107 protein-coding genes and 1 pseudogene (1 of these 108 cut by a window edge) are annotated in these 113,629 nt (G+C 61.6%); 63 read left to right on the top strand and 45 right to left on the bottom strand.

Translation table 11 applies throughout. The annotated features are described in order from the left end of the window. On the top strand, positions 1-74 hold the 3' portion of the coding sequence (locus U5O12_RS19845; protein WP_322580312.1) for a Cache 3/Cache 2 fusion domain-containing protein. 2,335 nt of this gene lie to the left of the window's left edge; only the last 74 of its 2,409 coding nucleotides appear in the window; the start codon falls outside the window, past its left edge; the stop codon is at positions 72-74. Between the two features lie 61 nt (positions 75-135). Here U5O12_RS19845 and rocF read toward each other — a convergent pair whose 3' ends face one another. Further along, positions 136-1,050 (bottom strand): arginase, encoded by a 915-nt coding sequence (gene rocF, locus U5O12_RS19840; RefSeq protein WP_322580311.1) that lies wholly within the window; start codon positions 1,048-1,050, stop codon positions 136-138. Next, positions 1,047-2,054, bottom strand: a complete 1,008-nt coding sequence (locus U5O12_RS19835; protein WP_322580310.1) for an asparaginase — start codon at positions 2,052-2,054, stop codon at positions 1,047-1,049. The genes rocF and U5O12_RS19835 overlap by 4 nt, the downstream gene beginning before the upstream one ends. A gap of 102 nt (positions 2,055-2,156) precedes the next feature. On the opposite strand from U5O12_RS19835, the gene U5O12_RS19830 reads away from it, so the two are divergent. Together U5O12_RS19830 and U5O12_RS19825 are read left to right on the top strand one after the other, a co-directional pair. Next, a complete protein-coding gene (locus U5O12_RS19830) occupies positions 2,157-3,014 on the top strand; it encodes a phytanoyl-CoA dioxygenase family protein (protein ID WP_322580309.1) in 858 nt (285 codons plus the stop codon). 81 nt (positions 3,015-3,095) lie between these two features. Then, positions 3,096-3,755 (top strand): ProQ/FINO family protein, encoded by a 660-nt coding sequence (locus U5O12_RS19825; RefSeq protein WP_322580308.1) that lies wholly within the window; start codon positions 3,096-3,098, stop codon positions 3,753-3,755. A 54-nt stretch (positions 3,756-3,809) separates the two neighbouring features. Here U5O12_RS19825 and U5O12_RS19820 read toward each other — a convergent pair whose 3' ends face one another. Then, entirely contained in the window at positions 3,810-4,106 is a 297-nt protein-coding gene (locus U5O12_RS19820) for a Bor family protein (RefSeq protein WP_322580307.1), read from the bottom strand. A 216-nt stretch (positions 4,107-4,322) separates the two neighbouring features. Here U5O12_RS19820 and U5O12_RS19815 point away from each other — a divergent pair, with 216 nt between their 5' ends. Next, positions 4,323-4,730 (top strand): hypothetical protein, encoded by a 408-nt coding sequence (locus tag U5O12_RS19815; RefSeq protein WP_322580306.1) that lies wholly within the window; start codon positions 4,323-4,325, stop codon positions 4,728-4,730. 23 nt (positions 4,731-4,753) lie between these two features. Here U5O12_RS19815 and U5O12_RS19810 read toward each other — a convergent pair whose 3' ends face one another. From U5O12_RS19810 to U5O12_RS19755, 12 genes are all read right to left on the bottom strand, one after another. Further along, on the bottom strand, positions 4,754-5,473 hold the full coding sequence (locus U5O12_RS19810) for an LrgB family protein (protein ID WP_322580305.1): 720 nt from the start codon (positions 5,471-5,473) through the stop codon (positions 4,754-4,756). Then, positions 5,466-5,831 carry a CidA/LrgA family protein gene (locus tag U5O12_RS19805; RefSeq protein WP_322580304.1) on the bottom strand — a complete coding sequence of 122 codons (366 nt, stop codon included), beginning with the start codon at positions 5,829-5,831 and terminating at the stop codon, positions 5,466-5,468. The genes U5O12_RS19810 and U5O12_RS19805 overlap by 8 nt, the downstream gene beginning before the upstream one ends. Before the next feature lie 5 nt (positions 5,832-5,836). Continuing rightward, the gene (locus U5O12_RS19800) at positions 5,837-7,339 is read right to left on the bottom strand and encodes an FAD-linked oxidase C-terminal domain-containing protein (protein ID WP_322580303.1); all 1,503 of its coding nucleotides are present in this window, start codon (positions 7,337-7,339) and stop codon (positions 5,837-5,839) included. Between the two features lie 70 nt (positions 7,340-7,409). Continuing rightward, on the bottom strand, positions 7,410-8,282 hold the full coding sequence (locus U5O12_RS19795) for a LysR substrate-binding domain-containing protein (protein WP_322580302.1): 873 nt from the start codon (positions 8,280-8,282) through the stop codon (positions 7,410-7,412). A gap of 204 nt (positions 8,283-8,486) precedes the next feature. Beyond that, on the bottom strand, positions 8,487-9,317 hold the full coding sequence (locus U5O12_RS19790) for an alpha/beta fold hydrolase (RefSeq protein ID WP_322580301.1): 831 nt from the start codon (positions 9,315-9,317) through the stop codon (positions 8,487-8,489). Between the two features lie 77 nt (positions 9,318-9,394). Continuing rightward, positions 9,395-10,516, bottom strand: coding sequence for an ABC transporter substrate-binding protein (locus U5O12_RS19785; protein ID WP_322580300.1), 1,122 nt, complete (start codon positions 10,514-10,516; stop codon positions 9,395-9,397). Beyond that, on the bottom strand, positions 10,513-12,933 hold the full coding sequence (locus U5O12_RS19780; RefSeq protein WP_322580486.1) for an efflux RND transporter permease subunit: 2,421 nt from the start codon (positions 12,931-12,933) through the stop codon (positions 10,513-10,515). The genes U5O12_RS19785 and U5O12_RS19780 overlap by 4 nt, the downstream gene beginning before the upstream one ends. Before the next feature lie 49 nt (positions 12,934-12,982). Further along, positions 12,983-13,936 (bottom strand): WD40/YVTN/BNR-like repeat-containing protein, encoded by a 954-nt coding sequence (locus U5O12_RS19775; RefSeq protein WP_322580299.1) that lies wholly within the window; start codon positions 13,934-13,936, stop codon positions 12,983-12,985. A gap of 125 nt (positions 13,937-14,061) precedes the next feature. After that, positions 14,062-15,420 (bottom strand): DUF1329 domain-containing protein, encoded by a 1,359-nt coding sequence (locus tag U5O12_RS19770; RefSeq protein ID WP_322580298.1) that lies wholly within the window; start codon positions 15,418-15,420, stop codon positions 14,062-14,064. A gap of 20 nt (positions 15,421-15,440) precedes the next feature. Further along, positions 15,441-17,096, bottom strand: coding sequence for a DUF1302 domain-containing protein (locus U5O12_RS19765; RefSeq protein WP_322580297.1), 1,656 nt, complete (start codon positions 17,094-17,096; stop codon positions 15,441-15,443). 56 nt (positions 17,097-17,152) lie between these two features. Continuing rightward, complete coding sequence (locus tag U5O12_RS19760; protein ID WP_322580296.1) at positions 17,153-17,920, bottom strand: coniferyl-alcohol dehydrogenase; 768 nt, start codon at positions 17,918-17,920, stop codon at positions 17,153-17,155. Between the two features lie 16 nt (positions 17,921-17,936). Next, a complete protein-coding gene (locus U5O12_RS19755; protein ID WP_322580295.1) occupies positions 17,937-19,391 on the bottom strand; it encodes a benzaldehyde dehydrogenase in 1,455 nt (484 codons plus the stop codon). 256 nt (positions 19,392-19,647) lie between these two features. Here U5O12_RS19755 and U5O12_RS19750 point away from each other — a divergent pair, with 256 nt between their 5' ends. After that, positions 19,648-21,450 (top strand): sigma 54-interacting transcriptional regulator, encoded by a 1,803-nt coding sequence (locus U5O12_RS19750; protein ID WP_322580294.1) that lies wholly within the window; start codon positions 19,648-19,650, stop codon positions 21,448-21,450. 302 nt (positions 21,451-21,752) lie between these two features. Then, positions 21,753-22,190 (top strand): MarR family transcriptional regulator, encoded by a 438-nt coding sequence (locus tag U5O12_RS19745; protein ID WP_322580485.1) that lies wholly within the window; start codon positions 21,753-21,755, stop codon positions 22,188-22,190. Between the two features lie 8 nt (positions 22,191-22,198). Here U5O12_RS19745 and U5O12_RS19740 read toward each other — a convergent pair whose 3' ends face one another. After that, positions 22,199-23,083: an amidohydrolase family protein gene (locus tag U5O12_RS19740; RefSeq protein ID WP_322580293.1), complete on the bottom strand. Its 885-nt coding sequence runs from the start codon at positions 23,081-23,083 to the stop codon at positions 22,199-22,201. A 145-nt stretch (positions 23,084-23,228) separates the two neighbouring features. On the opposite strand from U5O12_RS19740, the gene U5O12_RS19735 reads away from it, so the two are divergent. The 6 genes from U5O12_RS19735 to U5O12_RS19710 all read left to right on the top strand — a co-directional run bounded on the left by U5O12_RS19735 (position 23,229) and on the right by U5O12_RS19710 (position 30,499). Then, positions 23,229-24,029 carry a crotonase/enoyl-CoA hydratase family protein gene (locus U5O12_RS19735; protein ID WP_322580292.1) on the top strand — a complete coding sequence of 267 codons (801 nt, stop codon included), beginning with the start codon at positions 23,229-23,231 and terminating at the stop codon, positions 24,027-24,029. 4 nt (positions 24,030-24,033) lie between these two features. Then, a complete protein-coding gene (locus U5O12_RS19730) occupies positions 24,034-25,905 on the top strand; it encodes a feruloyl-CoA synthase (protein ID WP_322580291.1) in 1,872 nt (623 codons plus the stop codon). A 24-nt stretch (positions 25,906-25,929) separates the two neighbouring features. Continuing rightward, positions 25,930-26,715, top strand: coding sequence for an SDR family NAD(P)-dependent oxidoreductase (locus U5O12_RS19725; protein ID WP_322580290.1), 786 nt, complete (start codon positions 25,930-25,932; stop codon positions 26,713-26,715). A gap of 54 nt (positions 26,716-26,769) precedes the next feature. After that, positions 26,770-27,756, top strand: a complete 987-nt coding sequence (locus U5O12_RS19720) for a Bug family tripartite tricarboxylate transporter substrate binding protein (RefSeq protein WP_322580289.1) — start codon at positions 26,770-26,772, stop codon at positions 27,754-27,756. Between the two features lie 141 nt (positions 27,757-27,897). Beyond that, complete coding sequence (asd, locus tag U5O12_RS19715) at positions 27,898-28,743, top strand: archaetidylserine decarboxylase (RefSeq protein WP_322580288.1); 846 nt, start codon at positions 27,898-27,900, stop codon at positions 28,741-28,743. 52 nt (positions 28,744-28,795) lie between these two features. Beyond that, positions 28,796-30,499 carry a methyl-accepting chemotaxis protein gene (locus tag U5O12_RS19710; protein WP_322580287.1) on the top strand — a complete coding sequence of 568 codons (1,704 nt, stop codon included), beginning with the start codon at positions 28,796-28,798 and terminating at the stop codon, positions 30,497-30,499. A gap of 14 nt (positions 30,500-30,513) precedes the next feature. Here the strand turns inward: U5O12_RS19710 and purU are convergent, their stop codons facing one another. The 3 genes from purU to U5O12_RS19695 form a co-directional block, all read right to left on the bottom strand. Continuing rightward, positions 30,514-31,362, bottom strand: coding sequence for a formyltetrahydrofolate deformylase (purU, locus tag U5O12_RS19705; RefSeq protein WP_322580286.1), 849 nt, complete (start codon positions 31,360-31,362; stop codon positions 30,514-30,516). Positions 31,363-31,463: 101 nt separating this feature from the next. Then, positions 31,464-31,766: a DUF3567 domain-containing protein gene (locus tag U5O12_RS19700; RefSeq protein WP_322580285.1), complete on the bottom strand. Its 303-nt coding sequence runs from the start codon at positions 31,764-31,766 to the stop codon at positions 31,464-31,466. A gap of 66 nt (positions 31,767-31,832) precedes the next feature. Further along, complete coding sequence (locus tag U5O12_RS19695; RefSeq protein ID WP_322580284.1) at positions 31,833-33,032, bottom strand: DUF3108 domain-containing protein; 1,200 nt, start codon at positions 33,030-33,032, stop codon at positions 31,833-31,835. Positions 33,033-33,114: 82 nt separating this feature from the next. On the opposite strand from U5O12_RS19695, the gene U5O12_RS19690 reads away from it, so the two are divergent. The 3 genes from U5O12_RS19690 to fghA all read left to right on the top strand — a co-directional run bounded on the left by U5O12_RS19690 (position 33,115) and on the right by fghA (position 36,297). Next, the gene (locus U5O12_RS19690) at positions 33,115-34,254 is read left to right on the top strand and encodes a fumarylacetoacetate hydrolase family protein (RefSeq protein ID WP_322580283.1); all 1,140 of its coding nucleotides are present in this window, start codon (positions 33,115-33,117) and stop codon (positions 34,252-34,254) included. After that, entirely contained in the window at positions 34,251-35,369 is a 1,119-nt protein-coding gene (locus U5O12_RS19685; protein ID WP_322580282.1) for an S-(hydroxymethyl)glutathione dehydrogenase/class III alcohol dehydrogenase, read from the top strand. Before U5O12_RS19690 ends, U5O12_RS19685 begins: the two co-directional genes overlap by 4 nt. Positions 35,370-35,430: 61 nt before the next feature. Beyond that, positions 35,431-36,297: an S-formylglutathione hydrolase gene (fghA, locus tag U5O12_RS19680; RefSeq protein WP_322580281.1), complete on the top strand. Its 867-nt coding sequence runs from the start codon at positions 35,431-35,433 to the stop codon at positions 36,295-36,297. Here the strand turns inward: fghA and U5O12_RS19675 are convergent. Beyond that, entirely contained in the window at positions 36,294-36,899 is a 606-nt protein-coding gene (locus U5O12_RS19675; RefSeq protein WP_322580484.1) for a MarC family protein, read from the bottom strand. The two genes, fghA and U5O12_RS19675, sit on opposite strands and share 4 nt — an antisense overlap. A gap of 59 nt (positions 36,900-36,958) precedes the next feature. Then, positions 36,959-37,318 carry a TraR/DksA family transcriptional regulator gene (locus U5O12_RS19670; protein ID WP_322580280.1) on the bottom strand — a complete coding sequence of 120 codons (360 nt, stop codon included), beginning with the start codon at positions 37,316-37,318 and terminating at the stop codon, positions 36,959-36,961. Between the two features lie 128 nt (positions 37,319-37,446). On the opposite strand from U5O12_RS19670, the gene U5O12_RS19665 reads away from it, so the two are divergent. The 20 genes and pseudogenes from U5O12_RS19665 (at position 37,447) to U5O12_RS19575 (ending at position 59,087) form a co-directional block, all read left to right on the top strand. Next, a complete protein-coding gene (locus tag U5O12_RS19665; protein ID WP_322580279.1) occupies positions 37,447-37,815 on the top strand; it encodes a DUF2946 family protein in 369 nt (122 codons plus the stop codon). A 150-nt stretch (positions 37,816-37,965) separates the two neighbouring features. Continuing rightward, positions 37,966-38,511, top strand: coding sequence for a YcnI family protein (locus tag U5O12_RS19660; RefSeq protein WP_322580278.1), 546 nt, complete (start codon positions 37,966-37,968; stop codon positions 38,509-38,511). 20 nt (positions 38,512-38,531) lie between these two features. Continuing rightward, positions 38,532-38,999 (top strand): annotated as a pseudogene (locus tag U5O12_RS19655) (copper chaperone PCu(A)C); the annotation flags it as partial. Further along, a complete protein-coding gene (locus U5O12_RS19650) occupies positions 38,982-39,440 on the top strand; it encodes a copper uptake system-associated protein (RefSeq protein ID WP_416221538.1) in 459 nt (152 codons plus the stop codon). The pseudogene U5O12_RS19655 and the gene U5O12_RS19650, both read left to right, overlap by 18 nt. A gap of 9 nt (positions 39,441-39,449) precedes the next feature. Further along, positions 39,450-41,564, top strand: coding sequence for a TonB-dependent siderophore receptor (locus tag U5O12_RS19645; protein ID WP_322580277.1), 2,115 nt, complete (start codon positions 39,450-39,452; stop codon positions 41,562-41,564). A 12-nt stretch (positions 41,565-41,576) separates the two neighbouring features. Further along, positions 41,577-42,995, top strand: coding sequence for a PepSY domain-containing protein (locus U5O12_RS19640; RefSeq protein ID WP_322580276.1), 1,419 nt, complete (start codon positions 41,577-41,579; stop codon positions 42,993-42,995). A 58-nt stretch (positions 42,996-43,053) separates the two neighbouring features. Beyond that, complete coding sequence (locus U5O12_RS21270) at positions 43,054-43,428, top strand: DUF2946 family protein (RefSeq protein ID WP_416221537.1); 375 nt, start codon at positions 43,054-43,056, stop codon at positions 43,426-43,428. Positions 43,429-43,510: 82 nt separating this feature from the next. Beyond that, positions 43,511-43,699, top strand: a complete 189-nt coding sequence (locus U5O12_RS19635; RefSeq protein ID WP_322580275.1) for a hypothetical protein — start codon at positions 43,511-43,513, stop codon at positions 43,697-43,699. A gap of 183 nt (positions 43,700-43,882) precedes the next feature. Further along, positions 43,883-45,268: a cytochrome c gene (locus U5O12_RS19630; RefSeq protein WP_322580274.1), complete on the top strand. Its 1,386-nt coding sequence runs from the start codon at positions 43,883-43,885 to the stop codon at positions 45,266-45,268. A gap of 5 nt (positions 45,269-45,273) precedes the next feature. Beyond that, positions 45,274-46,503, top strand: coding sequence for a hypothetical protein (locus U5O12_RS19625; RefSeq protein ID WP_322580273.1), 1,230 nt, complete (start codon positions 45,274-45,276; stop codon positions 46,501-46,503). Beyond that, positions 46,500-46,826 carry a cytochrome c gene (locus U5O12_RS19620; protein WP_322580272.1) on the top strand — a complete coding sequence of 109 codons (327 nt, stop codon included), beginning with the start codon at positions 46,500-46,502 and terminating at the stop codon, positions 46,824-46,826. Before U5O12_RS19625 ends, U5O12_RS19620 begins: the two co-directional genes overlap by 4 nt. Positions 46,827-46,856: 30 nt before the next feature. Then, positions 46,857-47,975 (top strand): ABC transporter substrate-binding protein, encoded by a 1,119-nt coding sequence (locus U5O12_RS19615; RefSeq protein ID WP_322580271.1) that lies wholly within the window; start codon positions 46,857-46,859, stop codon positions 47,973-47,975. Beyond that, positions 47,972-49,021, top strand: a complete 1,050-nt coding sequence (locus U5O12_RS19610; protein WP_322580270.1) for an iron ABC transporter permease — start codon at positions 47,972-47,974, stop codon at positions 49,019-49,021. The genes U5O12_RS19615 and U5O12_RS19610 overlap by 4 nt, the downstream gene beginning before the upstream one ends. Beyond that, positions 49,018-49,773, top strand: a complete 756-nt coding sequence (locus U5O12_RS19605; protein WP_322580269.1) for an ABC transporter ATP-binding protein — start codon at positions 49,018-49,020, stop codon at positions 49,771-49,773. Before U5O12_RS19610 ends, U5O12_RS19605 begins: the two co-directional genes overlap by 4 nt. 88 nt (positions 49,774-49,861) lie before the next feature. Further along, positions 49,862-50,539 carry a PhaM family polyhydroxyalkanoate granule multifunctional regulatory protein gene (locus U5O12_RS19600; RefSeq protein WP_322580268.1) on the top strand — a complete coding sequence of 226 codons (678 nt, stop codon included), beginning with the start codon at positions 49,862-49,864 and terminating at the stop codon, positions 50,537-50,539. A 32-nt stretch (positions 50,540-50,571) separates the two neighbouring features. Further along, positions 50,572-51,843 carry an FIST signal transduction protein gene (locus U5O12_RS19595; RefSeq protein ID WP_322580267.1) on the top strand — a complete coding sequence of 424 codons (1,272 nt, stop codon included), beginning with the start codon at positions 50,572-50,574 and terminating at the stop codon, positions 51,841-51,843. A 52-nt stretch (positions 51,844-51,895) separates the two neighbouring features. Beyond that, positions 51,896-53,479: a methyl-accepting chemotaxis protein gene (locus U5O12_RS19590; RefSeq protein ID WP_322580266.1), complete on the top strand. Its 1,584-nt coding sequence runs from the start codon at positions 51,896-51,898 to the stop codon at positions 53,477-53,479. A gap of 428 nt (positions 53,480-53,907) precedes the next feature. Beyond that, on the top strand, positions 53,908-55,494 hold the full coding sequence (locus U5O12_RS19585) for a methyl-accepting chemotaxis protein (protein ID WP_322580265.1): 1,587 nt from the start codon (positions 53,908-53,910) through the stop codon (positions 55,492-55,494). 47 nt (positions 55,495-55,541) lie between these two features. Continuing rightward, positions 55,542-57,077 (top strand): methyl-accepting chemotaxis protein, encoded by a 1,536-nt coding sequence (locus U5O12_RS19580; protein ID WP_322580264.1) that lies wholly within the window; start codon positions 55,542-55,544, stop codon positions 57,075-57,077. A gap of 201 nt (positions 57,078-57,278) precedes the next feature. After that, the gene (locus U5O12_RS19575) at positions 57,279-59,087 is read left to right on the top strand and encodes a methyl-accepting chemotaxis protein (RefSeq protein WP_322580263.1); all 1,809 of its coding nucleotides are present in this window, start codon (positions 57,279-57,281) and stop codon (positions 59,085-59,087) included. 110 nt (positions 59,088-59,197) lie between these two features. Here the strand turns inward: U5O12_RS19575 and tgt are convergent, their stop codons facing one another. Together tgt and U5O12_RS19565 are read right to left on the bottom strand one after the other, a co-directional pair. Next, on the bottom strand, positions 59,198-60,409 hold the full coding sequence (gene tgt, locus U5O12_RS19570; RefSeq protein ID WP_322580262.1) for a tRNA guanosine(34) transglycosylase Tgt: 1,212 nt from the start codon (positions 60,407-60,409) through the stop codon (positions 59,198-59,200). A gap of 34 nt (positions 60,410-60,443) precedes the next feature. Then, positions 60,444-61,586, bottom strand: a complete 1,143-nt coding sequence (locus U5O12_RS19565; RefSeq protein WP_322580261.1) for a GGDEF domain-containing protein — start codon at positions 61,584-61,586, stop codon at positions 60,444-60,446. Between the two features lie 197 nt (positions 61,587-61,783). On the opposite strand from U5O12_RS19565, the gene U5O12_RS19560 reads away from it, so the two are divergent. Then, positions 61,784-64,000, top strand: coding sequence for an esterase-like activity of phytase family protein (locus tag U5O12_RS19560; RefSeq protein ID WP_322580260.1), 2,217 nt, complete (start codon positions 61,784-61,786; stop codon positions 63,998-64,000). On the opposite strand, the gene queA is transcribed toward U5O12_RS19560, so the two are convergent. Next, the gene (queA, locus tag U5O12_RS19555; protein WP_322580259.1) at positions 64,001-65,086 is read right to left on the bottom strand and encodes a tRNA preQ1(34) S-adenosylmethionine ribosyltransferase-isomerase QueA; all 1,086 of its coding nucleotides are present in this window, start codon (positions 65,084-65,086) and stop codon (positions 64,001-64,003) included. It abuts the gene before it with no gap. Between the two features lie 58 nt (positions 65,087-65,144). On the opposite strand from queA, the gene recG reads away from it, so the two are divergent. The 6 genes from recG to U5O12_RS19525 all read left to right on the top strand — a co-directional run bounded on the left by recG (position 65,145) and on the right by U5O12_RS19525 (position 73,335). Next, positions 65,145-67,310 carry an ATP-dependent DNA helicase RecG gene (gene recG / locus U5O12_RS19550; RefSeq protein ID WP_322580258.1) on the top strand — a complete coding sequence of 722 codons (2,166 nt, stop codon included), beginning with the start codon at positions 65,145-65,147 and terminating at the stop codon, positions 67,308-67,310. A gap of 198 nt (positions 67,311-67,508) precedes the next feature. Next, positions 67,509-68,501: a hypothetical protein gene (locus tag U5O12_RS19545; RefSeq protein ID WP_322580257.1), complete on the top strand. Its 993-nt coding sequence runs from the start codon at positions 67,509-67,511 to the stop codon at positions 68,499-68,501. Between the two features lie 47 nt (positions 68,502-68,548). Further along, the gene (locus U5O12_RS19540; protein ID WP_322580256.1) at positions 68,549-69,445 is read left to right on the top strand and encodes a DMT family transporter; all 897 of its coding nucleotides are present in this window, start codon (positions 68,549-68,551) and stop codon (positions 69,443-69,445) included. A gap of 4 nt (positions 69,446-69,449) precedes the next feature. Further along, on the top strand, positions 69,450-70,421 hold the full coding sequence (locus tag U5O12_RS19535; protein ID WP_322580255.1) for a LysR substrate-binding domain-containing protein: 972 nt from the start codon (positions 69,450-69,452) through the stop codon (positions 70,419-70,421). 79 nt (positions 70,422-70,500) lie between these two features. Continuing rightward, on the top strand, positions 70,501-71,388 hold the full coding sequence (gene ubiA / locus U5O12_RS19530) for a 4-hydroxybenzoate octaprenyltransferase (protein WP_322580254.1): 888 nt from the start codon (positions 70,501-70,503) through the stop codon (positions 71,386-71,388). Positions 71,389-71,451: 63 nt separating this feature from the next. Next, complete coding sequence (locus tag U5O12_RS19525; protein WP_322580253.1) at positions 71,452-73,335, top strand: putative bifunctional diguanylate cyclase/phosphodiesterase; 1,884 nt, start codon at positions 71,452-71,454, stop codon at positions 73,333-73,335. A 43-nt stretch (positions 73,336-73,378) separates the two neighbouring features. Here the strand turns inward: U5O12_RS19525 and U5O12_RS19520 are convergent, their stop codons facing one another. Continuing rightward, positions 73,379-73,699 carry a PsiF family protein gene (locus U5O12_RS19520; RefSeq protein WP_322580252.1) on the bottom strand — a complete coding sequence of 107 codons (321 nt, stop codon included), beginning with the start codon at positions 73,697-73,699 and terminating at the stop codon, positions 73,379-73,381. A gap of 139 nt (positions 73,700-73,838) precedes the next feature. On the opposite strand from U5O12_RS19520, the gene argS reads away from it, so the two are divergent. From argS to U5O12_RS19475, 9 genes are all read left to right on the top strand, one after another. Next, entirely contained in the window at positions 73,839-75,536 is a 1,698-nt protein-coding gene (gene argS, locus U5O12_RS19515) for an arginine--tRNA ligase (protein WP_322580251.1), read from the top strand. 69 nt (positions 75,537-75,605) lie between these two features. Continuing rightward, positions 75,606-76,262, top strand: coding sequence for an SPOR domain-containing protein (locus U5O12_RS19510; protein WP_322580250.1), 657 nt, complete (start codon positions 75,606-75,608; stop codon positions 76,260-76,262). A 70-nt stretch (positions 76,263-76,332) separates the two neighbouring features. Further along, positions 76,333-76,986, top strand: a complete 654-nt coding sequence (locus tag U5O12_RS19505; protein ID WP_322580249.1) for a thiol:disulfide interchange protein DsbA/DsbL — start codon at positions 76,333-76,335, stop codon at positions 76,984-76,986. Positions 76,987-77,080: 94 nt separating this feature from the next. Then, entirely contained in the window at positions 77,081-78,013 is a 933-nt protein-coding gene (locus tag U5O12_RS19500; RefSeq protein WP_322580248.1) for an exopolyphosphatase, read from the top strand. 75 nt (positions 78,014-78,088) lie between these two features. Further along, positions 78,089-78,697 (top strand): lipopolysaccharide transport periplasmic protein LptA, encoded by a 609-nt coding sequence (gene lptA, locus U5O12_RS19495; RefSeq protein WP_322580247.1) that lies wholly within the window; start codon positions 78,089-78,091, stop codon positions 78,695-78,697. After that, positions 78,694-79,470 carry an LPS export ABC transporter ATP-binding protein gene (lptB, locus tag U5O12_RS19490; RefSeq protein ID WP_322580246.1) on the top strand — a complete coding sequence of 259 codons (777 nt, stop codon included), beginning with the start codon at positions 78,694-78,696 and terminating at the stop codon, positions 79,468-79,470. The genes lptA and lptB overlap by 4 nt, the downstream gene beginning before the upstream one ends. After that, positions 79,470-81,083 (top strand): RNA polymerase factor sigma-54, encoded by a 1,614-nt coding sequence (gene rpoN / locus U5O12_RS19485; RefSeq protein WP_322580245.1) that lies wholly within the window; start codon positions 79,470-79,472, stop codon positions 81,081-81,083. The genes lptB and rpoN overlap by 1 nt, the downstream gene beginning before the upstream one ends. Further along, positions 81,080-82,345 (top strand): class I SAM-dependent RNA methyltransferase, encoded by a 1,266-nt coding sequence (locus tag U5O12_RS19480; RefSeq protein ID WP_322580244.1) that lies wholly within the window; start codon positions 81,080-81,082, stop codon positions 82,343-82,345. The genes rpoN and U5O12_RS19480 overlap by 4 nt, the downstream gene beginning before the upstream one ends. Next, positions 82,338-82,769 carry a putative toxin-antitoxin system toxin component, PIN family gene (locus tag U5O12_RS19475; RefSeq protein ID WP_322580243.1) on the top strand — a complete coding sequence of 144 codons (432 nt, stop codon included), beginning with the start codon at positions 82,338-82,340 and terminating at the stop codon, positions 82,767-82,769. Before U5O12_RS19480 ends, U5O12_RS19475 begins: the two co-directional genes overlap by 8 nt. A gap of 10 nt (positions 82,770-82,779) precedes the next feature. Here the strand turns inward: U5O12_RS19475 and U5O12_RS19470 are convergent, their stop codons facing one another. From U5O12_RS19470 to U5O12_RS19460, 3 genes are all read right to left on the bottom strand, one after another. Further along, positions 82,780-85,464 (bottom strand): PAS domain S-box protein, encoded by a 2,685-nt coding sequence (locus U5O12_RS19470; RefSeq protein WP_322580242.1) that lies wholly within the window; start codon positions 85,462-85,464, stop codon positions 82,780-82,782. Between the two features lie 142 nt (positions 85,465-85,606). Then, positions 85,607-87,187 (bottom strand): methyl-accepting chemotaxis protein, encoded by a 1,581-nt coding sequence (locus U5O12_RS19465; protein WP_322580241.1) that lies wholly within the window; start codon positions 87,185-87,187, stop codon positions 85,607-85,609. 69 nt (positions 87,188-87,256) lie between these two features. Then, positions 87,257-88,885 carry an FMN-binding glutamate synthase family protein gene (locus U5O12_RS19460; RefSeq protein ID WP_322580240.1) on the bottom strand — a complete coding sequence of 543 codons (1,629 nt, stop codon included), beginning with the start codon at positions 88,883-88,885 and terminating at the stop codon, positions 87,257-87,259. A 54-nt stretch (positions 88,886-88,939) separates the two neighbouring features. Between U5O12_RS19460 and U5O12_RS19455 the strand changes: the two genes are divergently transcribed. Further along, positions 88,940-89,749 carry a UPF0149 family protein gene (locus U5O12_RS19455; RefSeq protein ID WP_322580239.1) on the top strand — a complete coding sequence of 270 codons (810 nt, stop codon included), beginning with the start codon at positions 88,940-88,942 and terminating at the stop codon, positions 89,747-89,749. 65 nt (positions 89,750-89,814) lie between these two features. On the opposite strand, the gene U5O12_RS19450 is transcribed toward U5O12_RS19455, so the two are convergent. The 3 genes from U5O12_RS19450 to U5O12_RS19440 all read right to left on the bottom strand — a co-directional run bounded on the left by U5O12_RS19450 (position 89,815) and on the right by U5O12_RS19440 (position 92,184). Then, entirely contained in the window at positions 89,815-90,423 is a 609-nt protein-coding gene (locus U5O12_RS19450; protein ID WP_322580238.1) for an outer membrane protein, read from the bottom strand. Between the two features lie 80 nt (positions 90,424-90,503). Further along, on the bottom strand, positions 90,504-91,223 hold the full coding sequence (locus U5O12_RS19445) for an SDR family NAD(P)-dependent oxidoreductase (RefSeq protein ID WP_322580237.1): 720 nt from the start codon (positions 91,221-91,223) through the stop codon (positions 90,504-90,506). A 1-nt stretch (position 91,224) separates the two neighbouring features. After that, positions 91,225-92,184, bottom strand: a complete 960-nt coding sequence (locus U5O12_RS19440; RefSeq protein ID WP_322580236.1) for an alpha/beta hydrolase — start codon at positions 92,182-92,184, stop codon at positions 91,225-91,227. Between the two features lie 146 nt (positions 92,185-92,330). On the opposite strand from U5O12_RS19440, the gene U5O12_RS19435 reads away from it, so the two are divergent. Continuing rightward, on the top strand, positions 92,331-93,155 hold the full coding sequence (locus U5O12_RS19435) for a substrate-binding periplasmic protein (protein ID WP_322580235.1): 825 nt from the start codon (positions 92,331-92,333) through the stop codon (positions 93,153-93,155). 21 nt (positions 93,156-93,176) lie between these two features. On the opposite strand, the gene U5O12_RS19430 is transcribed toward U5O12_RS19435, so the two are convergent. The 8 genes from U5O12_RS19430 to U5O12_RS19395 all read right to left on the bottom strand — a co-directional run bounded on the left by U5O12_RS19430 (position 93,177) and on the right by U5O12_RS19395 (position 98,991). Further along, complete coding sequence (locus tag U5O12_RS19430; RefSeq protein WP_322580482.1) at positions 93,177-93,614, bottom strand: CinA family protein; 438 nt, start codon at positions 93,612-93,614, stop codon at positions 93,177-93,179. A gap of 68 nt (positions 93,615-93,682) precedes the next feature. Further along, positions 93,683-94,264: a phosphatidylglycerophosphatase A gene (locus U5O12_RS19425; RefSeq protein WP_322580234.1), complete on the bottom strand. Its 582-nt coding sequence runs from the start codon at positions 94,262-94,264 to the stop codon at positions 93,683-93,685. Between the two features lie 37 nt (positions 94,265-94,301). Next, positions 94,302-95,066, bottom strand: a complete 765-nt coding sequence (locus U5O12_RS19420) for an amino acid ABC transporter ATP-binding protein (protein WP_322580233.1) — start codon at positions 95,064-95,066, stop codon at positions 94,302-94,304. Beyond that, complete coding sequence (locus tag U5O12_RS19415; RefSeq protein ID WP_322580232.1) at positions 95,053-95,703, bottom strand: amino acid ABC transporter permease; 651 nt, start codon at positions 95,701-95,703, stop codon at positions 95,053-95,055. The genes U5O12_RS19420 and U5O12_RS19415 overlap by 14 nt, the downstream gene beginning before the upstream one ends. A gap of 3 nt (positions 95,704-95,706) precedes the next feature. Next, positions 95,707-96,390, bottom strand: coding sequence for an amino acid ABC transporter permease (locus U5O12_RS19410; RefSeq protein ID WP_322580231.1), 684 nt, complete (start codon positions 96,388-96,390; stop codon positions 95,707-95,709). A 29-nt stretch (positions 96,391-96,419) separates the two neighbouring features. Then, positions 96,420-97,217 carry a transporter substrate-binding domain-containing protein gene (locus tag U5O12_RS19405; RefSeq protein ID WP_322580230.1) on the bottom strand — a complete coding sequence of 266 codons (798 nt, stop codon included), beginning with the start codon at positions 97,215-97,217 and terminating at the stop codon, positions 96,420-96,422. Continuing rightward, positions 97,214-97,987 carry a GntR family transcriptional regulator gene (locus U5O12_RS19400; protein WP_322580229.1) on the bottom strand — a complete coding sequence of 258 codons (774 nt, stop codon included), beginning with the start codon at positions 97,985-97,987 and terminating at the stop codon, positions 97,214-97,216. The genes U5O12_RS19405 and U5O12_RS19400 overlap by 4 nt, the downstream gene beginning before the upstream one ends. A 116-nt stretch (positions 97,988-98,103) precedes the next feature. Next, complete coding sequence (locus U5O12_RS19395) at positions 98,104-98,991, bottom strand: LysR family transcriptional regulator (RefSeq protein ID WP_322580228.1); 888 nt, start codon at positions 98,989-98,991, stop codon at positions 98,104-98,106. 137 nt (positions 98,992-99,128) lie between these two features. On the opposite strand from U5O12_RS19395, the gene U5O12_RS19390 reads away from it, so the two are divergent. The 5 genes from U5O12_RS19390 (at position 99,129) to U5O12_RS19370 (ending at position 102,117) form a co-directional block, all read left to right on the top strand. Beyond that, positions 99,129-99,368, top strand: coding sequence for a hypothetical protein (locus tag U5O12_RS19390; RefSeq protein WP_322580227.1), 240 nt, complete (start codon positions 99,129-99,131; stop codon positions 99,366-99,368). Between the two features lie 2 nt (positions 99,369-99,370). Next, positions 99,371-99,778, top strand: coding sequence for a tautomerase family protein (locus U5O12_RS19385; RefSeq protein ID WP_322580226.1), 408 nt, complete (start codon positions 99,371-99,373; stop codon positions 99,776-99,778). 92 nt (positions 99,779-99,870) lie between these two features. After that, the gene (locus U5O12_RS19380; RefSeq protein WP_322580225.1) at positions 99,871-100,248 is read left to right on the top strand and encodes a VOC family protein; all 378 of its coding nucleotides are present in this window, start codon (positions 99,871-99,873) and stop codon (positions 100,246-100,248) included. A gap of 102 nt (positions 100,249-100,350) precedes the next feature. Further along, on the top strand, positions 100,351-101,070 hold the full coding sequence (locus U5O12_RS19375) for a YafY family protein (RefSeq protein WP_322580224.1): 720 nt from the start codon (positions 100,351-100,353) through the stop codon (positions 101,068-101,070). 135 nt (positions 101,071-101,205) lie between these two features. After that, entirely contained in the window at positions 101,206-102,117 is a 912-nt protein-coding gene (locus tag U5O12_RS19370) for an EAL domain-containing protein (RefSeq protein WP_322580223.1), read from the top strand. 31 nt (positions 102,118-102,148) lie between these two features. On the opposite strand, the gene U5O12_RS19365 is transcribed toward U5O12_RS19370, so the two are convergent. After that, positions 102,149-102,406 carry an HNH endonuclease signature motif containing protein gene (locus U5O12_RS19365; protein WP_322580222.1) on the bottom strand — a complete coding sequence of 86 codons (258 nt, stop codon included), beginning with the start codon at positions 102,404-102,406 and terminating at the stop codon, positions 102,149-102,151. A 112-nt stretch (positions 102,407-102,518) separates the two neighbouring features. On the opposite strand from U5O12_RS19365, the gene U5O12_RS19360 reads away from it, so the two are divergent. Further along, positions 102,519-103,340 (top strand): EAL domain-containing protein, encoded by an 822-nt coding sequence (locus tag U5O12_RS19360; RefSeq protein WP_322580221.1) that lies wholly within the window; start codon positions 102,519-102,521, stop codon positions 103,338-103,340. A 28-nt stretch (positions 103,341-103,368) separates the two neighbouring features. Here U5O12_RS19360 and U5O12_RS19355 read toward each other — a convergent pair whose 3' ends face one another. Genes U5O12_RS19355 through apaG form a run of 4 tightly spaced genes read right to left on the bottom strand, consistent with a single transcriptional unit; the run spans position 103,369 to position 107,570 of the window. Beyond that, positions 103,369-104,148, bottom strand: coding sequence for a Crp/Fnr family transcriptional regulator (locus tag U5O12_RS19355; protein ID WP_322580220.1), 780 nt, complete (start codon positions 104,146-104,148; stop codon positions 103,369-103,371). 3 nt (positions 104,149-104,151) lie between these two features. Next, on the bottom strand, positions 104,152-105,174 hold the full coding sequence (gene thiL, locus U5O12_RS19350; RefSeq protein ID WP_322580219.1) for a thiamine-phosphate kinase: 1,023 nt from the start codon (positions 105,172-105,174) through the stop codon (positions 104,152-104,154). 6 nt (positions 105,175-105,180) lie between these two features. Further along, positions 105,181-107,178 (bottom strand): site-specific recombinase, encoded by a 1,998-nt coding sequence (locus U5O12_RS19345; protein WP_322580218.1) that lies wholly within the window; start codon positions 107,176-107,178, stop codon positions 105,181-105,183. Then, entirely contained in the window at positions 107,178-107,570 is a 393-nt protein-coding gene (gene apaG, locus U5O12_RS19340) for a Co2+/Mg2+ efflux protein ApaG (protein WP_322580217.1), read from the bottom strand. Before apaG ends, U5O12_RS19345 begins: the two co-directional genes overlap by 1 nt. 57 nt (positions 107,571-107,627) lie before the next feature. On the opposite strand from apaG, the gene rpe reads away from it, so the two are divergent. Genes rpe through gph form a run of 4 tightly spaced genes read left to right on the top strand, consistent with a single transcriptional unit; the run spans position 107,628 to position 111,880 of the window. Continuing rightward, positions 107,628-108,305 (top strand): ribulose-phosphate 3-epimerase, encoded by a 678-nt coding sequence (gene rpe, locus U5O12_RS19335; RefSeq protein WP_322580216.1) that lies wholly within the window; start codon positions 107,628-107,630, stop codon positions 108,303-108,305. Between the two features lie 28 nt (positions 108,306-108,333). Then, complete coding sequence (locus tag U5O12_RS19330; protein ID WP_322580215.1) at positions 108,334-110,907, top strand: putative bifunctional diguanylate cyclase/phosphodiesterase; 2,574 nt, start codon at positions 108,334-108,336, stop codon at positions 110,905-110,907. Continuing rightward, entirely contained in the window at positions 110,891-111,166 is a 276-nt protein-coding gene (locus U5O12_RS19325) for an EAL domain-containing protein (RefSeq protein ID WP_322580214.1), read from the top strand. The genes U5O12_RS19330 and U5O12_RS19325 overlap by 17 nt, the downstream gene beginning before the upstream one ends. 3 nt (positions 111,167-111,169) lie before the next feature. Further along, positions 111,170-111,880: a phosphoglycolate phosphatase gene (gene gph / locus U5O12_RS19320; RefSeq protein ID WP_322580213.1), complete on the top strand. Its 711-nt coding sequence runs from the start codon at positions 111,170-111,172 to the stop codon at positions 111,878-111,880. Positions 111,881-111,887: 7 nt separating this feature from the next. Here the strand turns inward: gph and U5O12_RS19315 are convergent, their stop codons facing one another. After that, entirely contained in the window at positions 111,888-113,441 is a 1,554-nt protein-coding gene (locus U5O12_RS19315; RefSeq protein ID WP_322580212.1) for a methyl-accepting chemotaxis protein, read from the bottom strand. Positions 113,442-113,629 lie beyond the last annotated feature (188 nt).

The following is a 113,629-nucleotide window of genomic DNA, read 5'->3' as shown; positions in this document are numbered from 1 at the left end:
CTCCGTTCGCGGAGGCGTCGTCTACGGTCACCCGCTTGATCGTGCAGCTGAAGAAAGAGTGCAACGCGGCTTGAGTGAATGGTGCGCGGTTTGCGCATCACTGTGCTAATGCCGTCAACCGGAGGTGGGGCGAACTTACTTTCGCATCAAGGTTGATTTGCCAAAAAGCGACTCGATCAAGTCAACCGCCACTTCCGCCGTGCGGTTGCGCTCGTCCAGCGCGGGGTTGAGCTCAAACACATCCAGGCTGCCCAGGCGGCCGGTGTCGGCAATCATCTCCATGCAGAGCTGTGCCTCCCGGTAGGTGGGGCCACCGCGTACGGTGGTGCCTACGCCGGGCGCAATGTCGGGGTCCAGAAAATCCACATCGAAACTCACATGCAAATGGGTGTTGCTGTCGATGAGGGCCAATGCCAGCTCCATCGCGGCGCGCATGCCCATCTCGTCGATGTAGCGCATGTCGAAGACCTCCAGGTCCTGTTCATGCACAAAGCGCTTCTCGCCTTCGTCCACACTGCGGATGCCGATCTGCCGCACCCACTTCGGACTGATGGCTGGCACATGGCCGCCAATCTCAATCAGCTCCTGCGGGCCAAAGCCGCACAGGCAGGCCACCGGCATGCCGTGGATGTTGCCGCTGGGCGTGAGCGTGTTGGTGTTGAAGTCAGCATGCGCATCCAGCCACAGCACGCGCAGCTTCTTGCCCGTCTCGCGGCAGTGGCGTGCCACGGCGCTGATGGACCCAATGCCCAGGCAGTGGTCCCCGCCCAGCACGATGGGCAGACGGCCGTCCTGCAGCTCGGCGTACACCGCGTCATGCAGGCTGCGATTCCAGGCCGTTACCTCGGGCAGGTGGCGGTAGCCGTTCACCGGTGGCAGCCAGGGGTTGGCCGGGCCGCTGAGGTTGCCTTTGTCCAACACTTCCAGGCCGTGGCTTTGCAGCACGCATGCGATGTTGGCCACACGCAGGGCCTCGGGCCCCATGCTGGCACCGCGGCTGCCCGCACCAATGTCGGTCGGGGCGCCTATCAGGCTGACGCGGGTGTTCATGGGGTCTCCAGTTGGAAAGCCGGGCGGCGCTCGCCCACCAGCAAGCCGCGCGCGTTGCGGATCTCGGCCGCGCGCCAAGGCTTCAGCGCCGCACGCTGCGCATCATCCAACCAACCCAGCTGGTCCAGCACTTCCACGCTGGCGGCAAACAGCGCGGGCTTGTTGCCGTCAATGATCTTGAGCGCAAAGGCCTCGCCCCTGCTTTTGCTGCCCACCACCTGTACGCCATCCGCGCCCACCTTGCTGACCCAGTCTCCCCGGCCCACGCGCATGAAGTCCAGGTCGTTGCGGCCGGTGCCGCTCACCATTTTGGGGTGGGCCGTCATCGCCTCACTCAGCAAGGCAAAGCTGGCGCCAAACTCTGGGTCTTGCGCGCCACTGGCCAGGCGCGCGTAGCCGCGTGCCAATTTGGAGAGCGGCATGGCGAAGTTGGGGGCCGAGCAGCCGTCAATGCCCATGGGCATGTCCTGCACCTCCATGCCCACGGCGCGCGCCACATCGCGGGCAATGGCTTGCTGCAGCGGGTGGTCGGGCGCGGTGTAGTCGTCCAGCGGCAGCCCGTGTTGCACGCAATAGGCCACAAAGCCCGCGTGCTTGCCGCTGCAGTTGTTGTGCGCTTCGGTGTAGGTCGCGCCTTCGGGCGCGCTCTTGTCAAAGTAGGTGAACTGCAGCGGTACATGGCAGCCACAGCGCAGCGTTTTGTACGTGTGCCCGGCCTTCTCCAGCATGCTGTTGGCGCCATCCACGTGCATGGCCTCGCCATTGTGGCTGGCGCAGAGCATAGCGTTTTCGGCTTGGGTAAAGCCAAACTGCGCGGGGCCACCGGCCTCCACAAAAGGCAAGGCCTGCAAGGCCTTGAGCGTGGAGCGGGTGAAGGTGACCAAGTGCGGGTCGCCCGCAAAGGCCTTGAGTTGACCGCTCCGGTTGACCACAGCTAAGGCGCCAAAGTGCAGACATTCGGGCGTGCCGCCGCGGGTAAGTTCGATGAGGGGGGCGAGTTTCACAGTGCGGGTTCTCCTGCGCACAAGCGTATCCGATTTGGCTGCGCGTGTGCCCAGGCTGTCTATACTGAAACGCTATTGCCACAGCCCAACTTTGCATAGCCCATGCTCACAGCCGAACAGAAAACCCGCTACCAAGAAGACGGTTTCATCATCCTGCCGAACTTTAAGACCGCTGCCGAAATTGCTGCCGTGCGTGCCCGCGCCGAGGCTATCGTTGAGGCGTTTGACCCGAACGAAAGCAAGACCATCTTCACCACCAACGACCAAGTGCGCAAGGTGGACCACTACTTCCTGAACTCGGCCGACCGGGTCAGCTGCTTCTTTGAGGAAGAGGCGTTTGGGCCGGATGGCGAACTGCGCCAGGCCAAGGCCCTTTCCATCAACAAGATCGGCCACGCGCTGCACGACAAAGATCCGGTGTTCGAGGCCTTCAGCCACGGCGCTGCGCTGGCCGAGGTGGCGGCCGATGTGGGGCTGACCCAGCCGCAGGTCTGGCAGTCCATGTACATCTTCAAGCAGCCCGGCATCGGCGGCGAGGTCGGTTGGCACCAAGACGCCACGTTTTTTGACACCACGCCCATCAGCGTCACCACCTTCTGGTTTGCGCTGGAAGATGCCACGCTGGCCAACGGCTGCCTGTGGACCGAACCCGGCGGCCACCGTGGGCCGCGCGGCGTGCTGCGCGAGCGCTTTGAACGCCGTGGCGACACCATCACCATGAACAAGTTGGACGCCACGCCCTGGCCCGCCAGCAATGTGAATGCCATTCCGCTGGAGGTGAAGGCCGGTGCGCTGGTGGTGTTTCATGGCCTGCTGCCGCACTACAGCGCACCCAATCGCTCGGCCGTGTCACGCCATGCGTACACCTTGCATGCGACGGATGCCAGCACGCATTACGCGGGGACCAACTGGCTGCAGCGGGGGGCTACGGACCCGGTGCGCGGTTTTTTACTGCCCTAGCCAACTGGATGGACGGCGCAGTGGCGGTGCCAGTCACTGGCATGATCGAGGGCTTTTCTCCAGCCCTTCTGAATTTTTGACATGACAGACACTTTGCCAACCCCGCCCGAAACGCTGGCTGACGATGCCCCAGTAGTCGCTGCTAAGCGCGCGCCCAAGCCCGATGTTTTTCCGGTGTTGGAGCAAATGGCGGCCTTGTACCCCCAAATGTTTGGTGCCAACTTCCTGCCCATGAAGCGTGGCATCTTCCAAGACCTGCTGGAGGCCCACCCAGACACCTTCGAGCGCGACAGCCTCAAAGCAGCGCTCGCCCTGCATACGCGTTCTACTCGCTACCTGACGGCGGTGGCCTCCGGCGAAGACCGGTACGACTTGCAAGGCAAACCCGTCGAAGCGATGGCGCCCGAGCATGTGCACCACGCGCTGCTGGAAGTGTTTCGCCGTCGCCAGAGCCGCAGCAAAGAAGATCTGCGCCCCAAACTCGTACAACGCATTGTGGTGGCCTGTGAGGCTTCGGGCCTCACCCCACAGGTCTACAGCGAACTGGTGCGTGGCCGCGACGAGGCCGCCAATGCGGTACTTGACGAAGCTATGGCAGAAGCCAGCGCCCGCCTCGCCAAGACAGAGGCGCTGCTCAAGGCCTTCAAGGCCAGCGGAAAATCGCTGGACGTTTTTGCCGACATGTACGGCATGGACCCGCGCGCGGTGAGTCGCATGCTGGCGCGGGCTACCGTGGGCTGATTGCCCGCAAAAAAGCCCCTTCGGGAGGGGCTTGGGTTTGCGCGGTGGGCAAGTTTATTTGCAGTACACGCGGGCAGTGCGCGGCGTATAGATGCCAAGGGTAATCATGCCAAACAGCACATCGGTGGCCGATTGCTCCACCGCGACGCCGGTGACCTTGTCGGCACCGCCGCACACTTTGCCGGCATCCACCGACTTCATTTGCCCAATGCCGCTGACGAAAAAGGTCTGGCTGTCTTCAGCCTTCGCAGTTGGCATGGCAGACAGTTCGCCTGCCACGTTGAAGCGCTGGTTCGCGCAGCCAGCCAGCAACGTAGCGGCAACGACGGCCACAAAAGCAGATTTCATCATTCCAAATTCTCCCAAAGTGAGTGAGCAGACATACAGGCAGCCTATGCGAAACAGGCTGTTGGACATTGAAACCCGCTTGGAGCCTGGCGTCAAGGTCAAAAACGCGCCCCAGACAATTTGTGCAAATCTGCAATTTGTTACAGCAATCCCCGGTTTCTCCTCTTTTCGCCCATGGAGTGCTGTGCCATAGTGATCCCACCGGCGTGGAGGCATGTAGTGCGTGTTTTTGTAGTCCTTTTGATGTTGGGTGGAGCACCTGCGGTGTTTGCACAAGCGTTGGCGCCTGTTGTATCTGAGTCACCGGTAGCCATGGGTGCTAATGACCGCGCGCTGGTAATGCGGGCGGACGGGCAGCGCAAACAGCTGGAAAACTCGCTCAAAGACTATGTGGTGGCTTTTGACAGCCGCGTAGAGCGCCCCGGGGAGTTGCCGCGCAAGACGGTAGGCTTGGCGGTCACCTCTTTTTCTGGCAGCCCCCTGGTGCTGGCCTACGACCCGAATGGGAAAAGCATGATGGCCCAGTGGCGCTCGGAGCACACCACGGCCTTTGGTCAAACTTTTCAATACCAAGCTTTTGTAGGCCAATCGGGTGCGGTCAATTTGGTCGTGAGTTCACGCTTTTAGCCAACACCCCTGCAGAACCCGGTTCAGCGGAAAAATAGCGGCATCAGCAGCGATGCCAACACCACCTGCAGCCCCAATGCCAAGCCTGCGTAGGCTCCGGCATCCGGATTTACCTGCAGTGCCCGCGCTGCGCCAATGCCGTGGGATGCAGTGCCCAGAGCAAACCCACGCGCCGCCCAGCCGGTGTCGCTGTGCGGCAGTCTCAGCAGGCCAAATAGCACTTTGCCACTCAGTGCGCCGACCAAACCTGTGAGCACTGCAAACACCGCTGACAGCGCCGGGATGCCGCCAATCTTGTCTGCAATGCCCATGGCCACCGGCGCCGTGACGGACTTGGGTGCCAGCGACAGCACCACATCCGCCGGCAAGCCCATGGCCCACCCCAGAGCCAACGCCGACCCACTGGCTGCCGCACCACCTAACAAAGACGCTATCAGCAAGCGCCGCCAGCGCTGGCGCACCTGGGCGCGGCGCTGCCACAGCGGCCAGCCCAGCGCCACTACCGCAGGGCCCAGCAAAAAATGGATGAACTGAGCGCCCGAGAAGTACGTAGGGTAGGACACGCCAGTGGTGAGCAGCACCGTCGCAATCACCACCACACTCCACAAGACTGGGTTGGCCCAGGCGGCTTGGCCTACCCGCAGGTACAGCGCATGCGCCAGCACATAGGTCACCAATGTGGCGGTCAGGCCAAACAGCGGGGTGGCCGAGAGGTAGACCCAAAGTGCGACAAAGTCAGACATTGGAGGCGTCTTCAACGTCGTCGCCCTTGCTCAGGTGGTAAAGCACCAGTGCGGTCACGGCCAGGCCGATCCAGGTGGACAGTACCAAGACCAGCAGCATGCGCCCGCCATATTGGCCCAGCAATGCCAAGTGCGTCATTACACCCACGCCCACCGGGATAAACAATAACGAGAGGTGCGCCAGCAAAAAATCGGCACACTGCGCTACCGGCTCACGCACCAAGGGCCAGCGCAGGGCGACAAGCAACAGCACCATGCACACCACCGGGCCTGGAAGCGGAAGGTGTAGACCGCGCGCCAGTAGTTCGCCGGCGCTTTGCAGCGCCAGGAGCCAGGCCAAGCCGCGCAAGCCTTGCATGGCAGCTAGAGCCGAGGCAGGTCCGGGTGTTTGATCTTGCCGCCGCGCACCAGTTCGCGGCCATATTCGGCACAACGGTGCAGCGTGGGAATCACTTTGCCGGGATTGAGCAATCCTTTGGGGTCAAACGCTTCTTTGAGGGCGAACATCTGGGTGTTCTCCTGGGCGCTGAACTGCACGCACATGCTGTTGAGCTTTTCCACGCCCACGCCGTGTTCGCCCGTCACCGTGCCGCCCATGGCCACGCTGGTTTCCAGAATGTCGGCGCCAAACAGCTCGCAGCGGCGCAGCTGGTCAGCGTCATTCGCGTCGAACAGGATCAGCGGGTGCAGATTGCCGTCGCCCGCATGGAACACATTGGCGCAGCGCAGCTGGTACTTCTTCTCCATCTCGGCAATTGCCAGCAGGATGTCGGCGAGGCGCGCGCGCGGGATGGTGCTGTCCATGCACATGTAGTCGGGGCTGATGCGGCCGCTGGCGGGGAAGGCGTTCTTGCGCCCGCTCCAGAAGCGCAGGCGCTCGGCCTCGCTGTTGCTCACTGCAATGCCGGTGGCGCCCGCCGCGCGCAACACTGCGGTCATACGGCCAATTTCTTCTTCCACTTCTTCGGGCGTGCCGTCGCTTTCGCACAGCAGGATCGCCTCCGCTGTGAGGTCGTAGCCCGCGTGCACAAAATCCTCTACGGCGGCGGTCATGGGCTTGTCCATCATCTCCAGCCCGGCCGGGATGATGCCGGCGGCGATGACCGCGGCGACCGCATCGCCTGCTTTGCGCAGGTCGTCGAAGCTTGCCATGATGCAGCGCGCCAGTTGCGGCTTGGGCACCAGCTTGACGGTGACTTCGGTGATCACGGCCAGCATGCCTTCGCTGCCCACCAGCACGCTCATCAGGTCGTAGCCCGGCGCATCCAGCGCGTCGCCGCCAAACTCGATGGCCTCGCCCTCCATGGTGAAGCCGCGCACCTTGAGCACGTTGTGCAGCGTCAGGCCGTACTTCAGGCAATGCACGCCGCCCGAGTTCTCGGCTACGTTGCCGCCGATGGTGCAGGCAATCTGGCTGCTGGGGTCGGGCGCGTAGTACAGGCCCAGCGGCGCAGCGGCCTCGCTGATGGCCAGGTTGCGCACGCCGCACTGCACCACGGCGGTGCGGCTGCGCTTGTCCAGCTTCACAATCTTGTTGAATTTGGCCAGCGACAGCGTCACGCCCAGCGCATGCGGCATGGCCCCGCCCGACAGGCCGGTACCCGCGCCGCGCGCCACTACGGGCACGTTCAGGCCATGGCACACGCGCAGGACGGCGGCTACCTGGCCCTCGGTCTCGGGCAGGGCCACCAAGAGCGGGCGCTGGCGGTAGGCGGTCAGGCCGTCGCATTCGTACGGTGTTGTGTCTTCCGTCTGGTACAGCAGGGAATGTGGTGCCAAATAGGGTTTTAGTCCCCGCAGAATATGCGCGAGAAGCTCTGCTTTTGATAGCAAATCTTGGGTGCTGGCGGTAGCGGGTGCGTTCATTGGGCTGTCTCTCGGTGTGGTCTGCACTCTAGTGGAAAGCCGGCCGCTGTGGCGTGAAGAATCTTGGGGCTTAGCCCACCGCTTTTTTCAACCAATCGGCAAAGGCTGCCACTTCCCAGCGGTCCAGCGCTCCGGTGCGCCAGCACAGGTAGTGGGCGTGGGGGCTGGGCACGTTGTGGTCGTACAGGCGCACCAGCGCGCCGTTGTCCAGCCAGGGTGCGCCGAGTTTGAGGCGCACCAGGCCCACGCCCATGCCGGCGGCAGCGGCGTCGCACATGAGGCCGATGTCGTTGAACTGGGAGCCATCGACCGGCTCGGGCCAGTCCAGCCCGTTGGCGGCAAACCAGGTGCGCCAGGGTTCCAGCGGGCTGCGCAAGAAGGGCAGGTTGGCCAGGTCCTGCGGCGCCTCAAACGGCCCATGCTCGCGCACAAAGGCGGGTGATGCCAGCGGCGTCACCTCGTCCTTCATCAAGAGCGCGTGTTCCATGTCGGCGTAGCGGCCGGGGCCAAAGCGGACCATCAGGTCCGCGTCCTCTGCCACCACGTCCAGCAGCGGTATGGACACCTGCAGCGTCAGGTCGATCTCCGGGTAAGCGTCTGTAAATTGGCGCAAGCGGGGAATCAGGATGGAGCGCGAGAACGTGGGCGTCACGGCCAGGCGCAGCTTGCGCTTGCCGGGCGCAGCCGACGCGCTGGGGAATTTCTGCAGGATGGCCAGCCCTTCGCGCACATGTGCCAAGTACTCGCTGCCCTCGGTGGTCAGCGAAAAATCGGCCCGCCCAAACAGCTTGGTGCCAATGATTTGCTCCAACTGCCGCACCCTGTGGCTCACGGCGCTGGGCGTCACAAACAGCTCTTCCGCTGCCAGGCTGACCGACCGCAGCCGCGCCAGTGCCTCAAAGGTTAGCAGGCACTGGATGGGGGGGATGCGGGTGGCGCTCATGCGTGGGGATGATGCCACTGTTTGCCTCCTGCACGGCAGATCCTGCGAGTGGCCACCCTCGCCGTCGCTAACGCGCGTTCCTGCGCCAGTCGGTTCACTGCTGTGAGCCACACACCATCCCTGCGAGGTGGTGTGCGTGCATCATGGACCGGGGCGTGGGTGGAATGACCTTGGTACCGGGGAGATGAAAAATTCGGCGAACGCTTACGCCCGGGCGACCAGAGTCCGCAAAGCGGTGTTGAAGATGTCAGCCCGTTCCAGCTGGGGCGTATGGCCGCAGTCATCGACCAGTTGCAACTGGCTTGTCGGGGCCAGCGTGTGTGCGTGCTCCGAATGTGCGAACGGGATCACGCTGTCTTGACGGCCATGCAGCATGAGTACGGGCACAGAGACCGAAGCGAGTGCCGCATGCGCATCGGCTACCAGCGACGTGCGCTGCCCACCCAGGTCTGACAGCCGCCGCACTGTGGCGAGGAAGGCGGCCTGAGCACCCGGTCGCATTACATTGCGCTCAATTGTCTTGCGCAGCCCGTCGGTCACGACAAACGATGGGCCGAAGATGGCCTGGATCTGCTGTGTGACTGCCATGGGACCTGCGCGTGACATCAGTGCGCCTAGCAGAGGCAGAGTCATCAGTCTGAAAGGCATGGGGCATTCGCGACCGAGGTTGGCTGCGGCGGCAAGCAGCATGCTCTGCACCCGTGCAGGCTGCTGGGCCTGCATCTGTAGGCCAATGGCCCCGCCCAGGGAGTTGCCCACCAGATGCACCTGGTTCAAGCCGAGCGCGTCGACAAACTTCCATAAGAAGGTGGCAAACGTTTTGGCTGCGAACGGCTTCTCGCCAAAGCCAGATAGCCCGTGCCCCGGCAGGTCCAGCGCGATCAGGCGCATGCCCTGGTTGACGCTCGCAAATTGTCCAGACCAGAGCTCCAACGAGCCGCCAATACCATGCACCAGCAACACCACCGGTCCAGCCGCGCCCGAATCGCGGTAGCGCACCCGGACTCCCTCTATTGAAATGTATGAATCAGACAATTTTTTTCCTTTCATTGATACCCATGTACTCGCACTGCAGCCTGCTTGAGTGGTGGAACCCGTGGCAAGGCGCTTCTTCATCGCAGCAGCCGACCGTCTCGGGTCCGCATTCCTATCTCGACAAAGTCCGACCCGTGATGCCTGTCGGGGCTGAACATCATGCGGATCCCTCCCACGTCCAGTAAGCCCAGGCTTTCCATTGCTGCGCCCAGGCGCTGAGCATCCGGGTTGGGACCGGCCCGACGCAAGGCCTCGGCACAAATCCGCAGATTGAGGTACGCTTCCAGGCCTTCGAAGGTCAGCGCTTCAGGACCAATGAATGCGTCAGCGTCCCGTTGCAGGTCTCGGACGATGGGTAAGCGGGTGATGTCCAGCGACGGAACCACACTGGTGTAGCCGATCGCCCGATCACGGAACAAGCGTGTCAGCTGCGTCAACCCTCCAGACGAAAGTGTTGCAATCATTGCAGGAAGCCCCGCGCTGGTTGAGGCGGGCATCTGATCCAGAGTTTGGAGGGTGTCGTAACCCAGATGGATCACCAGCGCCTGGTAGGGGCTGTTGCTAATGTTTTTGAATGCGGTCGCCAGTGTTTCGGGGCGTGCATCGATATTCACGCGGTTGACGGTCTGACCGCTGCGCTGCAACGCAGCAATGAGGGCTTGTGTTCGCGCGGGCTCAGAGTCATCTGCCAGCACTATGGTTTTGGAGATTCCGATGGCGTATAGCTGCCGGGCCAAAGTGTCCGCTTCGTGCGCATCGTCAGGCCGTGTGCTGAAAACATGGTTGATACCGGGCTTGCGCAGCTGGAGCGCGCCGGACATGGGCCCCAGCAGCGGAATGCGCAGCTCTTTGGTGACCTGCGCAGCCTGGATGCAGGAGCTTTCACCCAGGCAGTTCACGATGGCAATCGCGCCGTGGTGACGCGCCAAAACGCGCAGGTTGGCGGCCACCCGCTGGGGGTCACCTCCGTCGTCCAGCGTTACCAGCTCAAGCGCTCTCCCGAGAACACCGCCGGAGACGTTGATTCGCTCCACCTGAGCCCGTGCACCGGCCAGTACCCGGTTTGCGGCGGGAAAGCCGGCACCCGTCAATGGCAGTGATTGGCCAATGACGAGAGGGCCCGCCGCAGCATTGGTGTGAAAGCTCACAGCCCCAAAAGTCAGCATCGCGATGAGCCAGTGGATGCCCAGATTTCTCATGTCGCAGCGCGCACGGTTTGCAGCTTATCGGGGGCACCGCGACCAGTCTCGTTCAGGAAAAAGTGGGCCAGCGCAGGCAGCAATACCAAGGCCCCCACCATGTTCCAGACAAACATGAAGGCCAGCAGAATCCCCATGTCAGCCTGGAACTTGATGGGCGAGAACGCCCAGGTGCCCACGGCCAGGGCCAGGGTGATGCCGGTCAGCATGACCACCCGGCCCGTAAACTGCAGCGCATGGTGGTAGGCATCCGACAAGCTGGCGCCTTCACGCATGCGGGCCAGTGTGATGCTCAGCACATACAGCGCGTAGTCCACGCCTATGCCCACACCCAGCGCAATCACCGGCAAGGTGGCCACCTTCACCCCCATGCCCAGCCAGACCATCAGCGCCTCGCACAGAATGGATGTCAGCACCAGAGGCAGCACCGCCACCACCACCGCACGCCAGGAGCGGAAGGTGATCCAGCACAGCAACACCACCGCCGCATACACCCACAGCAGCATCTCGTGCATGGCCTGGCCGACCACGATATTGGTGGCCGCCGCAATACCGGCGCTGCCTGCGGCCAGCTTGAACTGCACCTCGTTGGTGTTGTGCGCAGCGGCAAAAGTCTCGACCTCCCGCACCACCCGCGACAGGGTTTCGGCCTTGTGGTCCTGCAGGTATACGTACAGCGCCAGGAACGAACAGTTCTGGTTGAACAGCTCACGCGGTGCCCGGGTTTGTACGCCGCCCAGGGCGCCATCGTTTGGCAGCAGCTCCATCCATTTGAAGTTGCCCTCGTTGTAGCCCACCATGGCCAGCTTGGACAAGGCCGCCATGGAGTTGGTGGCCTCCACGCCCGGCAGCTGCTCCAGCTTCCAGGCCAGGCTGTCCAACTGGGCCAGCGTGCCATAGGTAGTGCATTGGTCCACCGGGGTGGTGACCATCACCGTCAGGATGTCGGCGCTGGCCGCGTAGTGTGCGATCTGGTAGGCGTTGTCGCGGTTGTAGCGCGAGTCGGGGCGCAGCTCGGAGGCTCCAGCGTCCAGGTCGCCGATCTTCAGGTGCAGGCTGACGGCATAACCGCCGGCCGCCATCAGGGCCGACACCACAATGGCGGCGGCAGCCCAGCGCTTCTGGGTGAAGTGGTCGAGCAAGGCCCACAGCCAGGGCCGCTTGCCGCCGTCTTGCACGGCTTCTTCGCGCAGGCTGCGCGCGGCCGCCTTGGCTCCGACGCCGGTGTAGGACAGCAAAATCGGCAGCAGTACCAGGTTGGTAAATATCAGCACCGCCACGCCGATGCTGGCGATCAGTGCCAGGTCCTGGATCACCTTGATCTGGATGATGACCAGCACCGCAAAGCCCACGGCATCGCACAGCAGCGCGGTCAGCCCGGCCATGAAGAGCCGGCGGAAGGTGTAACGCGCGGCTACCACACGGTGCGTGCCGCGGCCAATGTCTTGCATGATGCCGTTCATCTTCTGCGCGCCGTGGCTCATGCCGATGGCAAACACCAAAAACGGCACCAGCACCGAGTACGGGTCCAGCTCGTAGCCCAGCAAGGCCAGCAGGCCAAACTGCCAGACCACCGCCACGAGTGAGCAGGCCACCACCAGCGCGGTACTGCGGGCGCAGCGGGTGTAGGCAAACAGCACCACGGTGGTGATGGCCAAGGCCAGCAGAAAGAACAGCAGGACTTGTTGCAGGCCTTCGATCAGATCCCCCACCACCTTGGCAAAGCCGGTGACGCGGATCTCCAGCCTGTCGCTAGCGTACTTGCTGCGCAGCACTTCGATCTGGCGCGACAGGTCGCCGTAGTCCAGCGCCTTGCCGGTCTCGGGGTTGCGTTCCAGCAGGGGCACAAAGACGATGCTGGACTGGAAGTCGCCGGCCACCAACTGGCCGATCTCGCCCGAGCGCTCGACGTTGGCGCGCAGCTCGGCCAGGCTGGCGGGGCTGCCGTCAAAGGTATCGGGTATCACCGGGCCGCCGTCCAGGCCTTCTTCGGTGACCGCCACCCAGCGGGTGTTGGAGGTCCACAGCGACTTCATGAACGGCCGGTCCACACCGGGCAGCAGGAAGATTTCGTCGTTGATGTTTTGCAGCGCGTCCAGGTAGGCTTTGTCAAAGATCGTGCCCTGCTTGGCTTGCACCACCAGGCGCAGTGCATTGCCTTGGCCCGCCAGATCGCCTTTGTGTTCCAGGTAGTTGACGATATAGGGGTGGCTGGTGGGGATGGTCTTCTCGAAGCTGGCGTTGAGCTGCAAGCGGGTGCCCAGCCAGCCCAGCACGAGTGTCAGCACCAGGCAAATGACCACCACCCAGAGACGGTGGTTGAAGAAGGCGCGTTCCACCACATTGCCGGATCGGGTGTCAAAGTCTTCCAGTCGGGTGACCACGGGCTGGGTTTGGGAGGAGGTATCGGCGTGCATCATTCTTTCGCGGCTGCGTGCAGCCTTGTTCCAAAAATCAATTCCGAAGTTACGGGGCAGGCAGCGGCGGCAAGCGGCGCATGCCGCGCAAGCTGGCGACGATCAGGTGGCCGTCTTCTGCTTGCGTGACCCCAGATACGGGCACAGGTTCTTGAGCGGCGATGCGGCGCAATGACGCACTGTCGTTGTGTCCTACCAAGGTATCGCCTGCCTGGCTCATCAGTACGAAGTTACCGTTTAGCAACGCCATGCCTGCGCCCACCGCCATGGGTACGCCAGTCTTCAGCGGCTCCCAGCGTGTCCCGGCATCTTTGGACCGGTAGGCTGTGCCGCGCAGGCCATAGGCCACCCACACGGATTCCGGGCTGTGCAACAAGCCAAAAAAACTGCCCTTGTACGGCGACTCCAGGGCAGCAAAGCTGGCCCCACCATCGGTAGAGCGCAGCAACAGGCCCTGTTCACCGGCGAGTAACAGTGTGTTTCCACTGGCACGCACGCCATACAGGTGGAGGTTTTTGGGGTTTGGCAGACGCGGACTTAGGGCTGCCCACGTTTTGCCGCCATCGGCCGTGGATAGCATGAGACCATACGCACCGACCACATAGCCTCGCTGGTCATTGCTGAATTCCAAGTCAAAGAAGGGTTTGTCAGCCCCCTCTTCCACCGTGCGCTGGGCGTTGGTGATGGCTTTCGCATCCCCCGACGCTTGCACAGCTTGCAGCAACAATGCGGCGGCCTGGATGCCGTCCATTTGCTTGTGCCAAGTGGCACCTGCATCCTCGCTGCGCAGCACCAAGCCCATGTGACCCACGGCCCAGCCGGTACGCGCATTGGCAAAGCGCACGGCCGTCAGGGTGACCTGCACGGGTACCTGGGCCTGTCGCCAGCTGAGGCCCGAGTCGTCAGACAAAAGCACCGTGCCACGCTCACCAACCGCCACCAGTCGCTTGCCCGCGCGGGTGACAGCCAGCATGACCGCACCCAGGGCCTTTTTTGTGTGCACGCTGGTCTGTCGCAATGCCGCTGGTGCTTCAGGTGCCCCTGCCAACTGCGCCATCGCTGTCGCACTGGCGCACAAGCCCAGTAACACCGTGCGCCGCCCGATTTTCCGAGGAGCTGTGTACAGCATCAGCGGGAGCCTTCATTGGCCAAAGACTCGGGACTGAAGAAGCTGCGTGGAATCGGGGGCACGATTTCATACTGCTTCGGCAATTCATTCGAGGCCATGTTTAGGTAGTACGAACCGTTTTGGAGGTCGTAGCCACCCCAGAGCACAAAGTTGGAGACCGCCGGCACATCCGGCAAAGTCAGCATGAGTGCGTAGTTGGTGCGCCAGAGTTGACCTTTGGCATCCCAGCCGTCAAACAATGCGATTTGCCATGAGTCTTCATCGATGTAGTACTTACGCTTGGGAACCACATGGCGCTTGCCTGCGGCTAAGGTTGCTTCCACTTCCCAGACGCGGTGCAATTCCCAGCGCACCTGGGCTGGATTCAGCGTTTTTGGCGTAACCAGCTCTTCAACCTTGGTCGAAGCTGCGCGGTTGTTGTTGTAGGGGATGTACATCTCCTTTTTGCCTACGAGTTTCAGCTCGTGCTTGTCTATCGGACCGAAGAGGGTGAAGGCTTCATCAAACAGGCCGATGCCGGAGGTTACGGAGTCAGGAGTGTCATAAGCGACCGAAGGTGCCTTGCGAACACGGCGCTGCCCCACCAAGTACTGCCACAGGCCGCGGGGTGTAGCCTCAGAAACGCCGTCATAGGCCAAAATTGCCTCACCAGCTTTTGAGCCGGGTGCGTTGGCGACGAATTTCCCCAGGGAGTAGTAGCCATCAAATTTTTCCAGGCTGCCGTCCTTGGCGTAAAAATTCTGGCTCAATGTCTGAATACCACCGGACGCCATGGTACGGCGGCCATCGGCTGTCACGACCCAAACCCGCATTGGGAGTGAGACGTTGCCACCCCGCCACGCAGTACGCTGATTCCATATCGCCTCATAACCATCCTTGGGAATGGGAAAGGGGATTCCTCCAAAGGCGCCTTCCATGCCGAAGCCGCCTTCTATGGTCTTGGCGCGGGTTGCGTTTTTGAACGTGTTGTCATACACCGACTGGGGAGCTGCTGCCGTGCGATGGGTGGGATACACATCCACGCGGAAGTCGGGATATTTCTTCATCAACGCTTGAACGCCATCGCTGAGCTTGTCTGCGTGCTGGGCCATGTTGGCGGCATTGATAGAAAAGCTTGGCTTTTCGCTAGGAAACAGGTCGGGCCGTGGATCGCCATTTTTGTAGCCCGCTGGCGCTTTGTTCATGCCACCATCCCAAGCGGGAATAGTACCCGCCTTGTTGCCCGCTTTTTCTGCTCCAACGGGTGTCAGCGTGGTTTTGAGCTTGGCGGCCTCTTCCGGACTGACTGCTGCATGGAGGGGGAGGGACGCGATAAATGCCGCGGCGGCCAAGATGGTGTGTTTTGCAAAAGGAGTCATGGTGTGTATCTCTGCAAGTGTTAGAACGTGCGTGAAAGGTTGAAAGACAGGTAGTTGCGGTCTGCCAGGGTTTGGCTGTAAGACAACATGCGCGTCGATGTGCTGGAATCCGTGACTGTGAAAGTCCTCGCACTGCCAAAAAATGCGGTGTAGTTGAGTCCAAAGTTCCAGTCGTGGTATTTGCCCTTGACGCCGACCGTCACGTCTCCGGCGTCGCTGGCACCCCCCGCGAAGTTGGATAGTGCAGATGACCGACCTCCAAAGTTGTAGCCAATGCCGATGGGGACCGATAGGTCCAATCCCGGCATGACCTGAAAGTACTGGGGCTCAAAAATTACCCGCATGGCCGCGGCATCACGTGTCGAGTTCGGGTCCAGACCGCCAAACCCCACAGTGCCTGGGTTCTTGGTAACACGGAGCGTGCGATTCCAGGCCAACTCGGCCACGATGGCGCCGCCGTCCCAAAGGCTGGATTTGTTCAGGACGTAAATCCCCGAGAGATTTAAGTGCCCTGTATCCCCCACGGCGTAACAGGGGTTGGTTGCATCGCCGCTGCAATCATTTGCAGGCATGGTGGCAGCCCCGCCCAGGACTGCAGGGTCACTGGCGAGAGGTGCGTCCTTGCGCACGGATCCTTCGAGCGACCAATTGAACTGGCCAACCGAGGAGCTCACGCTTGCGCCGACTGTCTTGATGTTTTTGGCATAGACGGTCCGCACATGGCTGTTGACGAAATCGAACACCAAGGCGGAGGGCGTTTTGTCGTGGAACTGTGCAGCGTAAAAACCGTACTCAAAAGCGCCGCCTGCGGGAGTCCAACGCACTTGGGCGCCAAACTGACCACTGTCGCCCGGAGTCTGGTCCTTGCTGGAATCCGTGATGAGCGAGGGAGGAGCATTGAAGAAGACCCGCTCACCCCCGATGTAATCTTGGTTGGAGAAATAGCTGCCGACCCCAGGGATTTTGCTGGCGCGCCATTTGAACTGGTAGTAGCCTCCAACTGTTACATCGTTTGAAATCTGCAAAGTGCCGGAGAGCTGTTCCACAGGCAGCAACACCTCCTTGAACTGCCAATTGGGTACGGACGCGATCTTGGCGATATCCACCGGTCCCTGGGCTGCGGCTACGCTGTTTTGCCCAAAAAATATGCTTTCACCGTATTGCAGTGCGTGCTTTCCGATACGCGCTGACGCAGGCATATCGCCGATGGAACCCTTGCCGTAAAGGAATGCATCGAGGATTTGGTCTCCCCGTCCGTGCTGATCACGGGTGGCTTGTACAAACTCGTTGGCGGACTGGCTGCTGGCGTTGTTCACGTTTTTGCTGCCGTCGTTGGCGTTGCCGCGCATGTACATAGCGTCGTACCACGCCATGTGGCTCAGGCGCAGTCCCCAGTTGCGGTGACTGAAATCAAATTCGGTCAGCAAATCTGCGCGATTGGAAATCAGTCCTTTCGAGAAGTTAAGGTTCCCGTCGTTTTCATTGCCGCTGGGGGTGAGATCGGTTGACGCGTCTTGGGTGCGGTAGGCCATGCTGTACTTAGGGGTGAAATCCAGCCGGATCTTGGTGTCCGGGTCACCAGAATCCAGTTCCAGGGCATGCGCAGGCAATGCGCACAACATACCGGCGGCCAGGGCCAGTACGCTCAGCCGGAATGGGTTTTTAGGGGGTGTCATGGTGTGTCTCCTCATCGTATTTGTGTGGGTTTTTGTAGGTGGAAGATGGGCGTTTCCTAGAGGTACGTGGATGCCAGGCCGCCGTCTACAGGAATGTTCACGCCACTCACCCAGCGCGCTGCGTCGCTGCACAACCAGGTGATCACCGCGGCCACCTCGTCCGGGAAGGCTGGACGTGCCATGCGGTGGGCGTCGGCTTGTACGCGGTCAGCACCCAGCATGGCGACGAAGTCGCCCAGAATGGGTGTGAACACCGGGCCGGGGGCCACACAGTTCATGCGTACACCGGTTTTCAAAAACCACTCTTGTGATTGCATAGCATTCCACACAATCAGGGCTTCCTTGAAGTACTGGTAGCACGTCGCTTGGGGTACCAGATTTTTCTCTAGCCATTGCGCCCCCGCATCAAAGCCGCGTGTTGCGGCCAGGGCCTTGTGGGCCTCCAAGCGCTGCGGCCATTCCGCGCCCAGGATGGAGGCCACATTGACGATGCCCCCTCCACGGCGAAAGCGAGGCAAAACCTGCTCCGTCAAGTGGCGCAAGCCCAGATAGTTCACCCGTGCCACCAGCTCCCCGTCGGCAGTACCGGGCACGCCGGCGATGTTGCACAGCGCATCAATTTGCGTTGGCAACTGGGCTACCACGGCATCGATGCCCGCTACCGTGCTCAAGTCCGCTTTGATAAAGCCCGCCATTGATATGCTGGCGTCATTGCGGTCCACGCCGATGACGTCTGCGCCCTGAAAACGGGCCAGCCGTGCGACTTCCGCCCCAATGCCGGACGACACGCCGGTTACGACGATGGTTTTTCCATGCAAGTTCATCATGTTCTCCTGGTGTTCAGAATGGGTAGGCGGTGGCCTGGTCCTTGATGGTGACCCACTGCCATTGGGTGTATTCCTCCCAATCAGCCGGGCCGCCCACACTGGTGCCGTTCCCGGCAATGCCAGGGCCGCCGAAAGGGTTGACGCATTCGTCGTTTACCGTCTGGTCGTTGATGTGCACCATGCCCGATTTGAGCTGCCGGCCCACCGCCATGGCGCGTCCGACCGACGCAGAAATTACGGCCGATGCCAAGCTGCCGTGGTGCTGGTTGGCCAGCGCGACGGCTTCCGCATCGGTGCGGTAGCTGATGATGTTGGCTACCGGTCCGAAGGTCTCTTCGTCAAACACCCGCATACCGGGGCGTACGCCGGAGAGCACGGTCGGTTGGTAGAACAAGCCTTCAAACGTGCCGCCAGCTTCCAACTTGGCACCGGCTGCCATGCTGTCCTCCACAAGTTGGTGGATACGGTCCCGCTGTTTCGCATCGATGACCGGCCCCAGTGCAACTTGACCTGTTGCGCCATTGCCCACGGGCAGGTGCGTCGCCTTGGCCACCATCCTTTCAATCAGACCCTGCACCATGCTTTCGTGCACCAGGATCCGGTTGGATGCCATGCAGATCTGTCCCTGGTGGAAGAACGCTCCCCAGGCGGCATTGCTGGCGGCTACGTCAAGATCGGCGTCATCCAGAATGAGCAGTGCATTGCTCCCGCCCAGCTCGAGGGACACTTTCTTCAAATGGCGGCCTGCCAGTTCACCGATGCGACGCCCCACGCCAGGCGAGCCAGTGAAAGCAATCATGGGGACCAGCGGGTCGGTGACCAAGGCCTCGCCGGCCTCCGCGTCACCGGGCAGCACTTGCAACAGTCCTGCAGGCAGACCGGCTTGTGCAAAAACGCTGGCAATCATCAAGCCGCCGCTCACGGGGGTGCGGGTGTCCGGTTTGATGATCACAGCATTGCCTGCAGCCAACGCAGGTGCCACTGCGCGAATGGCCAGAATCATGGGGAAGTTGAACGGAGAGATCACACCCACCACGCCATGGGGCACACGGCGCGCCAAGCTGGTTCGTCCATGCTGGCTGGGCAGCACCTGGCCTTGGGCTTGCAAAGGCATACCGGCTGCGAGGTTGCAAAGCAGGGCTGCCTCCCGGATTTCATGTTGGCCTTTGGGCAGGATGCCCCCAGTTTCCCGTGCGACGAACAGTGCCAAGGCGTCGAAGTGCTGTTCAAACAGGGCAGCAGCCCGGCGGAACACCGCGGCTCTTTCGCGCGGATGCACCGTGGCCCATTGGGCTTGTGCTTCTACGGCCACAGACGTTGCTTTGGCAACGTCTGCAGCATTGGCAATGCCCACTGTGCACAGTACCTGGCCTGTGGCCGGTTCGATCACTTGGCGTGCGCCACCGCTTAGTGGGGCTGGAGGAGTGGCGGAGAAATCCAGCCAGGCATTGGTCTCTGTAGATCCCATGGGAGAGCATCCTTTCAATCGGTTGATCAATTCGCCACTTCACGAGTGGGTTGCTTGATGGATTGCAAGGCGCAGACCAGCCCATTGCTCTAGCGCAGGCGAGCGCTGACGCAAGGAGGTGGATTTCGCTGGAGACCTAAGTAGATTCCCTAGGGGAAGTATTTCAGTTTGGCAAAGGGAAAACCCGAGTCAAGAAATTTACTATTTGATTAAAAAATATAACTAAATTTCACCACTTAATAAGGTCTACATTGCGATGCCCAAACCTATATCCCGCATTTCGTTGGCTGATGTAGTTCGTGCGACCGGCGGCATGTTGGGGGCATCGCAGTCCGAGTCGAATGGCAAAACGCTGGGGGGATTTGCGAGCGGTCAAGTCAGCGGGGATGCGCATCCGAATTTGGTGGATATCAGCGAGTGTTTGTACTTCTCTCCGGGAGATGGCCGAATTTGGCTGCAGGACCAGCGAGTGGTGTTGCTGCATACAGAAGCCTTGGGCTCCATGCGTAGGGAAATGGTGGACAGCTTGGGTATCAAGCAGGCGCGGGGTCTTTTCACTCGTGCGGGGTATGTCAGTGGTGCACGTGATGCCCAGCTGGTCCGCAAGCAATGGCCGGATGCCGATCCATCCGCCTCTGCGATCGCGGGCACCCGTTTGCATGCGTTGGAGGGCATGGTGCAAGTCGAGGTGGTACATGCCGCATATGACGCAAACACGGGCAACTATGAGGGAGAGTTCCTGTGGCACAACTCGAGCGAAGACGACGAGCACATTGCAGCCTATGGGGTGGGGGGCTCTGCCGCGTGCTGGATGCAGGTGGGCTATGCGACCGGGTATGTGAGCACTTTGTTTGGGCGTCTGATTGTGTTCCGCGAACTCCAGTGCCGTTCCATGGGTGATGTCCATTGCCGCGTGGTCGGCAAATCCGCCAACCAGTGGGAAGGGGTGGAGGAAGACATGCGCTATTTGAATGCGCATGAATTCGTGGATGCCGCGGCGTATGACCGCGGTGACGAGCAAGCCGCCGAGTTGCCTGCCGCAGACCGCGTGGCAGGCAACGCCATGGTGGGCGCGTCTTCGGCGTTTAAAGCGGCCTGCCAGCAGCTGAGCCGGGTGGCCCGGACGTCGGCCACCGTGCTGTTTACCGGCGAGTCCGGCGTGGGCAAAGAGAAATTTGCCAGCATGTTGCACCAGATCAGCCCGCGCAAAAACCAGCCCTTCATCGCGGTGAATTGCGCGGCCATTCCCGAGTCCTTGATCGAGTCGGAGCTGTTCGGGGTGGAGCGAGGCGCGTTCACCGGAGCCACGATGTCGAGGCCGGGCCGGTTCGAGCGCGCCCATGGGGGCACCCTGTTTCTGGACGAAATCGCCACCCTGAGTTTTGTGGCCCAGGGCAAGCTCTTGCGCGCCTTGCAGGAGGGGCAGATCGAGCGTGTGGGCGGCACCCGCAGTATTGCGGTGGATGTGCGCGTGGTCGCTGCGACCAACGAAGCGCTGCGCGACGCGGTGCAGAAAGGAGCATTCCGGGAAGACCTTTTCTACCGACTGAATGTGGTGCCCATCCACCTGCCGCCCTTGCGGGAGCGCAGGGACGACATACCGTTGTTGATGAATCACTTTGTCCACCACTACCGCCGCAAACACGGCTGCGATGTCAAAGGTTTCACCCAAGCCGCTGTACGCCATCTGGTGAACTATGACTTTCCGGGCAATATTCGCGAGCTGCAAAACCTGGTGGAACGTGCCGTGATCCTGGCGGATGCTGGTGGCCTGATCGACGTGCACCACCTCTTCACTGGTGGAGAGGTGCACCGGGCGGAGGTGCTGACCTTGCGCCCCACCCCCAATTCCGGGGTGCTGAATCTGTCCGGCAAAACTGCGGCACCCGTGGAGGTGCCACCGCCCGTGCGGAGTGCGATGACCTTGGAGCAGACGGAGCAGTCATTGCTTCAAAAGGCTATTGCAGCCTCCGGCGGCAATCTGTCAGCTGCCGCGCGGCTACTCAACACCAGCCGCGCCAAACTGGCCTACCGCGCCAGGAAGCACGGACTGGTGTGAGCTGGTGCCGCCGCAGCCAGCTTGCGGCAAGGTTCACCCGTTAGCATTCATAGCGGGCGGTAAACAGCTGTGTTCGGTTTGGTCTATTGATTGCTCCTTTTTTGATAGCTTGTCGCGCTTATTCCGCGAGTGCTAGGTGTTGATTTGGCTTAAATCCATTGAAAAAAATTTCTACATCTCCCCCGTCTCCCAGCGTCCACTCCAAGGCGGTGGCGGCACGTGTGCGTAAACCTGCGGCGTCGAGCGGTCTGGCAACTGCCAAGGGCGGGAGACAGCGCGCAGTTGCCGTTGACACGGCTCCGGTGGAGCCGGTGGATACCAGCTACTTGCGCACGCTGGTGGGCTACAACGCCCGCCGCGCGTCGCTTGCGATCATCGAGACCTTCATGGTGCGCATGGCGCCCTATGACCTGAAGGTGGTTGACTTCTCGGTGCTCTCGCTGGTGGCGCACAACCCGGGCATTACGTCACGCCAGCTGTGCGTGGCGCTAAATGTGCTGCCGCCCAACCTGGTGGGGCTGATTGCGACACTGGAGCGCCGTGGCCTGATCGAGCGTCTGCCCCACCCGAGTGACGGTCGCGCCATGGGGGTGCACCTCACCACCCAGGGCGTAGAGCTGATGGCGCAGGCCGAGCAAACCGCCTTCGACCTGGAGATGGATGCCACCTCCCGCTTAACGGATGCAGAACGCAAAACCCTGATCCGCCTGCTGCAAAAGGTCTACACATCGGCCGATTGACCGGCGTTTTACGCGCCGGCTACAGCCGTGGGGTCCAAGCGTAGCAAGCGCACCGCGTTGTCTTTCAGAATGCCAGGCATCACCTCGGGCTTGAAGCCTGCTTCCTGGAAGTCTTTCATCCACCGCTCAGGAGTGATGAGCGGGTAGTCCGAGCCAAACAAGACGCGGTCTTTGAGCAGGGTGTTGGCGTATTGCACCAATTGCTTGGGAAAGTATTTGGGGCTCCAGCCCGACAGGTCAATCCAGACATTGGGCTTGTGGGTGGCTACGCTCAAGGCCTCGTCCTGCCAGGGGAAGCTGGGGTGGGCCATGACGATTTGCATGTCCGGAAAGTCGATGGCCACATCGTCCAGGTGCATGGGGTTGCTGTATTCCAGCCGCAGCCCGCCACCACAGCGCATGCCGCTGCCGATGCCACTGTGGCCGGTGTGAAAAATGGCGGGCATGCCGTACTCGGCAATCACCTCGTAAATGGGCCAAGCCATCTTGTCGTAGGGGTGGTAGGCCTGCACCGTGGGGTGGAACTTGAAGCCCTTGATGCCGTGCTCCTCGATCAGTTTGCGTGCTTCGCGCGCGCCCATCTTTCCTTTGTGGGGGTCGATGCTGGCAAAGGCCGTCATCATGTCGCTATTGGCTTTTGCGGCTTCGGCGATCTCTTCATTGGGAATGCGGCGACGGCCCATTTTGGACTCGGCGTCCACCGTGAACATCACCAAGCCGATTTTCTGTTCGCGGTAATACGCCACGGTTTCCGCAATCGTCGGACGGCGCCCGTTCTTGAAATATTTGTCGGCGGCGCGGTCGTACTCCTCACCGTAGTTGTCAAATGGGTTCCAGCAACTCACTTCCGCATGGGTGTGGATATCGATGGCGCGCAGGTTTTTGTAGTCCATGGTTGTCTCCTGTTGGTTGTCTGTGGACGCATGGGGGCAGCCTCCCTGATAACGGGCTTTCCGGGAAGCGCATCAAGGGAAACTACCTAGAAAAAGAGCGTTCAAGTGGCTTGATTTGGTTATTAACTATAACCAAAATTGCGCCATGACGAAAACTTTTACGCAACACCCCGAACTCCATTTCGAACGCCTCGGTGAGGAACAAGAAGTGGCGGTGATCCGCCTGACCCGCAGCGCCAAACGCAATGCCCTCAACGATGGACTCATCCTCGCACTGCGGGATTTGTTTGAAAACATGCCCGATGGCGTGCGTTCCGCTGTGATCGCGGGTGAGGGGCCGCATTTCTGTGCAGGCCTCGACTTGAGCGAGCTCAAAGAGCGGGATGCCGGTCAGGGGCTGCACCATTCCCGCATGTGGCACGCGGCGCTGGAGCGGGTGCAATTCGGGCCCGTGCCTGTCATCGCTGCCTTGCAAGGCGCCGTGGTGGGAGGGGGCTTGGAGCTGGCGAGCGCCTGTCACATTCGTGTCGCTGATGCTTCCACCTTCTATGCATTGCCGGAGGGCTCTCGCGGCATTTTTGTGGGCGGCGGCGGTGCGGTGCGCATCCCCAAATTGATCGGTGCGGCCCGTATGGCCGACATGATGCTCACCGGCCGGGTGTACAACGCGCAGGATGGTGAGCGCATCGGTCTCGCGCAGTACCTGGTGCCGGAAGGTGCAGCGTTCGACAAGGCGTTGGAGTTGGCCGTGCGGGTCGCGCAAAACGCACCCTTGACGAACTACGCATTGATGCACGCCTTGCCGCGCATTGCAGAGCAGCCGGCCGACCAGGGCTTTTTCACCGAAGCCATGATGGCCGCCATTGCCCAGAGCGCACCGGAAGCCAAGACCCGGCTGAACGACTTTCTGGAAGGCCGTGCCGCCAAGGTGCGCAAGCAGGACTGATGCCATGAGTGACATGCAAGTTTCCACTCCGCGCTACCGCGAGACCAAATTCGGCGTCACCCGCATCACCGTCACAGATGGCGCACCCGGTGTCCGCTATCTGCAGGCTGATTTGGCTTTGGGTGCCTATGCCCGCCGGATTGCTGACTTTCTCGTGCATTGGGCAGAGGTCACTCCAGACCACACCTTTCTGGCCCGCCGCAAGCAGATGCCCGATGGCACGACCGGTGAATGGCAATCCATCACGTACGCACAAGCCCTTGCAAGCGCCCGCAGCATCGGGCAGGCGCTGTTGGATCGGGGGCTAAGCCCGGAACGGCCGGTCGTTATCCTGAGCGAAAACAGTCTGGAGCACGCCATGATGGCGCTGGGGTGTTTGTATGCTGGCGTGCCCTATTGCCCGGTATCTCCTGCCTATGCCACCGTGAGCCAGGACTTTGAGAAGCTGCGCCATGTGATGGACACCCTGACGCCGGGGCTGGTCTTTGTGGCTGATGGCCCCCGCTATGGGGCTGGTGTCGTCGCCACGGTCGGGCCGGGTGTCGAAGTCGTAGCAGCAGCCGGGCAAGTGCAAGGGCGAGAGGCTACTGCTTACGCATCCCTGCTCGCCACGACGGCTACGCCTGCGGTGGACGCAGCCATGCATGCCACCGGCCCGGGCACCATCGTCAAGTTTTTGTTCACCAGCGGCTCCACCAAGCTGCCCAAGCCGGTCATCAATACGCAGCGCATGTGGTGCGCGAATTTGCAGCAAATTTCCTTGTCCTTGCCTGTGTTCGCAGAGGCGCCTCCTGTGCTGGTGGATTGGCTGCCCTGGAATCACACCTTCGGTGGCAACCACAACTTCGGGCTCACGTTGCAACACGGCGGAACGCTGTACATCGATGACGGCAAACCCACTGCAGCTCACATTGGCGAGACGCTCCGCAACCTGCGCGAGATCGCGCCGACGGTGTACTTCAATGTACCCACTGGCTTTGAAATGATTGCTGCTGCCATGGAGTCTGATGCGCAGTTGCGCACCACCTTGCTGTCACGCCTCAAGGTATTTTTCTATTCCGGTGCAGGTTTGTCCCAGCCCGTCTGGGACAAGCTTCACGCCATTCAAGAGTCCGCCATCGGCGAGCGCATTGTGATGGCCACTGGCTTGGGCATGACGGAGTCATCGCCCTCTGCCATGTTCGTCAACAGCCCGGATGTGGCGTCCGGAGACATCGGCGTACCGGTGCCGGGCATGACCCTGAAACTGGTGGATGTGGATGGAAAAATCGAAGTCCGCTATCGTGGCCCGAATGTGACCCTAGGTTACTGGCGCTCGGAAGCTGCCACACGGGATGCCTTTGATGAGGAAGGCTATCTGTGCACTGGCGATGCCGTGAAGTGGATTTCCGAGTCCGACATTCACCGTGGCCTGCGCTTTGACGGCCGAATTGCCGAGGACTTCAAGCTCTCCACCGGCACCTTCGTGAGCGTGGGGCCCATGCGCGCCAAGATTGTGGTGTCCGGGGCGCCGTATATCCAGGACGCGGTGATTACCGGACTGAACCGCAAAGAAGTCGGTGCGCTGCTGTTTTTGTCTGCGGCTTGCCGCGATGTAGCAAACCTTCCGGCGGATGCCCCTTGGGCCGATGTGGTTCAGAGCGCAGCGGTGCGCCAGCGCATCGAGGCTGTTGTGGATCAACTTGCGCGAGAGGCTACAGGCAGTGCAAGCCGCATAGCCCGCGCACTCCTGATGGTGGAGCCGCCTTCTGCCGAGAAGGGCGAGATCACCGACAAGGGCTCCCTGAACCAACGCGCAGTGCTGAAGCACCGGCATGCATTGGTCGAGGGACTGCACGACGATGCACTCCCTTTCATCATCAAACCCACGGCCTGAGCGAGCCGCAGCCAAGTAAAAGACATGCAAATTCAAGGACAAACCGCACTGGTTACCGGTGCAGCATCGGGTTTGGGAGAGGCGACTGCCCGTGAACTGGCCAGACTCGGAGCCAAGGTCGCCGTGCTGGATATCAACGAGGCACAAGCAGAAAAGGTGGCGTCCGCGATACGGGCGGAGTTCGGTGAAGACCGTGCCATCGCGCTGCGGTGCGACATTACGCAGACCGATAGCGTGCAAGCTGCTGTGGACGCGTCCGAACGCGCCTTGGGTGCCGCGCGCATCCTGATGAACGTGGCCGGCATAGGCAGCGCCAAGCGGGTGGTGCAGCGGGATGGAACTGCGGCGCCCTTGGAGGACTTTGCGCGTGTGGTGTCTATCAACCTCATTGGCGCGTACAACATCAGCCGTTTGTTTGCAGCAGCCTGCAGCAAGCTGGCGCCGCTGGAGAACGGCGAGCGTGGCGTGATGATGTTCACGGCATCTGTCGCCGCGTTTGACGGGCAGGTGGGCCAGCAGGCCTACAGCGCATCCAAAGGCGGCTTGGTGGGCATGACGCTACCCATGGCTCGGGACCTCGCCCAGCACGCGATTCGTGTGTGCACGGTGGCGCCCGGTTTGTTTGCCACGCCGTTGATGAAGGAACTGCCGGAAGCTGTGCAGCAGTCGCTGGCCGCCAGCATTCCCTTTCCGCCGCGTCTGGGTAAGCCGCAAGAGTTTGCCGAGCTGGCCTGCCACATCGTGACCAACGGGCACCTCAACGGCGAGGTGATCCGGCTCGATGGCGCATTGCGCATGGCGCCGCGTTGACTCGCTAACGTTTTTTTCCCTGTGCAACCTGCCAACCAAAAATAGGAGACAACCATGTTCACTCGCAGGCAACTCATCCAGGCCTTGGGCAGCAGCGCTGCTTTGGGCGCGCTCTATCCCCTCACTGCGCAAGCGCAAGTCGACCAAGTCAAGGTGTATTTCGGCTTTCCACCGGGCAGTTCCGGCGATACCGTGGCACGCCGGGTTGCAGAAAAATGGGCTGGCACAGCGTTCAGTAAAAACGCGGGCGTTGTCGAAAACAAGCCCGGTGCGGGTGGGCGTATCGCGCTGGAGGCTCTCAAAAATGCGCCCGCTGATGGGTCGGTACTCGCGCTGTCGCAGGTATCGGCGCTCGCCAGCTATCCACACGTATTCAACAAGATGCCCTACGTAGACAAGGACTTCGCGCCCGTCTCGATTGCGGCCATCATGCACCATGGACTGGCAGTCGGGCCCATGGTGCCTGCCAGTGTCAAGACCGTGAAAGACTTCCTGGCCTGGGCCAAGGCGAATCCCAAAGATGCGAGCTACGGTTCGCCCGGCGCGGGTTCCACCCCCCACTTCATCGGAGCGCTCCTGTCCATCAATAGTGGGGTGGAGCTCAAGCATGTGCCCTATCGGGGGTCCGTGCCCGGAGTTACCGATCTGGTGGGTGGGCAAGTGGCTGCGATGGTGACGCCCCACGGCGACTACCTGGCCAACTACAAGGCCGGGAAGTTGCGCATTCTGGCCACGTCGGGTCCCAACCGTTCGCCCTACGCGTCAGATGTGCCTACCTTCGCGGAGCAGGGTTTCCCGGAACTCACCACCGAAGAGTGGTTCGGGTTTTACGCGCCAGCCAATACCCCCAAAGCGGTCGTGGCGGCTGCCAATACGGCCATTAACGCTGCCTTGAAGGAGAAATCAGTCATCGAGAGTCTCGCGTTGGTGGGGTTGATTCCTCGCGGTTCCACACCCGAAGAGCAGGCGCGTTGGCAAAAGTCTGAGTTTGACACTTGGGGGCCTCTGATCAAGAAAATTGGATTCACTGCTGACTCCTGAGCGGCGAAATGCGCGACGCCCTCTAAGAGTGCAGTCGGTGACGCTGCAATGCGCTCCGAGAGCGTGTGGGGGGGGGCAGAACGGTATAGAGAAGAAGATGCCTCAGTAGAATGGCGATCTTTTTTCCTCGGGAGTTCCCCTGTGTCTGACACCCTCGCCGTACTGCCACAGTACCTGCTCCCCAAAAAAGCCCTCACCGCCTTTGGCGGCTTGGTTGCTGGCGCCCGCGGCGGCAAAGCCACTACCGCGTTGATTCGGTGGTTCATTGGCAAATACCGGGTCAACATGGCTGAGGCCGCCAACCCGGACCCCGCGGCCTACGCCACTTTCAATGATTTCTTCACGCGCGCTCTCAAAGAAGGTGTGCGCCCACTCGCTTCTGCTCCCTTTGTTTGCCCGGTGGATGGCGCCATCAGCCAGTTTGGCGCGATAGACAAGGATCAGATCTTTCAGGCCAAGGGCCACCACTACAGCACCACGGCGTTGGTGGGCGGCGATGCCAAGCTGGCGGCACAGTTTGACAACGGCACGTTTGCGACGATTTACCTCAGCCCGCGCGACTACCACCGTATCCACATGCCCTGCGATGGCGTGTTGCGGCGCATGGTTTATGTGCCCGGCGATTTGTTTTCGGTGAATCCGACCACAGCACGCGGCGTGCCCGGCCTGTTTGCGCGCAATGAGCGTGTGGTCTGCGTGTTTGATTCTGACCATGGCCCTTTTGTGCTCACCTTGGTAGGCGCCACCGTGGTGGGCAGCATGGCCACGGTGTGGCACGGTGTGGTGAATCCGCCCCGCCTGCCCCAGATTACCGAGTGGCACTATGACGCCAATGCGGTGGTTTTGAAGCAAGGGGATGAGATGGGACGCTTCTTGCTTGGTTCCACAGTTGTGATGCTGTTTGGACGCGACCGCCTCGCGTTCGACGGCGCTTGGGCTGCCGGCAAGCCGGTGTGTCTGGGCGAAAAAATGGGCGAAACGCCGTAAAAACCAGTATCCTGAATCGCGGGGAGACTGCACAACTGTTGGAGTGTTTGGTATGCAAGTTTCGTCTTCTGAGACTGCGCTCACCCTGGCCGCAGGCCTGGCGTTGGCACCTGCCCTGGCGAGCGACGACCACGAGGTAAACGATACGGAGCGTGGCTACCGTCGCACCAAGTTGCCACGTGTCGCGGTACTTGAGTCGTTGTCGGTGCGGGCCAGTCTTTGGCTGGCGTTTGCCTGCGTGCTGGCTGGCGCTGTGGTGATTGGCGTGTTTTCGCTGTTCCAGATGGGTCGTCTCAATGAATCCACCAAAGCCATTTATGAGCAGGAATTTGCTGCGGGCCAGGCGGCGGAGCAAGCGCAGGGCCTGATTTTGCGTGCCAGCCGCGCCCAAACCCAGCTGTTGACGGCCACCACTGCAGCAGAGCGCTACACGCTGGGCGGCGATATTGAGGCCAGCCTCACGCAAATTAGCCAACGCCTGGAAGTTATCAAAGGCTTGTCAACCTCTGAAGAAAGCACCGCCTCCAGCCAACAACTGATCGATGCGATGGCCAACTGGACCAAGCGCCAGCGGGCCTACATCGCGCTGGTGAAAGAGCAGCCGCTAGATCTGATGCAAATGAGCACTGACGTACCGACCGAAGACGCACGCTTGCTCAACGACACCCGCAAACTGGAAAAAATTGTGGATTCTCTGGTGGAGCAACGCTCGAAGTCGGCCGAGGCGACTATCGTGAATGCAGGCCAAATCTACCAGTCATCCCAAATGTGGGTGGTGGGCATCATGGCGCTGCTCGTGGTGTTGTCCTTGGTCATCAGTGGCTGGGTAACCCGTCGCTTGGTGCGCCAGCTGGGCGGCGAACCGGCCTATGCCAAGTCGATTGCCAGTCGCATTGCCCAAGGCGACCTGTCCATGCAAATTCGCCTGGAGCCCAAGGACACGGAAAGTTTGCTGTATTCGCTGCGCGACATGCAGGGCAAACTGGCCGACACCATGCGTGAAATTGCGAGCAGCTCCAAGCAGGTGGCCAATGCCTCCCGCGAAATTTCCATGGGTAACCTGGATTTGTCGCAGCGCACGGAGCTGCAATCGGCGTCGCTGGAGAAAACCACCACCAACGTGGAACAAATGGCAGCGATTGCCAAGCGGTATGCCGACAGCGCGACACAGGCGGCCCAGCTGTCTGGTTTGGCCAAGCGCTCGGCCCAGCAGGGTGGCGAAGTGGTGGCCAGTGTGGTCTCCACCATGGAAAAGATCAGCAAGAGCACCGAGGCCATCCACGCCAACATTGGTGTGATTGAAGGCATTGCTTTCCAGACCAATATTCTGGCGCTGAATGCAGCCGTTGAAGCCGCGCACGCCGGCGAGCAGGGGCGTGGGTTTGCGGTGGTGGCCTCCGAGGTGCGCTCACTGGCCGAGCGCAGTGCCAAGGCGGCGCGTGAAATCAATGCACTGATCGAGGCGTCGACCACCCAAGTCAAAGATGGCGCACAACTGGCACAAAAAGCGGGTCAAACGATTGCCGAAATGTCCCAGAGCGTGCAGCAGGTCAGCACGGTGATGGAAGAGCTGTCTGGCGCATCGGTGCAGCAAAGTGCGGGCATTGAAGAGATCAACCGCGCCGTGGCCCAACTGGATGGAAGCACCCAACAAAACGCCGCGCTGGTGGAAGAAGCCGCCGCCGCCGCCCAGTCACTGGACGAACAGGCCCAGTCGCTGGACCAGCTGGTCGGTCGCTTCCACCTGCAGGGTTAGTTCCCCCGGGCTTCTTATTTGAAGATCACGGTCTTGTGGCCATTCAGCAGCACGCGGTGCTCGCTGTGCCACTTGACCGCGCGGGCCAGCACCTGACTCTCGGTGTCTCGGCCCTGGGTGGTCAGGTCTTCCACCGTTTTGCTGTGGTCCACGCGCGCCACGTCCTGCTCGATGATGGGGCCTTCGTCCAGGTCTGCCGTCACATAGTGGGCGGTGGCACCAATCAGCTTTACCCCGCGGTCATGCGCCTGGTAATAAGGTTTGGCGCCTTTGAAGCTGGGCAAAAAGCTGTGGTGGATGTTGATGGCGCGGCCGGCCAGCTTGCGGCACAGGTCGTCGCTCAGGATCTGCATGTAGCGCGCAAGCACTACCAGTTCGGCCCCTTCGGACTCAATCACCTCAAAGGCGCGGGCTTCGGCCTGGGCTTTGGTAGCGGCTGTCACCGGAATGTGGTGAAAGGGCACGTTGTAGCTGGCTGCCAGCTGGTAAAACTCGCGGTGGTTGGAGACGATGGCACGGATGTCCAGCGGCAGCAGGCCACTTTTCCAACGGAACAACAGGTCGTTCAGGCAGTGGCCTTCTTTGCTGACCATGATGACGGTGCGCATGGGCTGGGCCGTGGCGTGCAGGCTCCATTGCAGGTGCAACGGTTCGGCGAAGCTGCCGAGCTGGGTGCGCAGGTCCGTGTGGCTCAGTTGGCTGCAGCTGAACTGCACCCGCATGAAAAACAGGCCGGTATCAGGGTCGTTGTATTGGGCGGCTTCTTCAATATTGCCGCCGCGCTCCAGCAAAAAGCCCGAAACGGCGTGCACCAAACCAAGGCGGTCAGGGCAGGAAAACGTGAGAATGTAAGTCTGGCTCATGGGGCGAGATTGTCGCAGTTCCCGGGCATGCGCCGGTATGTGGGATTTGGAAAGCGCAAGGGGCTCCGAAGAGCCCCTCTGGTGCGGGTGGTGGCGCAGACCTAGTGAACGACCACCGGGTTCTGTGCCAGCACCGCATACTGGTCTAGCGTGTCTTCCACTTCTTCCTGGGTTGGGGTGTTGACCTGCCAAGCCTGGATGTGCTGCTGAAACAGCTCGGCCCACGAGCCATCGAGGTAGACCTCTTTGCCCGAACGCTTGTCCACGATCTCAAAACCGTGGCGTGCCAGCATGGGCACGCCCTGCGGGTATCGCTCGGTTTTTTCGGGTTGCACACCGTCTGGCTCGCCGTTGGCCAGCATGTGGGTGACGGAGAAAGATTCAGAGTCGTACAAAGTGTGCATAGTGTTTACCAACAAGAGATAGACCGTATTTGGACGCCATCTTCGCGGTTTCAAGAGTAACAGGGTTTAAGGCGCCTGCGTGCTCCGCCACAATTTATCCGCCACATCCCCGTTGGCTTCCGTCAGGCGGATGCGCACCGGCAAATAACCCATGCTGGGCGCTAGCCAGATCTCAGCCCGGTTGCCGTAGGGCCCCACCGCGCCGCGCGATAGCTTGATAGCACTCACTTCGCCACCGGGCAGCGTCAGTTTTTCGGTGTTGCCCACCACCATGGTCCAGGATTCCACCGAACGCGGCCCGATCGCCTCGAACGGGATCTGGGTACCGGCCGGGTAACGCTGCGGCTCACCGCCCAACATGGCACTGAGCTGCAGCACTGCGCTGAGTTGGTCTTGCATACCCGGCGTCAGCGGCACATCCGGGGTATTGGCGCTGAAAGTGACTTTGTTGGCGATGCGGTCGAAGTGGGCCGCCACCTCGCTGCGCACCTTGTCACCAAAACGGATTGGCTCCAGTCCCTGCGGACCCAACGCGCCCTTGCTGGTTTGCATGCGCGAGCCCAGCAAAAAGTGGCTGAACTCCAAGCGGCTGTTGTAAGTATTGCCGTCGTGTTGCCACAGCAGCTCGCCATTCAGGCTCAGCGAAATGCCTTTCACTTCGGCGCGCACTTCGTATTTCAGCCTTGCCGGCTCGGGGTAGGCCAGGCGCAGCGGGGCGTCGCTGGCTTGGGCTGCTCCAGCCGCCAGAGTGGTCACAGCTGCTGCGCCACCCTTGTTGCCTCCGGAGTCCGGGGGGGGCGAAGGCAGTGCGTGGCTTGCTACGGTATTTGGAGCTGTTTGCGCAGTATCTACGGGGCTTAGAGGTGGTTTTGACTCCAAATCCAGGGCGTTTGGCAAAGTGGAAGCGGCTGTGGGCGCGGGGGGGGGCGGCAACGGAGCGAGGCGGGTTGTTTGGCTAGGGGCTGCTCGGGCAGAGGATGGCAATGCCTGTGTTGGCGCTGGCAACTCCTGGGGCCCATGCACCGCCGGTGGGGGCGGGCTCTGTGAGATGGTGCGGGTTTGCAGCGCTGCGGCAGTGGGCCCCTCGTCAATGCTGCCAGCTTCACTACCGGCCGGTGCCCAGTCCAGTTTCCACGTGAGAGGCTGACCCAGCACCAGCCAGTGCGCCAGCAGAACAGCCCCTAGCACGGCAATCAGCGTGCGCCCATGCCGTGCCGCAAAGGGCAGGGGCAAGGAAAACAAGGGCGCAGGCATGGTCAAAAGCATGGGGCGGGTCAAACAGGTGGGCGGGGCTGGATTCAGTTTAATGCACGGCCTGACACCGCCCATTCCCGGCGAAAATGCCCGCATGAAACTCGCTACCTACCAAGATGGCTCCCGCGACGGGCAGCTGGTGGTCGTCTCCCGCGACCTGAGCCAGGCGCACTATGCGACCCACATTGCCAACCGCCTGCAGCAAGTGTTGGACGACTGGAATTACCTCGCCCCCCAGCTCGAAGACCTCTATGCATTGTTGAACCAGGGCCGCGCGCGCCATGCCTTCCCGTTCGACCCGGCGCTGTGCATGGCGCCGCTGCCGCGCGCCTACCAATGGGCCGATGGCTCTGCTTATCTGAACCATGTGGAGCTGGTGCGCCAGGCCCGCGGCGCCGAGGTGCCCGAGAGTTTTGCCACCGACCCGCTGATGTACCAAGGTGGCAGCGACGACTTGGCGGGTCCGCAGGCTGACATCGTGTGCGCCAACCTGGCCTGGGGCGTGGACTTTGAGGCCGAGTTGGCTGTGATCACCGGCGACGTGCCACTGGGCTGCCCCAGCGACCGCGCCATCGACGCGGTACGCCTCTTGGTGCTGGCTAACGACGTGACGCTGCGCAACCTGGTGCCCGATGAGCTGGCCAAGGGCTTTGGCTTCGTGCAGAGCAAGCCCGCCACCGCGTTTGGCCCCGTGGCCGTCACACCCGACGAGCTGGGCGATGCCTGGGCCCGCGGCCGGGTACACCTGCCCGTGCAGTGCACCTGGAACGGCCGAAAAGTTGGCATGTGCGAGGCCGGCAGCGACATGAGCTTCCACTTTGGCCAGTTGATTGCCCATCTGGCCAAGACGCGCCGGGTGCGGGCGGGCTCCATCATTGGCTCGGGCACCATTAGCAACAAGGGTGTTGCGCGCAAAAATCGCACTGACTGGCCCAACGGCTACAGCTGCATTGCCGAGAAGCGCGCGATGGAGACGATCCAGGACGGCCAGCCCAGCACCGAGTACATGCAGTACGGTGACACCATCCGCATCGAGGTGAAAGGCCGCGATGGGCAGAGCGTGTTTGGTGCCATCCTGCAAGAAGTGGTGCCGCCCGAAAGCCGCGGCCGAACAGCCCCCGGCGCCACTGCGGCATCCGTTTCTGGTGATACTGTTGTAGCGGTTTTTGCTGACCCCATACCTGCGCCCTCTGCCGAGAGCGCCCCTGATTCTTCTACCGAGACCTCCGAATGAAAACACGCGCCGCCGTCGCCTGGAAAGCAGGCCAACCCCTGACCATAGAAACCGTAGACCTGCAAGGCCCCAAGTTCGGCGAAGTGCTCGTCGAAATCAAGGCCACCGGCATCTGCCACACCGACTACTACACCCTGAGCGGCGCGGACCCTGAAGGCATCTTCCCCGCCATCCTGGGCCACGAAGGCGCGGGCATTGTGGTGGACGTGGGCCCCGGCGTGACCAGCCTGAAGAAAGGCGACCACGTCATCCCGCTCTACACGCCCGAATGCCGCACCTGCAAGTTTTGCCTGTCGCGCAAGACCAACCTGTGCCAGCTGATCCGCGGCACCCAAGGCAAGGGCCTGATGCCCGATGCCACCTCGCGCTTCAGCCTGAATGGCGACCCCATCTTCCACTACATGGGCACCAGCACCTTCAGCAACTACACGGTGGCGCCTGAAATCAGCCTCGCCAAAATCCACGAGGACGCACCGTTTGACAAGGTGTGCTACATCGGCTGCGGTGTGACCACCGGCATCGGCGCGGTGATCTTCACCGCCAAGGTGGAAGCCGGCGCCAACGCCGTGGTGTTTGGCCTGGGCGGCATTGGCCTGAATGTGATCCAGGGCCTGAAGATGGTGGGCGCGGACAAGATCATTGGCGTGGACCTGAACCCCGAGCGCGAAGCCATGGCACGCCAGTTCGGCATGACGCACTTCCTGAACCCCAAGGACATTGAGGCCGCGGGCGGCAACATCGTTGACGCGATTGTTCAGCTCACCGACGGCGGTGCCGACTACAGCTTCGAGTGCATCGGTAACACCAAGGTCATGCGCCAGGCGCTGGAGTGCACGCACAAAGGCTGGGGCCGCAGCATCATCATCGGCGTGGCCGAGGCTGGCGCCGAAATCTCCACCCGCCCGTTCCAGTTGGTGACGGGCCGCAAGTGGGAAGGCTCGGCCTTCGGCGGCGCACGCGGCCGCACCGATGTGCCCAAGATCGTGGACTGGTACATGGAAGGCAAGATCAACATCGACAGCCTCATCACTCACACCATGCCGCTGGAAGACATCAACAAAGGCTTTGATTTGATGAAGCGCGGCGAGTCGATCCGCGGCGTCGTCATTTATTAAGCAAATTGGCCTCTAGAGCCCGTTGATATTGCGCAAACAGCTTCTTTTTTGATAGCAATTCATGCAAAACCCCAGCTTTGAACTGCAAAGCGAGCACGCCTGCTTTGGTGGCGTGCAGCGTTTCTACAAACACGTCTCATCCGAGATAGGCCTGCCGATGCGTTTTGGCATCTTTTTGCCACCGCAGGCGTCCAGCGGGCCGGTGCCCGCCGTGGTGTACCTGGCAGGGCTGACGTGCACGGAGGAAACCTTTGCCTTCAAGGCCGGTGCCCAGCGTGTGGCCGCAGCGTTGGGCCTGGCGCTGATCACGCCCGACACCAGTCCGCGCGGCGCAGGCCTGGTGGGTGAGGCCGACCACTGGGACTTTGGCGTGGGCGCCGGGTTTTACCTGGACGCCACACAAGCGCCTTGGAGTGGCCACTGGTGCATGGAGAGTTATTTGCTCCAAGAGCTGTTGCCCCACATTGCGCAAGACTTGCCCGTCGATGCCGCACGCATGGGGATCACGGGCCACTCCATGGGCGGGCACGGAGCGCTCACCCTGGCGCAGCGCCACCCTGGCGTCTTCAAAACCCTGTCCGCGTTTGCGCCGATTTGTGCGCCCAGCCATTGCCCGTGGGGTAAAAAAGCGTTCACCGGGTACTTGGGCCAGGACGAAAGCCTGTGGGCTGCGCACGATGCGTCGGCGCTCATGGCCGCACAAACCAGCGCGCCGTACCCCGGCGGGATTTTGGTGGACCAGGGGCTGGCCGACAAGTTTCTGGAAGAGCAGTTGCACCCGCACCTGCTGGAGGCGGCCTGTGCCCAAGTGGGGCAGCCCCTGACGCTGCGCCGCCACGCGGGTTACGACCACGGCTACTACTTCATCAGCACCTTCATGGAAGACCACCTGCGCCACCATGCGCAGGGGCTGGGCCTGCTGCCTTAGGTCGCAGCGGAGAGCTGCACCGCAAAGGTCTTGACGCCGCGCAGCATCATTTCAATCGCCACCGACACCAGCACCAGGCCCATGAGACGTTCAGCGGCCACCACCAAGCGGTCGCCGATGATGCGCTGGATGCGTTCAGCCGACACCAGCACCACGGCGCTGACCAGCATGGTCACACACAGTGCACCAATCCACTCCATGCGCCTATCCGGCTGTTGCGACACCAGCAGCAGCACCGTGGCCAAGGCAGACGGGCCTGCTACGGCGGGCACGGCCAGCGGCACGATGAGTGGTTCGGTCATGATTTCGCCCTCGGTGGTGGCTGCGGGCGGAAACACCATGCGCAGTGCAATCAAAAACAGGATCACACCGCCGCCGATTTGCAGCGACAGCTCGCTGAGGTTCATCACACGCAGAAAGCTCTCGCCCACAAACATGAAGGTCAGCAGCAGCGCAAACGCAATCAGGATCTCTCGCAGGATGACCTTGGCCCGCCGCTCGGGCGCCACGTGCTTGAGCGCGTTGGCAAAGATCGGAATGTTGCCAATCGGATCGGTGATCAGGATCAGCAGGATGGTGGCGGAGACAAAGGTGTAATTCATCATGGGGGCGGGGCTGCCTGGTGGGCAACAGGGTTCTCGGTGCCCCGGAGAATAGCAGTTCAGCCGCGTTCCAGCGCCTCCTGGCAGGGGAGGCAGCGCTCGGCTTCCGGTGCCGCTTGCAGGCGTGCCGGGGCAATCGCCACACCACAGTCTGCGCACAGGCCGTAGCTGCCGTTGGCCAGGCGCTGCAGGGCAGCATTCACGCGGCGCAGTTCGGTGCTTTCGTGGTCGTCCAGGGCAAACTCCAAGTCTCGCTCAGTCGCCGTCTGGGCCTGGGAGTCTTCGCGGTGCGCAAAGTGGGCTGCAGAGGCTTCTGCACGGCTGGGGGCGCCGTCGCGCAAGGTGGCCAGTTGGGCCAGCAAACTGCTGCGCTTGTCGTTCAGGGCGGCTTCCAGAGACAGGGTGTCGAGTGCGGTCATGGCATCTTTCTTGCAACGCCCGACGGGGCGTTTTCAGGCTCCATGGTCCGCCCCTCCGCGCCGCGTGTCTTTGATGCGAATCAAGCCAGCCGCTCCTTGTGCGCCATGTCTTGGGCCATAATCCGTGCATGCTCAGCCTGCAATCCCTGCGTCAATCACGCGCCCTCATCCGTTGGATGTTGGCGTGTTTTGCATTGGCCATCGGGGTAGCCGTGGCAGCGCCTGTGGTCAATCCACAGGCCCTGTCGCTGGTGTGCAGTGCCGGTGGCAGCGTCAAGCTGGTGGCGGCCGATGATGTGGATGGCGGTGCACCCGCCACCATGGCCCATACGCTGGACTGTGTGATGTGTCTCCCGGCAGGTGCACCACCTGCCACCGCCGATGTGGTGGTGCCCGCAGTGGCGTTGGCCGATGTGCTGCGCACCGGCCCGCCCCGCCACATCACCTGGCGCACTGCGGACCCCGCTTCCGCCCGCGCTCCTCCCGTACCCGTCTAAGTCGCACGCTCGGCCTCTCGCAGGCTGACGGTTGGCGGCGTCTCCTGGCCCCTGGTGGGCCTGTCTTTTTTGTGCTCTGGTGTTGCTGTGTTGTGGGGTTTAGTCCCTGGTTGCTTCGGCTGCACTGTCGTCTTTACTTCGGAGTTGTGTATGAAAAGTGCTATTCAAATCGTAGCTGCTTGCGCAGTATTCATGGGCTCTACAGCCGTATTTGGTCATGTAACCTTGCAAGACCAGGCGGCAGCGGCCGGCGCCAGCTACCGCGGTGTGTTGCGGGTAGGCCATGGATGCGAAGGCGCCGCCACCACGTCCATCCAGGTCACCGTACCCGAAGGCTTCAACGGTGCCCAGCCCATGGTCAAGCTCGGCTGGACCGTGAGCACCAAGGTCGGCAAGCTGGCCACTCCCTACGAAGCCCATGGCAAAAAATACACCGAAGGCGTGCTGGAAATTACCTGGACCGTTAACAACGTGGCTGACGCTTTGCCGGACGCGCATTACGACGAGTTTGTGTTCCGCGGCACCACACCCAAAAAGCCCGGAACCCAGTGGTTCAAGGTAGTGCAACGTTGCACCAAGGGTGCCAATGAATGGGTGGAAATTCCCGCTGCAGGCCAAGACGCCCACAGCCTGAAGTCGCCCGCTGCCCGTCTCGATGTGCTGGATGTGCAAGCCGCTGGCGGCCACGCCCACTAATTTTTTTCAAGGAGCTTTGTATGAACCGCTATCGCCTGAGTACCGTCGCCCTGGTTGCGGCCTGCCTGTCCACCAGCCTGTGGGCGCAAACCGTGGAGGTGAAAAACGCCTGGGCCCGTGCCACCGTGCAGGGCCAAAAAGCTAGCGGTGCCTTCATGACCTTGACGGCCAAGGACGGCGCCAAGCTGGTGTCTGCCACGTCGCCCGTAGCCGGAGTGACGGAAGTACACGAGATGAAGATGGAAGGCGACGTGATGAAGATGCGCGCTGTGCCCGCATTGGATCTGCCTGCGGGCAAAGCCGTGGAGCTCAAGCCCGGTGGTTACCACGTGATGCTGCTGGACCTGAAGCTGCCCCTGCAGAAAGACACCACCATACCCTTGACCTTGGTCTTCAAAGACGCCAAGGGCGTGGAAAGCAAATCGGAGATCAAGGTGCCGGTGTCGCAGATGGCTCCTGCGGGCGCTGCCATGGCCCACGGTGGCCATGATGCCCACGCTGCCCATGGCGCTGCGATGGTGGCCCCCAAGGGCAGTGATGCAGAGCAAATCACCGCGATCATGAAAAAGCAATTTGACCGCCCAGACGCTCCGCTGGCCGTGGAGCCCGTGACGGTGCAGGGCAACTACGCCGTGGCTGGCTGGACCCAAGGTGGCAAGGGTGGTCGCGCCCTGCTTCAGAAAGACAAGGGCGCTTGGTTCATTTCGGTGTGCGCCGGTGATGGCCTGAAGGACGCCAAAGTGCTGCAGACCACAGGCATGTCGGCGGATGCCGCTGCCGCCATGGCCAAGGCCATAGCTGCCGCCGAGTCCAAGCTCTCCAAGGACAAGCTCAAGCAATTTGCCAGCTTTGAAGGCATGGTGAAGATGGGCGCCGAAGGCCATGGTGCCCATGGCAAGCAAGACGCTCCAGCGGCACACAAGCACTAAGGCCTGGAAATGAACGGAATGATTCGATGGGGCGTGGCCATGGCCGCAGCCAGTGGCGGTGTGATGGCTTTGGCGCAAAGTGCTGATGCCGTGAAATCGCTGGCCCCGGTAGAAGTGCGTGAATCGGTGGTGTTTCCTGTGCACTTGCCCAAACGCAACGTCGCCACGGGAGTCGAGGCCGCAAACATCGACATTCCGTTCTCGGTATCCCATGTGCCGTTGGAGCTGGTGCAGGCCCAGGCGGGTCGTACGCTCCAAGATGCCTTGCGCAATGTGCCGGGAGCACAGGCCGATTCGGGTTTCAACGGAGTGCACACCCAGTTCTTTGTGCTGCGTGGCTCTATTGCCGACAGCGGCACCGGTTCCAACCGGGTGTTGCGCGACGGCGTGCGCATGTCCAACTACCCGTTTGTGAAAGCGTTTGTGGACAGTGTGGACGTACTGCAGGGGCCCGGCGCGGCTTTGGGGCTACGTAGCGAACCTGGGGGCACCGTCAACCTGATGAGCAAGCAGGCTGAGATGGCGAACTTTGGGTCAGTTGGCGTTTCTGCTGGAGGCTCCGGCGCCATGGAGTTGTCGGCAGATATCAACCGAGTGCTGTCGGAAGAGCACGAGTTGGCCGCCCGCTTGGTATTGACCCGTTCGGCGGCCAGCGAATGGCGCCACACACCTGACAAACTCGATGGGGTCAAACTTAGTGTGTCCCAATCGGAGGGAAACAGCTACCACCTTCGTCTGAATGCGGAAGCCACCAACCAGACCTACCAACCTGACTACGGCATTCCTGCACTCAACGGAAGTCCGATTGATGTGCCGCGCGATCGGCAGTACGGGGAGCCATGGGACAACTCCACCACCCAGAACCGTATCTTTGACATCCATGCTGATGTAGCCCTCAGCCCTGACGCGCGTCTGAATATGGATTGGACGCACTTGGAAGCGCGCTCCACCTCAATCAAGAGCGGCCTGACCGGCAACGTTAAAAATGCCAGCGGTGATTGGGGCCGGTTTGCCGCCTACGAACCCGGGACCGATCGGCTGATTGACTCGGTGGCCAGTACCGTGGAGAGCAAGCACCAGTGGGGCGGCTTGCAACATACCTTGATGGTCGGCGCCGACTATTACCGCGAAACGCTCAACCAGCCCTCGCTCACCATCCCGGCTGCCAATAGCCCGGACATCAATGTATTCAACCCCGTATTCGGGTTGGTCAAAGCACCTTCTACGGTGCTGGCCGCAGGCGCTACCACGCGTCAAAACCTGGAAAGTGTTGCATTGTCCGTGCAAGATCAGGTGATGCTGGGTGAGTGGACCGGGGTTGCTGGTGTACGGTTTGTACAGCAAGACTTCATGTACGGAACTGCTGGCACCAAATCGGTCATGGAGACCAAGTGGCTGCCCAAAGTCGGCGTGTTGCGCAAGTTGTCCAGCGCCGACAGTGTGTATGCCAATGCCGCCATGGGTATGTCACCCAACCAGGTGTCATCTTCCAGCAACCAGTCGCTGCCATCGCGCGAAAGCAGGCAGCTTGAGCTCGGCTGGAAGTCGCTGTGGAATGGGGGGGCTTTGGCCTCCGACGTTGCCGTCTACCAGCTCGACCAGAGCAACATGATTGCCGATGACCAGGCCACCGCCAGCAACTTCGATTTCACCGTAGATGGGAAGGCCCGGTCGAGAGGTCTGGAGGCCTCGCTCACGGGTGACTTGACACGCCGGCTTCAGGCAAAAGTAGCTTACGCGTACACCGACGCCCGCGTGTCTGAACACCCTGTCTACAAAGGCAAGCTAACGCCCAATGTGGCGGCGCACACCCTCACCCTGTGGGGCCAATACCTGTGGCCTGTTGAGTCTGATGTTCAGTGGCTGACGGGCGCAGGCATTTACGCACAAACCAAGCGTTATGCCGATCGCGCCAACACTACAGAGTTGCCCGGCTACGTACGTTTAGACATTACCCAAACTTGGCGCACACGCACGGGCACCGGCAAATCCGTTGAAGTGCAGTTGGCCATCCGAAACGTCCTGGACGCGTACTACTACGTGTCCAGTCACCTGCATGTGGCGCGCTGGATTACCCCTGCTGAAGGCCGCAACGCCTCGTTGTCCGTCCATTACCGGTTTTAAAGGAATATCTCAATGACGTCTTCCGCAGGCACATCGCTACCAGCTGCTCGTCAGCCAACCCCGGCAAATTTGTATGCCACCGCATGGCGCTGGCACTTTTACTCCGGGCTCTTCGTGGTGCCGTTCTTGTTCATGTTGGCGGCTACGGGGCTTGTGATGGTGTATTTCACGGGTTTTCAGAGCCGTTTGGGCAATCTGGTCCACGTGGAGCCCCAGAACACCGTCAGGGCCATTACCGTTCAGGCGCAAGCCGCACTGGATACCTATCCTGGGGCGACCCTCAAGGAATACATCGCACCCAAGTCGCGCGACGTAGCTTCGTGGATTGTCGTAACCCACCAAGGGGCGACTCAAGCCGTGGCAGTGGACCCTTACAGCGCCAAAGTGTTGAAGACCGTAGACAAGGAAAACACGGTATTCGCCTGGGCCGAGAAAATTCATGGAACTTTGTTGATTGGAGACGCCGGAGATCGAATCATCGAGGTGGCAGCTGGCTTGGCCGTGGTCATGATCGTGACCGGCCTGTATTTGTTCTGGCCGCGAAACGGCACTGCATGGTCGCAAGTTTTGGTCCCTGAATGGCGTACCAAAGGGCGCCGCTGGTGGAAGTCCCTGCATTCCAGCGTAGGTTTTTGGACGAGCATCATTCTGTTTGGCTTCCTGCTGACCGGCATGTCGTGGACCGGCGTTTGGGGTGGAAAGCTGGTCCAGCCCTGGGCTACTTTCCCTGCTGCCAAATGGGACAACGTGCCCAAATCCGATGCAAGCCATGCTTCGCTCAATTCCGCTGGTGGTCATGATGTCCCGTGGGGACTGGAGCAAACTCCTCTGCCCGTGTCGGGTTCGGATGCCGGTTCCCCTGGCGTAATGGGCGTGTCCGCAGGAGAGCCTGTCAATCTGGACGGGGTTGCCGCGTTGGCGAACCGCTTGGGCTTCTCTGGCCAGTTTCATATCAATGTGCCGCAGGATGCTTCGGGGGTCTACACCTTGTCTGCCGACACCATGAGCGGTGACCTGAGCAATCCGTTCCAGGACCGTACGGTGCATGTGGACCGCTACACCGGGAAGGTGCTGGCACAAGCTGCATTTGCGGATTACTCTGTCGTGGCCAAAGCCATGGCAATTGGCATCGCCTTGCACCAAGGGGATGTGGGAATCTGGAGTGCCATCGCAAACGTGGTGTTCTGTCTGGCGATCATGTTGCTTTGCGTCAGCGGCATTGTCATGTGGTGGGTGCGCCGACCCAAAAATGCTGCGCGTCTGGTGGCTCCCTCGGCGCCTCCGCAAGTCGCCCTGTGGAAAGGGGGCGCGGTGGTCATGGCGTTGACTGCTTTGGCGTTTCCCCTGGCAGGTGCGGTTCTTGTGGCCGCCATCGTGCTGGACTGGCTGTTGATTTCCCGTATCCCTCAGCTGAAGTTGCGCCTTTCTTGAGTCCGACCTCGTGAAACACCGCACAACGTGTCAACTGCAGAACCTGCGCCGTCTCTGGATGGTGTGGGCGCTGTTGTGCGCGTTGTTGCTGTCGGTACTTGCGCCCACAGCTAGTTTTGCTTTCGCCGCCAATAATCAGGGCGGCGCCGGCGTGATTGAAGTCTGTACGACCGATGGTCCCCGTTGGGTGTCCCTTGAGTCGACAGATGAGTCTCCCCAGCAGTCCGAAGGGAAAACCTCGGACTCCGTGCATCCCCATTGCCCGTTTTGCCTGCGTCCCACAGACTTGGGTGCTGCCCCGCCCCCCCATCAGCCTTACCTCTTCTTGGTTCAGGGCGGAAACCAGGAGCGCCCAGTCTGGCAGGCTTTTTTCTACCTTCCGATCTCCAATGCTTACGCGCCATCGCCGCGTGGGCCTCCCCACACGCTTTGACTCTTTGACGGACATGTGATGCGCTTGCACAGCGATGTGGGCGCCTGTGTCCGGTTGTCATTGGCATTGTTTGGAGATCGCCGTGAATTCCTCTCGTACCTTCAGGCTCCCGCGCGGAGTGGTTTTGTTCGTTCTCGTCCATGCGCTATCAGTGGGTCTGCTGTGGCTGGCTGCTGCCAGCGTAGGCGAGCACTACGAACATTTCGGAACGGTCGACAGCCACCACATGCGTCTGGTTCCTTTGAACCAGATAGGCACTACCCAACGGTAGTGCCCCGGTTTTGCCTGCCGCACGAAGACTGTGGTGCTGCCCCACCTGCCCCATCAGCCTTACCTCTTCTTGGTTCACGGTGGAAACCAGGAGCACCCAGTCTGGCAGGCTTTTTTATTCCCAAGGAGTTGATGTGATCAGCTTATATTCAACAGGGGCGACCCGCTCGCCCGGGAGGCCCGCATGGACATGCTAGGCCTGTATCCCACTTTCTACGTCCCACAGATCGGTTCGGCCTGGGTGATGGGCATCATTGGCGTGATCCATGTCGTGGCCTCTCACACGTCAGTGGGCGCGGCATTGTTGTTCGCCATATTGGAAACGGTCGCCTACAAGCAGAACCGCCCCCAAATCCTGGACTTCATCAAGCGCTACGGCATGTTTCTGCTGGTGTTCTCCTACATCATCGGATCCATTACTGGGCCAGGCATTTGGTATGCCATCACCGTCGCCAGCCCTCGCGGTGTGGGCGGCTTGATCCACAACTTTGTCTGGGTCTGGGCCGCTGAGTGGGTGTACTTCACTGTGGAGGTGATAGGTGTGTATGCCCTGGTCTATTTGTTGGGGAAGATTGACCCGCGTAGCCACCTGAAGCTCACCTGGTCGTTTGCCCTGGCGTCCTGGGCCACCATGCTGCTGATCGTGGGCATCCTGTCGTTCATGATGTGGCCCGGTTCAGAGGCTTGGTACACCACGGGTTCGACCAACGATGCCTTCTACAACCTGAATTTTTTTGCGCACCTCGGCATACGAACCGGTTCGATGCTGGTGATGGCTACGGTGGTGGGGTTGCTGGTGTTGTCGCGCCAGGCTGATCCAGATCTGAGGCAACGCGTGGCCCGGATTCTGGCGCCTATCGGTTTGGCGGGTGGCTTCCTGTCGGTCCTCATGTTCATGTGGTACCTGCAGACCCTGCCCCATAACGCCCAGCTCATGCTGACGGTGAACCTGATTCCTGTCTACATGAAGGGAATGATCGCAGTCTTCGCAGCCACCACCGTCTACCTCATTTGGGCCTGGGTCAAACCATTGCACATCCGTACCTGGGTTGCGGTTCCTCTGTTCCTGTTCATTGCGGTCTACGGCGTCTGGCCGGAAGAGCGCATCCGTGAAAGCATGCGCAAGCCCTTTGTGGTGGGCCAATACGTGTATTCCAACCAAATCATCGCGCGTGACGTGCCCGGCAAAGGCATCACCGCAGAGGTGGATCGGGTTGGCGAGCATGGATTGCTCAAACTCAACCCTTTCGTGCCAGAGCGCTTGCGCACCATCACGCCGGAGAACCGACTCGAAGCAGGTCAGCTGTTGGCAAAAATGGCCTGCGCCAATTGCCATGCGCTGGAAAAAGGCGCACCCCTGCGCAGCTTGCCCGACAAGTTCGGTGGTTCGGCCGATGAAGACCTTATTGCGGCATTTATCCGTGGCCCGTTGGCCAATGGAACGATTGCCTACATGCCACGGTTGGTATTGCCCGAGCATGAAATCGAGGCCTTGGCCGCCTTCATTGCCCATCAGAACAAGCCCCAGCTTGCCACCGTGGCCGTCAAAACCACGCCGCCCAAGGAGTAAACCAGATGGCAGATATCGGAATCATCATGAACACGATGCGTGACTCGGCAGGGCTGCCGGCGCACCCGTCGATTTTCCAGGCGTTGATGTTGTTGACCTGGGTTTTTCATATCGTCTTCGTCCACCTGACCTTGGGTGCCGCAGGGCTTGCCATTTGGACCTATGTGCGCCGCGATAGCCATGTCCATTGGGCGCGTCTTTCGGAAGCAATGACGAAGGTGGCCAAGGTCGGTGTTTCGTTGTTGATCGTTTTGGGTGTTGCGCCCCTGTTGTTCACTCAGGTCATTTATGACCCCCAGTGGTATGCCTCCAATGTCCTGTCGGCACGGTGGGCCATCGCCTTCATCTTCACGCTCATCGTCGCGTACAGCATGTGGTTCTACTTCTATGCGCAGAACCATGGCCGGCGTGCGACGCGGTTCATGGCCGTCTTCGCTGGAGCCGCACTGGGGCTCTTTGTGCTGGACGGGCTGATCATGCATGTCCTTTCCTACCAAGCGCTGTTACCCAGTCAGTGGCAAGAGTGGTACGCCCCAGGTGGAGTGGTGGACACCTCCGGCAGCAAGCTGCACGCCATGCAGCCCGCGCGATTCCTGTTCATCATGGGGCTCTCGGTACCTGCAATTGGCCTGTATCTGTTGGCCTACGCCGACTATGTGGGTGCCCGTGCAGACGCTGATGCCGCCTATTTGGACCGTGTGCGGAACCTGGGTGCGGTCATTGCCTGGAGAGGTGCTGCGTTGTCTGCTGTGTTGATGGTGGCATGGCAGCTCACCAACCCGTTCGCTCTTGGGCTGTGGAAGAGCCCCCTTGGGTGGGTTCTGGTTCTTTGGTGTGCAGCTCTTGCTCTATGGGTCAAAAGCCGCAAGCATTTCGAGGGGCTGGGGTACGCCGCATTGGGTAGTGGTGTGGCTATGACCGGCATTCTTGCAGCGTGGCGCGAGGTTATTCGCATCGCTCATTTATCCCCATTGGGCTACAACATTGCGGACTACCCCGTGCACGCCGACGTGCCGTCGTTAACGCTTTTTTCGCTTACTTTGTTGGGGGTTGGAGGGTTGGTGGGCGGCTACTACCTGCGCCTGATCTACCAAGCAGGACTCACGGTTGGAACCTACACCGCGGGCAAGTGGACTTCCCGCTGGGGCACTGCCGCCGTCGGCGTATTGGTGATTTGGATCATGGTCTTCTTCGCCTACGGCATCAACATCTACATTCGGAACGTATTCAAATGAAAACTCTACTTTCAACGCTCGTTGCGGTGACATGCATGGGAGCTGGGACGATGGCACAGGCACAACAGTTGGCCGATGTGGCTGCCGGAAAAAAAAGGGCTGCGGTGTGTTTCTCTTGCCATGGAGAGGACGGTGTGTCCCGCAATCCGGCCTATCCAAATTTGCAAAATCAGCAGCGTGTCTACCTTGAGAAGCAGCTCAAGGATTTCAGGGACGGTCGCCGTGTGGATCCAGCAATGACCGCGATGGCCAAGCCCCTCACCGACGACGACATCCGCAACATCTCTGCTTACTACTGGGGCGTGAATCTCGTACGCCGCTGATCTTCTCTTGTTTACTTCGATTGGATATCCATGTCTTTCTCTCTGCTTTTTATGCGCCGCCTGCGGCAGTTGCTACTACTTGTCGGAATTGGTCTAACTCTATGTGTCAATGCTGCAACCATTGAAGTCACAGATGCCCTCGGCCGCAAGGTCAAGGTCCCATCACCCGTTCAACGTGTGGCATTGAATTTCAATTTCGAGGAGTTCACGGCTATTGCAGGGAAAGAAGGCTGGGCCAAAGTCGTGGGAATTTCCAGGGCGCCGTGGGAAGGTTGGCGGCCCGTGATCTTCAAACGGTATGCCGATGTCATCCCCAATCTGCAATCCATGCCCGACATCGGGCATTCTGATGATGGGACATTCAGTGCTGAAAAAATCATTGCACTCAAGCCGGATGTATTGTTGATCGCCGAATGGACCTACAAGTCGCTCGAGACAGCACGGGGGCAAATCGAAGCCGCTGGCATCCCCATCGTGGTGGTGGATTACAACGCCCAGTTGCTGGAAAGGCACCTGGCATCGACGCGCGCGATTGGCAAAGTCATGGGCACTGACAGCCGCGCCGAAGAGTTGGCCACGCTCTATGAGCGCGAGTACAAAAACGTGTTGACCCGCATCCCCAAAAATGCACCACGCAAGAAAATTTATGTCGAGCTGGGGCAGGCAGGTGCTGAGACGGTGGGTAACAGCTACAGCGGCACCATGTGGGGAAAGATTTTCACCACCTTGGGTGCTGACAACCTGGCGGATGGAAAGTTGCCCGGCCCCTGGGGGCCATTGAACCAAGAGGCTGTGATAGCAGCGGACCCTGATCTGATCTTCTTTGCTGGTTCGTCTTGGGTTAACCGACCGAAGGCGGTTCGCACCGGCTATGAGGCTACAGCTGAAATCACCCGCAAGAGTCTCGAACCCTATGTGCAGCGTCCGGGCTACAGCAGCTTGCGGGCGGTCAAGTCGGGGGAGGTGCACGCCATTGAACATGGCCTGTGCCGCACCCTGTTTGACTTTGTGGCCATGCAATACATTGCCAAACGCCTCTATCCCGAATCCTTCAAAGACGTGGATCCGGATGCCGCGTTCCGGAATTACCACGAAAAATACTTGCCTGTGAAGTATTCCGGGGTCTGGATGTTGCCAATCAAACCATGAGCTTTGGACGGCAAGACTGGGTTGCCTTGGCCTACCGCCAAGCCGCACGGCGCAGACGATTGGCTTTGCTGGCATTCGCTGGCATGTTGGTGCTGGGACTGTTGCTGGACATTGCCACGGGACCCGCCATGCTCGAATTGTCTGCGGTGGCAAGCGCCGTGGCAGGGCTTGGCGGGGATGCCTCGGTGATGGCCATCGTCTGGAGCATTCGACTTCCCGTCGCGTTGATGGCCTTGGCGGTCGGCGCTGCATTGGGCCTTTCAGGGGCCATCATGCAGACCATACTTAACAATCCATTGGCCTCCAGCTACACCTTGGGCATTTCGGCCGGAGCAGGTTTTGGGGCATCTTTGGTGATCGTGCTGGGACTGGCGCTGCCGGTCCCGGAGACCTATGCCATCCCCATCAATGCGATCCTTTTCGCAGGCCTCGCCTGTTCTGGGGTTTATTTCATTGGGGGTGCGCGTCAAGCCACGGCAGAAGGATTGGTGTTGGCAGGTATTGCCTTGTTATTTCTCTTCCAGGCCCTGACGTCTTTGCTGCAAATGGTGGCGTCACCGGAGGCCTTGCAGCAGGTCGTTTTTTGGCTTTTCGGAAGTTTGCAGAAATCGACTTGGCCCAAACTCTGGACACTTCTGGCGGTCATGTCGGTGTGTATTCCCTTCTTGGTGCGAGATGTATGGGCGCTCACGGCACTCAAGCTGGGGGATGCACGTGCGGCGGCGTTGGGGGTCAATGTGCGGGCTTTGCGCATCCGTGCTTTCATTCTTGTGTCTGCATTGACCGGCGTTGCTGTTGCTTTTGTGGGCACGATCGGCTTTGTTGGTTTGGTGGCGCCCCATGTGGCGCGGTTGCTGATCGGCGAAGACCAGCGGAGTTTTTTGCCCCTTTCGGCCTTGTCTGGCGCCCTGTTGTTGTCTTTGGCCTCAGTCGCCAGCAAGACGATTTCACCGGGCGCCATCTTCCCTATTGGCATCGTGACGTCGCTGATTGGGGTTCCATTCTTCATATGGCTTGTGAAGCACAACAAGCGGGTGTATTGGTGAGCTTGTTTCTCCAGGGTGTATCGGTGTCGTACGGCAGCCGCAAGGTACTGCAGCAGGTGAGTTTGCATGCCCATGCCGGACAGGTCTTGGGCATTGTGGGGGCCAATGGCTGTGGCAAAACCACCTTGCTCAAAGCCATTGCAGGGCATTTGCCGTGCCAAGGCCAAATTCGGTTTGGAGACCAACTGGACGTTGGTCATGCCGTGGCTTATATGCCACAAGATATCCAGGCTCCCGTTGCACTGTCGGTGGTGGAAGTCGTATTGCTGGGGCGCTTGAAGCGACTGAACTTGCGAGTTCAGGCCCAGGATTTGGACGCAGTGGGCAACGTTCTGCGGCGCCTGGGGGTGGAGCACCTCGCCTCGCGGGCCATGACCGAGCTTAGCGGCGGGCAACGGCAGTTGGTATTCCTGGCGCAGGCCTTGGTGGCTGAACCAGCGCTGCTATTGCTTGACGAGCCCATCAGTGCGCTAGACATCTGTCACCAGTTGGAGGTCTTGGACCTGATCCAGACGATGACGCGAGAGCGCCAGCTATGCACTGTGATGGTGTTGCATGACCTCAATGCCGCAGCCCGATTTGCAGACGAGGTGGCTTTGCTCCTGGATGGAAAGGCCATCACCCAGGGCGCGCCCAGCGATGTATTGACCATTGACAACCTGGCCGCCGCGTTCGGCGTTCGCATGGAAGCCATGGTCTCCCCCAAGGGTAGGCCGGTATGGATTCCGGACTGCAAAATTTCATCTGCCTAGCGTTGCAGCGATCCAGCACGCTTGGACAAGCATTTCAACTGGAGTAAGCTGTGCGCCAGAGCCTGACCACCAGGCCTTTGGAGCACACATGAGCGATTCAGATACCTCGGGTTTTGGCAAGTTCGTGCCGGGTTTTGACTTTCTGCAAAACCTGGCCAAAGGCGCCAGCCAAAACATTCCGCAGATGCCCAACCTGGCCAATTGGGTGGCCCCCACCCTCAATGTGGAGGAGCTGGACAAGCGCATTGAAGAGCTCAAAAACGTGCACTTCTGGCTGGAACAAAACTCGCGCGCTTTGGGTGCCACCATCCAGGCGCTGGAGGTGCAGAAGATGACCTTGGCCACCCTCAAGGGCATGAACTTCAACCTCGGTGACGTGACCAATGCGCTCAAGCTCAAGGCAGCCGATTCGATTGCGTCGGGTGTGCAAAGCGTGACCGAAAAAGCCGCCAGTACGGCCAAAACAATTTCCGACGTGGCCAGCAGCGCCAGTAAAGGCGATGCCAAGGGCGCAGCCAAGGCGGCCGGTGTGCCGGGGCTGGTGGACCCGCTGCAGCTCTGGGGCTCGCTCACGCAGCAGTTCCAGAACATTGCCGCCAGCGCCATGAAAGAAGCCACCACCAAAACGGCGGTGGACATGACCAAAAACATGGCCACTGGCCTGGCCAAAGAGGCGATCAAATCGGCCAAGGCCGCAGGTAAAAAAGCTGCCGCCAAGCGGCCTGCAGTGCGTAAAACGGCCGCCAAAAAATCCACCAACCGCTAGGCATCACTGCAAGCAGCAACGGGGCCGGGCGCATGAAGCTGTTTCCGTACGCACATGCTACACACCCGCAGTGGCCCATGGCCGCAGGCTTGGTGCTGGCCCAGCTGCGGGCCCAGATGGCTTTGCACGGCTACGCCTCAGCGCCCACGCTGGCGCTGCTCTACATCACGGACCATTACGCCCCCCACGCCAAAGATATTCTGGACATGCTCAGTGGCGAGTTGCCGCTGGTCACCGATTGGTCGGGCACGGTGGGTGTGGGCATTGCGGCCAACAACGTGGAGTACTTTGACGAGCCCGCCATGGCCGTCATGCTGCTGGAGCTGCCCAGCCACGAATACCGCGTGTTCTCTGGCATTGCCCCACTGGGCCTGGGCTTTGAGGCCCATACAGCGCTGGTGCACGCTGATGGCGACACGCCAGACCTAGTGGAGCTGATTGACGAGATGGCGGCCCGCACCGACACCGGCTACCTGTTTGGCGGGCTTACCAGCAGCCGCACGCAGAGTGTGCAATTTGCGGTGGCTGCCGATGGCAACCTGCGCGGCTTTGGCGCGGCCAGTGGCGTGTTGCACGGCGGCTTGAGCGGCGTGGCCTTTGGCGAGGGGGTGGGCATGGTGTCGCGCGTGACGCAAGGCTGCAAACCCGTCTCCAAAGCGCGTGTGGTCACCGAGGCCGAGCACAACGTGGTCATCACGCTCGATGGTGAGCCCGCGTTGGACGTGATGCTGCATGACCTGGGTATCAGCCTGGAGCATCCGCAAGAAGCGCTGGAGGTGGTGCGTGCCACGCTGGTGGGGCTGGTGCAAACGCCGGGTCAGGGCGCGGGCGACAGCGCGCTGGTGCGCCAGACCGGCAACCTGGGTAGCGACGTGACGGTGCGCCACATCATCGGCCTGGACCCGGGGCGCCGTGGCATTGCCGTTGCCGCGCAGGTGCAGACTGGTGCGCATATGGCATTTTGCCAGCGCAACCGCGAGGCCGCCCAGGTCGACCTGGTGCGCATTTGCGCCGAGGTGCGTGAAGAGCTGGAGCCCCAAGAGCTGACCGTGGAAACGGCCTTTGCCCTGCAGCAAAGCGAGGCCGAGGCCGCCCCCCACCCGGCGCGCCGAATTGCCGGGGCGGTGTATGTGAGCTGTTCAGGCCGCGGCGGCCCACACTTTGGTGGGCCCAGTGCCGAAATGCATATCGTGCGCCGGGCTTTGGGCGATGTTCCTCTCGTCGGTTTTTTTGCCGGGGGTGAGATTGCACGCAACCAACTATTTGGATATACCGGGGTACTGACCGTGTTTACCAGCCCTTAAGCCCCGCAGGTTTCGGATATCGTCGGGCGCGGAAATAGATGAGGAGCATCAAATGGGCAATTTGAAAATCGCGACCCGGCTGTATGCCGGATTTGGGCTGTTGGTTGCCATCATGGTGCTGGTGGTGTCTGTTGCCTTGGTGCAAATGGCGGCCATGCGGGCCAGCGCGGCGGACGTGGACAGCAACTGGCTGCCCAGTGTCGAAGAAGTCAATCTGCTCAATACCGCCATCTCGGACTACCGCGCGACGGAGATGCAGCACATTCTGAACACGGATGACGCAGCCAAAACCAACATTGAGAAGGATCTGGAGGGCATCCAGACGCGCATCAAGACCAGTCGCGACAAGTACGAAAAACTGATTAGCAGCAAAGACGAACGGGCGCTGTACGACGAGTTCGCAGCGTCGCGCGAAGCCTATTTGAAGATTCACCAAGAGGTGAAGGAGTATTCCCGCCGCAACGACGCTGAAGGTGCGCGCCAGTTGCTGGAAGGTGAGTCCAAAAAGAATTTCGAGCGGTCCTCTCAAATCCTCAACAAATTGGTGCTGATGAACCATGATGGTTCTGTGGCCGCAGCAAAAACCTCTGCCGAGGCCTATGCTGCGGGTCGCAACATGATGCTTGTGGCAGTTGTCATTGCAGTGCTTTTGGCCGCTGGCGCAGCGGCTTACATCACCCGCTCCATCACCAAGCCGCTGGATGAAGCCTTGCATGTGGCGAGTCATGTGGCAGAAGGCAACCTGACCGTGCAAGTGCAGACCAGCAGCCGCGACGAGATTGGCCAACTCTTGCAGGCGATGAAAGCCATGCAGGACAGTCTGGTGTCCGTGGTCTCCAAGGTGCGCAGTGGCTCGGAGTCGGTAGCCAGCGCCAGCGCCGAGATTGCCCAGGGCAACAACGACCTGAGTGCCCGCACCGAAAGCCAGGCTAGTGCGCTGGAAGAGACCGCCGCCAGCATGGAAGAGCTCAACTCGGCTGTCAAACAAAACGCCGACAACGCCTCCCAGGCCAACCAGTTGGCCATGAACGCCTCCACGGTAGCCGTACAAGGCGGAGAAGTGGTGGGCCAGGTGGTAGAGACGATGAAAGAAATCAACGACTCCAGCCGCAAGATAAGCGACATCATCAGCGTCATCGACGGCATCGCCTTCCAGACCAACATCCTGGCGCTTAATGCCGCGGTGGAAGCCGCGCGTGCAGGTGAACAAGGCCGAGGCTTTGCCGTAGTGGCATCGGAAGTGCGCAGCCTGGCAGGACGCAGTGCCGAAGCCGCCAAAGAAATCAAAACCCTCATCAGCGCCAGCGTGGAGCGGGTAGAGCAGGGCACCGCCCTGGTGGACAAGGCTGGCGTCACCATGACCGAAGTGGTAACCAGCATCCGCCGGGTCACCGACATCATGGGCGAGATCAGCGCGGCCAGCAACGAACAAAGTGCAGGGGTGAGCCAAGTGGGCGAAGCCATCACGCAGATGGACCAAGTGACACAGCAAAACGCCGCACTGGTGGAAGAGATGGCGGCGGCTGCCAGCAGCCTCAAGAGCCAGGCCGGTGACTTGGTGCAAACGGTGGCGGTGTTCAAGCTCTCGGCGGCCGACCAAGGTGCCAGCCATGCGCCCAAGCCCCAGGCCGCCTAACCCAAGAGCGCCAGCACCTTGGGCTACAAACCCGCCCCTGCCAGACCTGCTGCCAAACTGGCAATCGCATCGCCCAAACCTACTCCCAGGCCAGCGGCCGCTCCGGCTGTGTTGGCGGTGGCAGCACCCAAGGCAAGTACTAAAGTTACCCCGGCCGGTGGCGACGAAGATTGGGAGACATTTTAAGCCCAATGGGCCTGTAACGCCCATGGATATTGCGCGAGCAGCTCCTGAATAAATAGCATTTTGCATTTCGAAAAAGCGCTCTTGTCCCTCGCGGGCCAAGGCGCTTTTTTGCTTGGCAGGCATGTTGCGGAACGTGGACGTATTCCAGAAACGGCGCCAGGTGCCGATATCAACACTACGCCGTCCGTTCATCCGCCAACCGGTCCTTCGGTTTCATCCACCCCCACTATCCAAAAGACGCCATGAGCCTCAATCAATTCGGCATCCGCGCGCGCATCACTGTTGGGCTCGCCGCCATTCTCTTGCTTGCCGTGCTCAGTGCGGCCAACTCCCTGTACCAAAACATCTCGGTCAAATACGAAGCGGGCGAGGTGGCGACCTCCTGGATCCCGGCCATCGAGAACTTGGGCCACATGAAGAGTTTTTTGTCCGAACACTCGCTGGTCACCAATGACCGCTTGGCCGTTCAGGGAAGTCTGGACGCTGTGGGCTTTCAAAAGAAGATTGAAGAGCTGGAATCGAGCCTGGCCAAAGCTACCGAGATTTATGCCGCCACGCTGCTGACCTACTCGGACGAAAACTCCGCCCAAGGCAATGCCGAGAAGGCGCTGTACGCCGACTACCAGGCCAAGCGGGATGCCTACTTTGACGTCGCCAAGGCCAGTACCAAAGCGGTGGAAGACGCCATGGGCGATGACAACGTGCTGCTTTTGGTGCGCCAGGAATACGCCAACAAAGGGCCCGCAACCTTTCGTCAGGCCCACGATGCCATGGAAGCCATTCTCCAGTTCAACCTGAAGGGCACCGCAGAAGCAGCCACCGCCGTGGCCGACAAAGTCAACGCCGCGGAGAACACCATGCTGGTGGCACTGCTCGTGAGCCTGGTGGTGGGGGGCGCGTTGATTTGGTTGATTCCCCGCAGCGTCATTGAACCAGTCAAGCAGGCGGTAGCGGTGGCCCAAAGCATTGCGGAAGGTGACCTCACCCGCCGTGTGCAGGTGCAGGGCAAAGACGAATTGGGCCAGCTCCTGGCGAGCTTGGACCGCATGCAAACCCAGCTCGTGCAAGTGGTCTCCAACGTACGCAGCGGCTCCGAATCGGTGGCCACCGCCAGCGCCGAAATCGCCCAAGGCAACCACGACCTCAGCGCCCGCACCGAACAACAAGCCAGCGCCCTGGAAGAAACCGCCGCCAGCATGGAAGAGCTGGGCTCCACCGTCAAACAAAACGCGGACTCTGCACGCGAAGCGAATCAGTTGGCCATGAACGCGTCGACGGTGGCGGTACAAGGCGGAGAAGTGGTGGGCCAAGTCGTGGAAACCATGAAAGGCATCAACGAATCCAGCCGCAAGATCGCCGACATCATCAGCGTCATCGACGGCATCGCCTTCCAGACCAACATCCTGGCCCTCAACGCCGCCGTAGAAGCCGCCCGGGCTGGAGAACAGGGACGCGGCTTTGCGGTGGTAGCCAGCGAAGTACGCAGCCTGGCTGGACGATCCGCAGAAGCCGCCAAAGAAATCAAAACCCTCATTGGCACCAGCGTAGAGCGGGTTGAACAAGGCACGGCCCTGGTAGACAAAGCTGGCACCACCATGACCGAAGTCGTCAGCAGCATCCGGCGGGTGACCGACATCATGGGGGAAATCTCAGCGGCCAGCAGTGAGCAAAGCGCAGGAGTCGCCCAAGTGGGAGAAGCCGTAACGCAGATGGACCAGGCCACGCAGCAGAACGCGGCGCTGGTGGAAGAAATGGCGGCGGCGGCGAGCAGCCTGAAGAGCCAGGCCAGTGATTTGGTACAGGTGGTGGCAACCTTCAAATTGGCGTAAGCTGGCGCGGTCTTGGCGGAGACACAACCACAAGCACGGAGGTGCATATGAAGCTGCGAAACCAGGTACTGGGTTTGGGTTTACTGGGGGTGGTAATGACTGCGTTGGTGGGTGGGGCGGGCCTCATCAACGCCAGCAAACTGTCGGACGCGTTTGATCAATCCATCAACGTGAGTCTGGCTCTCAGTAAGAGCCAGGAGGCGGACATGATGCACGACGCCATCCGCGGCGATGTGCTGCTGACCCTGCTGGCCGCGCAAAAGAACGACGCTGCAGGTATGGCGGAAGCAGAAAAAGGACTCAAGGAGCACGCAGAAAATTTCATGGCCAATATGATGGCCATACAGTCTTTGCCTATTTCTGAAGAGGTTCGTGGCCATGTTGCCAAGTCGGTGCCCTTGGTCAAAGCGTATGTAGATTCCGCAGGAAGCATCCAAATGCTGGCACGCAATGATTTGACGGCTGCAGAGCAGGAGGCCCCGAAGTTCCAGAAAGCCTTTGCCGATCTCGAGGTAGCCCTGGAGGCGCAAAGCGAAGCAGTCGCACAAAACGTAGAGAGTTTCAGTATTGATGTGCATCGGCTTGCGGTGACTGCAAAAATAATTGTGGGTACCGGATTGGCAGTGGCCGCGGCCCTGTTGGTGGTGGTGTCCTTGTGGTTGGCGCGTTTGTTGTCGGCGCCGCTGGTTGTGGCGGTGGATATGGCCGACCGGCTGGCCGATGGCGACCTGACGGCCAGTGTCCGCCCAGTGGGCAACGAAGAAACCCAGCACCTGATGGTTGCGCTGGACCGCATGCAGACCCATATTGCAGGCATCGTGCGGCTGGTGCAGCAGGGGGCACAAAGCGTGTCATCCGCCAGTGCCGAAATCGCCCAGGGCAACAACGACCTGAGCGCGCGCACCGAGCAACAAGCCAGCGCGCTGGAGCAGACCGCTGCCAGCATGGAAGAACTCAATTCCACCGTACAACAAAATGCAGACAACGCCCGCCAAGCCAATCAACTGGCGGTGGATGCCTCTGCCGTTGCAGCCCAGGGCGGTGATGTGGTGGGGCAAGTGGTGGAGACCATGAAGGGGATCAACGAGGCCTCGCGCAAGATTGGCGACATCATCAGCGTCATCGATGGCATCGCCTTCCAGACCAATATTTTGGCGCTGAACGCAGCCGTTGAAGCCGCGCGTGCCGGTGAACAAGGCCGCGGCTTTGCGGTGGTGGCCAGCGAAGTGCGGTCACTCGCGGGCCGCAGTGCCGAAGCCGCCAAAGAAATCAAAACCCTCATCAACGACAGTGTGGCCCGTGTGGAGCAAGGCACTGCCTTGGTCGATAAAGCGGGCTCCACCATGACGGAGGTGGTGGGCAGCATCCGCCGCGTCACCGAAATCATGGGCGAGATCAGTGCCTCCAGCGTGGAACAAAGCACGGGCGTGGCCCAAGTGGGCGAAGCTGTAGGGCAGATGGACCAAAGCACCCAGCAAAACGCGGCCTTGGTGGAAGAGATGGCCGCGGCGGCCAGCAGCCTCAAGAGCCAGGCGAATGAATTGGTGCAGGCGGTAGCGGTGTTCCGGCTAGAGACTAGATAGCAAGCATTGCTCTAGCGTATTTGAAGACGCATCAACTCCTGGACCTTTGGATTAGGGTTTTCCCTTGAAGCAGGCACTTGGGATGTAGATACATTTCATTTCGAATAGATTAAGCGAATTTATTTAATGGGGTGACCGTAAGGAAAGTCCAGTTCTGCCGCAGCTATAAATCAACTCGAAATACGTACACAGGAGAAGAATATGGGCGTTGGAAACACCGGTTCTGGCATGGCTTTGCGAAGCAAGTTGTTACTGAGCTTTGGCGTGCTGGTAGCACTGTTAATGGCTCTTGCGGTTACCGCGATCTATAGCCTGACCGGGGCACAACAAGAGTACAAAGCATTTGCCAGTGAAACCACGGCGCGCAAAGATTTGGTCTGGGGCGCCCGGGCGGCCTCCGGGTTGCGGGCAGTCGCCGTGCGCAATATGGTGTTGGCGACTACACCCGAAACACTGGCAGCCAATAAGCGGCTTGCAGAAGAGCAGCACCAAATCATGACTGAGCGTATGGCCAAGCTCAAAGAGCGTGTGGCAAAGCCCAGCGCGACAACGGAAGAAAGAGCGCTTTTTGCCAAGCTTGATGCGGTTGAAGTCAAGTACGCACCGGTTGCTCTGGCCATAGTTCAACTTGCGGCGGATGGCAACAAAGAAGGGGCGACGACAAAAATCACCAACGACTGTCAACCCCTCCTCGACGCGCTGTCGCAGGCCGCTCGCGAGTATGTGGAATACATGACGCAACATGCGGACGAAGATGTACAGCGGGCGGGTGAGCAGTATGCCGATAGCCGGTTGCTGTTGATCAGCATTTGTGGCGTCGGCTTGGCATTGGCAGGCATCCTCGCTTTTGTGGTGACGCGTCAGGTCATCGGAGCTTTGGGGGCAGAACCCGCAGCTTTGGCGCACATGGTGGGCCGTGTAGCTGAGGGCGACCTGAGTGCTGATTTGCGTGTTGCAGACGGTGATTCCACCAGTGTGCTAGCAGCTGTAGCACGGATGCAAGCCGGTCTGGTGTCCGTGGTCTCCAAGGTGCGCAGTGGCTCCGAGTCGGTAGCCAACGCCAGCGCCGAGATTGCGCAGGGCAACAACGACCTGAGTGCGCGCACCGAGCAACAAGCGAGCGCACTGGAAGAGACTGCTGCCAGCATGGAGGAGCTCAACGCCACAGTGAAGCAAAACGCAGACAACGCGCGTCAGGCCAACCAGTTGGCAGCGAATGCCTCGACAGTTGCGGTACAAGGCGGAGAAGTGGTGGGCCAGGTGGTAGAGACGATGAAAGAAATCAACGATTCCAGCCGCAAAATCAGCGACATCATCAGCGTCATCGACGGCATCGCCTTTCAGACCAACATCCTGGCGCTTAATGCAGCGGTGGAAGCCGCGCGTGCAGGTGAACAAGGCCGTGGCTTTGCGGTGGTCGCCAGCGAAGTGCGCAGCCTGGCAGGACGCAGTGCCGAAGCCGCCAAAGAAATCAAAACCCTCATCAACGCCAGCGTGGAGCGGGTAGAGCAAGGCACCGCCCTCGTGGACAAGGCCGGAGTCACCATGACCGAAGTGGTAACCAGCATCCGCCGGGTGACCGACATCATGGGCGAGATCAGCGCGGCCAGCAACGAACAAAGCGCGGGCGTGAGCCAAGTGGGCGAAGCCATCACCCAGATGGACCAAGTGACACAGCAAAACGCAGCGCTGGTGGAGCAGATGGCAGCAGCGGCCAGCAGCCTCAAGAGCCAGGCAGGCGACCTGGTGCAAACGGTGGCGGTGTTCAAGCTCTCGGCGGCCGACCAGGGGGCCAGCCATGCGCCCAAGCCCCAGGCCGCCAAACCCAAGAGCGCCAGCACCTTGGGCTACAAACCCGCCCCTGCCAGACCTGCTGCCAAAGCAGCCATTGCTGCGCCCAAACCATCTCCCAAGCCGGCTGCCGCCCCCGCCGTGTTGGCGGTGGCAGCGCCCAAGACCAGCACCAAGGTCACCCCGGCCGGTGGAGATGACGATTGGGAGACGTTTTAAGCCAAATGAGCCTTTTGCGCCCATGGATATTGCGCGAGCAGCTATCAATTAAATAGCAATAAAAACGGGGCCTTTGAGGCCCCGTTTTCTTGGCGCGTCCTGCAGTTAGCCTATACCCCGCGCGCCCGGTCGGTGCGGAATTGTTGGATGAAGGCGCCAAAGCGGCCGGCGTCCAGCGCGTCGCGCACTTCCTGCATCAGGTTCAGGTAGTAGTGCAGGTTGTGCACGCTGGCCAGCATGGGGCCCAGCATCTCGCCGCAGCGGTCCAAGTGGTGCAGGTAGGCGCGGCTAAAGCCTTCGCGTCCGCCGTCAGCCCATGAAACGCCCGATGAACCAGCACAGGCGTAGCAGGTGCAGGTCACGTCCAGCGGCTGCTCGTCGCTCTTGTGGCGGGCGTTGCGGATTTTCAGGTCGCCGTAGCGGCTAAACAGGGTGCCATTGCGCGCGTTGCGGGTGGGCATCACGCAGTCGAACATGTCGATGCCGTTTTGCACCCCGGCAATCAGGTCTTCGGGTGTGCCCACGCCCATCAGGTAGTGCGGCTTGTGCTTGGGCAACTTGGGGCCGATGTGTTTCAGGACGCGCATCATGTCCTCTTTGGGCTCGCCGACCGACAGGCCGCCGACCGCAATGCCGGGGAAGTCCAGCGCTTCCAGGCCCGCCAGCGATTCATCGCGCAAGTGCTCAAACATGCCGCCTTGCACGATGCCGAATAGCGCGTTGGGGTTGTTCAGCCGGGCAAACTCGTCCTGGCAACGCTTGGCCCAGCGCAGGCTCAGCTCCATGGAGCTGCGCGCTTCACGCTCGGTGGTGATCTGGCCCTTGGTTTTGGGCTCCACTGACAGGTAAGGCGTGCATTCGTCGAACTGCATCACGATGTCGGAGTTCAGCGTGGTCTGGATCTGCATGCTGATCTCGGGCGTGAGGAACAGCTTGTCGCCGTTGACGGGCGAGGCGAACTTCACGCCTTCTTCCGAAATCTTGCGCATCTCGCCCAGGCTCCAGACTTGGAAGCCGCCCGAGTCGGTCAGGATGGGCTTGTCCCATTTCTCGAACTGGTGCAGGCCGCCGAACTTTTGCACCACGTCCAGACCCGGGCGCATCCACAGGTGGAAGGTGTTGCCCAGAATGATTTGGGCGTTCATGTCGTGCAGGCTGCGCGGCATCACACCTTTGACCGTGCCGTAGGTGCCCACGGGCATGAAGATGGGGGTTTCGACTACGCCGTGGTTCAGCGTGAGGCGGCCGCGGCGGGCGTGGCTGCCGAGGTAGCTGCCATCGGCGGCAGCGGGGTCGTTGTTCAAAAGTTCAAATTTCAGCATGGCCCTATTGTCCGTGATGGCCCACCAGCTTGCCTCAGGCCTGCACCACGCGGTTGCGGCCTCGGGCTTTGGCCGTGTAGCAGGCTGAGTCAATGCGGCTGAAGCTGGCCTGCGGCGTCAGGTCCAGGTCCCAACGCATGCAGTCCACCCCAATGCTGGCGGTGACCGGAATGCGATGTTCGTCCCATTGCAGCGGTGTTTCTGCCAGGGTTCGGCGCAGGGTCTGCGCCAGTTGCATGGCCTCTTCTGCGTTGGTGTCTGGCAGCAGCACGGCGAATTCTTCGCCGCCGATGCGAGCCACCATGTCGCTGGAGCGTTTGAATAACTCACCCGTCAGGCGCGCCACCTGCTGCAGGCAGGCGTCGCCGGCCAAGTGGCCGTAGGTGTCGTTGATGCGTTTGAAGTGGTCCAGGTCCACCACCATGAGTGCCAAATTTCCCTGCTGGCGGGCAGCCAGCCGCCAGTGCGTTCGGAATGTGCTGTCGTACTCGCGCCGGTTGGCCAGGCCGGTCAACGCGTCCAAACGCGAGAGGCGCTCCACCTCGGTGCGGCTGGTGAGCAGGGCATGCTCGATGGCCATTTGGGTGTCGTATTCGGCCGCGCGCCGCCGGATGTGGGTGAGCTGGTAAATAAAGTTCACGGCCAGCACCGCACACACCGGCCACAAGGCGGGCACTGCTACTGCAAAGTACAGCAGCGCTGGTACCTGCAAAAGCACCACCACCCACAGCGCCTGGCGCTTGTGCAGCGAGTAGGTTTCACACCCTGCTGAGCTGAAGGCGATGGTGGACACCGCTGCCACCAGAAAAGCTGTGCTCAGGCCTTGCTCCAGGTGGCCCACCGCCAGGAAAAACAGGCACCACAGCACGCAGCCCACATTCACCAGGGTCCAGTGGCGCCACCACCAAGTGTCTGAGGCCTGCACATTGCTGCTGTCTTGTGGCGGCGTGTGGACCCAGCGCAGATACCAGAGCACGCCGTACAAGGCAAATACCGCAGCCATCGCGCTGCCGTAATGCGGGAAGTAGCCACCCACCCATGCGGTGATGGCCAGGGCAATGCCATAAAAAATGGTGCCCGGCAGTGCGCGCTGGTAGAGGTCGGCAGCGGCCCGTTGGCGGCGGTATTGCGCCAAACTTGGGGGCGCCTGGTGCATGAGTTCTTGGATATCCGCCATGCCACCACGTTAGCGGAAAAACACCGCCTGCTGGCCTCCAAAATCTCAGTAGAAACCCCGCGTAGAGCCCATGGGTCCTGCGCAATCGGGCTCAGATGTCACACGTCTGTCATGCCCGGCCGCTACCGTCGCCACCGGCGCGCACCGCTGCCGTCCTCCCGCCTGACTACCCTGCCGTTCCCTCCATGAGAGTTTCCATGCCGTCCTTATCCACCCTGGTGTCTTCCTTGACCCTGCTGGCCTGTGTGGGCGTAGCCGCCCAAGCCCCGGCCACGGGCCCCTATTTCAACCGCGTGGCCACCTTTGAGGCACACCGCAATGTGCCTGCCGGGCGCAATGTGAGCAAAAAGTCGGTGGCGGAGATCGTCGCAGTCAGCGCAGATGGCATGACGCTCGCCTACACCGATGGCGAGCAAATGGGCATTGGCTTGATCGACATTCGCAACCCTGCGCAGCCCAAGCCTGCGGGTTTCTTACCGGTCGAAGGCGAGCCCACCTCGGTGACGATTGCGCATGGCAAAGTGTTGGCGGCGGTGAACTCCACCAAAGACTTCACCCAGCCCACCGGCCATCTGGCAGTGTTTGACCTGGCCAGCCGCAAGGCCCAAGGGACTTGCCCCTTGTTCGGCCAGCCCGATTCGATTGCCCTGGACAAGGGCGGGCGTCACGCGGTCATCGTGATGGAAAACGAGCGGGACGAGAAACTCAACAAAGGCGCGATCCCCCAACTGCCGGGTGGCAACCTCACCATCATTCCCCTGAGCGCGACTGGCATGCCGGATTGCACCCGCTCACACCCCGTGGCCTTGAACGGCTTGGCTGAGATTGCCCCGGACGACGCTGAGCCTGAATTGGTCAAGGTCAACGCCCAAGGCATTGCGGTGGTGACCCTGCAAGAGAACAACCACATCGTGCTGGTGGACGTGGCCAAGCGCCAGGTCATCAAGCACTTCTCTGCGGGCACGGTAGACCTGAAAGACATTGACCGCACCCGCGACGGCATCATCAACCCCAGCGATTCGGCCAAAGGCCTGCTGCGCGAACCCGATGCCGTGGCTTGGCTGGACAACACGCGTTTTGTGACCGCCAACGAGGGGGACTACAAAGGCGGCTCGCGCAGCATCTCCATCTTCAACACCGATGGCAAGGTGGAGTGGGACAGCGGCAACTTTTTGGACCATGAAGCCATTCGCCTGGGCCACTACCCCGAGAGCCGATCGGCCGCCAAGGGCAACGAGCCCGAAGGCGTAGAGGTCGGCGTGTTTGGCAAAGACACCTTGATTTTTGTCGGCTCTGAGCGCTCCTCGCTGGTCACCGTCTGGCGTGATCGCGGCGCGGGCCAGGCGCCTGAGCACCTGCAATCGCTGCCCGCCGGCAGCGGCCCCGAAGGACTGACCGCCATACCCCAGCGTGGCTTGTTGGTGGTAGCCAGTGAGAACGATGGCGCTGCCCGCTCCAGCGTCATGATTTACCAGCGCGGTGCTGTGGCGCCCGCATACCCCACGTTGATGTCCAGCGACTCGCCTGCAGGCCCGCCCATCCCCTGGGGCGCAATTTCGGGCACCGCAGCCGACCGCACGCAAGCCGGGCGTCTGTTTGCCGTGACCGACAGCGTGTATGCCACCACCCGCATCCTGCAGGTCGACACCAACTTCACGCCCGCCTTGATCTCCAATGCCATGACGGTGACCAAAGACGGCAAGCCCGTGGGGTATGACGGTGAGGGTATTGCCCAGCGTGCTGATGGTGGCTTTTGGTTGGCCTCGGAGGGTGACCCTGACAAAAAGCCGATGGCCCTGCGCAACATGTTGCTGCGCCTGAATGCCAAGGCTGAGGTGCAAGAAGAAATTGAGCTGCCTGAGGTGCTGGCACGCCACGCCACCCGTTTTGGTTTTGAAGGTGTAACCACCACCGGCAGCGGTGACCAGGAGGTGGTGTGGCTGGCCGTGCAGCGCGGGTGGAAGGATGACCCCAAGGGTTTCACCAAGATATTGCGCTACACCCCGGCCAGCAAGACCTGGGGCGTGTTCCTTTACCCGCTGGAAGCCACCCAGGCCGAGGGCGGCTGGGTCGGCCTGTCAGAAATCACGGCCGTCGGACCGGACAGCTTTGTCGTGGTCGAGCGTGACAACCAGTTTGGTGACCAGGCGCTCAAGACCCTGCACAGCTTCTCGGTGGCGGGCTTGACGCCCGCTGCACCCGGTGATGCCAAGGTCCCGGTGGTCGCCAAGCGCCTGCTGCGCAACCTGGTGCCCGACCTGCAAAAGCCGCACGGCTATGTGCTGGACAAGGTCGAGAGCTTTGCCGTGGACAGCGCTGGCCAGGCCTTTGCCATTACCGACAACGATGGCGTGGATGGCTCCAATGGCGAGACGCAACTGCTGCGCCTTGGTGTCCTACCGGGTCTTAAGTAGTCAATCGGTCTGCCGTTTCAGCAGCATGGCATCGCCATAGCTGAAGAAACGGTAGCCCCGCGCAATGGCCTCGCGGTACAGGCCCATCACGTGTGCGTAGCCGGTGAAGGCACTCACCAGCATCATCAGGCTGCTCTTGGGCAGGTGGAAGTTGGTCACCAGCACATCCACCAACTTGAACTCAAATCCGGGCGTGATGAAGATGGTGGTGTCGCCACTGGCAATGCCGGTTTGGGCCCAACTCTCCAGCGTACGCACGCTGGTCGTGCCCACCGCGACGATGCGGCCACCGCGCGCCTTGCAGGCGGCAATGGCTTCTTGCGTTTCGGGCGGTACGTTGTACCACTCGCTGTGCATCTGGTGCTCGGCCAGGTTTTCGGTCTTCACCGGCTGGAAGGTGCCCGCACCCACATGCAGGGTGACATGCGCACGCTGCACGCCCATCGCGTCCAGCTGCGCAAACACGCCCTCGTCAAAGTGCAGGGCGGCCGTTGGGGCAGCGACTGCACCGGGATTTTTAGCGAACACGGTCTGGTAACGCTGCACGTCTTCGGGCGAATCGCTGTGGGTGATGTAGGGCGGCAGCGGCACATGGCCGTGGCGCTCCATCAGCGTGTAGGGGTCATCCCCCCGGTCATTGCTCAGCACAAAGCGGTAAATCGGCCCATCGACATTCGGCCAGCGGCCCAGCAGGGTGGCGCAAAGGCCGTCGTCCTGGCCGGGGGCGCAGACCATCTTGATCGTCGCGCCCACCTCCGGTTTTTTGCTGACCCGCATATGGGCCGCCACCTGGTTGCCGCCCAGCACGCGTTCAATCAGCAGTTCCACCTTGCCACCAGTGGCTTTTTCGCCAAACAGGCGGGCGTTGATGACCTTGGTGTCGTTGAAGACCATGAGGTCACCGGCCTTCAGCAGGCTGGGCAGGTCTTTGAAACTGCGGTCCACCGACGTGGCCCCCGTACCGTCCAGCAGGCGGGAGCCCGAGCGTTCGGCGGCCGGGTGTTGGGCAATCAGGGCTTCGGGGAGTTCAAAGTCAAAGTCGCTCAGGGAGAAGGCACGCTCGGTGCCGGGAAAGAAAGCTTGCATGGTGCTTGAGGGCCGGACAGGCCCGTTCCAAGGGAAAAAGACAGGGCAGAATTGTCCCATGCCCAAGAAGCCCGCCCCCCGCACCGATGACGCCGCCCAGGACGGCGCGGCGGGTAGCGCGGTCGCCACCAAATCCGCCGCGCAAAAGGCGCTGGAAAAACTGGGCCTGAAGCGCGATATCGACCTGGCCCTGCACCTGCCGCTGCGCTACGAGGACGAGACCCGCATCGTCACGCTGGCCGAAGTGCGCGAGGGCCAGCAGGCGCAGATTGAGGCGGTGGTGACGCACCAGGAGGTGACGTTTCGCCCACGCCGCCAGCTCATCGTCACGGTGGACGACGGCTCGGACACCTGCACCCTGCGCTTTTTCAGCTTTTATGGTTCGCAGCAAAAAGCACTGGCAGTGGGCAACCGCATCCGGGTGCGCGGCGAGGTCAAGGGCGGCTTTCTGGGCCGCACCATGCTGCATCCCAGCTTTCGGGCTGCTGGTGGCAGCTTGCCCACGGCGCTCACCCCCATCTACCCCACGGTAGCGGGCCTGCCCCAGCCTTACTTGCGCAAGGCCGTGCTCTCGGGGCTGGCGCGGGCCGACTTGAGCGATACTTTTGCGCCCGGTGATCTGGAGGTGCTTAGGCATGGAATTGGCCACCAGCCCTTGTGGACACTGCGCGACGCGCTACAGTTTTTGCACCATCCCACGCCCGATGTGTCGCTGGACACGCTGATGGACCACAGCCACCCGGCCTGGCAGCGCCTGAAGGCCGAGGAGCTACTGGCCCAGCAAATCAGCCAGTTGCAGAGCCGGCGTGAGCGCGCGGCGCTGCGTGCGCCGCGACTGCAGGGCGGCGTGGGGCAGACCCTGCATGCCCGCCTGCTGGCGGCCTTGCCCTTTGGCTTGACGAACGCGCAGCAACGCGTGGGCGCAGAGATTGCCAAGGACATGGCGCGTCCCATTCCCATGCACCGCTTGCTGCAGGGCGATGTGGGCGCGGGCAAAACGGTGGTGGCGGCCTTGGCGGCTGCCATTTGCATGGATGCGGGCTGGCAATGCGCCCTGATGGCGCCCACCGAAATTTTGGCCGAGCAGCACTTCCGCAAGCTGTTGGGCTGGCTGGAGCCGCTGGGTATCACCACAGCTTGGCTCACTGGCACGCAGAAGACCAAGGAGCGTCGCGCCATGCTGGCCCTCATTGAGAGCGGCGAGGCGCAGCTGGTGGTGGGCACCCACGCCATCATCCAGGACAAGGTGAAGTTCAAAAACCTGGCACTTGCCATCATCGACGAACAGCACCGCTTTGGCGTGGCCCAACGCCTGGCACTGCGCAAGAAGATGACGGCCATCGAAGGCGAGCATGAGAAGGGGGCCGAGCCCCATCTGCTCATGATGACCGCCACGCCGATTCCGCGCACATTGGCCATGAGTTACTACGCCGATCTGGATGTTTCCACGCTCGACGAGCTGCCCCCGGGGCGCACGCCCATCGTGACCAAGGTGGTGAACGACCACCGACGCGACGAGGTGATCGAGCGCATCCGCGGCCAGATTGCCGAGGGGCGGCAGGTCTACTGGGTCTGCCCGCTGATTGAAGAGAGTGAGGCGCTGGACCTGAGCAACGCCACGCAAACCCATGCCGACCTGGCCGAAGCCTTGCAGGGCGCCACCCGCGCGGATGGCCAATCCGTGCTGATTGGCCTGCTGCACTCGCGCATGCATGCCGACGACAAAAAGGCCGTGATGGGCGCGTTTACTGCCGGGCTCATGTCGGTGCTGGTCAGCACCACAGTCATCGAGGTGGGCGTGGACGTGCCCAACGCTTCACTGATGGTGATTGAACATGCCGAGCGTTTTGGCCTGAGCCAGTTGCACCAGCTGCGCGGCCGGGTAGGGCGGGGTGCGGCGGCATCGGCCTGCGTGCTGCTGTACTCCACGGGGGATGCGCCGCGTTTGGGCGAGGCCGCGCGCGAGCGCCTGCGCGCCATGGCCGAGACCAACGACGGCTTCGAGATCGCACGGCGTGACCTGGAGATACGTGGGCCCGGAGAGTTCTTGGGTGCGCGCCAGAGCGGCGAGGCCATGCTGCGCTTTGCCGACCTGGCGCAGGACACGGACCTGTTGGCGTGGGCGCGGGCCGAGGCCCCCATGCTGCTGGACCGCCACCCCCACCTGGCCCACAAGCACGTGGCGCGCTGGCTGGGCGGCAAGGCGGAATTTCTCAAAGCCTGAGTGTGCCTGGCGTGTTAAAGCTCCGCACCAGTCCACGCTGGGCTGGTTTTGAGGTCAAAATGGTGCTTTGCGCCCGTCCCTTGTGCGCGAATAGCTCCTGAATTTATAGCAACAAAGCTTGTCTAGAAAGCGCTGACATGTTGGTTACCCCCGTTTGTTTTGCGCAGCTTTGGCTGCCGCCCGTCCTGAGCGCGCCCCATGAATGACCATTGGTGGTGGATTGCCGGTTTGCTGACGCCGGTGGCGATCGCGGTACTGGGCTTTTACGCCTATGTGGAGTACCAAGCCCGCTTACTCAAAACCCGCTCGGGCCCAATTCCCGGCGGCCTGCGTTTCGAGGCCAACGGCTGGAGTGTGGAGGTACATCGCGCCGCGCAACAGGTCCAGGTGCAAACCCGCCAGGGGCACTACTCCCGCGTGCCTTTGGCGGGCGGGGCAGGACAGGAGCAGCGGGGGGCGGTGACGGCAGCCTTGTCCGCGCCGGGACTGAAGATCGAGGTGACGCGCACGGCACCCGCGGAGCCGGGAAAACCTCCCTTGCCCAAAGGAAGCTGTAGCGTGGTGTTTCGCGCCTCGGACGAAACCGCTTTTGCTGCCGCGGAAAAAGAAGGCGGTGAGCGCCATGTGCTGCGCCTTGAGGGCATTCCTGAGCCCGTGGCGGCCAATTTCCATCAGTTCGCGGGTCAGATCCGTGTGTGGGTGGACAAGCTGGACCACAACCTCGCCTCGCAAATGCAGCTGCGCCAACAGCGCGCGGAAGCCGAAGCCGCTTCCCAGGCACGTGCCGCCGCCCGTGCGCAAAAAGCAGCAGAACAACCGCCGCCGCCGGATTTGGAGCCGCAAGCCCAGATTGCCCATTGGCGCAAGGTCGCAGGGTTCAGTGGCACCAGTGAAGTGGGCTATACCGAGGACGGCAAGATTGACTGGTTCATCGACCTGGACCCGCGCGGGCGCGTCACCTTGCACGCAGACAAACGCACCATCCACACCACCTTGCTGGGCGCTACGGTCTCCACCTTGGCGGGTGAGCTGGAGGTAGGTGTGCGTGACGACTACTGGTCGGAGGCTGAGCCCGAGCTCAAGAGTTTTCGCCTCTTCAAGGGCGCGCACTCGGACGTGCGCCGTGCCTGGAAGGAGAGGCTGGAAGTCCTCTGCGACAAGCTGCGCAGCGGCGAGATCTCATCAGGCTGAGGCGGGCAGGGGCGGGTATAGTGGCCCGCTTTTCTTGCAGGGGGGCGATGCTGTCACTTTTACAAACACGCTGGCGTGCGCTGGCCGGCAATACGCGTGGCGTGCTGCTGGTGGTGCTGGCCATGGCCTGCTGGGCCGTGCTGGATGCGTGCAACAAGCGGCTCATGGCCACCGGCATACCGCCCAAAGAGGTACTTTTCTTGCAGGCCAGCGTAGTGCTGGCCATGCTGGCGCCGGTGGTGGCGTGGACGCGCGGGCGCATCGTCGCCACGCGCCAGCCGCGCATCCACTTGCTGCGGGCGGGGTTCATCGTCACCTCCGCCTGGTGCGCGGCCTATGCCGTGTCGCACCTGCCGCTGGCTGAGGCCAGTGCCTACCTGATGACGGGCTCGCTGTTCATGTTGCCGCTGGGCGTATGGTTGTTGGGCGAGCAGCCGCACTGGCTGCGCTGGAGCGGCGTGCTGGTGGGGTTTGGTGGGGTGTTGGTCATCTTGCAGCCCGGGGCTGAGGCCTTTCACCCAGCAGCGTTGGTAGCGTTGTTCGGTGCCTTGATGGAATCGATGCTCGGTGTAGTGCTCAAGAAGTATTCAGGGCAAGAACATCCGATTGCCGTGTTGACCTGGAGCCAAGTGGCCTGCTGGCTGACCTTTGGCGTGTTCAGCGGTTTTGCGCTGCCCAGCGTGCCCATGGCACTGTGGTGGTTGCTCCCCGTGGTGGGCGTGGCAGCGGCCGGCATTTACCTGAGCTACTTTTTTGCCTACCGCGCGGGGGATGCCTCGGCGGTGGAGGCGGGCAGCTTTTCGCTGCTGCTGTTCAGCCCCACGCTGGGCTGGCTGGTGTTTGCCGAGACGCCGGATCTGGCCTTTTGGCTGGGGGCGGGCCTGTTGGTGTGTGGCATTGCGCTGGTGATTGTGGAACCCACCGGCCGGGTGAGAGGAGAATAGCGGCATGACCCTGACCGAACTCAAATACATCGTGGCCGTGGCGCGGGAGCGGCACTTTGGCAAGGCAGCAGACGCTTGCTTTGTGTCGCAGCCTACCTTGTCGGTGGCGGTGAAGAAGCTCGAAGAAGAGCTGGACGTGAAGCTCTTTGAGCGCAGCGCCAACGAAGTGACGGTGACGCCGCTGGGCGAAGAGATCGTGCGCCAGGCGCAAAGCGTGCTGGAGCAGGCGGCCAACATCAAGGACATCGCCAAGCGCGGCAAGGACCCGCTGGCCGGACCGCTCAAGCTCGGCGTGATCTACACCATTGCCCCCTATTTGCTGCCCGACCTGGTGCGCCAGGTCATCACCCACAGCCCGCAGATGCCGCTGGTGCTGCAGGAAAACTTCACCGTCAAGCTGCTGGAAATGCTGCGAACCGGAGAGATCGATTGCGCCATCCTGGCCGAGCCCTTTCCCGATACCGGGCTGGCCGTGGCGCCTTTGTACGACGAGCCATTTTTTGCCGCCGTACCTACCAGCCACGCGCTGGCGCAGCAGGGCAGTGTGACGGCTCAGGAGCTCAAGAGCGAAACCATGCTGCTGTTGGGCAATGGCCACTGCTTTCGCGACCACGTGCTGGAGGTGTGCCCCGAGTTCGCCCGCTTCTCCAGCGACGCCGAGGGCATCCGCAAGAGTTTTGAAGGCTCGTCGCTGGAGACCATCAAACACATGGTGGCCGCGGGCATGGGCATTACGCTGGTACCACGCCTCTCCGTGCCCAAAGAGGCCATGGAGCCCAAAAAGCGCAAGGGCGAAGAGCCCTTTGTGAAGTACCTGCCGGTGCAAGACGCCAAACCTGATGGCAGCCCGCTGCCGCCGCCCACGCGCCGCGTGGTGTTGGTGTGGCGGCGCAGTTTCACGCGCTACGAAGCCATTGCCGCGCTGCGCAATGCTGTCTATGGCTGCGAACTTCCGGGCGTCACCCGTTTGTCCTGATTTTTAAGCCAAAAAGACCTCTAGCACCCGTGGATGTTGCGCAAGCAGCTCCTATATTCGTAGCAATTCTGTGCCCTCCTTGTTCTCTACCAAACTCTCGTTGTACCTGGATCTGATCCGCTGGAACCGCCCTGCAGGCTGGCTGCTGCTGCTGTGGCCCACGCTCAGCGCCCTGTGGTTGGCAGCGGGCGGTTTTCCTGGCTGGCACCTGATTGCGGTGTTCACGCTGGGCACCATCCTGATGCGCAGCGCGGGCTGCTGCGTCAACGATGTGGCGGACCGTGAGTTCGACAAACACGTCAAGCGCACGGCCCAGCGCCCGGTCACCAGTGGGCGCATTGGCACGCGCGAGGCGCTGCTGGTGGGCGCCGTGCTGGCGCTGGCCGCGTTTGGGCTGGTGCTTACCACCAATGCGGTCACCATCGCGTGGTCGTTTGCCGCGCTGGCAGTGGCGTTGGTGTACCCCTACGCCAAGCGTTATGTCTCCATGCCGCAGGCGGTGCTGGGCGTGGCCTTCAGCTTTGGTATTCCCATGGCTTTTGCCGCTGTGCGAGGTGGCGACGCCTTCAGCCTTGCGGCGCTTGCCAGCGCGGTGCCCCTGCTGGCCTGGGCGCTGCTGGTCGGCAACCTGTTCTGGGTGCTGGCCTACGACACCGAATACGCCATGGTGGACCGCGACGACGACCTCAAGATCGGCATGAAAACCTCGGCCATCACGCTGGGCCGCTGGGATGTGCCGGCGGTGCTAACGTTCTACGTCGTTTACCTGGCCATTTGGTCCTGGCTGGTGCTGCCTGCGCTGGCGCGCCCCTGGGCCTGGTGGCTGGGCGTGGCGGTGGCGGGTGCCCAGGTGGTATGGCATGGAACGCTGATTGCCGATCGCGGGCGAGATGGCTGTTTCAAGGCTTTTCGCCTGAACCATTGGGTGGGATTGGCCGTGTTTGGTGGGGTGCTGTTCGGGGTTTAGGCGTGACGGTTTGCGGGCTTTGCGTTAGCATGAATCCACGCCAACGCTTGGAGCCCCGCTTCCATGAACGAGCCTGCCGCACAGGACCCCGATTCGATTGCACACTTGCGCGCGCGGCGCTTGCGGCAGATTTCCGGGCTGGTGTTTGCGGGTCTGTCGGTAGCCACCACAAGCTACGTGCTGGACCGCAACTGGTCCATCGTGTGGCTTCTGCTCCCGGGCATGGGCCTCATGCTTTGGTGCCTGTGGTTGAGCCATCGGGGCCGCACCGACATCGCCAACCTCCTCTTCCTCTTTTCGTTGACCAGTGTGGTGTGCGCGCTCACCTGGGTGAGCGAGGGCATCAAGGACGTGGCCTTGCTATCGTTTCCGGCCCTGCTGATCATGGCGGGTTTGCTTGTGCCGACCCGCGTGTTTTTTTTACTGCTGGGCAGCATGGTGGCGTATCTGGTGTTTCTGACTGTGGCCACCGAGGTGCTGCACTGGCGCAGCACCGGGTATGTGAGCCCTCCGCTAGAGCAGCTGCGGGACGTACTGACGATTCTGGTTGTCAGCGGGCTGGCCATTTGGCTGGTTTTGAGCGACCTGCAAAAAGCGCTGGCCAGCCTGCAGCTGCAAATCCTTCGCTACCGGGAGTCCCAGGAGCAGCTCACCTACCTCTCGCAACACGATGGATTGACGGGCCTGGCCAACCGCAGCCTGGGCCGTGAGCGGCTGGAGCGAGCGCTTGCGATGGCACGCCGCCAGGACCGGCGTGTGGCGGTCTTGTTCGTGGATCTGGACAACTTCAAGGTCATCAACGATTCCCTGGGCCATGCGGCAGGCGACGACTTTCTCAAGCAAGTGGCAGCCCGCTTGAACCAGACGCTGCGCAAGGCCGATGTGGTGGCGCGCCATGGCGGCGATGAGTTTGTCATTGGTCTGAGCGAGGCCGGCCAGGCGGACGATGTGGCGCGGGTAGCCGCTGGCCTATTGGCCCGTATGGAGGAGCCTTTTACGCTCAGGGACACCGAAGTGTCGACTTCGTGCTCGATTGGTATTGCCCTGTTCCCCGACGACGGGGGCGACTACGAAACGCTCATGCGCCAGGCCGACGTGGCGATGTACCGGGCCAAAGAGTCGGGCCGCAATGCGTTCCGGTTTTTTGATGCTGGCATGCAGGCCGATTTGCAGCACAACCTGCAGCTTGTGGCGAGTTTGCGCATTGCTTTGGCGCGCGAAGAGTTTGTGCTGCATTACCAGCCGGTGTTTGACCTGCACACCGGTGGCTTGGTGGGCGCGGAGGCCCTGATTCGCTGGCAACACCCTGAGCAGGGCTTGCTGATGCCGGGGCACTTTATTGCCGCTGCCGAGAAGGCTGGTGTGATTGTGGAAATGGGCGAATGGGTGCTGTTGCAGGCCTGCCAGCAGGCAGCGCAATGGCAGCGCGCCGGGGCGCCGCTGGTATTGGCGGTCAATTTGTCGCCGGTGCAGTTTCGCCGCGGCAATGTGGAGCAGGTGGTGGAAGAGGCCCTGCGCCGTTCGGGCCTGCCCGGGCACTGCCTGGAGCTGGAAATCACCGAGTCCACCCTGATCGAGGATACCGAGCGCTTTGTGGTTTCGTTGCAGCGCCTCAAGGCCTTAGGGGTGTCCATCGCGATTGACGACTTTGGCACCGGCTATTCCAACCTCGGGTACCTGCAGCGCTTTGCCGTGCACAAGCTCAAAATTGACCAGTCGTTTGTGAAAGGCATGCTCGACAGCGAACCGCAACACGCCATGGTGGCTGCCATTGTGCAAATGGCCAAGGGCTTGCGCCTTGTTTCGCATGCCGAGGGCATTGAGGAGGAACGTATCCGCGATGCGCTCCGTGCCCTGGGCTGCGAGCAGGGGCAGGGCTACTGGTTTGCCCGGCCCGAGCCCGCCAAAGTTTTTGGGCAGCGCCTCGTGCCAGTCGAAATGGCGTAAAAAAGCCCGCAACGCGGCGGGCTTGACAGGGCGGAGGCGGCGCTTATTTGGCGCTCAGGCACTCGCTCATGAATTTCTTGCGCTCGTCGCCCTTGAGATCTTTGGTCTTCGCGTCCGCGTTGCAGGTCTTCATCTTGCTTTGCTGGCTGGTGCCGGCGTCCGCTGCGGCGGCTGCAGGCTTGGCGCTCAGGCACTCGCTCATGAACTTTTTGCGCTCGTCGCCCTTGAGGTCCTTGGTTTTGGCGTCGGCATTGCAGGTTTTCATCTTGTTCTGCTGGGCGGTGGGGGCTTTGTCTTCAGCGGCGTGTGCACCGCCAACTGCCAGAGCCAGACCCAATGCCAGGAGGGAGACCAGTTGTTTCATCAGAAGTCCTATCAAAAAGATGGCAGCTCAGCCGCCGTTGCAGAAAAAACCCTAGCTGTAACAAGCATATAACGAAAAGTGCGCGTGTCCGTTGACGGCCATTCCCCGGGCTTTCCCGGGGCACCCGTAAAATCGCCCGATGCTCACCGTCAAACACGATCTCCTGCAGGCGCTGGCCGCTTGCCTGGAAAAACTCTCCCCCGGCGCAGGTGCCAAGGCCGCTTTTGAATCCCCCAAGGTGGCAGCGCATGGCGATTTCGCGACTACCGCGGCCATGCAGCTGGCCAAACCCCTGAAGATGAACCCCCGCCAGCTGGCCGAGACCCTGCGCGCTGACCTGTTGGCAACGCCCGTCTATGCGCAGTGGGTGCAAGACATTGATATTGCGGGCCCCGGCTTTATCAACATCCGTCTCAAGCCTGCAGCCAAACAAGCAGTGGTGCGTGAGGTGCTGGGTCAGGGCGCGCGCTTTGGTTACCAGCCGGAGAGTGGCAAGCCAGTCCTGGTGGAGTTTGTGTCCGCCAACCCGACCGGCCCCTTGCACGTGGGCCACGGCCGCCAGGCTGCGCTGGGCGACGCCATCAGCAACCTGTTTGCCAGCCAAGGCTACAAGGTGCACCGCGAGTTCTATTACAACGATGCGGGCGTGCAGATTGACACCCTGACCAAGAGCACCCAGTTGCGTGCCAAGGGCTTCAAGCCCGGCGATAGCTGCTGGCCGACTGACCCGGACAACCCGGAAAGCAAGGCCTTTTACAACGGGGACTACATTGCCGACATTGCCGAAGCGTTCAAAGCCAAGGCAACGATCAAGGCCGATGACCGCGAATTCACAGCCAATGGCGATGTGGACGATTACGACAACATCCGCCAGTTCGCCGTGGCCTACCTGCGCAATGAGCAGGACAAGGATTTGCAGGCCTTCAACCTCCACTTTGACCAGTACTACCTGGAGTCCAGCCTGTACACCAGCGGGCGCGTGGAAGCGGCAGTGAACAAGCTGGTCGCCAACGGCAAGACGTACGAGCAAGACGGCGCACTGTGGCTCAAGAGCACGGACTATGGCGACGACAAAGACCGTGTCATGCGCAAGAAGGATGGCAGCTACACCTACTTTGTGCCGGATGTGGCGTACCACATCGCCAAATGGGAGCGTGGTTTTGCCAAGGTCGTCAACATTCAGGGCACCGACCACCATGGCACCATCGCCCGTGTGCGCGCTGGCTTGCAAGCGGCCGATGTGGGCATTCCCCAAGGCTACCCCGACTACGTACTGCACACCATGGTGCGTGTGGTCAAGGGTGGCGAAGAGGTCAAGATCAGCAAGCGAGCGGGCAGCTATGTGACCTTGCGCGACCTGATCGAGTGGACCAGCAAGGACGCCGTGCGCTTCTTCCTGCTGAGCCGCAAGCCCGACACCGAGTACACCTTTGATGTGGACTTGGCCGTGGCCAAGAACAATGACAACCCGGTCTACTACGTGCAATACGCCCACGCGCGCATTTGCTCGGTGTTGGCGAGCTGGGGTGGTGATGTGGTCAGCTTGAAGGGCGTGGACCTGTCTGCTTTGGAGAGTCCGCAAGCGCAGGCTTTGATGCTGTTGTTGGCCAAGTTCCCCGAGATGCTGAGGGCTGCCACTGAAGATGAAGCACCGCACGATGTGACCTTCTACCTGCGCGAACTGGCTGCCAGTTACCACAGTTACTACGATGCCGAGCGCATCTTGGTGGACGAAGAAGCCGTGAAGCTGGCCCGCCTGGCATTGGTCGCAGCCACTGCGCAGGTGCTGCACAATGGCTTGGCGGTGTTGGGTGTGAGCGCTCCGCAAAAAATGTGAGACTTGGATGCCAGACCACTTGGGTATCCATGTGATCTGCCCCCTACTGATGAATTGAGAAAGCAGCACATGAAGTTTGAACGCGGCGGAACCATTGTGGGTTTCATTGTGGGCGTGGTGGTGGGCCTGGGCGCAGCCCTGGCCGTGGCGGTCTATGTCACCAAAGTGCCTGTGCCCTTCATGAACAAGAGCCAGAGCCGAAGTGCCGATCAGAACGAGGCCGAAGCCCAGAAGAACAAAAACTGGGACCCCAATGCCATTCTGTATGGCAAGAACCCGGCGCCTGCGGTACCGCCGGCCACTGTGCCAGCCTCTGCGGCGTCGTCGGCCAAAGGCAAGGTGGAGGCCAAAGTCGAAAGCAAGGTAGAGGCCAAATCCGATGCCAAGGCGGCCAAACCGGATGCCAAGGGTGAGGTCAAGCCTGCCGTGTCGGCAGATCCTTTGGGAGATCTTGCCAAAGCCAAAACCGCTGCGCCGGCAGACGCTGATGCGTTTGTCTACTTTGTGCAGGTGGGAGCCTTCCAGAAGGCGGAGGATGCTGAGAGCCACCGTGCCAAGCTGTCCTTGAGCGGCATCGAGACCAAGATTTCCGAGCGTGAACAGTCGGGCCGTCCGGTGTTCCGGGTGCGTGTGGGGCCCTTTGACAAGAAGGACGAGGCTGACAAAGCCAAGGAGAAGATGGACAAGGCCGGCATGGAGACCGCCTTGGTCCGTGTGCAGCGCTAAGCGCTGGCCGAAAAGGAACTTTCCCGGGTGGAGCCCTGTCCCACCAGCCTATTTACACAGTGAGATGGACATGAAACGACGCGAATTCACGCAGATCAGTACCAGCGCAGCCCTTGCTACGGCGACCTTGTGGGCTGGTTCCGCCCAGGCCCAAGCCAGCAAGCCCAAGGCTGGCACCGAATACCAGGTCTTGGATCCTCGTGCGCCCGTCGAGGCAGGTGCTGGCAAGATTGAGGTGGTGGAGTTCTTTTGGTACAACTGCCCGCATTGCAATGCGTTTGAGCCCACGCTGCAGGCCTGGATCGGTAAGCTGCCCAAAGACGTTGTGCTCCGCCGAGTTCCGGTGGCCTTCCAAGACAGTTTTGCGCCGCAACAGCGCTTGTATTTCACCTTGGAAGCCATGGGCCTGGTCGAGAAATTACACGCCAAGGTGTTTGCGGCCATCCACGTGGAGAAGAAGAACCTTGCCAGCGGCGAGGCGATTCTGGAGTGGGTAGCACAACAAGGCGTGGACAAAGCCAAGTTTGTGCAGCAGTACAACTCGTTCACCGTGGTGACCAAGGTCACCAAGGCCACGCAGCTCCAAAATGCCTACAAGGTCGAGGGCGTGCCGGCACTGGGTGTGGCCGGGCGCTACTACACGGATGGCTCCATGGCCGGCAATATGCAGCGTGCCCTGCAAGTGGTGGATGTGCTCGTAGCCGACGTTCGCGCGGGTCGCTAAGCCTTCGGTTTTTTCCGCCAAGAATGGCGCAAGCCCACAAAGTGCGGGGCTAGAATGGTTTGGCACCCATTCAACCTTTGTGGAGACTGTTCCCATGGCGCACCCAAAATTCCGGCTTGTCACCCGCAGCGACTTTGATGGCTTGGTGTGTGCGGTCCTGCTCAATGAGATGGACCTGATCGACGACATCAAGTTTGTTCACCCCAAAGACATGCAAGATGGCAAGGTGGAGGTGTCTGACCGTGACATCACCACCAACCTGCCATATGTGCCTGGGGTGCACTTGGCGTTTGACCACCACGAATCCGAAACGGTGCGCAACACCGGTGAGCGCCCCAACCACATCATCCTGCCCAACGCGGATTCAGCTGCGCGCGTGGTGTTTGACCACTACGGCGGCGCCAGCCGCTTTCCGGCACGCTTCCACGACATGATGGAAGCGGTGGACAAGGGCGATTCAGCCCGGTTCAGCCATGACGAAATCATGAACCCCACGGGCTGGGTGTTGCTGAACTACCTGATGGACTCGCGCACCGGCCTGGGCCGCTTCCGGGAGTTCCGAGTCAGCAATTACCAGTTGATGATGGACCTGATCCAGTATTGCCGTAACCACGGCATTGACGAGATCCTGCAACTGCCTGATGTGGTGGAGCGCGTGGAGCTGTATTTTGAGCACGCGGCCAAGGCCAAGGAGCAACTGCTGCGCTGTTCTACTGTGCATGGCAATTTGCTGGTGCTGGACCTGCGCAACGAAGACACCATCTTTGCGGTCAACCGCTTCATGGTCTACGCGCTGTTCCCGCAAACCAATATCTCCATCCACGTGTTGTGGGGCCTGCAAAAGCAAAACACTGTGTTTGCTACTGGCAAGTCCATTACCAACCGCAGCTCCAACACCAATGTGGGCGAGTTGATGCTGAGTTATGGCGGCGGTGGACATGCCAATGCAGGCACCTGTCAGGTGGAGAACGAGCGCGCTGCGGACGTCTTGCAGGCGCTGATCAACAAAATTAACGCGGACGGCTAAACCCGCCAAGGCACGAAATGCGCTGAGCGCTCGGTACAATGGCCGAAGCGCTTTTCGAGCAAGTTTCGTGCCTTTATGAAAAAACCCCTTTTGTCGGTGTCTTTGTGGCTGGTGATGGCCAGCGTGGCGGGCCACGCGTGGGCCGAAAAAGCCGATCGCAACAAGCCCATGAACGTGGAGGCCGATGCCCTGCGTTATGACGACCTGAAGCAGGTGAGCGTCTTTACGGGTAACGTGGTGCTGACCAAGGGCAGTATCACCATTCGCGGCGCCCAGCTGGAAGTGCGCCAAGACCCTGATGGCTACCAGTTTGGTGTCGTCACCGGTTCTGCCGCGACCCCTGCGTTTTTCCGCCAGAAGCGCGACGGGCTCGACGAATTCATTGAAGGTGATGGCGAAACCATCGAATACGACGGCCGGGCCGATACCGTGCGTTTCATCAAAAAAGCCCAGCTGCGCCGCTTTCGCGGTGCCACGCTGGCCGACGAGGTGACCGGCGCCAGCATCCTCTACGAGAACCTGAGTGACCGCTTCACCGTGGACGGCGCACCCAAGAGTGCGAGTGCACCAGCAGGCCGCGTGCGTGCCATGCTGACGCCCAAACCCGATACGCCTGTGCCCGCAGTACCCCAGCCCAGTCCTGCATTGCGTGCCACGCCACAACTTGAGAAAGCCGCCCAGTGAGCGCGCCCACCCAAGAAGCCGCGGACACCAGCACCGGGCGGCTGGAAGCCCGGCATTTGCAAAAGTCCTACGGCAAACGCCAGGTGGTCAAGGATGTATCGCTGGCCGTGCGCACCGGTGAAGTGGTGGGCCTCTTGGGTCCCAACGGCGCTGGCAAGACCACCTCGTTCTACATGATCGTGGGTCTGCTGCGTGCCAGCGCGGGCGACATCACCATCGACGGCCAGTCCATCGAACACATGCCCATCCACCGCCGTGCGCGCCTGGGGCTGGGTTATCTGCCGCAAGAGGCCTCGATATTCCGCAAGCTGAATGTCGAAGACAACGTGCGCGCCGTGCTGGAGCTGCAACGTGACGAGGCCGGCGAACCCCTTAAATCGGCTGAGATTGAAACGCGCCTCACCGCCTTGCTGCAAGACCTGCGTGTGGAACACCTGCGCGAGTCACCCTCGCTGGCCCTGTCGGGCGGTGAGCGCCGCCGTGTGGAGATCGCCCGGGCCCTGGCCACGCGGCCGCGTTTCATCCTGCTGGACGAGCCCTTTGCAGGTATTGACCCGATTGCGGTGATCGAGATCCAGCGCATCATCAATTTCCTCAAGGGCCGTGGCATTGGGGTGCTCATCACCGACCACAACGTACGCGAAACCCTGGGCATCTGCGACCACGCCTACATCATCAGCGACGGCCATGTGTTGGCACAAGGCACCCCTTCCGAGATCGTGAACAACGCCGATGTACGCCGTGTGTACTTGGGCGAGCACTTCAAGATGTGATGAAACAGGGGCTGTCTTTACGCGTTTCCCAACACCTGGCGCTCACGCCCCAGCTGCAGCAGTCCATCCGTCTGTTGCAGCTCTCCACGCTGGAGCTGAGCCAGGAGGTGGAGCAGATGCTGGACGAAAATCCGTTTCTGGAGCTGACCGAGGACCGGGCCGAGCGCGAGGACTTTGGGCTGAACACCGTGGATGCCACCGTTAGCGAGGGAGATCGCCTGTCGGAGAGCAGCGAAGCAGAGTATGCTCCTAATTCTGTAGCTGACTACGCAAGCTCCACAAGCGCTAGCAGCGCAAACGATGATGAAGCCACGCCGCTGAGCAGCAGCGACGAGCCCAACTGGGAAGGCGACGGCACCACCGAAATGACGGCGGACGACGGCGAATGGGGCGTGGACGCGAAAGCCAAGGCCAACAACCTGGGCGACGACGAAGAGAAGGATGCCACCGAGCTGGCGCGTTCCGCCGAATCGCTACAGGCCTTTTTGCACCGCCAGGCCCTGAGCCTGCGCACCAGTGCCACCGATGCTGCCGCGCTGCGCTTTCTGATTGAGTCGCTCAACGACGACGGCTATCTGGAAGACCCGCTGGAAGAACTGGCACGCAGCCTGAACCCTGGCGACGAGGAGCAGCTGCAAGACCTGGTGCACCACTTCACCGTGGCGCTTGGCCTGCTGCACAGCCTGGAACCCGTGGGCGTGGGCGCGCGCGACCTGGGCGAATGCCTGCGCCTGCAAGTGCGCCATTTGCTGATCCTTGCCGAGGAGGACGGCGAGGATGACAAGACCGAGGTGCTTCAGGTGGCGCTGGGCATTTGTGGCAAGCCCATGGACCTGCTGGCGCGGCGCGACATCAAGCGCCTGGTGCAAATGGGCGTGGGCAGCGACGCGCTGGTGCGCGAAGCCATTGCGCTGATCGCGCGGCTGGAGCCCAAGCCGGGCCGCCGGTTTGTCGATGTGGAGCGCAACATCATCGTGCCCGACGTGCTGGTGGTGGCGATTGGCAAGGTTGGTGGCATTCCGAAGTTTCGCGTGCAGCTCAACCCCGAAGTGATGCCGCGCCTCAAGGTACACGACATTTATGCCAACGTGCTGCGCAACCACCGTGGGGGGCGTGACGGTGCCGGCCACGCCGCGTTGCAGCAGCGCCTCCAAGAAGCGCGCTGGTTCATCAAGAACATCCAGCAGCGTTTTGACACCATCTTGCGCGTGAGCACGGCTATCGTGGAGCGGCAGAAAAACTTCTTCACCCACGGCGAGCTGGCCATGCGCCCGCTGGTGCTGCGCGAGATTGCCGATGAGCTGGGCCTGCACGAGTCCACCATCAGCCGCGTGACCACGGCCAAGTACATGGCCACGCCGTTTGGCACCTTCGAGCTCAAGTACTTCTTTGGCTCGGGCCTGGGCACCGAGAGCGGCGGCAACGCGTCCAGCACCGCCGTGCGCGCGCTCATCAAGCAGTTCATTGCCTCCGAGAGCAGCAAGAAGCCCTTGAGCGACAACCAGATTTCCGACATGCTCAAGGAGCAGGGCATCGAATGCGCCCGGCGCACCGTGGCCAAATACCGCGAGGGCCTGAAGATCGCCCCCGCCTCCCTTCGCAAAGCGTTATGAACCAACTGACCCTTTTTCTCCCCTGCGCCGCGGGCGTGGAGGAGTACCTGGCGCCGGAGATTTTGCAAATCACCGGCCTGCCCCCTGGCTGCGTGACCAAGCAGCGCGGCGGCGTGGCCGTGCGCACCTCGTTTGCGCACGCCATGTTGCTCAACCTGTACAGCCGCCTGGCCCAGCGCGTGCTGGTGCTGGTGTCGTACACCGAGTACCGCAGCGAACAGGACCTGTACCGTGCCGGCCTGCAGGTGCCGTGGGAGCAGTGGTTCACACCGCGCGAGAGCATCAAGGTCGAGGTGACTGCCCAGCACAGCCCGTTGACCTCGCTGAACTTTGCCGCGCTGAAAGTGAAGGACGCCGTGTGCGACCGCTTCCGCGAAGTGGCCAACGGCGTGCGCCCCGACGTGAACACCCAGTGGCCCGATGTGCGCATTTACGCCCACCTGACCACCGACAGCTGCTCGCTCTACATCGACACCTCGGGCGAGCCGCTGTTCAAGCGCGGCTGGCGCGAAGACAAGGGCGATGCCCCGCTGAAAGAAACCCTGGCTGCTGCCATGATTGCCGCCAGCGGCTGGGCGTCGGGCGACGAGGACCTGATGCCGCTGTACGACCCTTGCTGCGGCAGCGGCACCGTGGCGATTGAGGCCGCGCAGATTGCCTGCAACATTGCGGCCGGTTCCCTGCGCCGCTTTGCATTTGAGAAATACCGCCCCTTCCGCAGCCAGGAATGGGCCGACATGAAGGCCGAGGCTGCTGCCAATGTGGTCAAGCCCGAGCCTGGTCAGGCCGCGCTGATTTACGGCAGCGATGTGTCCCACCGCATGGTGGACTTTGCCCAGCGCAACGCCCAGCGAGCGGGTGTGGCCGACGTGATCGAGTTCCGCGGTGGCGACGCGCTGCAGCGCATGCCCCCGATTGAGGGTGGCGGCGTGATGGTGCTGAACCCGCCCTATGGCGAGCGCATTGGCATTGGCGGCGTGGCCGGAGAAGGCGAGGGCGCCCGCTTTGGTGCGCGCGACGTGGCGCAGACCGACGAGGGGGTGGACTTCTTCAACCAACTGGCCAGCCACTGGAAGAAAAACTACAGCGGTTGGACTGCGTGGGTGCTTACGCCGGATCTGAAATTACCGAGCAAGATGCGCCTCAAAGAATCGCGCCGCGTGCCCATGTGGAACGGTCCGCTGGAGTGCCGCCTGTTCAAGTTCGACATGGTCAAGGGGCGCCTGACCAAGGGTGCTGCAGCGCAAGAGCCCAATGACTGAGGCTGTTGCCGGTGGGGTGGGCCAGATCATCCTGGACACCAACATCGTGCTGGACCTGCTGGTCTTTGACGATGCCGCCACCGCGCCGCTGCGCGAAGCCCTGAACAGCGGCCGCCTGCAGTGGATTGCCACAGTCCCCATGCGCGACGAGCTGGAGCGCGTGCTGGCCTACCCGCAGATCGTCAAACGGCTGGCCTACTATGGCCTGAATGCCGGTCAGGTGCTGGCCGCGCGCGATGCCCAGGTGCAGACCGTGGACGTGGCGCCCAAAGCCAGCGTGACCTGCAAGGACCCGGATGACCAGAAGTTCATCGACCTAGCTGTTGCCCAGCGCTGCCTGGTGCTGAGTAAGGATCAGGCCGTGCTTTGTATGGCAAAACGGCTTCTAGTCCTTGGTGCGTGTGCGCGAGCAGCTATCGAATAGATAGCGATATTCACAAAGGTGCGGGGGCGCTGTGGGTAGGTGCCTGAATGGGTACGTTCAGCACAAAACGTGTGCCGATGCCCACTGTGCTGTCGGCCGCAATGCTGCCGCCCAGCACATTGCTGACCAGGTTGTAGACGATGTACAGCCCCAGGCCGCTTCCACCACGTCCTAGTTTTGTGGTGTAAAACGGCTCAAACAGATGTTGCAGGTTGGCTGCCGCAATACCGCAGCCGTTGTCGGAGTACTCCAGCACAACGTTGTCCCCCTCTTGCCGCGCGTGAATGTGGATGTTGCCTTGAGCCCGTCCTTCAAAACCATGGTTGAGGCTATTGGTCAGAAAATTCGTCAGCACTTGCTCCAAGGGGCCGGGGTAGCTGTCCAAAGCCACGTCCAGAGGGATGTCCAGCGTCACCGCATGGGGCGAGTTTTTAAACAGGGGCCGCGTGGTGGTGAGCACTTCATTGACTACCTCCAACAGCACAAAATGGCGCCTGCGGGTGCTGCTTTGATCGACCGCTACCTCCTTGAAGTCGTTGATCAGTTTGGCTGCCCTGGTGGCATTGCGCTCAATCAGCGCGCTGGCTTCCTGCAGGCGTGTGGTTGCCTTCTCAACGTCGGAGCGGCGGGCATTCCCAGAGAGCAATTTCTGGCTGAATGTAGCCACTTCATCGGTCAATGTGGTGGCTACCGCCATCACATTGCCAATCGGCGTGTTGAGTTCATGGGCGACTCCTGCTACCAGGCTGCCCAAGGCCGCAAGCTTCTCTGACTGCACCAACTGGCCCATGGCGTGCTGGAGTTCCGCGTTGCGGGTCTGCACACGCACTTCCAGGTCGCGGTTGAGCTCTTCGAGCGTGGTTTGGGTGCGCTTGAGGCGTGTGACGTCGATCAGGGTTTGGATGGCACCGGTGATCCGGCCTTGTGCGTCGCGCAAGGGGGCGGCACAGTAGCGTATCCACATGCCACGGTTCCGCTCCATATTGGCGAAATAGTCCTCACCCTCCAGCGCGCCCGGAATGATGGGGCTTTCGCGCAATTTATGTCCGTAATAGCGCTCCAATGCTGCGGGCTGTGCGCCATCCACCAGAACATCAAGCAGGCAAGGGCGCGGGCTGGGGTAGATGCCGCGCCAGGTATCGGTCGTGCCAACCACGGCATCGGCATGGACCCCTGTCAGGCGGGTCATATGGGGGTTCCAGAAGGTGATCTGGTGCTGGGCGTTGATCGCAAAGACGGCCACCGGCAAGTTTTGGTACACCTGCTGCAGGCTGTGTTCAAACTCCTTGGCCATCACTTCAGCCTGTTTGCGGTCGGTGATGTCGCGGACGGTGGATACCGTGCGTTGGCCCTGAGCCATCTCGAACCGGGTCATGGAAATTTCGGACCAAAACACGGTACCGTCTTTGCGTCGCGAACGCCATTCGAGAAATTGCGCACCCTCGCGGCGAGTTTTTTCAATCCATGCTTGCGCTTCCTCTGCTCCGTAGCCGGGCTCCGGCGCGCTCAGGTCGATCGGCCGCAGTTGGCCGACCTCTTCAGGTTGGTAGCCAAACAACTGGCAAAAGCGAGTATTGATTTGCACAATCAAACCGCTGCCCCCGTCACGGACCATGATGGCATCCGGGCTGTGGTCAAACAGTGCCTGGTAGTTGCGGGCACTCAGACGCTGCGCTGCTTCTGCCGCATGGCGCACCCGGATGCCATACAGCAGCAGGCCAATGATGACCAGCATGCTGCCAAACAACACGCTGAGCCAAGGCAGGTGCGGGCGCAGAGACTCCATGGCATCTTTGGGGCGTTCCAGCACCGTGGCGGTCGCTGGCAAGCGGCCCAGGTCCACATTCCAGCGCAGCATCTGCGGGTAGTCGAAGGTGGCGTGCGAACTGCCTTCTGCAAAAGGCAGGGGTGTTGGTGCGTTGCCCATGAGTACTTGCACCGCCAAGCGGCCCACGGTCTGACCTTGTTCAAACCCGGAGACGAGAAAGCCGCCCAGCACGCCGGGGCGCATGGCCACATCGCGTGTCACTGCCACGGGTGCCATGGCGGCCGCAGTCCAGAGGTCTGTGGCTTCCTCATGGGTCAACACCCGGCCTTCTGCGTCGCGGTTGAAGGGCAGGGCGAACACCAGGTCGTTGGCACTGAGCTGCCCCAGCCGCCGCTGCACCGCAGCAACCGACAGATTGGTCAAGTACTCGATAGTGGCACCGGGACTGGCAGCCATACGACCGTGCAGGGTTTCCACCTGTGCAAGGCTGGTCCGACTTTGGTCGTGGATCACTACCACCCGTCGGGTTTGCGGGCGAATGCGCAGCATTTGTTGCAGGCTTTCGCCCACATCCAAGTCGTCAAACACCCCTCCCACTGGTTGCGCTTGCTGCAGGGCTGCACGTCGGCTGCTGGATACACCGGAAAACAGGATCGGAGTACCGGGATAGTGTTTGTCACGCAGGCGCAGGGCAAAGTCCAGCGCGTCATCGTCGGCGGTAATCAGCACCGACGGTGCGCGTTGGCCGTACTTGGCCAATAGCAGGTCTTCGGTGAGTTGGTAGTAGCGTGCGCTGGGTTGGACGCGTTTGGTGTCCAGAAAGTCCAGTTGCAACTCGACCGGTGGCGTGAGGGCCTGTAACTGTTCCCGGACACCCGCAATCTGTGCGTCGCTCCAAGCCATGCCTGCGTGGTAAGACGCAATCATGTGGACGCGTGGCAAATCTGCTGCTCGAGCAGGGGCGAACGCACAGCACACGACCAACCAGCAAACCCAACGCATCCAGGGCTGACGTGCGAGGGCGGTTACTGGCGACGGCCGTGTTTGCAGGGAAGTGGGCAAACCATCCTCAGGCCGAGAGTGCCAAGGTATTGTTATTGGCCGCGTGTTCGGGAGACAGTTTGAACACCGCCATCACCTCCACCAAAGCATGCGCCTGGGTGCGCAGGCTGCTGGCGGCCGCGGCCATTTCTTCCACCAGGGCCGCGTTTTGTTGGGTGGCCTGGTCCATCTGGTCCACAGCATGGCCCACTTGGGTCACGCCAGACGCCTGTTCGCCGCTGGCAGCGCTGATCTCTCCTACGATGTCGGTGACGCGGCGGATGGCTCCGACCACTTCGGTCATCGTGCTGCCTGCCTGGTCGACCAGTGCGGTGCCCTGTTCGACGCGCGTGACGCTGGTACCGATCAGCGCCTTGATTTCCTTGGCCGCTTCGGCGCTACGCCCCGCCAAGGCCCGCACCTCGCTGGCCACCACGGCAAATCCGCGGCCCTGCTCACCGGCGCGCGCGGCTTCTACGGCCGCATTCAGGGCCAAGATATTGGTTTGGAAGGCAATGCCGTCGATCACGCTGATGATGTCGGCAATCTTGCTGGAGGCCTCGTTGATGCCTTTCATGGTTTCAACGACTTGGCTCACCACTTCGCCACCCCGGATGGCCACGCTCGAAGCCGTCATGGCCAACTGGTTGGCCTGGGATGCACTGTCTGCGTTTTGCCGTACGGTGGAGCTCAGTTCAGTCATTGAAGCTGCGGTTTCCTGCAAGGCACTGGCCTGCTGCTCCGTGCGGGCAGACAGGTCGTTATTCCCCTGCGCGATTTCCGCGCTCGCCGTGGAAACACCTTCTGCACTGCTGCGCACACCGCCGACCATGCGCGCCAGGTTGTCGCGCATGTCGCGCAGCGCACGCATCATGTCGGCTGTTTCATCCCGGCCTTGAGGCTGGATACGGATGCTCAAGTCGCCCTGGCTAATGGCTTGGGCTGACTCCACGGCCTGCTGGATGGGCCGCGTGATGGAACGTGTAGACAGTACGGCAAAGATCAGACCGATGGCGGCCGAGAGGGCGGCGCCAATGCCAAGAATCCACTGGCCGCTGAGTGCCACTGCCTCTGTCTGGGCGACACCTGCCTTGAGCTGGTCCTCCATGTGGTCTATCAGCACGTCCAGCGACTTGAGATAGGCAGTTGCAAGGGGCAACAAGGTGGCATCCACCGCGGCTGTGACGTCTTCACCCGCCAGTTTCTTTTTCAGCAAATCTGCGCGTGGTCCCCGATAGGCTTCCCGTGTCTTGCCAATCTCACCAAACAAGGCCTTGCCTTTGTCATCGGTGATCATGGGCTCAAGTTGCTTTTGCAAGCCGCTGATGACTTTGGAGGTTTCATCCATCTCTTTTTGAAGAGCACTCACACGTTCTGTGCTGGATGCATGTAGTGCCGCCGCCGTACGCACCCAGTTGATACGGATGTTTTCTACCCATTTCTGGGTGAGGGATGAGCGTTCGACCTCGACATTGGACAAGTTGTGCACGGCTCCCTTGAGTGAGCCAAGACGCCACATTCCGGTCATGGCCATTAGCCCGGTAATCAACAAAACTACCCCGAAAGCCAGGCCGAGTCTTGCGCCGATACGCAGGTTGGTTCCTATCATGGGGTTTCTCCATCAAGTTGTATACAAGCCACTTTACTCCCAAGTTCCAAAAAGCAAAAGCGGGATAAATCAAGTGAAATCCGGCGCAAATGAATTCGCATTGGCGCGCGGCCAGCTGTGCCGGTAGATCAGGGGCAGGGTGTTGAGTTCTTGGTCGATAAGTGCACGGTTGGGTAGTTGCGTCAGGATCAGCTGCGCGAGGGACTTCACCTTGTGGTCGGTGGAGCGGCGCACGATGTGGTGCGCGGTGATGTCGCTTGGGTGGTTCACACCTGCCGCCTGCACCAGTTCCTGCAACGCGTGCAGGGTTTGCTGGTGGAAGTTGTACACGCGTTCGGCCTTGTCGGGTACTACCAGCGACTGCTGGCGCAGCGGATCTTGGGTGGTGACGCCGGTGGGGCAGTGGCCGGTGTGGCAGTGTTGCGCCTGGATGCAGCCCAGTGCAAACATGAAGCCGCGTGCGCTGTTGCACCAGTCGGCACCCAAGGCCATGAGCCTTGCAATGTCAAACGCACTGACGACTTTGCCCGCGCAGCCCACTTTGACGCGCTCCCGCAGGCCAGCACCGCGCAAGGTGTTGTGCACCAGTAGCAGGCCCTCCTGCAGCGGCGAGCCCACGTGGTCGGTGAACTCCAGTGGCGCCGCGCCAGTGCCGCCCTCCGCTCCGTCCACCACAATGAAATCGGGCGTGATACCGGTTTCCAACATCGCCTTGACCATGGCAAACCACTCCCAGGGGTGACCAATGCAGAGTTTGAAACCGGTGGGTTTGCCACCCGAGAGTTCGCGCAGTTTGGCGATGAACTGCATCATTTCTACTGGCGTGGAGAACGCGCTGTGGGAGGCCGGTGATATGCAGTCCACGCCCACCGGGATGCCGCGTGCCTCGGCAATCTCTGGGGTGACTTTGGGGCCGGGCAACATGCCGCCGTGGCCCGGTTTGGCGCCCTGGCTGAGTTTGAGTTCAATCATCTTGACCTGTGGATCCTGGGCGTTCGCCGAGAACTTGTCGGCGTTGAAGCTGCCATCCTCATTGCGGCAACCAAAGTAGCCAGAAGCCACTTCCCAGATCAGATCGCCCCCATGCACACGGTGGTGGGCCGAGATGGAGCCTTCGCCCGTGTCGTGGGCAAAACCACCGCGCTTGGCGCCTGCATTGAGCGCGAGGATGGCGTTGGCGCTCAGTGCACCAAAACTCATGGCCGAGATGTTGAATACGCTGGCGCTGTAAGGCTGGGCCGTGTCCGCCCCAATGGTGATACGGAAGTCATGCGAGACCAGCTTCGTGGGCGCCACGGAGTGGTTCATCCATTCGTAGCCCTCTGCGTGCACGTCAAGTTGGGTGCCAAACGGGCGTTTGTCAGGCTCGCCCTTGGCGCGCTGGTACACCAGTGACCGTTGGGCGCGCGAGAAGGGGGTGGCCTCGTTGTCACTCTCGATGAAGTACTGGCGAATCTCGGGGCGTACAAACTCCAGCATGAAGCGCATATGCCCAATGATGGGGTAGTTGCGCAGGATGGAGCGCTTGCTCTGGCGCAAGTCATAGACGCCCACGCCTACCAACAGGCCAAACAGCAGAAAGGCCCCCAAGCCTGCGCCCAGCGCCAAGAGGCTGAAAATACTCAGCAGCAGGCCAAACACGCACAGCCCCATGGCGGTGTAGCGGACGGGGAAAATCGAATTGAGCGTGTGGAGCATGAAAAGCCTTTCTTCGGAGGGACAATACCAACCTGCCCTCTTATTGCACAGCTTATGCCAAACCTCACACCTGCGGCCACCGATGCCGCCCCGGTAGATACCCTGAGCCCCGACGACTTTGACGCGCTGGACACCATCCTGGACGATCTGCGCACCCGCAACGACGAAACCCCGCAATGGGAGTTTTGTGAAGGTTTTATGGCCGCGCTGGCCGTATGCCGCCGCCCGATTGCCCCCTCAGAGTCTTTCCCCGCGCTATTGGATCTGGAATATCCGGTGCCTGGCGATGCGGGCGGGTTTGCGAGCGTGGAGCAGGCGGAGCAGTTTGTGCAGCTGTGGACACGCCGCTGGAATGACGTGGTGCGCAGCCTGAAGGTCGAGGTGAAGAGCCTGGACGACGAAACGGCCTACCACCCCGAAGTGATGGACGTGCGCGGCGCAGTAGCCGTCTTGCCCGAAGAAGACCGCGCCGCGATGGCCGACCAAGAGCTACCCTCATTTGCCCAAGTGTGGGCCTTGGGGTTCATGTTTGCGGTGGAGACCTGGCCCGAGGAATGGGCTGCGCCCCGCGACAAAGAGGCCGAGAAGTGGCTGGATGCCGCCCTGCAATCCATCGTGGCCTTGACCGAAGACGACACGGACGAGCCCACTATTTCGGTGTTTGAAGATGACGGCCCGCCCAGCGTGAGCGAACAGCGCATCAACGACTTTGCCGATGCCGTGTGGGCGGTCTACGACCTGCGCGAACTCTGGAGCAGCTTTGGCCCCCGCGTGGAGACCGTGCGCAAGGAAGCCGAACCCGGTCGCAACGACCCTTGTCACTGCGGCAGCGGCAAAAAATACAAGAAGTGCCATGGCGCCTGACGGCGGCTGAGCAATAAAAAAGCCCGCAGCGATGCGGGCTTTTTTGCTATTGCAGAACTACAGGTTTAGAACTTGTAGCCGACGCCAAAGGAAAAGGCACGTGCTTCTGCTTTGGCCTGGGTAGTCAGAGTTGTCACGATCGTTTGATCGTTGTACTTGTTCTGCATGAATTCAGCTTGCAGGTAGACATTTTTGTTCAGCAGCTTCTGGAAGCCAATGCCGTAACCAATGCCGGTAGCGTCTGTTTTGCCAGTGAAAATAGCGGCGCCAGTTGTTTCAAATTTTGCCGCGATGCTCGCTACTTTGCCGTAGATCAGCCAGCTGTCATCCAATGCAATGCCGGGGGCGATGTACACAGAGTAGGCACTTTTGCGCTTGCCAGAGAAAGTTGTGCCGGAGCTGCCAAGGTCAGCGTCGCCCATTTCGAATGCGCCACCGAGACCGAGAACAAACGAGCTGCCCAGAGCCAAGTTGTATTGGGCTTGCACCGAAGCGTTGGTGGATGTCTGGCCGGTTGCCTTGACAAAGCCACCGGCGTTAGTGATGTCTGTGTCGCTGGAGTTTGCGTTGATATTCAAGCCAACGCTAAAGCCTTCAAAATTCTTGGCTTGTGCAAACGCTTGGGGTGTAACAAAGGTGGCGACGATGGCCGATGCGATCAGTAGTTTTTTCATGATTCTGATTTGAAAAGAGATGGGTAAAGGGCTCTCCTCCCGAAAAGCCCATAGGGATTCTACTAGTGCCCGTATGTCCGTCACCAAGGCAAGGGCGTCCCATCGTGGTGGAAAAAACCACCGGATTGCGCGTCGTTTAAGGTTTCCATGACGTGCAGCAAACGCCGTGCTGCTTCGTCCGGTGTTTTCACATCCAAGCCCGTTTTGGCAAAGGGCGCTGTGAGAGAGGTGGCTACCGTGCCAGGGTGCAGGGCCACACACAGGGCGTGGGTGTTTTTGCGCCGCAATTCAATGGCGGCGGTGTGCACCAGCTGGTTGAGGGCTGCCTTACTAGCACGGTAGCTGTACCAGCCGCCCAACTGGTTGTCCCCGATGCTTCCCACCTTGGCGGATAGTGTGGCGAACACCGATTTCCCGTCCCGGGCGAGCAGGGGCAAGAAGTGCTTCATCAGCAAGGCTGGCCCAATCGCATTGATGGCAAAGTGGTGCGCCATGTGGGTGGGGTCGAGTTGTTGCCAGCTCTTCTCCGGCTGGTGGCCGTTTCCGTGCAAGTAGCCCGTGGCATCCACCAGCAGGCGCAAGGGAAGGCCGCTGGCCTTCACGGTTTGGGCGCAGTGTTCTATGCTGCGCTCATCCAGCAAGTCCAGTGCCGGTTGGCTCTGGCGACCCAGGCCCAGCACCTGCGCAAACCGAGCGTCAGCCTCCAAGGTGTGTAGCAAGGCTCGGCCGATGCCCCCGTGTGCGCCCACCACCACGGCCAAGCCGCCCTGGGGAATGCCGGTGTTCTGTGGCGTATCCATATTAGGCGCCCGCACCCGCGGGGTGACGCGACACCCAATCCCGCAACAGTGTGGCTGTGTCCTGTGGCAATTCTTCAGGAATGAAGTGGCCCGCAGGCATGCGCACGCCTGTCACATCGGCAGCGCATTGCGCCTGCCACAACGCCAGAGGATCGAACAGGCGGTTCACCACACCGCGTTCACCCCACAGCACCAGGGTGTCGCAGCGTATCTTTCCTTGCCCGTCTGGCAGTGCCCGGCTGGCGCGGTCATGCTCGAGGTCGATGGAGGCACTGGCCCGGTAATCCTCACACATGGCGTGGATGGTGCCTTCGGCGACAAAACAGCGCTCGTACGCTGCGATGGCCGCGGGCTCGATGTAGCCTACGCCGCCGTACCCCCATCCCCCCAGCTTGGCATGCAGATACGCCAGTGGGTTGCCGCCAATCATGGTCTCCGGCAAGGGGCTGGGTTGGGTCAGGTGGAACCAGTGGTAATAGGCTTGGGCGAATGCAAAGTTAGTGGTGGCGTACATGTCCAGCGTGGGGGCAATATCAATGACGCAAAGCGACAGGACGCGCGAGGGATGGTCCACCGCCAGCCGGTGGGCCACCCGGCCACCACGGTCATGGCCGCACACATGGAACTGCGCCACGTCCAGCGCGTCCATCAGTGCCACGATGTCCTGTGCCATGGTCCGTTTGCTGTAATTGCTGTGGTCGGGCAGGCCGGCGTGTTTGGCGGATTCGCCGTAGCCGCGCAAATCGGGCATCACCAGATAAAAATCGCTTTGCAGAGCCCGGGCCACGCGGTGCCACAGTACATGGCTTTGCGGAAACCCGTGGAGCAGCAGCAAGACCGGGCGATCCGCTGGGGGTGTGCGCGTGACACGGGCGTGGATTCGGGTGCCATTGACGTCCCAGGTGCGGGCTTCGAACGCCTCAAACCAGGGCGGAGATTCGGAGGCGGAGGCAGGCGGCATGGGTTTTAAGGGCGACGAGTGAGGCTATCAGCGTAAACCAGTTTGCGTGCCTGGGGTGTCCTCGGGGTTATGGTGTTTGGGGCCATGTGCTCTGCCGTTGTTGCGCCTATGATGGAACGTCTCCCATCAACAATCAGGTCGTTGGCATGGATTGGCGCTTTGTAGTCGGTGGTGCTTGTTTGGTGGCTGTCAGCTGGGGCTCTGCTCTGGCGCAAGGGCAGTCAGCAGCGGCACGTGCGCCAGACCCTTTGGTCATGCCCTTGCGCTTGGCCACCGGGGAGCTTCCACCCTATGCCACCGCTTCGCGGCCCGACCAGGGTATTGCCTTGGATATTGTGCGCAGGGCCTTTGCCTATGCAGGTTTTGAAGTGCAGTACACCTTCAAACCCTGGACCCGCTCGCTCGAAGAGGCTCGGGCAGGCCAGTGGGATGGCACCGCTTACTGGGGCCGCAATCCGCAGCGCGACAAGGGTTTCCTGATCAGCGACAACGTGCTGACCGAACAGTGGGTCTTTGTGTACCGTGACAATCCCGCTGCCAAAGCCTTTGACTGGAAAACTCTGCCGGACCTGGCTGGCTTGCGCGTGGGGGCCGTGCAGTCCTACACCTACACCCCCGAGTTTTGGCGTCTGCAGACTGCTGGTACCTTGAGCGTGGCATTTGCTGGTGACGACCTGGCCAATTTGCGCCTGTTGTTGGCCGGGCGGCTGGATGTGGTGCCCATTGAACGGAATGTGGCCTGCTACCTCATGGGCGCCCATCTGGTGCCGGCCGAGGCTGCGCAACTGCGCGCCCACCCGCGTCTACTGACCCGCCAGTTCACCACCCACCTGATGCTCAGTGACAAGTTGCCGCAGAGTGCGGCGCGTATGCGGGCGTTTAACCAGGGTTTGCGGATCTTGCAAGGCTCGCACGAGTACGCGGAATTGCTCCACTTGCCCGGTTGCAGCCTCAACCCGCGCGCGCGTTAGGCCTGCCGCAAAACGGGGCAACTACTTCAACAGGACGGCCAATTGGCGCAGGGCATGGTGCACGGTTGCGCTGCGCACCGCTGCGCGGTCGCCCGCAAATTGCTGCACCTCGCTGTGCAGACCGGTGGGCGTGGCCCAGCCAAACCACACAGTACCTACCGGTTTCTCGGCGCTGCCGCCGGTGGGGCCGGCCACGCCGGTCACGGCCACTGCTACCTGGGCTTTGGAGTGTTGCAGGGCGCCTTGCACCATGGCGCGCACCACGAGCTCGCTCACGGCGCCCTGGGTGGCAATCAGTGCGGCGTCCACCCCCAACATCTCGGTCTTGGCGGCGTTGGAGTAGGTGACAAAACCACGCTCAAACCAGACACTGGACCCGGCCAGGTCGGTGCAGGCGCCGGCGATCAGGCCGCCGGTGCAGCTTTCGGCCGTGGCCAACATCCACTGGTGTTTGAGCATCAAATCGGCCACTAGGCCGCATGGGTGTTGCGCGAGCAGCTCCTGATTTGATAGTGATTTGGCGGCGTTCAAATAAACCTCCACAGCGCGATCACCAGTACGGTGCAGCCCGCGGCCACCAGGTCGTCCAGCATGATCCCAAAGCCGGCCTTGGTCCAGGCGTGGCGGTCGGTCTGCGGATCGACGTGGTGGAACAGTGCATCAGCCCAGCCCACCGGGCCAGGCTTCACGGCATCAAAAAAGCGGAACAAGCCAAAGGCCATGACCTGACCCACTAGCGATGTGGGGGTGACCAGCCACAGCACCAGCCAAAAGGCAATGACTTCGTCGACAACCACATTGCTCGGGTCCAGCACACCCAGATTGCGCGCGGTGACCGTGCTGGCCCACCAGCCCGCCAGGGCGCCGCCGCCAATCAGCCAAGCCCAGCCAGCATCGCCCAGCCATGGCTGCAGCGCTACAAAGGCTGCCCAGGCCCACAGCGTGCCCGAGGTGCCGGGTGCAATGCGTGACAGGCCCGAGCCAAAGCCCAGCGCCAGTACATGCGCCAGGTGCTTGAACATGAATTTGGCGGTAGGCCGGGAGGCGGGTGGGGTTAGCGGGGCGCCGCTGACGGTGTCCAGCGGAATCAGGGTCACGGGTTCACTCATGCCCCGATTATCGAAGACGCCGCAGCGCCCGCGTGGCTCAGTCGTGCAGGGACGACAAAAACTGCTGCAGCTCGGGCGTTTGCGGCTTGCCGAAGAGGTCGGCGGGTGGCCCCATCTCGTGCACACGGCCCTGGTGCATGAAGATCACGCGGTTGGACACCCGGCGCGCAAAGCTCATCTCGTGCGTCACCATCAAGAGTGTCATGCCGTCTTGTGCCAGGCCTTCCACCACGCGCAGCACCTCGCCCACCAGCTCGGGGTCTAGCGCACTGGTGATCTCGTCACACAGCAATACGGCGGGCTCCATGGCCAGCGCACGCGCAATCGCCACGCGCTGCTGTTGCCCGCCCGAGAGCTGGTCGGCAAAGGCGTCAAACTTCTCAGCCAGGCCCACGCGCGCCAGAAGGGCGCGGGCATGGGCTTCACCGGCTTGCGCGTCTTTGGCCTTGACCAGGCTGGGGGCCAGCATGATGTTCTTGCCCACGGTGAGGTGCGGGAACAGGTTGAAGCCTTGAAAAATCATGCCCACACGCTGGCGCAGTGCACGCATGGCAGCGGCGTTGTTGTGCAGCAGCGGTTTGCTGTCTACGGTCAGCTCGCCGCTCTGGAACTCTTCGAGTCCGTTGATACAGCGCAGCAGCGTGCTTTTGCCCGAGCCGCTTTTGCCGATGATGGCGATCACCTCGCCCGGGGCAATCTGCAGATCAATGCCTTTGAGCACCTCGTTGCTGCCATACGATTTACGCAGCGCGCGGATGTCCACAATGGGCGCCACGGTGGCGCCGGTGTCAACGGGGGGCATGCAACTTCCTCTCCAGGGATTTGGCGTACAGACTCACGGGGTAGCACAGCACAAAGTACAAAACGGCCACGCAGCTGAACACAAGAAACGGGCTGTAGGTGGCGTTGGCAATGGTCTTGCCCACCTTGGTCAGCTCCATGAAACCGATGACCGAAGCCAGTGCCGTGCCCTTGATGACCTGCACCAGAAAGCCCACGGTGGGCGCCACGGCAATCTTGAAGGCCTGCGGCAGGATGACGTAGCGCAGCTGCTCTGCAAAGTTGAGCGCCAGGCTTTGCGAGGCCTCCCACTGGCCACGCGGAATGGCCGCGACACAGCCGCGCCAGATTTCGGTCAGGAAGGCGCTGGCATACAGCGTGAGCCCCATGCCTGCCGCCACCCAGGGCGAGGTGTTGATGCCAAACAGGCCCAGCCCGTAGTAGGCCAAAAACAGCTGCACCAACAGCGGCACGCCCTGGAATAGCTGCACATAAGCGCTCACAAACACACCGGCACCGGGCAGCTTGCTCAGCCGCAACATAAGCAGCAGCAAGCCCACCAGCCCACCGCCGATGAAGGCAATCAGCGACAGGCCCACCGTCCAGCGCAGGGCCAGCAGCAGGTTGCGAACAATGTCCCAGAGGGAAAAATCAACCATGGCCTAGCGCCTCCCGAACAAAAAGGTGGCGCCGGCCCAGTTGAGCAGGTGGCGCACCGCGAAGGACAGCAGCAGGTACAGCGCGCCGACCACGATGAAGGCCTCGAACGAGCGGAAGTTGTTGCTTTGGATCAGGTCCGCCGCGTAGCTCAGTTCCTGGGTGGAAATTTGCCCGCACACCGAAGAACCCAGCATCACGATGACGATTTGGCTCACCAGGCTGGGCCAAATCTTCTTGAGCGCAGGGGGTAGCACCACGCGGGTAAAGGTTTGCAGCCGCGTCAGTGCCAGGCTCACCGCGGCTTCGATTTGTCCTTTGGGCGTAGCCTCCAGCCCGGCGCGGATGATCTCGGTGGCATAGGCCCCGAGGTTGATCACCATGGCGATGAAGGAGGCCGTCTCTGCCGACAGCTTGAAGCCGGCGGCCGGCAGGCCAAAGAAGATGAAGAACAGTTGCACGATGAAGGGCGTGTTGCGGATCAGCTCCACATAGCCGCCCACCACCGCTTGCAGCCAGCGCGGCGCCAGCTCCGCACCAAAGCCGCGTGCACGCACCCAAGCGCAGGCAATGCCCAGTGCCGTGCCCACCAGCACGGCTGCGGCCGTGAGTGCCAAGGTCCAGCCAATGCCGGTGAGTAGCAGGGGCCACTCCGCCAGCACGGCGCCAAAGTCCAGCTGAATGCGCATGGGCTTGCTCTGTCAGGCGGTATCAGGCGTTACAGCGGCAAGTCACCGAGGCCACGACCCAGCCATTTTTTGGCCATCGCTTCCAGCTCGCCGCTTTTCTTGGCTTCGGCAATGATCTCGTTGACTTTGGCTTTGAGTTTGTCTTCGCCCTTGGCAATGCCGATGAAGTTGGGGCTGTCTTTGAGCAGCAATTTGTACTCGGCAGAGAGCTGCGGGTTCTTGGTCATCATGTTGCCGGCCACCGATGCGCCCAGGGCCACGAACTGCACCTGGCCTGCGGTGAAGGCGGCGATGGTGGCGTTGTTGTCTTCGAAGCGTTTGGTGTCCACGCCTGCGGGTGCCACCTTGCCCAGTTCTTGGTCTTCCATGGCGCCACGGGTCACGCCCACAGACTTGCCGGCCAAGTCTGCAAAGCTTTTCACAGCGATGTTTTTCGGGCCGAACACGGCCTGGAAGAAGGGGGAGTACGCAGACGAGAAGTCGATCACTTTTTCGCGCTCAGGGTTCTTGCCCAGCGTGGCAATCACCAGGTCGGCTTTTTTGGTTTGCAGCGCGGGGATGCGGCTGGCACTCACCACCACCACCAGCTCCACCGGCACGCCCAGCTTCTTGCCAATCAGGTTGGCCATGTCCACATCCAGTCCGATGGGCTTGAGGTCGGTGCCGACAAAACCATACGGGGCTGAGTCTGTTTGTACCGCGACTTTGAGCACTTTGGACTTCATGATGTCGTCCAGTGCCGTTTGTGCGTGGGCGCCGGTGGCGGCCAATAAGGCGCCGGTGGCCAGGGCCAAGGCGAAAGTGCGTTTGTTCAGGGGAAAAGTCATAACAGGGCTCCAAGGTAGGTTGAGGGGTCTTTGGGGGATTTGTCGCCAAGACTTGTATGCAAGTCATGTGCCAAACGAACGGGCTTCGGTTTGGTGCCTTCGCCCACGGGGCTGAGCGCGCTGCGCAGCTCGGACAACGGGTCGCCGCTAGGGGTCTGCAGGCGCAGTGCGTCTTGCACGTGGCCGATGTGGGCCTGCATGAGTTGTTCGGCCAGCACCCAGTCGGACGCTTCCAGCGCTTCCACAATGCGGCCGTGCTCCGCACACGAGTGGGCTGCGTCGTGGGTGGATTGGTAGAGCATGGCGATCAGCGTGGTGCGCGCGGTGAAGTCACGCAGCGTGTCGGCCAGCAGGCTGTTGCCCAGACATTCGGCCAGGCACACGTGAAAGTCGCCCAGCAGATAACTGCGCAGGCCCACGTCATCTCCCTTCACGGCGGCCTGTTCGGTCTTGATATGCGCCTTGAGTTTCTTGATGGCGGCCTTGCTCACCTCGGTGGTGCAGCGAATCAGGCCCATCTCGATCACGCGGCGCGCCTCAAAGGCCTCGCGCGCTTCACTCAGCGATGGCTCAATCACATACCAGCCGCGCCGGCTGCTCACGGTCACAATGCCGCGCGCAGCCAGGCGGGTGAGTGCTTCGCGCACGATGGTGCGGCTGCAGTCAAACACCATGGCGAGCTGCTGCTCGCCCAAGCGTGCGCCGGGAGCGAGTTTTTGCGCCAAAACGGCTTCAATGATGCGGGTGCTGATGTCGGATGCGTTGGCCATGGTGCATCTGGTACAGCAGAAACCGTGCCACTGGTATACAAGGTATGCGCACCAGTACGGTGTGTGTTTCCTGTTCTGGCAGTCCGCCAGCGCCCCGTGTCAGTGCGTGTGCACCGTCATGACAGGCCCGCGACCCATTCCGCCCAGTAGTCAATACACGCCCGGATCTTGGGCAGGCGGTGGCGCTCCTGCAGCATCACGGCATAGATAGGGATGCGCGGACTGGCAAAGTGGTCCTGCAGCAGCGGCACCAATGCGCCGCTGCGCACCCAGGGCGCGGCCATCAGGTCGTGCAGGCGTGCAATGCCCACACCGTGAACCACCAGACTCAGCAGCAGGGCGGTGTTGTCGGCGCGTGTCTGGCCCCGGATCTGCAGGTCAGGCTGGCCGACGCGGCTCCAGCGGTTCAGGTTGGGGCTGGCGCTGTTGGCAATCAGGTGGTGGCGGGCCAGGTCATCGGGGTGCTGGGGGGTGCCGCAGCGCGCCAAATAGCGTGGTGCGGCATACAGGGTGCGGCCGTATTCGCCAATCTGCCGCGCCACCAGTGTGTCGCTGGCCACGGTGCCAGTGCGGATGGCAATGTCAACGCCATCGCGCGCCATGTCGGCAATGCGGTCGTCGGCGTTGATGTCGATGTGCAGCAGTGGCCAGCGCTGGTACAGCCCTTCCAGGCTGGGCGCGATCACACACTCGGCCATCAGCGGGCTCACGCTGATGCGCACCCAGCCGCTCGGCCCGCTGAGCTTGCCGCTGAGTTCGCTGTCCAGCTCGGCCGTGGTGTCCAGCAGGCGCTGGCCATAGGCAAGCAGGGTGTCGCCTTCGTCGGTCAGGCTCAGTCCGTGGGTGGTGCGGTGCAGCAGGCGCACGCCACAGGTGGCTTCCAGCCGGGTCAGCGCGCGCGTCACCTGGCTCACTGGCACATTGCGCTCGCGCGCTGCGGCCGAGAGGGTGCCCAGCTTAGCAATACGGGTGAACAGGGCGACGTCATCGAGTTGGAGTTGCATGACCGATTGTGCGGTGCTTGGGCTTGGTTTTGCAAATACTGCAAAACCAATATGGGTTTCGTGCGGTTTCCGAATGGTGGTCATATCAATAAAGTTCAAGCCATCGCACCAACCCCTGAATCCACCCGGAGTCCACCATGTTCCCAGCCAACCCAGAAACCACTGCACTCGCCCATCTGTACGACCAAGCCCGGCGCGACGCACGCCGCCTGCGCCGTGAGGCGGTAGACGCCTTCTGGCGCAGTGCCGACGCCGTGTGGCAGCGCAGCCTGGCCGGTAGCCAAGTGCTGGCTTTGCGCAGCGCCACCCGACTCCAGGCCCGCCTGGCCCGCCGCGCTGGCGGTTCCACCAACACCTCTTCCACCACGAAAGCCTGACCATGCCCACCCTGCAACTCAAAATTTCGCCGCTGCAAAACCCATCGCGCTACCGCGCCCTGGCCGAGGCGCTGACCCGTATCACCCACGAGCAACTGGGCAAACGTGCCGAAGTCACCGCAGTGGTGATCGACGACGTGCCCGCCGCGCGCTGGCATGTGAATGGCACGGATGTGCAGCGCCCTACGGCCCTGCTGGAGATCAGCATCACCCAGGGCACCAACACCGCCGAGCAGAAGGCGGCCTTCATTGCCACCGCGTTTGCCGAACTGGAAGCCCAGCTGGGCGACGGCCAGGGGCTGGAGCCGGCCAGCTACGTCATCGTGCGCGAAGTACCCGCCACCGACTGGGGCTACGGCGGCCATACGCAGGCAGCGCGTCGCCTCGCGCCTGTTTTGGCCACGCTGTAGCCGGATTTCAGGCCAGCGCATGCTCCTGACATACCGCTGTCAGTAGCCCCCCCGCACCATCAGGGCTTCTTTAACGCAACAAGGAGTCCCCTATGAAAAACGCCATCAGCTGGTTTGAAATTCCCACCACCCAACTCGACGCCGCCCAGTCTTTTTATGAAGCTGTGCTGGGCCGTCCCATGCGCCGGGAGGCCATGGGGCCCAGCCATGGCGCGGTGTTTGCCTACGACGCGCAGGCCGACGGCACCGGTGGCGCACTGATGATGGGGCCAACCGCACCCAAGGTCTCGCGTGCCGGCACGCTGGTCTATCTGGATGCCACGCCGTCGCTGGATGCGGCGCTGCAGCGCGTCGTTGGGCAAGGTGGCCAGATTGCACAGCCGCGCACCGCATTGCCACCGGGCATGGGCTACTTCGCCCACATTACCGATCTGGACGGCAATCGCGTCGGCTTGCACGCGTTGGCCTGAATCACCTCCAAGTCGCGCCGCTTCAGTGTAAGAGTGCTATTATTTTAATAGCTGCTTGCGCAAGTATCATGGGGTTAAAGGCCGAAAACACTTAAAAATCCCATGCGCCGCGCCGACCGCCTGTTCCACATCGTCCAGCTCATCCGGGGGCGACGCCTCACCACCGCAGCCTTTTTGGCGCGGCGGCTGGAGGTGTCCGAGCGTACGGTCTACCGCGATGTGGCAGACCTGCAGCACCAGGGCGTTCCCATTGAAGGTGAGGCCGGTGTGGGTTACCGCCTGGGTCAGGGTTTTGACTTGCCGCCATTGATGTTCACCGTGGACGAGGCGCGTGCGCTGGTGGCCTCGGTGCGCATGGCCCAAGTCTGGCAAGACCCGGTGCTGGCACAAAACTCCCAAGTGGCGCTGGGCAAAATTTTGTCGGTGCTGCCCGTAGCTGCGCGGGTGGCTGCACAAAGCATGGCGGTGTATGCGCCGCCCGTCGGGCTCGAGCCGGCGGTGCAAGCTACGCTGCAAACCTTGCGCGAAGCCGCCCAGGTCCGTTGCAAGGTGCAGGTGGACTACCGCGATGTGAACGACCAGCCCAGCCAGCGAACCCTGCGGCCACTGGGCTGTTTCTACTGGGGCAAAGTCTGGACACTGGTAGCCTGGTGCGAGGCCCGACAAGACTTCCGCAGCTTCCGGCTGGACCGCATGGAGCGGCTTGAATTGTTACAAAGTGCTGCGAGTCGTTTCGCCGACGAACCGGGCAAAACCCTGGCCGACTACCTGCGCATGGTGGCGCCACCAGAGGCACTGGCCCGGATGCAAGGCGACGGGTAGATGGCGGCGGGCCGAGCCCGGCGTATGCAAACCGGAACAATTGGGCATGGCGCCCCAAGGGCTTTGCGCGTAAATTGCGCCAAGCTCCCAAAAGCTTGCTCACCCCACCCTTTGTACTGCGCCTGAGGTCGATGTATGTCTGATGTTTCCTTGGTCAACCGCTTGCTGCAACGTTGGCCTGCCAAAACACCACCCCACCCCCTGCAGACCGTGCTGGAGCAGGGCGCCTTGGATACGCTGTACCAACCCATCATCGCGCTACAAAGTGGTGCCATTGAAGGCCATGAGGCCTTGGTGCGCGGCCAAAAAGACAGCGATATGGATACCCCGCAAGCCCTGCTGGATGCAGCCCAGTTGGCACAGATGCAGACGGAACTGGAGCTGGCCTGCATGGGCCGGGCCTTGCAAGGCTGGGGTTATCCGCACACGGGGGGGCGCCTGTATGTCAACCTCAGTGCCCACACCCTGGTAGCACTCAGCGAACCCAAACCTTTCCAGCGGCTGGAGGGCTTGTTTTTGGCCCACCGCGTGCCCGCCAAGCGCGTGGTGGTGGAAGTGAACCAGCACCGCAAACTCAAAGAAGTGGCCGCGCTGGAGCGCTGCACCACCGCACTGCAAGCGCTGGGTTGCTCGATTGCGCTGGACGATCTGAAAGCCTCACAACGCAGCCTGGACCTGTGGCTGCGCCTCAAGCCCTCGGTGGTCAAGCTTGACAGCCGCATGACCGTGGATTTGCAACAAGACCCGGACAAGGCCAAGGTGCTGCGCACCCTCTCCAACTTAGCGTTCAAAACCGGCGCCAGCCTGGTGGCCAAGGCGGTGGAGGATGCCGAAGACCTGCGCATCGTGCGCGACGCGGGGGTGCACTTGGCGCAAGGGCATTTTCTGGGCTTCCCGGCCCCGGCGCCGGTGGACACGCTGAACCTGCGCGCCCGCAATGTGTTGGCCGAAAAATGGACCCCACCCGAGCCACCATCCCGACCGGCCGAGCTGGCCACGGCCGACTCCGGCTTGCAGAAGCTGGTGGGCATGCGCTGGTTCGATTGATGGCGCCGGCAGACAAAAAACCAGCGCTTCGTTAGGGCGCGGCCGAGCTCGCCGGCCGTTTGCTCTCCGGCGTGGTGCCGCGGATGTGGCGCTGGTTATTGCAGAAGTCGTGGCTAATGGCCAGGTTCTCCTGGTGGCTGCTGCCTCCCTCGCTGCGTGGAACGATGTGCTCCAGCGTCGCATCGGCATGGGCCACGTGTTCACCACAAATCCAGCAGGGCACTACACCGTGCAACTGTCGCGCCACGGTGCGGTAGATCTTCTCGCGGGTCAGGGTCAGGGCACTCATCAGGGCAGCATCAAAAATTGGGGAAAACGGGAGCGGCAACCCCCACATCCTAATTGTTCAGCTGTGGACGGTTCGGTTTGCGGGCGTTGGGTAGCGCGGTTTCAATGGGGGCATGTCTTTGCACCATACCCTGCGCACCTGGTGGCGCCGCCGCCGCGCTGAGCCAGCTCCCCGCGTCATGCCCTTGCTGAAAAACCGTTCGTTGCGTGCAGTATTCCAACCTATGGTGGACCTGCAAAGTGGTGCCATCGTGGGCCATGAGGCGCTGGCGCGCGCACCTTTCTCCCAGTCTGATCTGACGGTTGAGCGCATGTTGCGAGCCTCTCACGATGAGCGCTGCCTAAAGAATTTTGAACTGGAATGCGTGGAGCAGGCGTTTGAACAGTGGGTGGCTGAGGGGCCACGTGGACAGCTGTTTGTAAACCTGAGTGCTGTGACGCTGACGCTGCTGTACAGCTCGGATCTCAGTGGTCTGATACTGGAGCGCATGCGCGAGCACGGCATACCGGCACGCAAGGTGGGGCTGGATGTGACCGACTACGGCCTGCTACCCGACTTGGGTTTGCTGGTGGCAGCACTCAAGCCCCTGCGCGCAGCCGGGGTGGTGGTGGCGCTGGATGACTTCAAACCCTCGGACCGCGGCATGCAGGCCTGGGCCAAGGTGTTACCCAATGTGGTGAAGCTGGCGCCGCGTTGGACCCACAACCTGGCCAACGAACCGCAACAGGCGAAGACCGTGGAGAGTCTGGTGCGTCTGACCCGCAAGCACGATAGCTTGTTGGTTGCCAAGGCGGTGGAGTCGGAAGACACGCTGCGCGCTGTGGCTCGCCTCGGGGTTCACTGGGCGCAAGGGTACTTCCTGGGCAGCCCCGACAGCACGCCCTGCCACCAGCTCAACCTCCGCGCGCGCCAAGTGCTCAGCAACGTAGCCTGACATCCCGCGCGAGGGGGGCTGCGCAGTGTCAGGCCGGCTCCAAATCGCGCAGCACTTGCAGCAGTTCGCCAATAGTTGCGCTGAGGTGGCTCACACTGTCTTCGCGTTGGCTGCGTGCAAAGGCGTGCCATGTGCCAATGTTCAGAATCTCCAGCTTGCCGTAAGAAATTTTGAGCCAGCCGTTTTGGGCCAGCTGCTGCACGTACTCCGAAAACAGCGTGCGCGATACGCCGCACAGCGAGGCCAGTGTGGTCTGGGCGATGGGAATCTCCACCCCTTCGCCAAAGCCAATGGTGGGCGGCCGGTCCGACTTGTAGGCCAGCGCCTCGGCAAACTGGGCCAGGCCCATCACCACGCGCAGGCAGGGGTTGCCCAGCTTCATCAGGGTCAGCGTTTCCGACGTCTTTTGCACCCGCCACGCCATGAGCTTGGCCACGTAGCGTGCAAAGTGCGGCTCCTGCACAAACAGCGCGTCAAAGGTGGCGGCCGGCAGCGTTAGCACTTCGGTGGCGGTGAGGCACACGTAGTCGGCAAAGCTGGGCTTGCGGTTGATGATGGACTGCTCGCCAAACCAGGCCCCTTTGCCGTAGATGGACAGGGGCGTGGACTCGGAGTTGGTGGTGGAAATGGAGGCCGACACCAAGCCGCTGATGATGTACTGCCAATGGCCTACCTCGCTGCCCTTGCCCCAGATCTTGCGCCCGGCGTCAAAGGACTGCACCTTCACCACCGTCGCAGTTTGCGCGGCCACCGCGTCGCTGAGCCCCAGCTTGCGCAGGCGTTGCAAGATGTAGCTGCCGCTGGGCATGGCTCAGGCGCTGGGCCGGGTGGCAAAGTGGTCGAAGCTGGCCCAGGAGCCGGGCAACTGCGTGCCGCTGCCATCTACCACGCGCACACCGGCCATCGTCTCGGTGCGGCCAATGCGCGTCACCCGCGTGCCGCTCGCCAGCGCGGCGGCCTGCACGGCGGCTGATTGCGCGGGCGGCGCAGTGAAGACCAGCTCGTAGTCGTCGCCACCGGCTAGCACACACTGCAAAGCCAGTGTGGCCGGTATTTTGGAATCAAATTGGCCTCCATGCCCATTGGAGTATGCGCAAACAGCTATTAAATTAATAGCAATATCGGCATCCAAAGTAGCTCCCAGGCCACTCTGCGCCAGGATGTGACCCAGGTCGCCCAGCAGGCCGTCGCTCACATCGGCTGCGGCGCTGGCCACGCCACGCAGCGCCAGGCCCAGGGCTACGCGGGGGGTGGGCTGCTCCAGCCGCTGGCGGGCCTGGGCCAGCATGGCGGGGGGCAGAGCGATGTTGCCTTGTAGGCATTGCAGCGCCAGCGCAGCATCACCCAGCGTGCCGCTCACGTACACATCGTCGCCCAGCTGGGCACCGCTGCGCAGCAGGGCTTGGCCCGGTGGCACTTCGCCCATCACGGTGATGCAGATGTTGAGCGGGCCGCGCGTGGTGTCGCCGCCAATCAGCGCGCAGCCATGTGCGTCAGCCAGCGCAAACAGGCCTTCAGAGAAGGGTTGCAGCCACTCGGCCCGTGCGTCGGGCAGGGCCAGCGCCAGCGTGAAGGCGCGCGGCCGGGCGCCGCAGGCTGCCAGGTCGCTCAGGTTGACGGCCAGTGCCTTGTGGCCCAAGGTGCGCGGGTCTGCGTCGGCAAAAAAGTGGCGGCCGCTGACCAGCATGTCGCTGCTGACGGCCCATTGCATGCCTGGCGTCGGCTGCAACAGCGCGCAGTCGTCACCCACGCCCAGCGCCACGCCAGCGTCCAGCGCTCGCCCGGGGCGCTGGAAGTAGCGCGCAATCAGTTCAAATTCGCCTAGCCCGGCCACAGCGCGTCAGGTCCCGCTGTCGCGTGCGGGCCAGAAGAAGCTGCCCGGCGCCTGGCGCAGGCGTACCCAGATGGCACCCTGGATGCGCGATCGTCCCACGCCCGACACGTTGTGCGCCTGCAGCGCTACGCGGAAGGCCAGGTAAAAGCTCACGCCCACATTGAGCACGCCAATGAAGGGGATGCTGGCCACGGCCCACCACAAGGCGGGGTTCTTCACCACCTCCCAGCCCAGGGCGGCGCAAGCGGCACCCAGCTGCCCGGCCGACAGCGTGACGTGGCGCACGTCCAGCGCCGGGCCCAAAAAGGCCAGGATGGGCGGCACCAAGCCGAGCATGAAGCCCAAGGAGATGTTGGCGGCCAAGCCGGAGATGTTGCGTCGCATGAATTGCGCCCAGCGGTCGGCCCGCGCGGTGCCCAGCCATCCCGTGATGCGCGGGTTGTAGCGGATGGCTGAGTCCAGCCGGTGCAGGACAAACCAGTTTTCCACCCAGCCAGCAATGATGCTGCTGGAGAACAGCAACACGCCGGTAAAAGCGGCAAATAGCAGGGATGGCCCCATCAGCGTGAGCGACTGCAGCACGTAGTGGGCGCGGTCCTCGCTGATCATGGGGGCGCCCAGCGTCAGGGCCATGGCAGCAGATAGCGCAATGGCCACCGGAAACACCACCGCCACATTGCCCAATACCGCTGCCACTTGCGAGCGCACCAGGTGCGTGACCTCGTCGACAAAGGCTCCAAGTGCCTGCGCGTCCGAGATGTCCTTGAGTTTGGCCGCCATGGCGGGGGCCGTCATGGCCGGCTGTTTGGTGGCCAGCGTGAAGTGCAGCAGCTGGATGATCACAAAGCTCAGTGCATACGACACGCCCGACCAAAAGCCGCCCCAGAAGGCAGACAGGCCCAGCGCCATGATGCCGAACTTCATGGCTGTGGTGAGCGCCGTGAGCGCGCCGCCGCCTGCGGCGTTGCCCAGCATCTCCCGGTATTCAGCACGGGTTCGGGTGATGTAGTGTTCTCCTGTCTCCGAGCTGCGCTCAGCCACTTTGGCGGCCAGCAGAGAGGAGTTGGATGCCACCAAGGCGCCGATGCTGCGCTGCTCCTGGCTCACGCTGGCCAGGTGCGACACCAGCCGCGCACTGGCGCGGTAGCTGTCGTCGTCCAGCAGGCAGTCCAGCAGGGCACGCACGCGCAGCACCCGTTCGCGCAGCTGGCGCAAGCGGAACACCAAGTCCACCGAAATGCCATGGGCGTCAAGGTGGGTGTAGACCGATGCCGCTGCGTGCCGGCAGGCCTCCAACTGGCTGCGGAAATGTTGTACGGCCGCCTGGGTGTCTTCTCCTGCCAACCAGGCATCTCGCACGGCGTCCAGATCGGCTGCCAGGCTGTGAAAGGGGCTGGCCTGGCGCGCGGGGTTGCTCATGCGCAGGCGAATTTCGGGTGAAAAACCGGCTGCACTGATCTGGCTGGTGCAAAAGGTCATGGCATCCAGCAGGGTGCTGCGCCAGTGGGTCAAACTGGGGTGCAGGGCTGCGTTATGCCCCACCGCTGGCAAGCTCAGAACCTGCGCCAAGCGTTGCAAGGTGAGGGTGGGCAAAGCGGCTAGCCACTGCGCATCTTGCGCATCGTCCAGCACCAAGCCAAATAATTCAGAGGCATCGGTCGTCTCGGGCGTGGCGGGCAGAAGCTTGTGGTGCAGGCGGTCCACCAATTCGCTCACAAACGCATTGCGCGAGCCAAAGCCGTAGTCCGAGAGCAATGTGCTGCCATCTACGGTGTACAAGATGGCGCGCCACCAAGTCCGCAGCTTTTCAGCAGTTTGAGGGCGGGCATCCAGCACGTCCAACCAGAGGTCTACCCGTGCTATGGCGGCTTCGGGCGTACTGTTGTCACCGCGTATCCACTCCAGCAGGCGAATCAGCCAGACATGGCGCTCAACCAAGCCCGCATCGGGGTTCAGCGTCTCCAACAGGGTAGAAATATCGCGGGTCATGGTGGGGGCGGCCATCAGTGCAAGGTGCGGGAGCCACCCGCATCACTCAGGGCATCCAGCACAAACATGGGGATGTCAGCATCAAACTTCTCGCCGTCTTCGGCGACGCAAAAAAAGCTGCCGTGCATGGTGCCGGTTGGGGTGCGCAGCCGGGTGCCGCTGGTGTACTCAAAAGATTGGCCCGGTTTGAGCAGGGGCTGTTGGCCCACGACCCCCAGGCCCTTCACCTTTTCGGTGTGGCCGTTGGCATCGTTGACGTTCCAGGTGCGCGCGATCAGCTGCGCTGGAATATCACCTGTGTTGGTAATGGTGATGGTGTACGCAAACACGTACAGGTCATCGGCAGGGGCAGATTGGTCGGGAAGGTATTGGGGAGCAACCTCCACCAGAAATTCATATTTGGCCATGGGCCAATGCTACCTGCGAAAATAACGGCCTTGTCAACACCCTTCCCAAGCCCCGCCATGACGTACCGCATCGCCCCTTCCATCCTGTCCGCTGACTTCGCCCGCCTGGGGGAAGAGGTCAAAAATGTGATCGCTGCAGGCTCCGACTGGATTCACTTTGACGTGATGGACAACCATTACGTGCCCAACTTGACCTTCGGCCCCATGATTTGCAGCGCTTTGAAGCCGCACGCCAAGACGGCGGCTGGCGTGGCGGTGCCTATTGACGTGCACCTGATGATCTCCCCCGTGGATGCGCTGGCCGCCAGCTTTGCCGAGGCTGGGGCTGACTACATCAGCTTTCACCCCGATGCCTCAGGCCATGTGCACCGCAGCATCCAGGCCATCAAGAGCAAGGGCGTGAAAGCCGGTTTGGTGTTCAACCCGGCAGAGCCGCTGGATGTGCTGGATTGGGTGATCGAGGACATCGACCTCATTCTGATCATGAGTGTGAACCCGGGCTTTGGGGGCCAGAGCTTTATTGATTCGGCGCTGCGCAAGATCGAAGACGTGCGCAAACGGATTGATGCATCGGGCAAAGATATTCGCCTGGAGGTAGACGGCGGCATCAAAACCGACAACATCCGCCGCGTGGCCGATGCCGGTGCCGACACCTTTGTCGCCGGCAGTGCCATCTTTGGCAAGCCTGACTACAAGGGCGTGATCGACGCCATGCGCCTGGCACTGACCGCCTGACGCCCGCTTCCCATCTGACGCAGTGACCATGACGGACGTGAAGCCGCAAAAGGCCAAGTTGCTGGGCGACCTGTTCGCTGTGTCTGGTTTGGAGGGCCGCAATGCACACGTGCGGGTGCGATTGGCCATGTACGGCGTGTTGTTGCTTCTGGTGGCTTTGGGCAGCGTGCGGGCTTGGTTGTCCCAGCACTGGCAAGATATTCGCCAGCTGGATATCGAAATTCTTCAGTCCATTGGTGAACAACGGGTCTTGACCCAGCGCCTGGCAGTCTTGACATTGCAACTGCAGCAACCGCCGGGCGCTTCCCGCACGGTGACTGATGAGCTGGCGACGCTGTTGCTGCGTTCCCGCAATGAAGCCGCACGCCTCGATGGGTTGATGCAACAACAGGTCCAGCGTGAGCCGTTTGTAGCGCCCGAGGTGTTGGCTGCGTTGCAGGCCTGGCAGGTTGGCCGTGACGGCATGTGGCGCAGCCTGGAGCATCTTCCGCAGGCCGGGCAGGCGGCCAACGGCGCGTTGTCAGCCAGCGGGCTACAACACGCACAAGACGCCATCGCGCTTGCCGAGATTTCTATCTATGCATTGGTCCAGGAGATCGGCGCCGACATATCGCGGCGCAGTCGCCGAGCAGTGTCCACCATTTGGGGGGTTCTGGGCGGCATTCTGGTCCTGGGGGGTGTACTGGCTTTCGCAGTGGTGGAGCCCACGGCCCGAGCGGTGCGCCGTCAGTACGAGACCTTGGCCCGGCAAGCCGACCACCTGAAGCGCCTCGCCTTGGTGGCAGAACTGAGCTCGAATGCGATCGCCATTACAGACCGGACGCACCGGGTTGTATGGGTCAATGAGGCGTTCAGCCGACTGACCAGTTACTCCCAAGCCAAAGCGCGGGGGCGACGCATTGGCACCCTGTTGAAGGCACGCAGTGCAGACCCCGCACGCTTTGCCGAGTTTTACGCAGCCTTGCGCCAGAGCCAGGGCATCAAGCGCGAAATCCGCATTGCCACCCGCACGGCCGAGCTCGGCTGGGTGCTGGTAGACATGCAGCCCATCAGTCACGAGGACGGCACGCTCAACGGCTGGGTGCTGGTTGCCACCGATATGACCGAGGTGCGCAACCAGCAGCAGGTGTTGCGTCTGGCAGTAGACGGCGCGGGCCTGGGCATCTGGCACTGGGACATGGTGGCCGACACCATCCACTGCAACGACCGGTTTTTGGCGACTTTGGGTTATATGCCCGGTGAACTGGACATGCAGGCGACCAGCTGGTTTGCGCTCATTCACCCGGATGACCAGGCGCACTGGCAAGAGTCCTTGCGCCAGCATTTGCGCGACCCGGATACGCCGCACCGGCTTTCGGTGCGGGCGCATCACCGTGCCGGCCGCTGGGTCTGGATGTTGTTTACCGGCAATGTGGCCGACCGAGATGTGCAAGGCCGTGCCCTGCGCATGGCCGGCGTGGCCATGGATGTGAATGCCCAGAAGGCGATGGAGCAGCAGTTGCGTGTGGCGGCCCGCACCGACGGGCTGACCCAGCTGCCCAACCGGACTGTGGTGGTAGAGAAAATCCGCCAGGCGATTGAGCGCCACCGCCAGCAGCCCGGCTACAACTTTGCGGTGTTGTTCATGGACTTTGACCGCTTCAAACAGGTCAACGACACCCTGGGCCACACCGTGGGGGATGAGCTGCTGCGCCAGATTGCGCGACGTTTGCAAGACAGCCTTCGCCCCGGCGACAGTTTTGTCCATACCAGCGACTTTGCACAAATGGCTGCCCGCATTGGTGGCGATGAATTTGTGGTGCTGCTGGACGACATTCGGGGCGATTTGGACGCTGAGATTGTGGCCAGTCGCCTGCTCGACGTACTGGCGGCGCCCTACCAGGTGGAAGGGCACCGGGTGAGTTCTACAGTCAGCATTGGGATTGTGACCAGCACCCACGCCGAGCCGGATGCCGACAGCGTGCTGCGCGACGCCGACATCGCCATGTACGAGGCCAAACGCACCGGGCGGGCCCGGTATGCCATGTTCGACCCGGCCATGCGCCAGCGGGTGAATGCCTCCGTCTCGCTGGAAAACGACCTGCGCCAGGCACTCGCACTGGGACAGATGTTTGTGGTCTACCAACCCGTGGTGCAACTGGGCAGCCATGCCTTGTTGGGGGTGGAGGCACTGGTGCGTTGGCAGCACCCGCAACGCGGTTTGGTGTCACCAGTGGACTTCATCCCGGTGGCGGAGGCCTGTGGACTGATTGATACGCTGGGCCAATTTGTGTTGCAGCGGGCCTGCAGTACTTTTGAGCAATTGCAGCATCAGTTGGGGCCACTGGCGCCGCCCAGCGTGGCGGTCAACCTGTCGCGTGCGCAATTGCGCCAGCCTCGCTTGGTCGCGGACATCCTGGATGCGATCCGCACCCACAACATGGTGCCCGAGCAACTGGTGCTGGAGGTGACCGAAAGCTTGGCCGCCCAAGACAAGGACGTTCAGCAGACGCTGCGTGAGATTCGCGCGTTGGGCGTGGGCTTGTCGCTGGACGACTTCGGCACTGGGTACTCATCTTTGTCCTGTCTGCACGAACTGCCGGTGAATGCGCGTCAAAATTGACCGCTCGTTTGTGAGCCAGGCCGGCCAGAGCGAATACCACCGTGTCTTGATCGACGCCACCTTGCGCATGGCTAGCGCTCTTGGGCTGGGTACTGTGGCCGAAGGTATCGAGACCCCGGAGCAAGCCGCACAGATGCTGGCCATGGGATGTGAGCGCGGGCAAGGGTACTGGTTCAGCCGCCCTCTGGAGGCCCCGGCCTTGGTGGCATGGGTGCAAGCCGGTGGCGCGCGCGCTTTGGCGGAACTTTCAAAGGAATGACGGGTGACTGAGACTCTCTTGCCCTGGCCCCTGCGCCAGTTTGACGCTGCTATCGTGGATCTGGATGGGACCTTGGTCGACACCTTGGGTGATTTCGTCGAGGCACTGAAGCGCACGCTGAACGACTTGCCTGCCCCGTTTTTCGGCTTTCCCGTGGACCACACCCTGGTGGAGCGCATGGTGGGCAAGGGTTCAGAGCACTTGATAAAAAGCCTACTTAAGCACGTAGACGCTGCGCTAACAGCTACTGATTTGATAGCGTTGTACGAGCAAGCCTGGGGCCACTACCAAGTCCATTACCAGGCCATCAATGGCCAGTACTCGGCGGTTTATCCTGGTGCTCTGCAAGCTTTGCAGCAATGGCAGGCGGCCGGGCTGCGCCTGGCTTGCGTGACCAACAAGCCCACCGCTTTTGCCCAAACCCTGCTGGCCCACAAGGGGCTGGATCACTTCTTCCTGCATGTGGTGGGTGGCGACGCTGTGGCCCGCAAGAAGCCAGATCCCATGCCGCTCTTGCATGCCTGTGGTTTGTTGGGCACCCAGCCAGCCCGCACGCTCATGGTGGGCGATTCGAGCAACGATGCGCAGGCCGCCCGCGCGGCTGGTTGTCCGGTGCTGCTGGTGCGGTATGGCTACAACCACGGGGAACCGGTGGAGTCGGCCGCTGCAGACGCCACCACCGACGCGCTGGACCGGCTGCGCTGGGCCAACTGAAAGTCGCTCAGGCCGGCAGCGTGGCCGGGCGGTTGGCGTCTACCTTGAAGACGGCTACCAGAGAAACCAGGTCTGCTGCCTGCTGTTTGAGTCCACTGGCTGCGGCAGCCATTTGCTCCACCAAGGCGGCGTTTTGTTGGGTGGCCTGGTCAATTTGGGCCACGGCTTCGCTGACCTGGGCCACTCCGGTGTTTTGCTCGGTGCTGGCGGCGCTGATCTCTGCCACGATGTCCGGCACGCGCCGGATGGCAGTAACCACCTCGCCCATGGTGCTGCCAGCCTGGTCCACCAGTGTGGTGCCTTGCTCCACCCGGGCTACGCTGGCGCCAATCAGGGTTTTGATCTCTTTGGCGGCGTCAGCGCTACGCCCGGCCAGGGCGCGCACTTCGCTGGCTACTACTGCAAAGCCACGGCCTTGCTCACCAGCCCGGGCGGCTTCCACGGCGGCGTTGAGGGCCAGAATGTTGGTTTGAAAGGCGATTCCGTCAATCACGCTGATGATTTCGGAGATGCGGCTGGAGGACTCGTTGATGTCTTTCATGGTATCCACCACTTGGGCGACTACGTCTCCACCTTGCTGTGCCACGGTGGAGGCGCTGGTCGCCATCTGGCTGGCCTGGCGCGCGTTGTCTGCACTGTGGCTGACGGCCGAGCCCAGTTCCTCCATGCTGGCGGCTGCTTCCTCCAGCGCGCTGGCCTGCTGCTCGGTGCGGGCCGATAGGTCGTGGTTGCCCTGCGCAATTTCGGAGCTTGCCAAGGCCACACCTTGCGAGCCCTCACGCACTTTGATCACCAGGGTCGCCAGGCTGCTTTGCATGGACTGCAGGGAGCGCATCAGTGCCGCCACCTCATCGCGTCCCTGTATATCCAGTTGGGCTGTCAGGTCACCCCCGGCGACCCGGTCTGCCACGGTCACTGCTTCGTTCAGCGGTCGCACGATTTGGCGGCTTAGCAGAACGCTGCCGGCCAAGCCGGCCAGGGTGACCAACACCATCACGCCATAGGCCAGCTTGCTGCCGCGGGCCGCCACGGCGCTGGCGCCTTCGGAGGCCATTTGCTCCTGTTCTGAGAGCTGTTTGCGCAGTTCGCCCAACAAGGCCACGGCATCCCGGTCTTTGCCACGTGCCGCTTTATCGCCTGCGGCGTAATCGGCGTCGGCCGCTTTGTAGGCTTGGAGTGCCGTCTCATATCCTTGGGCCGCAGACTGCATGGCGGCGGTGAGCTTGGTCGCTGTGTCTTTGGCGGTGCCGGGCTCCAGCATGCTGTTGAGCTCGTTCAGGCCTTTGCCTACAGCCGCCATTTCTTGTTGGTGGGCCGCCCAGTAGCGCTCCAGGTCTTTGGGCTCCTTGCCGCGCAAGAGCACGTTCTTCCATTCTTGGATGGCGGTGGAGAAGTGGCCGGCAATGTCGGCCGCTTTTTTGTTGGCGGCAACGTGGCCCAACACGTCGTTTTGGTAGGTGCCTACGGCGCTGTTGAGGGTGCTAATGCCAAACATGCCCCCCACAAACAGCAGGGCCAAGGCGATGGCAAATGCCAAAGGTAGTTTCAGGCTGAGCTTCATTGCGTGGTCTCCATGGGATGCGGGTGTCAAACAAATGGATTCGCCGTCAGGCTAAAGCTTGTCGTGGCGCTTGTCATCAGCCATATGCAATAAAAGGTGCTCGAAAGCAAAAAAAGCCTGCCAGGTTGAGCTGGCAGGCTTTGATGGCTGACGGGAACCATGCTATTTTTGGCCTAGCAAAGCGTCCT

The organism is Rhodoferax sp. (assembly GCF_034519335.1).
GTDB lineage: Bacteria > Pseudomonadota > Gammaproteobacteria > Burkholderiales > Burkholderiaceae_C > Allorhodoferax.
The sequence above is the reverse complement of the archived record's forward strand: the minus strand, read 5'-3'. Positions and strand labels throughout refer to the sequence as shown.

Coding starts and splice junctions, on each gene's coding strand:
- U5O12_RS19630 (WP_322580274.1), top strand. CDS start 43,883: ATGGACATGCTAGGCCTGTATCCCACTTTCTACGTCCCACAGATCGGT.
- lptA (WP_322580247.1), top strand. CDS start 78,089: ATGAAAAAACCCCTTTTGTCGGTGTCTTTGTGGCTGGTGATGGCCAGC.
- U5O12_RS19695 (WP_322580284.1), bottom strand. CDS start 33,032: ATGCTTTTGACCATGCCTGCGCCCTTGTTTTCCTTGCCCCTGCCCTTT.
- U5O12_RS19425 (WP_322580234.1), bottom strand. CDS start 94,264: ATGAGTGAACCCGTGACCCTGATTCCGCTGGACACCGTCAGCGGCGCC.
- U5O12_RS19640 (WP_322580276.1), top strand. CDS start 41,577: ATGACGTCTTCCGCAGGCACATCGCTACCAGCTGCTCGTCAGCCAACC.
- U5O12_RS19805 (WP_322580304.1), bottom strand. CDS start 5,831: ATGCAAGGCTTGCGCGGCTTGGCCTGGCTCCTGGCGCTGCAAAGCGCC.
- U5O12_RS19545 (WP_322580257.1), top strand. CDS start 67,509: ATGAATGACCATTGGTGGTGGATTGCCGGTTTGCTGACGCCGGTGGCG.
- U5O12_RS19510 (WP_322580250.1), top strand. CDS start 75,606: ATGAAGTTTGAACGCGGCGGAACCATTGTGGGTTTCATTGTGGGCGTG.
- U5O12_RS19475 (WP_322580243.1), top strand. CDS start 82,338: ATGACTGAGGCTGTTGCCGGTGGGGTGGGCCAGATCATCCTGGACACC.
- U5O12_RS19590 (WP_322580266.1), top strand. CDS start 51,896: ATGGGCAATTTGAAAATCGCGACCCGGCTGTATGCCGGATTTGGGCTG.
- U5O12_RS19690 (WP_322580283.1), top strand. CDS start 33,115: ATGAAACTCGCTACCTACCAAGATGGCTCCCGCGACGGGCAGCTGGTG.
- U5O12_RS19430 (WP_322580482.1), bottom strand. CDS start 93,614: ATGCTCAAACACCAGTGGATGTTGGCCACGGCCGAAAGCTGCACCGGC.
- U5O12_RS19735 (WP_322580292.1), top strand. CDS start 23,229: ATGACGAAAACTTTTACGCAACACCCCGAACTCCATTTCGAACGCCTC.
- U5O12_RS19600 (WP_322580268.1), top strand. CDS start 49,862: ATGAGCGATTCAGATACCTCGGGTTTTGGCAAGTTCGTGCCGGGTTTT.
- U5O12_RS19800 (WP_322580303.1), bottom strand. CDS start 7,339: ATGAACGCACCCGCTACCGCCAGCACCCAAGATTTGCTATCAAAAGCA.
- U5O12_RS19660 (WP_322580278.1), top strand. CDS start 37,966: ATGAAAAGTGCTATTCAAATCGTAGCTGCTTGCGCAGTATTCATGGGC.
- U5O12_RS19795 (WP_322580302.1), bottom strand. CDS start 8,282: ATGAGCGCCACCCGCATCCCCCCCATCCAGTGCCTGCTAACCTTTGAG.
- U5O12_RS19450 (WP_322580238.1), bottom strand. CDS start 90,423: ATGAAAAAACTACTGATCGCATCGGCCATCGTCGCCACCTTTGTTACA.
- U5O12_RS19670 (WP_322580280.1), bottom strand. CDS start 37,318: ATGACCGCACTCGACACCCTGTCTCTGGAAGCCGCCCTGAACGACAAG.
- U5O12_RS19730 (WP_322580291.1), top strand. CDS start 24,034: ATGAGTGACATGCAAGTTTCCACTCCGCGCTACCGCGAGACCAAATTC.
- U5O12_RS19325 (WP_322580214.1), top strand. CDS start 110,891: ATGCGCGTCAAAATTGACCGCTCGTTTGTGAGCCAGGCCGGCCAGAGC.
- purU (WP_322580286.1), bottom strand. CDS start 31,362: ATGAGCCAGACTTACATTCTCACGTTTTCCTGCCCTGACCGCCTTGGT.
- U5O12_RS19435 (WP_322580235.1), top strand. CDS start 92,331: ATGGATTGGCGCTTTGTAGTCGGTGGTGCTTGTTTGGTGGCTGTCAGC.
- U5O12_RS19810 (WP_322580305.1), bottom strand. CDS start 5,473: ATGTCTGACTTTGTCGCACTTTGGGTCTACCTCTCGGCCACCCCGCTG.
- U5O12_RS19410 (WP_322580231.1), bottom strand. CDS start 96,390: ATGCGCATTCAGCTGGACTTTGGCGCCGTGCTGGCGGAGTGGCCCCTG.
- rpe (WP_322580216.1), top strand. CDS start 107,628: ATGACGTACCGCATCGCCCCTTCCATCCTGTCCGCTGACTTCGCCCGC.
- U5O12_RS19780 (WP_322580486.1), bottom strand. CDS start 12,933: ATGCACGCCGATACCTCCTCCCAAACCCAGCCCGTGGTCACCCGACTG.
- U5O12_RS19355 (WP_322580220.1), bottom strand. CDS start 104,148: ATGCCCAGCGGCAGCTACATCTTGCAACGCCTGCGCAAGCTGGGGCTC.
- U5O12_RS19395 (WP_322580228.1), bottom strand. CDS start 98,991: ATGCAACTCCAACTCGATGACGTCGCCCTGTTCACCCGTATTGCTAAG.
- U5O12_RS19360 (WP_322580221.1), top strand. CDS start 102,519: ATGTCTTTGCACCATACCCTGCGCACCTGGTGGCGCCGCCGCCGCGCT.
- recG (WP_322580258.1), top strand. CDS start 65,145: ATGCCCAAGAAGCCCGCCCCCCGCACCGATGACGCCGCCCAGGACGGC.
- U5O12_RS19725 (WP_322580290.1), top strand. CDS start 25,930: ATGCAAATTCAAGGACAAACCGCACTGGTTACCGGTGCAGCATCGGGT.
- U5O12_RS21270 (WP_416221537.1), top strand. CDS start 43,054: ATGGTGTGGGCGCTGTTGTGCGCGTTGTTGCTGTCGGTACTTGCGCCC.
- U5O12_RS19580 (WP_322580264.1), top strand. CDS start 55,542: ATGAAGCTGCGAAACCAGGTACTGGGTTTGGGTTTACTGGGGGTGGTA.
- U5O12_RS19315 (WP_322580212.1), bottom strand. CDS start 113,441: ATGAAGCTCAGCCTGAAACTACCTTTGGCATTTGCCATCGCCTTGGCC.
- U5O12_RS19505 (WP_322580249.1), top strand. CDS start 76,333: ATGAAACGACGCGAATTCACGCAGATCAGTACCAGCGCAGCCCTTGCT.
- U5O12_RS19420 (WP_322580233.1), bottom strand. CDS start 95,066: ATGCCCCCCGTTGACACCGGCGCCACCGTGGCGCCCATTGTGGACATC.
- U5O12_RS19390 (WP_322580227.1), top strand. CDS start 99,129: ATGTTCCCAGCCAACCCAGAAACCACTGCACTCGCCCATCTGTACGAC.
- U5O12_RS19375 (WP_322580224.1), top strand. CDS start 100,351: ATGCGCCGCGCCGACCGCCTGTTCCACATCGTCCAGCTCATCCGGGGG.
- rpoN (WP_322580245.1), top strand. CDS start 79,470: ATGAAACAGGGGCTGTCTTTACGCGTTTCCCAACACCTGGCGCTCACG.
- U5O12_RS19785 (WP_322580300.1), bottom strand. CDS start 10,516: ATGAGAAATCTGGGCATCCACTGGCTCATCGCGATGCTGACTTTTGGG.
- U5O12_RS19405 (WP_322580230.1), bottom strand. CDS start 97,217: ATGACTTTTCCCCTGAACAAACGCACTTTCGCCTTGGCCCTGGCCACC.
- U5O12_RS19740 (WP_322580293.1), bottom strand. CDS start 23,083: ATGGACTACAAAAACCTGCGCGCCATCGATATCCACACCCATGCGGAA.
- U5O12_RS19415 (WP_322580232.1), bottom strand. CDS start 95,703: ATGGTTGATTTTTCCCTCTGGGACATTGTTCGCAACCTGCTGCTGGCC.
- apaG (WP_322580217.1), bottom strand. CDS start 107,570: ATGGCCAAATATGAATTTCTGGTGGAGGTTGCTCCCCAATACCTTCCC.
- U5O12_RS19520 (WP_322580252.1), bottom strand. CDS start 73,699: ATGAAACAACTGGTCTCCCTCCTGGCATTGGGTCTGGCTCTGGCAGTT.
- U5O12_RS19440 (WP_322580236.1), bottom strand. CDS start 92,184: ATGCCGCCTGCCTCCGCCTCCGAATCTCCGCCCTGGTTTGAGGCGTTC.
- U5O12_RS19770 (WP_322580298.1), bottom strand. CDS start 15,420: ATGACTCCTTTTGCAAAACACACCATCTTGGCCGCCGCGGCATTTATC.
- argS (WP_322580251.1), top strand. CDS start 73,839: ATGCTCACCGTCAAACACGATCTCCTGCAGGCGCTGGCCGCTTGCCTG.
- U5O12_RS19700 (WP_322580285.1), bottom strand. CDS start 31,766: ATGCACACTTTGTACGACTCTGAATCTTTCTCCGTCACCCACATGCTG.
- U5O12_RS19330 (WP_322580215.1), top strand. CDS start 108,334: ATGACGGACGTGAAGCCGCAAAAGGCCAAGTTGCTGGGCGACCTGTTC.
- U5O12_RS19575 (WP_322580263.1), top strand. CDS start 57,279: ATGGGCGTTGGAAACACCGGTTCTGGCATGGCTTTGCGAAGCAAGTTG.
- U5O12_RS19765 (WP_322580297.1), bottom strand. CDS start 17,096: ATGACACCCCCTAAAAACCCATTCCGGCTGAGCGTACTGGCCCTGGCC.
- U5O12_RS19455 (WP_322580239.1), top strand. CDS start 88,940: ATGCCAAACCTCACACCTGCGGCCACCGATGCCGCCCCGGTAGATACC.
- U5O12_RS19710 (WP_322580287.1), top strand. CDS start 28,796: ATGCAAGTTTCGTCTTCTGAGACTGCGCTCACCCTGGCCGCAGGCCTG.
- U5O12_RS19750 (WP_322580294.1), top strand. CDS start 19,648: ATGCCCAAACCTATATCCCGCATTTCGTTGGCTGATGTAGTTCGTGCG.
- U5O12_RS19610 (WP_322580270.1), top strand. CDS start 47,972: ATGAGCTTTGGACGGCAAGACTGGGTTGCCTTGGCCTACCGCCAAGCC.
- U5O12_RS19460 (WP_322580240.1), bottom strand. CDS start 88,885: ATGCTCCACACGCTCAATTCGATTTTCCCCGTCCGCTACACCGCCATG.
- U5O12_RS19385 (WP_322580226.1), top strand. CDS start 99,371: ATGCCCACCCTGCAACTCAAAATTTCGCCGCTGCAAAACCCATCGCGC.
- queA (WP_322580259.1), bottom strand. CDS start 65,086: ATGCAAGCTTTCTTTCCCGGCACCGAGCGTGCCTTCTCCCTGAGCGAC.
- U5O12_RS19720 (WP_322580289.1), top strand. CDS start 26,770: ATGTTCACTCGCAGGCAACTCATCCAGGCCTTGGGCAGCAGCGCTGCT.
- fghA (WP_322580281.1), top strand. CDS start 35,431: ATGCAAAACCCCAGCTTTGAACTGCAAAGCGAGCACGCCTGCTTTGGT.
- rocF (WP_322580311.1), bottom strand. CDS start 1,050: ATGAACACCCGCGTCAGCCTGATAGGCGCCCCGACCGACATTGGTGCG.
- U5O12_RS19675 (WP_322580484.1), bottom strand. CDS start 36,899: ATGAATTACACCTTTGTCTCCGCCACCATCCTGCTGATCCTGATCACC.
- U5O12_RS19400 (WP_322580229.1), bottom strand. CDS start 97,987: ATGGCCAACGCATCCGACATCAGCACCCGCATCATTGAAGCCGTTTTG.
- U5O12_RS19365 (WP_322580222.1), bottom strand. CDS start 102,406: ATGAGTGCCCTGACCCTGACCCGCGAGAAGATCTACCGCACCGTGGCG.
- U5O12_RS19820 (WP_322580307.1), bottom strand. CDS start 4,106: ATGATGAAATCTGCTTTTGTGGCCGTCGTTGCCGCTACGTTGCTGGCT.
- tgt (WP_322580262.1), bottom strand. CDS start 60,409: ATGCTGAAATTTGAACTTTTGAACAACGACCCCGCTGCCGCCGATGGC.
- U5O12_RS19380 (WP_322580225.1), top strand. CDS start 99,871: ATGAAAAACGCCATCAGCTGGTTTGAAATTCCCACCACCCAACTCGAC.
- U5O12_RS19825 (WP_322580308.1), top strand. CDS start 3,096: ATGACAGACACTTTGCCAACCCCGCCCGAAACGCTGGCTGACGATGCC.
- U5O12_RS19685 (WP_322580282.1), top strand. CDS start 34,251: ATGAAAACACGCGCCGCCGTCGCCTGGAAAGCAGGCCAACCCCTGACC.
- U5O12_RS19445 (WP_322580237.1), bottom strand. CDS start 91,223: ATGGATACGCCACAGAACACCGGCATTCCCCAGGGCGGCTTGGCCGTG.
- U5O12_RS19585 (WP_322580265.1), top strand. CDS start 53,908: ATGAGCCTCAATCAATTCGGCATCCGCGCGCGCATCACTGTTGGGCTC.
- U5O12_RS19525 (WP_322580253.1), top strand. CDS start 71,452: ATGAACGAGCCTGCCGCACAGGACCCCGATTCGATTGCACACTTGCGC.
- U5O12_RS19500 (WP_322580248.1), top strand. CDS start 77,081: ATGGCGCACCCAAAATTCCGGCTTGTCACCCGCAGCGACTTTGATGGC.
- U5O12_RS19540 (WP_322580256.1), top strand. CDS start 68,549: ATGCTGTCACTTTTACAAACACGCTGGCGTGCGCTGGCCGGCAATACG.
- U5O12_RS19465 (WP_322580241.1), bottom strand. CDS start 87,187: ATGATAGGAACCAACCTGCGTATCGGCGCAAGACTCGGCCTGGCTTTC.
- U5O12_RS19620 (WP_322580272.1), top strand. CDS start 46,500: ATGAAAACTCTACTTTCAACGCTCGTTGCGGTGACATGCATGGGAGCT.
- U5O12_RS19480 (WP_322580244.1), top strand. CDS start 81,080: ATGAACCAACTGACCCTTTTTCTCCCCTGCGCCGCGGGCGTGGAGGAG.
- U5O12_RS19560 (WP_322580260.1), top strand. CDS start 61,784: ATGCCGTCCTTATCCACCCTGGTGTCTTCCTTGACCCTGCTGGCCTGT.
- U5O12_RS19595 (WP_322580267.1), top strand. CDS start 50,572: ATGAAGCTGTTTCCGTACGCACATGCTACACACCCGCAGTGGCCCATG.
- U5O12_RS19345 (WP_322580218.1), bottom strand. CDS start 107,178: ATGGCCGCCCCCACCATGACCCGCGATATTTCTACCCTGTTGGAGACG.
- U5O12_RS19830 (WP_322580309.1), top strand. CDS start 2,157: ATGCTCACAGCCGAACAGAAAACCCGCTACCAAGAAGACGGTTTCATC.
- U5O12_RS19755 (WP_322580295.1), bottom strand. CDS start 19,391: ATGGGATCTACAGAGACCAATGCCTGGCTGGATTTCTCCGCCACTCCT.
- U5O12_RS19565 (WP_322580261.1), bottom strand. CDS start 61,586: ATGGCGGATATCCAAGAACTCATGCACCAGGCGCCCCCAAGTTTGGCG.
- U5O12_RS19535 (WP_322580255.1), top strand. CDS start 69,450: ATGACCCTGACCGAACTCAAATACATCGTGGCCGTGGCGCGGGAGCGG.
- U5O12_RS19370 (WP_322580223.1), top strand. CDS start 101,206: ATGTCTGATGTTTCCTTGGTCAACCGCTTGCTGCAACGTTGGCCTGCC.
- U5O12_RS19645 (WP_322580277.1), top strand. CDS start 39,450: ATGAACGGAATGATTCGATGGGGCGTGGCCATGGCCGCAGCCAGTGGC.
- U5O12_RS19760 (WP_322580296.1), bottom strand. CDS start 17,920: ATGAACTTGCATGGAAAAACCATCGTCGTAACCGGCGTGTCGTCCGGC.
- U5O12_RS19625 (WP_322580273.1), top strand. CDS start 45,274: ATGGCAGATATCGGAATCATCATGAACACGATGCGTGACTCGGCAGGG.
- U5O12_RS19615 (WP_322580271.1), top strand. CDS start 46,857: ATGTCTTTCTCTCTGCTTTTTATGCGCCGCCTGCGGCAGTTGCTACTA.
- U5O12_RS19650 (WP_416221538.1), top strand. CDS start 38,982: ATGGCCCACGGTGGCCATGATGCCCACGCTGCCCATGGCGCTGCGATG.
- U5O12_RS19470 (WP_322580242.1), bottom strand. CDS start 85,464: ATGATTGCGTCTTACCACGCAGGCATGGCTTGGAGCGACGCACAGATT.
- U5O12_RS19665 (WP_322580279.1), top strand. CDS start 37,447: ATGCTCAGCCTGCAATCCCTGCGTCAATCACGCGCCCTCATCCGTTGG.